Origin of the sequence: Thermaerobacillus caldiproteolyticus (genome assembly GCF_013761245.1) — a bacterium.
GTDB lineage: Bacteria > Bacillota > Bacilli > Bacillales > Anoxybacillaceae > Thermaerobacillus > Thermaerobacillus caldiproteolyticus.
This window is the reverse complement of sequence record NZ_JACDUT010000011.1, coordinates 1-104,716: the sequence shown is the minus strand read 5'-3', so window position 1 is coordinate 104,716 and position 104,716 is coordinate 1. Positions and strand designations below refer to the sequence as shown.

Annotated in this window: 81 protein-coding genes, 21 tRNA genes, 2 rRNA genes, 7 pseudogenes, 2 riboswitches and 1 other annotated feature; of the genes and pseudogenes, 16 read left to right on the top strand and 95 right to left on the bottom strand. The window is 38.9% G+C overall.

Annotated elements, in window-relative coordinates; genetic code table 11:
- Positions 1 to 109: 109 nt before the first annotated feature.
- The 12 genes from HNR31_RS15370 to HNR31_RS15315 form a co-directional block, all read right to left on the bottom strand.
- A tRNA-Gly gene (locus tag HNR31_RS15370) sits at positions 110 to 183 on the bottom strand.
- 13 nt (positions 184 to 196) lie between these two features.
- Positions 197 to 270 (bottom strand) — tRNA-Pro (locus tag HNR31_RS15365).
- Positions 271 to 276: 6 nt separating this feature from the next.
- Positions 277 to 353: transfer RNA gene (locus HNR31_RS15360), tRNA-Arg, on the bottom strand.
- 69 nt (positions 354 to 422) lie between these two features.
- Positions 423 to 505 (bottom strand) — tRNA-Leu (locus HNR31_RS15355).
- A gap of 17 nt (positions 506 to 522) precedes the next feature.
- A tRNA-Leu gene (locus HNR31_RS15350) sits at positions 523 to 607 on the bottom strand.
- Between the two features lie 7 nt (positions 608 to 614).
- A tRNA-Lys gene (locus HNR31_RS15345) sits at positions 615 to 687 on the bottom strand.
- Between the two features lie 10 nt (positions 688 to 697).
- Positions 698 to 772: transfer RNA gene (locus tag HNR31_RS15340), tRNA-Gln, on the bottom strand.
- A gap of 100 nt (positions 773 to 872) precedes the next feature.
- Positions 873 to 948 (bottom strand) — tRNA-Asp (locus tag HNR31_RS15335).
- Positions 949 to 1,047: 99 nt separating this feature from the next.
- Positions 1,048 to 1,119, bottom strand: a tRNA-Glu gene (locus HNR31_RS15330).
- Positions 1,120 to 1,137: 18 nt separating this feature from the next.
- Positions 1,138 to 1,230, bottom strand: a tRNA-Ser gene (locus HNR31_RS15325).
- Between the two features lie 2 nt (positions 1,231 to 1,232).
- Positions 1,233 to 1,307, bottom strand: a tRNA-Asn gene (locus tag HNR31_RS15320).
- Between the two features lie 512 nt (positions 1,308 to 1,819).
- Positions 1,820 to 2,275 (bottom strand): SprT family protein, encoded by a 456-nt coding sequence (locus tag HNR31_RS15315; RefSeq protein ID WP_181557070.1) that lies wholly within the window; start codon positions 2,273 to 2,275, stop codon positions 1,820 to 1,822.
- Between the two features lie 83 nt (positions 2,276 to 2,358).
- On the opposite strand from HNR31_RS15315, the gene cmpA reads away from it, so the two are divergent.
- Entirely contained in the window at positions 2,359 to 2,472 is a 114-nt protein-coding gene (gene cmpA, locus HNR31_RS15310) for a cortex morphogenetic protein CmpA (RefSeq protein ID WP_181557069.1), read from the top strand.
- 15 nt (positions 2,473 to 2,487) lie between these two features.
- On the opposite strand, the gene HNR31_RS15305 is transcribed toward cmpA, so the two are convergent.
- The 6 genes from HNR31_RS15305 to acpS form a co-directional block, all read right to left on the bottom strand.
- The gene (locus tag HNR31_RS15305; protein WP_258561104.1) at positions 2,488 to 4,653 is read right to left on the bottom strand and encodes a Tex family protein; all 2,166 of its coding nucleotides are present in this window, start codon (positions 4,651 to 4,653) and stop codon (positions 2,488 to 2,490) included.
- A 160-nt stretch (positions 4,654 to 4,813) separates the two neighbouring features.
- A complete protein-coding gene (gene ndoA / locus HNR31_RS15300) occupies positions 4,814 to 5,164 on the bottom strand; it encodes a type II toxin-antitoxin system endoribonuclease NdoA (RefSeq protein WP_003253417.1) in 351 nt (116 codons plus the stop codon).
- A 4-nt stretch (positions 5,165 to 5,168) separates the two neighbouring features.
- Positions 5,169 to 5,450: a CopG family ribbon-helix-helix protein gene (locus HNR31_RS15295; RefSeq protein WP_181557067.1), complete on the bottom strand. Its 282-nt coding sequence runs from the start codon at positions 5,448 to 5,450 to the stop codon at positions 5,169 to 5,171.
- A 121-nt stretch (positions 5,451 to 5,571) separates the two neighbouring features.
- Positions 5,572 to 6,741 (bottom strand): alanine racemase, encoded by a 1,170-nt coding sequence (alr, locus tag HNR31_RS15290; protein WP_181557066.1) that lies wholly within the window; start codon positions 6,739 to 6,741, stop codon positions 5,572 to 5,574.
- A gap of 254 nt (positions 6,742 to 6,995) precedes the next feature.
- A complete protein-coding gene (locus tag HNR31_RS15285) occupies positions 6,996 to 8,009 on the bottom strand; it encodes a LolA family protein (protein ID WP_181557065.1) in 1,014 nt (337 codons plus the stop codon).
- 93 nt (positions 8,010 to 8,102) lie between these two features.
- Positions 8,103 to 8,465: a holo-ACP synthase gene (gene acpS, locus HNR31_RS15280; protein ID WP_181557072.1), complete on the bottom strand. Its 363-nt coding sequence runs from the start codon at positions 8,463 to 8,465 to the stop codon at positions 8,103 to 8,105.
- A 69-nt stretch (positions 8,466 to 8,534) separates the two neighbouring features.
- Here acpS and HNR31_RS15275 point away from each other — a divergent pair, with 69 nt between their 5' ends.
- Positions 8,535 to 9,137 (top strand): rhomboid family intramembrane serine protease, encoded by a 603-nt coding sequence (locus HNR31_RS15275; protein WP_181557064.1) that lies wholly within the window; start codon positions 8,535 to 8,537, stop codon positions 9,135 to 9,137.
- On the opposite strand, the gene HNR31_RS15270 is transcribed toward HNR31_RS15275, so the two are convergent.
- The 10 genes from HNR31_RS15270 to HNR31_RS15225 all read right to left on the bottom strand — a co-directional run bounded on the left by HNR31_RS15270 (position 9,112) and on the right by HNR31_RS15225 (position 19,089).
- On the bottom strand, positions 9,112 to 10,542 hold the full coding sequence (locus HNR31_RS15270) for a PH domain-containing protein (RefSeq protein ID WP_181557063.1): 1,431 nt from the start codon (positions 10,540 to 10,542) through the stop codon (positions 9,112 to 9,114). The two genes, HNR31_RS15275 and HNR31_RS15270, sit on opposite strands and share 26 nt — an antisense overlap.
- Positions 10,535 to 11,014 (bottom strand): PH domain-containing protein, encoded by a 480-nt coding sequence (locus HNR31_RS15265; protein ID WP_181557062.1) that lies wholly within the window; start codon positions 11,012 to 11,014, stop codon positions 10,535 to 10,537. Before HNR31_RS15265 ends, HNR31_RS15270 begins: the two co-directional genes overlap by 8 nt.
- Before the next feature lie 309 nt (positions 11,015 to 11,323).
- Positions 11,324 to 12,724, bottom strand: coding sequence for a DEAD/DEAH box helicase (locus tag HNR31_RS15260; protein WP_181557061.1), 1,401 nt, complete (start codon positions 12,722 to 12,724; stop codon positions 11,324 to 11,326).
- 112 nt (positions 12,725 to 12,836) lie between these two features.
- Positions 12,837 to 13,529: an alpha/beta hydrolase gene (locus HNR31_RS15255; RefSeq protein ID WP_181557060.1), complete on the bottom strand. Its 693-nt coding sequence runs from the start codon at positions 13,527 to 13,529 to the stop codon at positions 12,837 to 12,839.
- Between the two features lie 122 nt (positions 13,530 to 13,651).
- On the bottom strand, positions 13,652 to 15,028 hold the full coding sequence (locus HNR31_RS15250; RefSeq protein WP_181557059.1) for a UDP-N-acetylmuramoyl-tripeptide--D-alanyl-D-alanine ligase: 1,377 nt from the start codon (positions 15,026 to 15,028) through the stop codon (positions 13,652 to 13,654).
- 18 nt (positions 15,029 to 15,046) lie between these two features.
- Complete coding sequence (locus HNR31_RS15245) at positions 15,047 to 16,162, bottom strand: D-alanine--D-alanine ligase (RefSeq protein ID WP_181557058.1); 1,116 nt, start codon at positions 16,160 to 16,162, stop codon at positions 15,047 to 15,049.
- A 32-nt stretch (positions 16,163 to 16,194) separates the two neighbouring features.
- A complete protein-coding gene (locus tag HNR31_RS15240; RefSeq protein WP_181557057.1) occupies positions 16,195 to 16,341 on the bottom strand; it encodes a hypothetical protein in 147 nt (48 codons plus the stop codon).
- Between the two features lie 264 nt (positions 16,342 to 16,605).
- Complete coding sequence (locus HNR31_RS15235; protein WP_181557056.1) at positions 16,606 to 17,745, bottom strand: MGDG synthase family glycosyltransferase; 1,140 nt, start codon at positions 17,743 to 17,745, stop codon at positions 16,606 to 16,608.
- 12 nt (positions 17,746 to 17,757) lie between these two features.
- Positions 17,758 to 18,354, bottom strand: a complete 597-nt coding sequence (locus HNR31_RS15230; protein ID WP_181557055.1) for a DedA family protein — start codon at positions 18,352 to 18,354, stop codon at positions 17,758 to 17,760.
- 12 nt (positions 18,355 to 18,366) lie between these two features.
- Positions 18,367 to 19,089 carry a polysaccharide deacetylase family protein gene (locus HNR31_RS15225; protein WP_181557054.1) on the bottom strand — a complete coding sequence of 241 codons (723 nt, stop codon included), beginning with the start codon at positions 19,087 to 19,089 and terminating at the stop codon, positions 18,367 to 18,369.
- A gap of 317 nt (positions 19,090 to 19,406) precedes the next feature.
- Between HNR31_RS15225 and HNR31_RS15220 the strand changes: the two genes are divergently transcribed.
- The 5 genes and pseudogenes from HNR31_RS15220 to HNR31_RS19480 form a co-directional block, all read left to right on the top strand.
- A complete protein-coding gene (locus HNR31_RS15220) occupies positions 19,407 to 20,480 on the top strand; it encodes an undecaprenyldiphospho-muramoylpentapeptide beta-N-acetylglucosaminyltransferase (RefSeq protein WP_181557053.1) in 1,074 nt (357 codons plus the stop codon).
- A gap of 45 nt (positions 20,481 to 20,525) precedes the next feature.
- Positions 20,526 to 20,744 (top strand) — a binding site (T-box leader).
- A 41-nt stretch (positions 20,745 to 20,785) separates the two neighbouring features.
- On the top strand, positions 20,786 to 22,474 hold the full coding sequence (argS, locus tag HNR31_RS15215; RefSeq protein ID WP_181557052.1) for an arginine--tRNA ligase: 1,689 nt from the start codon (positions 20,786 to 20,788) through the stop codon (positions 22,472 to 22,474).
- A 636-nt stretch (positions 22,475 to 23,110) separates the two neighbouring features.
- Positions 23,111 to 24,077: pseudogene (locus HNR31_RS15210) on the top strand (IS1595 family transposase).
- A 126-nt stretch (positions 24,078 to 24,203) separates the two neighbouring features.
- A complete protein-coding gene (locus HNR31_RS15205; protein ID WP_181557051.1) occupies positions 24,204 to 24,716 on the top strand; it encodes a GNAT family N-acetyltransferase in 513 nt (170 codons plus the stop codon).
- 118 nt (positions 24,717 to 24,834) lie between these two features.
- Positions 24,835 to 25,295, top strand: a pseudogene (locus HNR31_RS19480) (transposase); the annotation flags it as partial.
- 35 nt (positions 25,296 to 25,330) lie between these two features.
- On the opposite strand, the gene HNR31_RS15200 reads toward HNR31_RS19480, so the two are convergent.
- The 8 genes from HNR31_RS15200 to ssuE form a co-directional block, all read right to left on the bottom strand.
- A complete protein-coding gene (locus HNR31_RS15200) occupies positions 25,331 to 25,495 on the bottom strand; it encodes a hypothetical protein (protein ID WP_181557050.1) in 165 nt (54 codons plus the stop codon).
- A gap of 666 nt (positions 25,496 to 26,161) precedes the next feature.
- Positions 26,162 to 26,959, bottom strand: coding sequence for an ABC transporter permease (locus tag HNR31_RS15195; protein ID WP_181557049.1), 798 nt, complete (start codon positions 26,957 to 26,959; stop codon positions 26,162 to 26,164).
- A 13-nt stretch (positions 26,960 to 26,972) separates the two neighbouring features.
- Positions 26,973 to 27,965 (bottom strand): aliphatic sulfonate ABC transporter substrate-binding protein, encoded by a 993-nt coding sequence (locus HNR31_RS15190; RefSeq protein WP_181557048.1) that lies wholly within the window; start codon positions 27,963 to 27,965, stop codon positions 26,973 to 26,975.
- A 54-nt stretch (positions 27,966 to 28,019) separates the two neighbouring features.
- A complete protein-coding gene (locus HNR31_RS15185) occupies positions 28,020 to 28,778 on the bottom strand; it encodes an ABC transporter ATP-binding protein (protein WP_181557047.1) in 759 nt (252 codons plus the stop codon).
- Between the two features lie 117 nt (positions 28,779 to 28,895).
- Positions 28,896 to 29,165, bottom strand: a complete 270-nt coding sequence (locus tag HNR31_RS15180) for a methyl-accepting chemotaxis domain-containing protein (protein ID WP_181557046.1) — start codon at positions 29,163 to 29,165, stop codon at positions 28,896 to 28,898.
- A gap of 274 nt (positions 29,166 to 29,439) precedes the next feature.
- Positions 29,440 to 30,645, bottom strand: a complete 1,206-nt coding sequence (locus HNR31_RS15175) for an acyl-CoA dehydrogenase family protein (RefSeq protein ID WP_181557045.1) — start codon at positions 30,643 to 30,645, stop codon at positions 29,440 to 29,442.
- A gap of 28 nt (positions 30,646 to 30,673) precedes the next feature.
- Positions 30,674 to 31,747 (bottom strand): dimethylsulfone monooxygenase SfnG, encoded by a 1,074-nt coding sequence (gene sfnG / locus HNR31_RS15170; protein WP_181557044.1) that lies wholly within the window; start codon positions 31,745 to 31,747, stop codon positions 30,674 to 30,676.
- 170 nt (positions 31,748 to 31,917) lie between these two features.
- The gene (gene ssuE / locus HNR31_RS15165; RefSeq protein ID WP_181557043.1) at positions 31,918 to 32,478 is read right to left on the bottom strand and encodes an NADPH-dependent FMN reductase; all 561 of its coding nucleotides are present in this window, start codon (positions 32,476 to 32,478) and stop codon (positions 31,918 to 31,920) included.
- A 383-nt stretch (positions 32,479 to 32,861) separates the two neighbouring features.
- On the opposite strand from ssuE, the gene HNR31_RS15160 reads away from it, so the two are divergent.
- A complete protein-coding gene (locus HNR31_RS15160; protein ID WP_374058323.1) occupies positions 32,862 to 33,431 on the top strand; it encodes a response regulator in 570 nt (189 codons plus the stop codon).
- A 49-nt stretch (positions 33,432 to 33,480) separates the two neighbouring features.
- Here the strand turns inward: HNR31_RS15160 and HNR31_RS19395 are convergent.
- The 6 genes and pseudogenes from HNR31_RS19395 to HNR31_RS19180 form a co-directional block, all read right to left on the bottom strand.
- Positions 33,481 to 33,988, bottom strand: a pseudogene (locus HNR31_RS19395) (spore coat protein).
- Between the two features lie 108 nt (positions 33,989 to 34,096).
- The gene (locus tag HNR31_RS15150) at positions 34,097 to 35,074 is read right to left on the bottom strand and encodes a sporulation protein (RefSeq protein ID WP_181557041.1); all 978 of its coding nucleotides are present in this window, start codon (positions 35,072 to 35,074) and stop codon (positions 34,097 to 34,099) included.
- A gap of 108 nt (positions 35,075 to 35,182) precedes the next feature.
- Positions 35,183 to 35,848: a sporulation membrane protein YtaF gene (gene ytaF / locus HNR31_RS15145; RefSeq protein WP_181557040.1), complete on the bottom strand. Its 666-nt coding sequence runs from the start codon at positions 35,846 to 35,848 to the stop codon at positions 35,183 to 35,185.
- A 128-nt stretch (positions 35,849 to 35,976) separates the two neighbouring features.
- Positions 35,977 to 37,812, bottom strand: a complete 1,836-nt coding sequence (locus HNR31_RS15140) for an APC family permease (RefSeq protein ID WP_181557039.1) — start codon at positions 37,810 to 37,812, stop codon at positions 35,977 to 35,979.
- 140 nt (positions 37,813 to 37,952) lie between these two features.
- Positions 37,953 to 38,091, bottom strand: a riboswitch (cyclic di-AMP (ydaO/yuaA leader).
- 905 nt (positions 38,092 to 38,996) lie between these two features.
- The gene (locus HNR31_RS15130) at positions 38,997 to 39,818 is read right to left on the bottom strand and encodes an undecaprenyl-diphosphate phosphatase (protein WP_181557038.1); all 822 of its coding nucleotides are present in this window, start codon (positions 39,816 to 39,818) and stop codon (positions 38,997 to 38,999) included.
- A gap of 357 nt (positions 39,819 to 40,175) precedes the next feature.
- A complete protein-coding gene (locus HNR31_RS19180; protein ID WP_228485569.1) occupies positions 40,176 to 40,325 on the bottom strand; it encodes a hypothetical protein in 150 nt (49 codons plus the stop codon).
- Between the two features lie 606 nt (positions 40,326 to 40,931).
- On the opposite strand from HNR31_RS19180, the gene HNR31_RS15120 reads away from it, so the two are divergent.
- A complete protein-coding gene (locus HNR31_RS15120; RefSeq protein ID WP_181557037.1) occupies positions 40,932 to 42,887 on the top strand; it encodes an LTA synthase family protein in 1,956 nt (651 codons plus the stop codon).
- A gap of 91 nt (positions 42,888 to 42,978) precedes the next feature.
- Here HNR31_RS15120 and HNR31_RS15115 read toward each other — a convergent pair whose 3' ends face one another.
- The 13 genes and pseudogenes from HNR31_RS15115 to HNR31_RS15060 form a co-directional block, all read right to left on the bottom strand.
- Positions 42,979 to 44,028, bottom strand: coding sequence for a DUF2332 domain-containing protein (locus HNR31_RS15115; RefSeq protein WP_181557036.1), 1,050 nt, complete (start codon positions 44,026 to 44,028; stop codon positions 42,979 to 42,981).
- A 479-nt stretch (positions 44,029 to 44,507) separates the two neighbouring features.
- The gene (locus HNR31_RS18455; RefSeq protein WP_220129558.1) at positions 44,508 to 44,615 is read right to left on the bottom strand and encodes a putative holin-like toxin; all 108 of its coding nucleotides are present in this window, start codon (positions 44,613 to 44,615) and stop codon (positions 44,508 to 44,510) included.
- A 214-nt stretch (positions 44,616 to 44,829) separates the two neighbouring features.
- Positions 44,830 to 45,276, bottom strand: coding sequence for a PaaI family thioesterase (locus HNR31_RS15110; RefSeq protein WP_181557035.1), 447 nt, complete (start codon positions 45,274 to 45,276; stop codon positions 44,830 to 44,832).
- 575 nt (positions 45,277 to 45,851) lie between these two features.
- Positions 45,852 to 46,562, bottom strand: a complete 711-nt coding sequence (locus tag HNR31_RS15105; RefSeq protein ID WP_181557034.1) for a DsbA family oxidoreductase — start codon at positions 46,560 to 46,562, stop codon at positions 45,852 to 45,854.
- A gap of 128 nt (positions 46,563 to 46,690) precedes the next feature.
- Positions 46,691 to 47,368 (bottom strand): DUF1129 family protein, encoded by a 678-nt coding sequence (locus tag HNR31_RS15100; RefSeq protein WP_181557033.1) that lies wholly within the window; start codon positions 47,366 to 47,368, stop codon positions 46,691 to 46,693.
- Positions 47,358 to 47,696: a PadR family transcriptional regulator gene (locus HNR31_RS15095; protein ID WP_181557032.1), complete on the bottom strand. Its 339-nt coding sequence runs from the start codon at positions 47,694 to 47,696 to the stop codon at positions 47,358 to 47,360. The genes HNR31_RS15100 and HNR31_RS15095 overlap by 11 nt, the downstream gene beginning before the upstream one ends.
- 242 nt (positions 47,697 to 47,938) lie before the next feature.
- Positions 47,939 to 48,823 carry a helix-turn-helix domain-containing protein gene (locus tag HNR31_RS15090; protein ID WP_181557031.1) on the bottom strand — a complete coding sequence of 295 codons (885 nt, stop codon included), beginning with the start codon at positions 48,821 to 48,823 and terminating at the stop codon, positions 47,939 to 47,941.
- A 203-nt stretch (positions 48,824 to 49,026) separates the two neighbouring features.
- The gene (locus HNR31_RS15085) at positions 49,027 to 49,776 is read right to left on the bottom strand and encodes a MerR family transcriptional regulator (protein WP_181557030.1); all 750 of its coding nucleotides are present in this window, start codon (positions 49,774 to 49,776) and stop codon (positions 49,027 to 49,029) included.
- A gap of 222 nt (positions 49,777 to 49,998) precedes the next feature.
- A pseudogene (locus HNR31_RS15080) lies at positions 49,999 to 51,566 on the bottom strand (IS200/IS605 family accessory protein TnpB-related protein).
- Positions 51,567 to 52,078: 512 nt separating this feature from the next.
- Entirely contained in the window at positions 52,079 to 52,474 is a 396-nt protein-coding gene (locus tag HNR31_RS15075) for a DoxX family protein (RefSeq protein ID WP_181557029.1), read from the bottom strand.
- A gap of 36 nt (positions 52,475 to 52,510) precedes the next feature.
- The gene (locus tag HNR31_RS15070) at positions 52,511 to 53,131 is read right to left on the bottom strand and encodes a nitroreductase family protein (RefSeq protein ID WP_181557028.1); all 621 of its coding nucleotides are present in this window, start codon (positions 53,129 to 53,131) and stop codon (positions 52,511 to 52,513) included.
- Between the two features lie 1,271 nt (positions 53,132 to 54,402).
- A complete protein-coding gene (locus tag HNR31_RS15065) occupies positions 54,403 to 55,608 on the bottom strand; it encodes a trans-sulfuration enzyme family protein (protein ID WP_181557027.1) in 1,206 nt (401 codons plus the stop codon).
- Between the two features lie 664 nt (positions 55,609 to 56,272).
- Positions 56,273 to 56,545: a transaldolase family protein gene (locus HNR31_RS15060; protein WP_267240217.1), complete on the bottom strand. Its 273-nt coding sequence runs from the start codon at positions 56,543 to 56,545 to the stop codon at positions 56,273 to 56,275.
- Between the two features lie 374 nt (positions 56,546 to 56,919).
- Positions 56,920 to 57,039: riboswitch (SAM riboswitch) on the top strand.
- A 235-nt stretch (positions 57,040 to 57,274) separates the two neighbouring features.
- Here HNR31_RS15060 and HNR31_RS15055 point away from each other — a divergent pair.
- The 5 genes and pseudogenes from HNR31_RS15055 to HNR31_RS19470 form a co-directional block, all read left to right on the top strand.
- Entirely contained in the window at positions 57,275 to 58,489 is a 1,215-nt protein-coding gene (locus HNR31_RS15055; RefSeq protein WP_181557026.1) for an acyl-CoA dehydrogenase family protein, read from the top strand.
- Between the two features lie 75 nt (positions 58,490 to 58,564).
- Positions 58,565 to 59,395 (top strand): MetQ/NlpA family ABC transporter substrate-binding protein, encoded by an 831-nt coding sequence (locus tag HNR31_RS15050; RefSeq protein WP_181557025.1) that lies wholly within the window; start codon positions 58,565 to 58,567, stop codon positions 59,393 to 59,395.
- Positions 59,396 to 59,449: 54 nt separating this feature from the next.
- Positions 59,450 to 60,838, top strand: coding sequence for an LLM class flavin-dependent oxidoreductase (locus HNR31_RS15045; RefSeq protein ID WP_181557024.1), 1,389 nt, complete (start codon positions 59,450 to 59,452; stop codon positions 60,836 to 60,838).
- A 527-nt stretch (positions 60,839 to 61,365) separates the two neighbouring features.
- Positions 61,366 to 61,672, top strand: a pseudogene (locus HNR31_RS19475) (transposase); the annotation flags it as partial.
- 747 nt (positions 61,673 to 62,419) lie between these two features.
- Positions 62,420 to 62,971 (top strand): annotated as a pseudogene (locus HNR31_RS19470) (transposase); the annotation flags it as partial.
- Between the two features lie 285 nt (positions 62,972 to 63,256).
- Here the strand turns inward: HNR31_RS19470 and HNR31_RS15030 are convergent.
- The 9 genes and pseudogenes from HNR31_RS15030 to HNR31_RS14990 all read right to left on the bottom strand — a co-directional run bounded on the left by HNR31_RS15030 (position 63,257) and on the right by HNR31_RS14990 (position 74,151).
- Positions 63,257 to 64,135: a hypothetical protein gene (locus tag HNR31_RS15030; protein WP_181557022.1), complete on the bottom strand. Its 879-nt coding sequence runs from the start codon at positions 64,133 to 64,135 to the stop codon at positions 63,257 to 63,259.
- 385 nt (positions 64,136 to 64,520) lie between these two features.
- A pseudogene (locus HNR31_RS15025) lies at positions 64,521 to 65,717 on the bottom strand (IS110 family RNA-guided transposase).
- A gap of 180 nt (positions 65,718 to 65,897) precedes the next feature.
- The gene (locus HNR31_RS15020) at positions 65,898 to 67,271 is read right to left on the bottom strand and encodes a carboxypeptidase-like regulatory domain-containing protein (RefSeq protein WP_181557021.1); all 1,374 of its coding nucleotides are present in this window, start codon (positions 67,269 to 67,271) and stop codon (positions 65,898 to 65,900) included.
- Positions 67,272 to 67,696: 425 nt separating this feature from the next.
- Entirely contained in the window at positions 67,697 to 68,227 is a 531-nt protein-coding gene (locus tag HNR31_RS15015) for a GNAT family N-acetyltransferase (RefSeq protein ID WP_181557020.1), read from the bottom strand.
- Positions 68,228 to 68,580: 353 nt separating this feature from the next.
- Entirely contained in the window at positions 68,581 to 69,783 is a 1,203-nt protein-coding gene (locus HNR31_RS15010) for a macrolide family glycosyltransferase (protein ID WP_181557019.1), read from the bottom strand.
- A gap of 960 nt (positions 69,784 to 70,743) precedes the next feature.
- Positions 70,744 to 71,640 carry a sensor histidine kinase gene (locus HNR31_RS15005; RefSeq protein WP_181557018.1) on the bottom strand — a complete coding sequence of 299 codons (897 nt, stop codon included), beginning with the start codon at positions 71,638 to 71,640 and terminating at the stop codon, positions 70,744 to 70,746.
- A gap of 21 nt (positions 71,641 to 71,661) precedes the next feature.
- The gene (locus tag HNR31_RS15000) at positions 71,662 to 72,426 is read right to left on the bottom strand and encodes an ABC transporter permease (protein ID WP_181557017.1); all 765 of its coding nucleotides are present in this window, start codon (positions 72,424 to 72,426) and stop codon (positions 71,662 to 71,664) included.
- Entirely contained in the window at positions 72,419 to 73,342 is a 924-nt protein-coding gene (locus HNR31_RS14995) for an ABC transporter ATP-binding protein (protein WP_181557016.1), read from the bottom strand. Before HNR31_RS14995 ends, HNR31_RS15000 begins: the two co-directional genes overlap by 8 nt.
- Positions 73,343 to 73,458: 116 nt before the next feature.
- Complete coding sequence (locus HNR31_RS14990; protein ID WP_181557015.1) at positions 73,459 to 74,151, bottom strand: response regulator transcription factor; 693 nt, start codon at positions 74,149 to 74,151, stop codon at positions 73,459 to 73,461.
- A gap of 1,279 nt (positions 74,152 to 75,430) precedes the next feature.
- Between HNR31_RS14990 and HNR31_RS14980 the strand changes: the two genes are divergently transcribed.
- On the top strand, positions 75,431 to 76,177 hold the full coding sequence (locus HNR31_RS14980) for an ABC transporter ATP-binding protein (RefSeq protein ID WP_181557013.1): 747 nt from the start codon (positions 75,431 to 75,433) through the stop codon (positions 76,175 to 76,177).
- Entirely contained in the window at positions 76,174 to 78,144 is a 1,971-nt protein-coding gene (locus HNR31_RS14975) for an ABC transporter permease (RefSeq protein ID WP_181557012.1), read from the top strand. Before HNR31_RS14980 ends, HNR31_RS14975 begins: the two co-directional genes overlap by 4 nt.
- A 720-nt stretch (positions 78,145 to 78,864) precedes the next feature.
- Here HNR31_RS14975 and HNR31_RS14970 read toward each other — a convergent pair.
- The 31 genes from HNR31_RS14970 to HNR31_RS14825 form a co-directional block, all read right to left on the bottom strand.
- Positions 78,865 to 79,920 (bottom strand): hypothetical protein, encoded by a 1,056-nt coding sequence (locus HNR31_RS14970; protein ID WP_181557011.1) that lies wholly within the window; start codon positions 79,918 to 79,920, stop codon positions 78,865 to 78,867.
- Positions 79,921 to 80,736: 816 nt separating this feature from the next.
- A complete protein-coding gene (locus HNR31_RS14965; protein ID WP_181557010.1) occupies positions 80,737 to 82,125 on the bottom strand; it encodes a DNA double-strand break repair nuclease NurA in 1,389 nt (462 codons plus the stop codon).
- The gene (locus HNR31_RS14960; RefSeq protein ID WP_220129557.1) at positions 82,112 to 84,130 is read right to left on the bottom strand and encodes an ATP-binding protein; all 2,019 of its coding nucleotides are present in this window, start codon (positions 84,128 to 84,130) and stop codon (positions 82,112 to 82,114) included. Before HNR31_RS14960 ends, HNR31_RS14965 begins: the two co-directional genes overlap by 14 nt.
- Before the next feature lie 146 nt (positions 84,131 to 84,276).
- Positions 84,277 to 85,533 carry a DNA methyltransferase gene (locus HNR31_RS14955; RefSeq protein ID WP_181557009.1) on the bottom strand — a complete coding sequence of 419 codons (1,257 nt, stop codon included), beginning with the start codon at positions 85,531 to 85,533 and terminating at the stop codon, positions 84,277 to 84,279.
- A 29-nt stretch (positions 85,534 to 85,562) separates the two neighbouring features.
- Positions 85,563 to 85,889: a helix-turn-helix domain-containing protein gene (locus HNR31_RS14950; protein WP_181557008.1), complete on the bottom strand. Its 327-nt coding sequence runs from the start codon at positions 85,887 to 85,889 to the stop codon at positions 85,563 to 85,565.
- Positions 85,890 to 86,142: 253 nt separating this feature from the next.
- Positions 86,143 to 87,705: a Tn7-like element transposition protein TnsE gene (locus HNR31_RS19175; RefSeq protein WP_181557007.1), complete on the bottom strand. Its 1,563-nt coding sequence runs from the start codon at positions 87,703 to 87,705 to the stop codon at positions 86,143 to 86,145.
- The gene (locus HNR31_RS14940) at positions 87,677 to 89,581 is read right to left on the bottom strand and encodes a TnsD family Tn7-like transposition protein (protein ID WP_181557006.1); all 1,905 of its coding nucleotides are present in this window, start codon (positions 89,579 to 89,581) and stop codon (positions 87,677 to 87,679) included. The genes HNR31_RS19175 and HNR31_RS14940 overlap by 29 nt, the downstream gene beginning before the upstream one ends.
- A gap of 11 nt (positions 89,582 to 89,592) precedes the next feature.
- Positions 89,593 to 90,546, bottom strand: a complete 954-nt coding sequence (locus HNR31_RS19465) for a TniB family NTP-binding protein (RefSeq protein ID WP_458296331.1) — start codon at positions 90,544 to 90,546, stop codon at positions 89,593 to 89,595.
- Between the two features lie 65 nt (positions 90,547 to 90,611).
- The gene (locus tag HNR31_RS19460; protein ID WP_458296330.1) at positions 90,612 to 91,196 is read right to left on the bottom strand and encodes an ATP-binding protein; all 585 of its coding nucleotides are present in this window, start codon (positions 91,194 to 91,196) and stop codon (positions 90,612 to 90,614) included.
- Positions 91,189 to 93,336, bottom strand: coding sequence for a Mu transposase C-terminal domain-containing protein (locus tag HNR31_RS14930; protein ID WP_181557005.1), 2,148 nt, complete (start codon positions 93,334 to 93,336; stop codon positions 91,189 to 91,191). The genes HNR31_RS19460 and HNR31_RS14930 overlap by 8 nt, the downstream gene beginning before the upstream one ends.
- Positions 93,333 to 94,154, bottom strand: a complete 822-nt coding sequence (locus HNR31_RS14925) for a TnsA endonuclease N-terminal domain-containing protein (RefSeq protein WP_181557004.1) — start codon at positions 94,152 to 94,154, stop codon at positions 93,333 to 93,335. Before HNR31_RS14925 ends, HNR31_RS14930 begins: the two co-directional genes overlap by 4 nt.
- Positions 94,155 to 94,165: 11 nt before the next feature.
- The gene (locus tag HNR31_RS14920) at positions 94,166 to 94,966 is read right to left on the bottom strand and encodes a hypothetical protein (RefSeq protein WP_309505733.1); all 801 of its coding nucleotides are present in this window, start codon (positions 94,964 to 94,966) and stop codon (positions 94,166 to 94,168) included.
- A gap of 147 nt (positions 94,967 to 95,113) precedes the next feature.
- Positions 95,114 to 96,916 carry a glutamine--fructose-6-phosphate transaminase (isomerizing) gene (gene glmS, locus HNR31_RS14915; RefSeq protein WP_181557002.1) on the bottom strand — a complete coding sequence of 601 codons (1,803 nt, stop codon included), beginning with the start codon at positions 96,914 to 96,916 and terminating at the stop codon, positions 95,114 to 95,116.
- Positions 96,917 to 97,404: 488 nt separating this feature from the next.
- Positions 97,405 to 98,751, bottom strand: a complete 1,347-nt coding sequence (gene glmM, locus HNR31_RS14910; protein ID WP_181557001.1) for a phosphoglucosamine mutase — start codon at positions 98,749 to 98,751, stop codon at positions 97,405 to 97,407.
- 15 nt (positions 98,752 to 98,766) lie between these two features.
- A complete protein-coding gene (locus HNR31_RS14905) occupies positions 98,767 to 100,017 on the bottom strand; it encodes a CdaR family protein (protein WP_181557000.1) in 1,251 nt (416 codons plus the stop codon).
- Positions 100,010 to 100,831 (bottom strand): diadenylate cyclase CdaA, encoded by an 822-nt coding sequence (cdaA, locus tag HNR31_RS14900; protein WP_181556999.1) that lies wholly within the window; start codon positions 100,829 to 100,831, stop codon positions 100,010 to 100,012. Before cdaA ends, HNR31_RS14905 begins: the two co-directional genes overlap by 8 nt.
- 98 nt (positions 100,832 to 100,929) lie before the next feature.
- Entirely contained in the window at positions 100,930 to 101,541 is a 612-nt protein-coding gene (rsiW, locus tag HNR31_RS14895; protein WP_181556998.1) for an anti-sigma-W factor RsiW, read from the bottom strand.
- A 14-nt stretch (positions 101,542 to 101,555) separates the two neighbouring features.
- The gene (gene sigW / locus HNR31_RS14890) at positions 101,556 to 102,119 is read right to left on the bottom strand and encodes an RNA polymerase sigma factor SigW (protein WP_181556997.1); all 564 of its coding nucleotides are present in this window, start codon (positions 102,117 to 102,119) and stop codon (positions 101,556 to 101,558) included.
- Between the two features lie 181 nt (positions 102,120 to 102,300).
- Positions 102,301 to 103,203, bottom strand: a complete 903-nt coding sequence (rocF, locus tag HNR31_RS14885; RefSeq protein WP_181556996.1) for an arginase — start codon at positions 103,201 to 103,203, stop codon at positions 102,301 to 102,303.
- 143 nt (positions 103,204 to 103,346) lie between these two features.
- Positions 103,347 to 103,419 (bottom strand) — tRNA-Ala (locus HNR31_RS14880).
- Between the two features lie 21 nt (positions 103,420 to 103,440).
- Positions 103,441 to 103,512 (bottom strand) — tRNA-Gly (locus HNR31_RS14875).
- A gap of 7 nt (positions 103,513 to 103,519) precedes the next feature.
- Positions 103,520 to 103,592 (bottom strand) — tRNA-Lys (locus HNR31_RS14870).
- 10 nt (positions 103,593 to 103,602) lie between these two features.
- Positions 103,603 to 103,677 (bottom strand) — tRNA-Gln (locus HNR31_RS14865).
- A 159-nt stretch (positions 103,678 to 103,836) separates the two neighbouring features.
- Positions 103,837 to 103,921 (bottom strand) — tRNA-Tyr (locus tag HNR31_RS14860).
- A gap of 18 nt (positions 103,922 to 103,939) precedes the next feature.
- Positions 103,940 to 104,015, bottom strand: a tRNA-Thr gene (locus HNR31_RS14855).
- Positions 104,016 to 104,025: 10 nt separating this feature from the next.
- Positions 104,026 to 104,101 (bottom strand) — tRNA-Val (locus HNR31_RS14850).
- Between the two features lie 13 nt (positions 104,102 to 104,114).
- Positions 104,115 to 104,186, bottom strand: a tRNA-Glu gene (locus tag HNR31_RS14845).
- Positions 104,187 to 104,206: 20 nt separating this feature from the next.
- Positions 104,207 to 104,279: transfer RNA gene (locus HNR31_RS14840), tRNA-Thr, on the bottom strand.
- A 1-nt stretch (position 104,280) separates the two neighbouring features.
- A tRNA-Asn gene (locus HNR31_RS14835) sits at positions 104,281 to 104,355 on the bottom strand.
- A 12-nt stretch (positions 104,356 to 104,367) separates the two neighbouring features.
- Positions 104,368 to 104,484 (bottom strand): 5S ribosomal RNA (rrf, locus tag HNR31_RS14830).
- Between the two features lie 127 nt (positions 104,485 to 104,611).
- A 23S ribosomal RNA gene (locus HNR31_RS14825) occupies positions 104,612 to 104,716 on the bottom strand; the annotation flags it as partial.

Below are 104,716 nucleotides of genomic sequence, written 5' to 3'. Positions count from 1 at the left end.
CGTTCGTCCTGAGCCAGGATCAAACTCTCCATAGAAAGTTAAACAACCTAGCAAATTGACGTGGACGCTTCGTTTTGTTCAGTTTTCAAAGAACATTATTAATGATTAGTGGAGCGGGTGATGGGAATCGAACCCACGACATCAGCTTGGAAGGCTGAGGTTTTACCACTAAACTACACCCGCTTGATTCAAAGAGTCGGGAAGACAGGATTCGAACCTGCGACCCCATGGTCCCAAACCATGTGCTCTACCAAGCTGAGCTACTTCCCGGAATAATGGCGCGCTCGAGAGGATTCGAACCCCTAACCTTCTGATCCGTAGTCAGATGCTCTATCCAATTGAGCTACGAGCGCAAACTGTGTTTTAAAGAACATTTTCTAGTATAATATTTGTTATATAAAATTGCAAGTACTTTTTTAATATGCGGCCGAGAGGACTTGAACCTCCACGGGGTTGCCCCCACTAGGCCCTCAACCTAGCGCGTCTGCCATTCCGCCACGACCGCTTAATCGAGATGATGAATGGTGCGGGTGGAGGGACTTGAACCCCCACGCCGTGAGGCGCCAGATCCTAAGTCTGGTGCGTCTGCCAATTCCGCCACACCCGCAAAAAAGTGAGCCATGGAGGACTCGAACCTCCGACCCTCTGATTAAAAGTCAGATGCTCTACCTACTGAGCTAATGGCTCATGATGAAAATGGCTGGGCTAGCTGGATTCGAACCAGCGCATCACGGAGTCAAAGTCCGTTGCCTTACCGCTTGGCTATAGCCCAATGAATCACTTCTCTGAGAATGCTGCATGAGTAATCACAGCAATATTATTTGATAATTCTCGAATAAAATACACATGACAATTCGTCTATTTTATTTAAATGGCGGTCCCGACGGGACTCGAACCCGCGATCTCCTGCGTGACAGGCAGGCATGTTAACCACTACACTACGGGACCTCTTAATCATTATACATCTGTCCAACTAACTTTTTATAATCCGAATAAAAGGGGAGGTGGTGTTTTGGATAAAACGCCAACGCCCCCGCAAACAAATAGTGACCCGTACGGGATTCGAACCCGTGTTACCGCCGTGAAAGGGCGGTGTCTTAACCACTTGACCAACGGGCCAAACTGTATATATCAAAGTGGCGGAGAAGGCGGGATTTGAACCCGCGCGCCGTAAAAACACGACCTAACGGTTTAGCAAACCGTCCCCTTCAGCCACTTGGGTACTTCTCCAATGGCTCCGCAAGTAGGATTCGAACCTACGACCTACCGGTTAACAGCCGGTTGCTCTACCGCTGAGCTATTGCGGAATGAATTTAGAATCACCTGTCGACTTCTTTTATTATAGTGAGGGATTTCGTTGCTGTCAATATCTCTTCTATTTTCAATTTACCTTGTCACCTATCAGCGACGGCTTTTATAATTTAGCACATATACTCCATTGATGTCAACTATTTTTTAAAAAAATTTATGTAGCTTAATCTTATAATGATAATTTGCGGGCAAAGCAATACATTATTAAAGAGATTTCTCCTAGGGGGGATATGAATCCAAATGGGTTTATAAGAGCCCTACCTGTTTTAAATGACATTTCCTGTCTCAATTTGATCATCAATCATACTGCATTCATTTACTGCTAATAGGTGGTCAATCAATGTCTAACTCTAGCTCTTTTTTCATTTTCCGAATAGTAACTTCTCCCGCTAATTCTCCTCGCCCCTATTCCATTATCTCCTAAAAGTATACTTCCCTATTTTTACTCTTTTGATAAGAGTCTTCTTAGTTGCGTTCATCCATAATTATCTTCTTCCCTATATTATTATTAAAATAAAGCTTCTAATCGTCCCGTACATTTCCCACAAACATATTTACTTGTGTTCACTCGCCTTTTCCGTCTATACTCAAGGCCGCAATTTGAACAAATATACACGTAAAACTTGTTAGCTGTTTTTTTCATTTGATGAGGAAGCGGTCGGCAATATCGCGGTGCTTGCACTTGCTGTAATAAGATGCGGAAATCCTGATCGCGATGCCGATAACCTTTTCCCTCTAAGTGAAGATGATAATGGCACAATTCATGTTTAATAATTGAAACGAGTTCTTCTTCTCCAAATGCCTCGTAATATTTTGGATTGATTTCAATGTTGTGCGAACGTAATAAGTACCGTCCTCCTGTTGTTCGTAACCTAGAATTGAACAACGCTTGGTGTTGAAATGGTTTTCCGAAAAATTGTAAAGATATTTTTTCCACGAGCTGCTGCAAATCGTTTTGCTCCATTTTCTTCCCACCTTTTTTGACACAGGACGACCTGCCTATACATACATTATATACTAACCTTTTCATAACGGAGGTTATTGTCTATGCCTACATGGTTAAAAAAACAAATGAGACGGGCCTACTATGAGAAAAATCGTTATCAAATTAAATTATTAAATCAATGCTGGTTTTTTTATCAGAAAAAACACTGCTCATAAAGGCAGTGTTTTTTCTCATATCTCCGGCGGAAGCATGGATAAGGCGATTCTCCCCTTTGCCACATCGACATCTTCGACCCAAACTTTAACGACATCACCTACCGATACAACGTCAAGTGGATGCCGTACATATTGTTTACTTAGCTTCGAAATATGAACGAGACCGTCCTGCTTGACTCCGATATCGACAAACGCTCCAAAATCGACGACGTTACGCACTGTTCCTTCCAATTCCATTCCTTTTTTCAAGTCTTCCATTTTTAAAATATCTTTTCGCAATAGCGGCTTTGGTAATTCGTCACGCGGGTCGCGTTCCGGACGAATAAGTGCGTCAATAATGTCCCGTAACGTTAATTCTCCAATACCGAGCGCTTCAGCCGTTTCTTTAACCGCGAGCGTTTGCAGTGCTTGCCGAAGCGTTTCGCTTCCGATATCTGCAGTGGTGAAGCCGATTTGCTGTAACAGCTTTTTCACTTCATCATATCGTTCAGGATGAATGGGGGTTCGGTCTAATGGCTCGTCCCCATCCATAATACGCAAAAAGCCAATACATTGTTCGTATGTTTTCGCTCCAAGCCTTGGAATCGTTTTTAATTCGCTACGATTTCTAAATTTTCCTTGCTCTTCTCTTCGCTTAACAATATTTTCAGAAACGGTTTTGGATAAACCCGATACATATTGCAAAAGAGACACAGACGCAGTATTGACATTGACACCGACTTGGTTTACGACGGTTTCAACAACAAAGTGTAATGATTCAGCTAACTTTTTTTGTGAGACATCATGCTGATACTGTCCAACGCCTACCGATTTTGGGTCAATTTTCACTAGTTCCGCAAGCGGGTCTTGCACGCGCCGCGCGATGGAAACAGCGCTCCGTTCTTCTACTTGTAAATCCGGGAACTCTTGACGGGCAAGATCAGAAGCGGAATATACGCTCGCTCCTGCTTCGCTGACAATCAGATAAAAGATTTCTTGTTGTACCTGTTTTAACGTATCGGCAACAAACTGTTCCGTCTCACGTGACGCCGTGCCGTTCCCAATTGCAATCATTTGCACAGAATGATCTTGAATGATGCGAATAAGTTTTTCTCTCGCCTCCTCCAACCGCTCATGAGGTGGATGGGGATATATCACATCGACTTTCAACAGCTTGCCCGTTTCGTCTACAACAGCCAGTTTACAGCCTGTCCGATACGCAGGATCAATACCGAGAACAATTTTCCCTTTTAAAGGCGGTTGGAGTAACAGCTTGCGTAAATTCTCAGCAAAAATATGAATGGCCCGCTCTTCAGCTCTTTCCGTTAATTCATTGCGAATGTCCCGTTCAATTGACGGTTCAATTAAACGCTTGTACCCGTCCTCGATCGCCTCTAAAAGGAGAGGAGCAGCAGGCGATTGATCATTTGTAATCGTCTCGATTCGTAAATATGTAAGAATCTCCTCGACAGGTGCTTGAATCGAAAGGCGCAACACATTTTCTTTTTCTCCGCGGTTCAATGCTAAAATGCGGTGCGGAACGATTTTATGTATCGGTTCTTCGTATTCGTAGTACATTTCATATACTTTTTTCTCATCTTTCTCTATGTCTTTTCCTGTGGAAACGATAATCCCTTTTTTCCATGTCTGCTCGCGAATCCATTGTCGGAACTGTGCATTGTCGGAAACTTTTTCTGCGATAATATCTTTGGCGCCTTGGAGCGCTTCTTCTACCGTCAACACTTCCTTTTCCGGATTGATAAACTCAGCTGCTTTTTCCTCTGGCGACGGACTTATCGGGCACGTGAACAACCATTCCGCTAGCGGTTCAATCCCTTTTTCTTTGGCGATCGTTGCTTTTGTGCGCCGCTTCTGCTTGTATGGACGATATAAATCTTCGACTTGTTGCAGCTTGGTTGCCCCACAAATAGCATCCCTTAGCTCGTCCGTCAATTTTCCTTGCTCATCGATGAGACGTAATACTTCTTCTTTCCTTTGTTCAAGGTTTTGCAAGTAGTTCCATTTCTCGAGTATATTGCGAATTTGTACTTCATCTAGGGCACCTGTTAACTCTTTCCGATAACGAGCGATAAATGGAACAGTATTTCCTTCTTCAGAAAGCGAAATAACATTGTTTACTTGTTGGGCTGAAAGCTGCAATTCATTCGCAATCACATGAATGAGCGATTCTGCTTTTGACAAATTCATTAACCTCCAATTGTTTGATAATTTTTATTTTACCAAAAGTAAAAAAATAAAAATAGCTACAAACGATGCAGCTATTTCCATCCAATAGTATATTTGCATAGCCGGACAGATCGATTGCGTGCGACCTGCCCTGTTCTGAAACAAATTCGATGTATTAAAAGTCAATCAGACCTAGACTAATTTGTAATGCTTCGTCCACTTTATCCATCATTTCGTCATCTAGATGAGTAATTTTATCCGTTAGTCGCTGCTTATCAATTGTACGAATTTGTTCTAAAAGAATGACGGAATCTCGTTCAAATCCGTAGCGCTTTGCATCGATTTCAACATGTGTTGGTAGCTTCGCTTTTTGGATTTGCGCCGTAATCGCCGCCACGATGACCGTCGGACTAAAGCGATTTCCGATGTCATTTTGAATGACTAATACCGGACGAACGCCTCCTTGCTCTGAGCCAACTACCGGGGAAAGGTCCGCAAAATAAACGTCGCCACGTTTAACAATCAAAGCATTACCCCCCGCTAACTAAACGTTCAACGGTGTGGTCGGCCTCATATTCTGCAAGAAACGCTTCCGATGCAATGGATAAGTTAATTTTTGCCATTTCCATGTAACCGCGTCTCATCGCTTCGCGAATTTGCCGTTTTTTCCGCTCGCGAATATACATTTTAGTCGCTTGATAAATAAGTTCATTGCGATTGCCGTTCTCTTGTTTCACAAGCACATCCAATTCCGTTAATAATGCTTGAGGTAAACGAACGACGATCTCCGTTGTTGCGCTAGATTCAGACACGAACATACACCTCCACGAACTGCAGCCAATTAGTTGCTCCCACTTCATAATACCATTAAATAACGGCGATGCAAAGCCATTCCCGTTCTTCTACCTATTATCGTCTGAAAAAATTTTCAGTTTATACATACCCCTTGCCATCTAAAACAAGATTTCTCACTTCCATTATACTCTTCTTTTTTAAAAAAATACGGGGAACTCGATAACTTATTGTACAAGGAATTTCATAATTAATCGTGCCAAGGTATTGAGCAACCTCATCGATAGAAATATAGGCATCACCTTGTCGTCCGATGAGTGTCACTTGTGTTCCTACAGGAACTTTTTCGGGCAATCGAACCATCAATTGGTCCATACAAATTCTCCCGATAATCGGTACCCTTGTTCCATTAACGAGAACATGGAAATGTTGAAGGCGCCGAAGCCATCCGTCAGCGTACCCAATTGGAACCGTGCCTACCCACTCTTCCGTTTCCGCTGTATAAGTCGCTCCGTAACTTACTTTTTCCCCGGGCATCAACTGCTTCACATGGACAATGCGGCTATGCAATGAGAACGCTTCCTTTAGCTTGTATGGCAAATATGGTTTGATTTCAGGGGAAGGTGCTAAGCCGTACATCGAAATTCCAAAGCGGACCATGTTAAACACTTTTTCCGGAAACCGTAAGCTTGTTGCACTATTTCCGCAATGAATAAAACACGGCTTGTAAGGAAGCCAATCCAACATTCGCAAAAAGTTTTGATATTGAAAAGAAAAATAATCTGTATTTACTTCATCGGCCGTTGCAAAATGAGTATAAACCCCTTCCAAAGAAAAATAAGGATGTTGGTCGATCATCTCAACAATTCGTTTTGTTTCTGCTTCGTCTTTTACCCCTATTCTCCCCATTCCCGTATCCATTTTTAAATGAAAAGAAATAGGAATGGTTTCTTGATAAAGGAGCGCTGCTTGCTCAAGCCACTCTGTTTGAAACACCGTAAGCGTAATTCGTTCGCGTGCGGCGATATTGATATATTCAGGCCGAACAGCACCTAATACGAGAATGGGAGCTTCCATTCCTTTTTTTCTTAATGCGAGCGCCTCGTCCAAAAACGCTACAGCTAAATATGAAGCGCCGGCCTCAAGAGCTGTCTTAGCCACTTGTACATCGCCGTGCCCGTACGCATTTGCTTTCACAACCGCCATAATATTTACATCATTCCCTAAAAATTCCCTCAATGAAGAAACATTATGACTAATCGCATCTAAGTCAATTTCTGCCCATGTATCACGGTAAAATGAGTCCTTCATCTTGTTATGCACTTCCTTATTCGCAATCATTATATAAAAATTATTGTCTCTTATGGTGGTAATGTCAACAAAAGATAATTGTTTCTTTCACGATTTACATAAAAGAGCGGGCATTAGCCTTTGTCATGCACCGATCTTTCGCTGATTAGAAAACTGTATCTGTAAGAGGAGCAACGAAAAAACCGAATTTTTCGAGGTAAACTTATATTCAACAAAAAACAGGCTCTATTCATTTGAGCCTGTACGGAAATCCTTTATTTAGTAGCCTTTCCTTGTACGGAACGAGCGATCATGACCATTTCTTCCGGCGTTAAATCGTCAGAGGCAATCATAAAGTCAACACCTTTATATGACCAAGTGAGTGAATGATCCGTGAGTGCACCGATAGCAAATCCTAAATCTACCGGATCGCCGTTTACGAGAGTTGGTGTACTTGTTGCCGGCAATACACGCGCTTTTTCTTGAACTAATGTAAACGATTTTTTTCCTCCAAACGTCATAATGACTCGTTTGGCGTTTTCTGTGGCGATCTCTTTTTCATCCACTTGCTCAACGCCAGATGGCAGATCAGCCGGATACATCACTTCTAATGCATCGGTCTCTCCTTTTGCCATCGTCGGCACTTCTAAACGCGCTCCTGTCATGTTTTTGGCTGTATCGAATGCATTCTCATCAAATTTTTTATTAAATTCGACTTTAGAAAACTCCACCGTTAAAAGGGCATTCATATCCGTATCCATGACTTTCACAGATACTGGAGCTAAGTCTTTTTTGTTTAAAGTAATTTCTTGTTTTGGAATAATGTTGCTGTTTGGATAATTGGTTTTTGTTTCAAATACATAATGGTCTTTCGTCGCTTTAAAGCTTGCTTTTGAATCACTTAAAATGTCTTTCACTAGCGATTCATACAAATACGCTTGGCTGCTGTTTTTTGGCCAATCGCTTTGGAAGCGGAAACTTTTGTTTAATGCCGGAGTAAGAACAAATACCCCCTCATCATTGCGTAAAATGATTTGGCTTTGATCTTTCTTAGCATTTTTTAAACTAACGCGGTAATACGACGGCTGCTTATACCAAATTTCTATGTTATATACTTGTGAATCTGAGCCTGTCTTGAGCGTCATTTTTGCTTCTGCCCGATAGCTTGATACTTCATCCATCTTTTCATCAAGCGCTTTCACTACATCTTCTTGCGATTTCGTCCCACATCCAGCTAGCGCCAACAGCAACACGATGCCCAGCAATACGCCAAACAAGTTTCTCCTCATGTTTTCAACCCCTTTGCCTCATATCAACGTTAGGAGACGTGCTCTCCTATATGCATTACCAAATATATGAGACAGGTTAGTTGAATATGCAGACTAGCATGACAAGCGTTCAATAATTACTTGGGCAACAGCGTAATCGCAGCTATGCGAAATTGAAACATGAACACGATGTTCATCTGTTTTAGAAATAACGATTGGCTTTCCGTGCTCATCATTTAAAATCTTAATATCCTGAAATGATAAGCTTCCCCCAATTCCTGTCCCGAATGCTTTTGCATACGCTTCTTTTGCAGCAAATCGTCCAGCAAGAAATTCGGCTTTTCGTCCATTCGATAGTTGAGAAAAGATCAATTTCTCTTCCTCTGTTAAAATTCGATCGATGAACTTTTGGTTTTGTTCCATTAACTGCTGTATTCGTCCTATCTCTACAATATCAATGCCAATTCCAACAATCATCATCTTCTATCCTTTCTGTGTCCAACATACATTTTAGTAAACAAGCTATAAAAAAGAGGAGCGAGTTACATGTTTACCCGTACAGAAAATGTTCACACATTCCTTCGTCTCTATCCAGTGGTGTCGATCCTTGTTTCCTCCCACTTTTTATTTTGGTTTATGTTCTTTTTGAATACCCCGGCAACTGATTCAATTTTGAAAACCTTAATCGGCTTTAACGCTGCTGTGTGGAAAGGGGAATATTGGCGGTTAGTGAGCCCGCTGTTTTTACATCTCCACTTTGGGCATATGATTGTCAACTCGATTTCGCTTCTTTTGTTTGGTCCGGCTTTAGAAAAAATGTTAGGAAAATGGAAGTTCATCATCGCTTATATAGGAAGCGGGCTATTTGCCAATATTGCAACACTCTTTCTTTTACCCGCAATGTATAGTCATTTAGGCGCTTCTGGAGCCATTTTCGGCCTGTTTGGTATCTATAGTTATTTAATCATATTCCGAAACGATGTTATCGATCAGCAGCATGCACATATCATTATCGCTGTATTATGCATCGGTTTTTTTATGACCATCACAACGCCGAATATGAATACCGTCGCCCATCTTTTCGGTTTTTTAGGAGGAGCGATCATCGCGCCGTTTGTCGCTTTCAATCTTCATCTATATCGCCGCTAGGTCGATACCAGTCCTCTATCCTACACAAATCGTTCTCGCTCATGTCAATGACAGAAAATCGTTTTGAATGCAAGCCGGAACGAATCGATACACCGACGGTTGCTAGCTTCTTTTGTTGCTGAAAGATCGATTGTTTCCTCTCTAGCGATTGAATTCGCTGCTTTTCTAAAAGAACGATTATTTTGGTTACCAAGCGATAGCGAAGGGCTAACTGGCATCCAGCTATATTCCAGCCGCCATCCTTATAACGTGCATATCCTAACCATACTAGCGGCAATAACGCTAATAATAACGCGTATCCCCACGGGCGAAAAAAATAGCATATGATGAATATACATATAGCAGGAAACAACATCACCCGCCGCAAATAGCGCGGTAACGCCCGACGAGGGAGAGATATAAACGAAAACGGAATCGTATAACCGGGTACAAACGTTTCTAAACGCTCGTTAATGTCCTTCATATTCACAAGAGGAAATAACATAGTCGAATAGTTTGCATCTTTTTCAAATGTACTTCCGGCACTTTCAATATACACCGCCGCATAACCGAACAGCTCGCGAACAGGGTTTTGTGAAATGCGAATCGCTTGAATATGAGCGAGTGGAATGGTAAACTGTCGCTTCTCAAGCCATCCATGTGAAATGATAATATCCTTTCCTTTTCTTTGCACCGTAAAATGGCGATATTTTACCACGATTATCAAAATGGAAATGAACCACGCTAACGTAACAACAACTACAGCAGCTACAATAAGAAGCACCGCATCCAAATGCACAAACTGCCTGAGCTTCCGAAAGATCGCTTCATACGGAATCCATTCGTCAAATTGGCTGAAAAGCGCGCCAATGGCGGAGAGCACAATTCCGAGGCGCCCAGATGTAGAAGCGGCAATCAATAAGTCTTTATAAGCCGCCTTATAGCATAAAAGCGCTTCAGTGCTTTCTTTCTCTACTGAAAATTCGTCTTGAAGTAAAAGTACTCTTAATCGTTCCGCTTCCTCTCGTGTAATTGCTGTTAATACTGCTTCCGCCTCTTGGTTCCCACCTGCTGTTTCAATTTGTAATTTCACTAGACCAAATAACCGTTGCACAATGCCAGAAGAAATATGAATTGCCTGGATATTCTCTTGGGGAATATAGCGCCTTTTTCTTACAAATACCCCATATTCAATTCGCAATTCCCCTTGCTCAATTCGGTATGTAAACCGATACCAAGAGGCGATTCCTACGATCAATGACATCAATAAAACGATACTCACTCCTACCCATTTTAGCCCCAAAAATGATGGGTGATTATTTTTTCCAAACACAAGTACAACCACAAACGGAATAATCCACTCGCGAACCATTTTGATAAAATAAATGAGTGAAGCAATCGGATGCAAACGACGAGGTTTATTCATCTGAATCAGCCATCCTTGCTAGCACAGAAATGCGATCGCGTAACGCCTCTGCTTCTTCCACATCTAAAGCAGGGATTTCATGAACTGTTGCCGCTGTCCAAATCGAGATGGTCGCGAGACGATATTTGCGCAGGAGCGGCCCTTGTTTCATATCAACATGCTGAACTCTCACCATCGGAATGATAGTACGTTTTATCACATATATTCCGTGCTGAACCTCAATTTCGTGCTCATGTACATCATAACGCCAACGTTTCCAACGCAAAGCCGGAAACAGCCATACAAGAAGATAAGTGGCAAAAACAGAGAGCACGAAGGTGACCATACTAATCCAATACGGCCAATGAAAAGCGAACGTTAGCCCTAACACTACAAAAAAGCCAAGCCAATATACGCATGAGGAAATCATCCCGTCTATTCTCCATACACGCAACGCTCTCTCGCTAATTCGGTGTTTCGGTTCCCCTCTCATCGGTTTCTCCTTTCTGTTTTCAACAATCATTCCTAACGGTTAAGCCTACTGTGGTGAAAACAGGTGCTTTCGATATAGAAAAAAACTCCACTATTATATACAGTATACAGAAAAAAACCGCTAATATTTAGCGGTTAACGAATAAAAAAATTGTCCTATCGATCCATCCGATTTCGTCAAACTTCTTTAAATCATGAACAAGGCGAAAAAGCGCTTCATCCTTTTATTTGGCTTCGGTCATTTCACATTTATACTTTCTTATCTTTATATATAAAAACAAAAACGGCGCCTATGGCACCGTTTTCTCGTTTAGCGAGCGACGCGACGTTTTTTTGTTCGTTCTTTTGCTTGACCACCTTTGCGATTCATGCGTTTTTTCTCTTTTTTTACCGGCAGCGGTGGCTCTTCCGTCAATGTCACTGGAGTCGTATCCGGCTCTTTTGTCAACATTTTAATACACGCAGCCACAAGAGAGACGGAATCATGTTCTTCCAATAACTCTTCAGCAGCACGTTTATAAAAAGATAAGTTTTCGTTTTCAACAACCGACACCAGCTTCTCAATCGCTATGCGCTGTTGGCCTTCTAGCGCCTCATCGAGCGTTGGCGGCTTCATACGCTCCATTTTTCGCTTCGTCGTTCGTTCAATATTATGAAGCTGACCGATTTCACGCGGCGTCACAAACGTCATCGCCACCCCTGTTTTTCCAGCGCGACCTGTACGACCAATGCGGTGCACATAGCTTTCTGGGTCTTGTGGAATGTCAAAGTTATAAACATGTGTCACTCCAGAAATATCTAATCCGCGCGCAGCCACATCGGTTGCCACTAAAATTTCGATGGCACCTTCTTTAAATTTACGAAGCACGGATAAACGCTTCGCTTGGCTCAAATCACCGTGAATCCCTTCAGCAGCATAACCGCGTAAATTTAACGCCTCCGCTAGCTCATCAACGCGACGTTTTGTGCGTCCAAATACGATCGCAAGCTCCGGCGCTTGAATGTCTAGTAAGCGCGTTAAAATATCGAATTTTTTCTTTTCTTGAACTTCTAAGTAATATTGCACGATATTCGGAACAGTCATTTCCTTTGCTTTAACTTTAACAAGATGAGGTTCTTTCATAAACCTCTCTGCAATACGGCGAATCGGTTCTGGCATTGTTGCTGAAAAAAGCAACGTTTGTCTTTCCGTTGGTACATGGCTTAAAATTGCTTCGATATCGTCGACAAAGCCCATGTTCAGCATTTCATCCGCTTCATCTAACACAACAGTATGAACGCGCTCTAAACGAAGCGTTTTTCGATTAATATGATCGATGATTCGCCCCGGTGTTCCTACAATGATATGAGGACGCTTTTTTAAAGCGCGAATTTGCCGTTCAATATCTTGCCCGCCATAAATCGGCAGCACACGAACGCGCTTGACAGCACCAATTTTATATAACTCTTCGGATACCTGAATCGCTAATTCACGAGTTGGAGCCACAACCAGCCCTTGAATCGCGTCATTTTTCGTATCAATCTTTTCGACAAGCGGGATGCCGAACGCAGCTGTTTTTCCCGTACCTGTTTGCGCTTGACCAATGACATCTTTATTTTGCATGCTTAACGGAATCGTTTCCGCTTGAATCGGTGTCGTCTCTTCAAAGCCCATTCGACTAATAGCTTTCATTAATTCATTGCTTAATCCTAATTCATGAAATGTTGTCAATGTAATTCATACTCCTTTTACTTCCTTACTGTACCAAAACGAACGATGTCATCTTGGACATTGTAACAGTTATCATACCATTTCCATACCGCATTTGCAATAAATACCATCTTCAAATATTTCCCTTTAGAAAAGCTTCTACCTCTTTAAATAGTTGTTCACGGTCAGGACCATGACAAACATGGTGGTGAGAAGAAGGCAAAAAACACAATTTTTTTAAGGGTGAACCAACGTTTTCATATAAATAATGCGCGCTTTTTATCGGAACAATCCCGTCTTCCTTTCCATGAACGATGAGTACAGGAATATGTACGTCAGGTAAGCGCGGACGGACTTGGCTCACTAGCTTTCGGAACTCTAATACCGCGGTAATGGGAGTGAACAAGATTTTATGCTTATATCGTACAAACAATGGGTTTTCTTTTAATTTTCGCCGCAAACCATCACGAATCATATTGCGCATATCTTTTAACAGCTGCCGCGGATTCACGTAATAAAACGCAGCGCTCAACAAAACAAGTTTGTCGATGCGATATTTCGTCGCTAAGTAAGCGGCAATGACTCCTCCCATCGAAAAGCCAATGACATAGACAGTTTCGCATTCTTCCATGAGCTTTTGCAATTCTTCTTCTGCGGCTCGAAACCACCGGTCATATGTAATTCCTTTGAGCTGTAATGTCTCACCATGACCGGGCAAGGTTGGTGTCTCAATAAGCCAATCCGTTTTTTCACGCAAATAGTTAGCAAGCGGTTCTACTTCATAAGGCCCACCAGTGAACCCGTGTATACATAAACAGCCAATCATCGAAAATCACCATTTCTTTGAAAAATCGAAAGCGACAGTAAGAAGCAACATCCCTACTTTTCCACAAAATCGACACTCTTACACCCTCTACTGCCGCTTGGCGATATCGAATTGAATAACAGCTATTGCAAATAGTTCAGCAATTCCTCAAGCTTCATGCCTCTGGATGCTTTTAAAAGAATAACATCGTTAGGAGAAAGCATAGAGACGAGATCTTTGGCTAATGCATCTTTGTCATCATATGCTTTTACACGCCCGGATGGGAACGAATCTTGCGCCTCCAAAGCAATGTGTCGAGCCAACTCTCCGTACGTCAACACGTAATCGGCTATATTCGGTTGCAACATCGCACCGATTTGTTGATGAAAGTCAACTTCCTTATCGCCAAGCTCCAACATATCTCCTAAAACAGCAATTTTTTTGGCATATCCCGTTAATTCTCCAAGCAACTCAAGCGCCGCTTTCATCGATGTCGGACTGGCGTTGTAGGCATCATTAATAATCGTCCATCCACCTTTTGTTTTTGTCACTTCCATCCGCATACGAGTAACTTGTAAGCCAGAAAGACCTGTCTTGATCTCTTCCCAGCTTACTTCGAAAAAGCGCGCCACAGCAATCGCCGCTAATGCATTATACACATGGTGTTTCCCTAAAATCGGGAGAAAGAATGAAGCATCAGGTGCTTGATTGACCGTAAACACTGTTCCGCTCGCTTCTAAAAAAACGGTGAGCGGATAATAGTCATTGCTTTGTTCGCTCCCGAACGTGATGATATGATACGGCAATTCCATCTGCTGTACTCGTTTCGCCAAAAGCGGCTCATCGCCATGATATACAAAAACACCGTTTTCGTTTAATCCCGAGATAATTTCCAACTTCGCCCGAGCAATTCCATCACGTGAACCTAACTCTTGCATATGTGATTCGCCAATGTTCGTAATGACGGCTGCATCAGGTTTGGCCAATCGGGATAGGAGCTCAATCTCCCCGAAATTGCTCATTCCCATTTCTACAACGGCCATTTCCGTATCTTCCTCAAGGCGGAGCAACGTTAATGGTAGACCAATATGGTTATTAAGATTTCCTTCCGTTTTTTGCACTTTATACTTCGTTGACAATAGAGCGGATACGATATCTTTGGTCGTCGTCTTTCCATTGCTTCCTGTAATCCCGATTACTTTTACCGATAGTTGTTCACGATAACGATGGGCAAGACGCTGAAGCGCTTGTAATGTGTCGTCAACAAAAATAAGCGGAACATTTTCCGGCGGATGCGGCTCACTTTCTGCCCATAGCACTGCACACGCCCCTTTCGCAAACGCTTCACTCACAAATGCATGGCCGTTAAACGTTGTTCCTTTGAGCGGAATATATAAATTTCCAAGCTGAATCGTTCTTGTGTCAGTAGAAACTCCTTGAGCGATTAGAGACTCAAACGATGTTGACAAGCCGTGCCCCTCTACCATTTCTTGAATATCGCGTAACGTACGAGTAATCATGTTGTATCCCCTTCATTTCTAAACTTCAAACGTATAGGTAATCGTCTGTTTTTCCTCATGACGCTCAATCGCTAATTGTACGAGACGTTCAATAAGTTCAGGATAAGATACGCCGCTATGTTTCCAAAGAAGCGGGAACATGCTAAACGGTGTAAACCCTGGCATCGTATTAATTTCGTTAATATATGCGACTCCGTCTTCTGTTAAGAAGAAGTCCGCGCGAACAAGTCCGGAAAGATCCAATGCTTTAAACGCCGTAATCGCCATCTGTTTGATCGTTTCATATTGTTCTTCCGTAACGTTAGCTGGAATAATCAATTCCGTATCCCCGTCTTCATATTTCGCTTGATAATCGTAAAATTCTTTTTTCGGCACAATTTCTCCAACAACCGAACAGATCGGCTTGTCATTGCCAAGGACACCGATTTCGATTTCACGACCGACGATTGCTTCTTCAATAATCACTTTTCGGTCGTATTTAAACGCTTCTGCAAACGCTTCTTTTACATCTTCTCGTTTTTTACATTTCGTAATTCCAACGCTCGACCCCGCATTTGCTGGCTTGACAAAACAAGGATAACCGAGCTCCTGTTCCACTTTGCCGTACGCTGCCTCTTCGTTTTCTTTCCATTCGCTTTTTGTAAACGACACATATTTCGCTTGACGTAATCCCGCTTGCGCAAATAAGTTTTTCATCACCACTTTATCCATTCCAACGGCGGAGGCAAGCACACCGTTTCCGACATAAGGAATATTCAATAACTCAAGCAGACCTTGAACGGTGCCATCTTCGCCATTTGGTCCATGTAATAACGGGAAGATCACATCAATGACGGTTTCTTCTTGCTGCTTCGTTCCTTCAACTACAGCAGCCGCTTCCTTTACAACCGGTGTTTGATTTAAAGCAACGGGTAAAATCGCCTTCTCCTCTGCCTTCAATTGAAGCTGCTTGACATCCTTGACTTCTCCCGTCAACTTTTCTCCTTTCACCCATTGTCCTTCCGTTGTAATATAAATAGGAATCACATCAAATTTGTTTTTATCAATGGCATTCATCACCGCCATGGCCGTTTGCAATGATACTTTATGTTCGGGCGATTTGCCGCCATATAAAATTCCAAGTCTCGTTTTCATTCGGGCTCCTCCTCATCTTTTTTCAACAATCTTTATTTTAACACGTTTTCCATCGTCCCGTATGATACTTTTATATGACCAACACAGGTTGTTTCGCTACTTGATAAAAAAAGCTCAAGCGCCCCAATTTTGCCTAAAAACTGCTCGCATCCTGCGGGCAAACGGCGAAATGTCGCCATCCAAGCTCCCGCGTAGACAAACGCTCTTTACCAGCTAGACAGCTTGTCGCTCCAAGGAAGCTGGTTTGAGCACAAAGTTCTCAAGCATCACGTTGTCATGCCATGCTTTGCGCAAGTTTTTTACGAATGTTTATCCAAGCAGCAAAATGGTTTGGCGCTGAAACTAGACACCGATGAACGATTAAAATTTATAATTTCTAATCATTTAGAAAAAACAACACCATCTAACCTTCTATTGTCACTGTTAGATGGTGCTGTTTTTTGTTATTTCAAGAGAACGTGATTTTCCCTCTCATACACCATAACAATTTCTTTTAAGGCGTCCTGAGCGGTTTTTTCGATTTGTGAAAAATACTCAGCAATTCGTTTATAAAAACGATTTTGTTCCACTTCATCATTTAACACGTGCAGGATTCTTTGCTCATAATCGTCAAGGCCGCTTAAATTGTAAATCAGCCCTTTTTCTTCTAGATAACGCAAATTAATTTGTTCTTGTCCTGGTAAATACCCAATCGTAAATAGCGGTAACCGTTTATGCAATACCTCGCTCACCGTTACTCCGCCCGGTTTCGTAATCACTGCATCCACTTCATGATACAGGCAATTCATTTCCTCAATATCTGATATATACGGAAGCGGACGAATATGTGGTTGCCTCCAACTTGAAATTTCCTCGTAAAGCTTCTTATTAGTTCCACATAAAACAGAATATTGAAAGGCACGAGAACCTTCCATTTTTTCAAAAAAATCTATCATATTTCCTAGTCCTTGATTGCCGCCTGCCAGTAAAAGATGGAAAGGCCGTCGTTTCCCCCTATTTTCAACCTTTTTTGACATCAGCTTTTCATGAACAGGAATGCCCGTTACAATGATCTGCTCTTCCTTAATATGATATTTCGTTATTAACTCTCGTTTTGCGTCGGCGTGGGGCACAAAGTGATAATCAATTCCTCTCTTTCCCCAAATCCCATTCATAAAAAAGTCTGTATATACATTGATAACAGGCGCTTTAACAACCTTTCGCTTTTTTAAGCGCTGCAAAATCCGCGACGGAAACGAATGTGTACAAATAATCAGCTGAGGTTGTTCCTTCTCTACCATTTTTTTCATTTTATATTCAAAATAAGGTAGCCATGGCTCGAGATGAACGAATTCTAACCGTCCAAAATCCGGATACATTAACGTTTTATACACATGATGATACAACTTAGGATGTGAACGAATCCAGCGTAAATACATTTCGGAAATAACTTTCTCGATATACTCATTACAATAACTTAAAAAATCTACTTTTTTACATAGGACGGTTGGAAATTGTTTTTGTAAAAAATCAATGAGTGTATCGGCGACTTTATGATGGCCCGAACTCATTTGAAACAGCGGTAATACAAGAATTCTCATCATCGCTAGCTCCCTTTAATTTTCGAATGATTTTTTGCTAAACAATTGCTTGAGCCACAAAGCAAGCAAAAACAAAAGGAAGAACACAATCCCGATTAAAGGAAGGTAAAAGAGTGGAACATGAACATGTTGCCCCAACAACATTCCGACTAACATAATCGGAACAACCCATAACAATGCACCTATCGAAGCAAGCAACACAAACGAACCAAACGGAAATTGGATAACCCCTGACATATATGGAGAAATTTGCCTAATACCTGGAACGTAATATCCAAATAAAATAACCCATTTTCCATACTTTTGAAACAACTGATTCGCTCGCTCCCACTTTTCCGCTTTAATCCCTACATACTTTCCATATCTTTTAATAAAAGGCTGGCCTAAAAATCGGCCAACACCATAAGCTGTTATCATTCCTATTGTAGCACCACACCAGCTCACAACAAAACAATATTCCCACAGTAACTGTTGTCGAGCAATTAATATGCCAAGAAAAAATAACAAGCTTTCCTCTGGAGCAGGAATACCGACAATTCCAAAAAAGAGGAAGAGGAAAATAATCAAGTACCCATACGACTGGATATACGAAAAAATGATATTTGTATCCATACATCCCTCTCTCTAAACAGATGAAATCTGTTTTTTAGTTTGCGCATTCATCATATCGCTAATCGTTACCCATTTCATTTTTCTTGCTCCCTCTTCCTTTAACAATAATTCTAATGCCGCAAGCATATTTTCCGGAGCGTTTTTATCAGCTCCAAACGTATCTCCGCTATCATGGAGAACAATAATCGCTCCATCTTTCAAGCTGTTTTTTAATCGCTGAAACAGTTCGATCACACCGACATGTACCTTCCAGTCTCCAAGGATATTGGTCCACATAATTGTTTGATACTTCTTTTGCAAAAGAAGTGTACATACATTAAAATGCCCCCAAGGCGGCCGATAATAAATTGGACGTTGCCCTGTAATTTGTTCAATCGCCTCTGCCGACTTCCGTAATCCTCTCTGTAAAAAAGGTGGAAATACAAACCAATTGCTAATATGTCGATAGTTATGCATCCCAATTTCGTGACCTTCTTCATGAATTCGCTTGACGATATCGGGATATTTTTTCGCCTTTGTGCCAACAATAAAAAACGTCGCTTTCACTTGGTGTTTTTTTAATATATCTAACAGACGAGGCGTATAATATGGATCGGGACCATCATCGAACGTTAACGCAATCATTCCCGACTGCGTTCCTTTTCTATAAATGCGAAAACCAGTTTTACGAATAAGAATCGTCGGAATGATTCCATAAAATAAAAAGCAACACAAAAAAGCAATCAGCCAAATCATAGATTCCACCTCTTTATTCGACCTCTACTCTTCCACTTTAACAGCAGCAACATCCATTGAAAAATAGTAAGTTATAGGATTTTCGCAGATTTCCATCTTGTTCTTTGCTATAATACAATACGGAGTGATAAAAAGAAAAGATTCAAAGATTCATCGGCATATATTTCAAATTAGAAAAGCACAAATGCCGCATTTCTCTCGAAACCGCGTGCTCTACGCCGATTTCTGCGATTTCAATGATTTGGCCCGAGAGAGCCTAGACGGAAAAAATGAAAGCGGCACTATCTTTGTATCATGATAAAAGACAGGTGATCAGATTGAACAAAAAAATTCTCCTTACCGGCGGCGGATCAGCCGGGCATGTAACCGTCAATTTAGCACTCATCCCCAAACTGAAAGAACAAGGTTGGGATATTTCCTATATCGGTTCACATAACGGTATCGAACGAGAACTTGTTTCTCAAGTGAAAGATGTTCCGTATTTTCCTATTTCAACTGGAAAATTACGCCGCTACTTCGATTGGAACAATTTTAAGGACCCGTTCAAAGTCATCAAAGGAACGCTTCAAGCGTACCAAATTATGAAAAAAGAAAAGCCAAGCATCGTGTTTTCCAAAGGCGGATTTGTCTCTGTCCCCGTAATCATCGGAGCTTGGTTAAATGGCATTCCTACCATCATTCACGAATCCGATATTACACCGGGACTTGCCAACAAAATCGCGATGCCGTTTGCGACAAAAATATGTGTTACATTTCCAGAAACGCTCCGTCATGTCAAGGAACATAAAGGTGTATACGTAGGAGCGGTCGTGCGCGAAGAATTAAAAAAGGGAGACGCTAATCAAGGATTTGAGTATTGTCAGTTTCAAAAAGGAAAGCCCGTTCTTCTTGTCATGGGTGGAAGTTTAGGGTCAAAACGCATTAATGACGCATTGCGTGCCAATCTACAAACACTTCTTTCGGATTTCCAAATTGCTCATATTTGCGGAAAAGGAAATGTCGACGCTCAATTTGCGAATGAAAAAGGATATAAACAGTTCGAGTATGTCCACGAAGAACTGCCTCATCTGATGGCGATGGCGGACATCGTGTTATCACGCGCCGGATCAAACTCGATTTTTGAATTTCTTACATTGAGAAAGCCGATGCTTCTCATTCCCCTTCCGAAAGGGGCAAGCCGCGGTGACCAAATTTTAAATGCCCGTTCCTTTCAAAAATCGGGATACGCCGAAGTACTGTTGGAAGAAGAACTGACAAACGAATCGTTATTAAAAGCCATTTATCATTTATACCGAGGCAGACAGAAATACATTGATAATATGAATAAGTCCGAGGCAAACGATGCGTTAAACAAACTCCTTGCATTGATTAACGAATCAAGCAAAAAGTAACTTGAAAAATCCGGAAAAAAGATTATAATACTAAAAAAGTCAATACCCAATTCGATGACGAAGAGAGTAGTTATATAGAAAGCTCCAGCGAGTCAGGGATGGTGGAAGCCTGATGTGGACTATATAATGAAACGCCCTTCGGAGATGCTTGTCTGAACGCTGATTGGTCAGTAGGACTGGCCGGGGAACTCCCTCGTTAACAACAAAAGCTGGTTCATATCGAACAATCAGAGTGGTACCGCGGGTGACGAGCTCGTCTCTATCAAGAGACGGGCTTTTTTGTTTAATTCAAAGGAGGAGGAAACATGAACTATAAGGTCTATTTTGCCAAACGCATCGCTGATTCACTTGACGAACAGCTTACGGAACAACAAGCATATGAACTGATTGAAACTCCAAAATATGCATCTCATGGAGATTTAGCATTTCCTTGCTTTACGCTGGCAAAAACGCTTCGAAAGTCTCCTGCTCTCATCGCTGAAGAGTTTGCCGTAAAAATGAATGATCCATTATTTGAGAAGGTCGAAGCAAAAGGTGCTTATGTAAATGTCTTTTTAGACAAAGCTGCTGTCAGCAAGCAAGTCGTTGAAGCCATTTTACAACAAGGCAGCCATTATGGCGATTTATCGTTTGGGAAAGAACAAACAATTGTCCTTGATTTTTCTTCACCGAACATCGCCAAGCCGTTTTCCATGGGACATCTCCGCTCCACCGTTATCGGAAGCGCCATCGCCAACATCGCCGAAAAATGCGGCTACAAGGCAGTAAGAATTAATCATCTAGGCGACTGGGGCACACAATTCGGCAAATTAATTGCTGCTTATAAACGATGGGGCGATGAAAGCAAAATTAAAGAAAATCCCATTAAGGAGCTGTTCAGCCTCTACGTAAAATTTCATGAAGAGGCAGAAACAGACAAACAGCTTGAAAGTGAAGGACGGGCATGGTTTAAAAAGCTGGAAGACGGTAACGAGGAAGCACACCGGATCTGGAAATGGTTTCGTGATGAGTCTTTAAAAGACTTCTCCCGCATCTACGAATTGCTGGGTGTTTCGTTTGACTCCTACAACGGAGAAGCATTTTACAATGACAAAATGGAGCACATTGTGCATTTGCTTGAGGAACAAAATTTATTAAGCGAATCGGATGGGGCGATGGTTGTTCGGCTTGACGAAAAAGAATTGCCGCCTTGCCTCATTAAAAAATCAGACGGAGCGACATTATACGCAACTCGTGATTTAGCGGCAGCAGTTTACCGTTATGAAACATACCAGTTTGCTAAAGCCCTTTATGTCGTCGGACGTGAACAAAGCCTTCATTTTCAACAAGTGTTCTCCGTGCTCGAAAAGCTTGGTTTCGATTGGGCAAAAACGATGGTTCACGTCCCTTTTGGTCTCATGTTAAAGGACGGCAAAAAGATGTCAACGAGAAAAGGCCGCGTGATTTTGCTTGAAGATGCCCTCAAGGAAGCGATCGCGCTGGCAAAACAAAATATCGCAGCAAAAAACCCAGGTTTAGAAAACAAAGAAGAAGTGGCACGCCAAGTCGGTGTTGGCGCGGTCATCTTTTATGATTTAAAACATGAACGAACGAACAATATTGAATTTTCACTTGAAGACATGCTGAAATTCGAAGGCGAAACAGGGCCATATGTGCAATATACGTACGCAAGATCCTGTTCCATTCTTCGAAACGCTCAAACAGCAGTGACAAACACCATTCACGGACTAACTACAGAAGAAAGTTGGAAAATTGTCAAACTGCTTGCTTCCTTCCCGAGTGTGATTGAAAAAGCGTACGAACATCTCGATCCTTCTTTGATTGCTAAATATGTCATCGATTTGGCCCAAGCGTTTAACAGCTATTACGCCCACACAAAAATCCTTGTCAAAGATGAAGAACTGAACTCGCGCCTTGCCTTGGTTCAGGCGGCAGCCATTGTATTAAAAGAAGGATTACGGCTATTAGGAATTGAGACGCCGGAACAAATGTAGGCAAGAGCGGGAACATCCTAAAAAACAAACATGGCATCTGTAAAATATAGATGCCATGTTTGAGACTATAAGAAGCGCCAGAAGTTTATAAAGGATATAGCATTTAACATGAACTTATAGATAAGCGGACCATAATAGTGAAGTTATTCAAAAAATATTATTTTCTTTTCTGAAATAAAGGAGCCATTCGATCAACCCGATTTGTCCAAATACCACCTGTATAGTTAGATAGTAAGCATTTATATCTTCGGCTGTATCAAAACCTCTCGAAAAATCGCCACTCCCTCCAACGATCATTACACGAGTATCGACATTCTCCATTCAATTCAAGAAATGATTAGGCTATCCCCATAACCAAAGAGCAATTATTTCAGATATATAGAGTTGGAGATGTTCACACGTCGATGACACAATACCAGCTCATACGATGAAAATATAAGGAAATAAACAATCATTCATGGCAGCTATAGACATGCCTCGAAGGTTCGGGAGCAGTTTTTTAAAGCAGTGATGGGATCATCGCCACCATATGCCGTTAATGGAGCATCGTTTAGTTAGATTCTGTTAAAGGCAATTATTTTTCTAAAATATGTTATAACCAATGAACACGAACGCTTCGAGGAGGTTAGCAGGGGCATAAGTAAGTTATTCAACAACTTGCTTAAATTCTTAGGCACATTGATCCTACGCAAAAAAAGGAAGCCGAGCAATGGCTTAAACGCTATGTTCTGTCGGTGACCGGCTGATTGATAAATTGCATGAAATTCGCTTCAAGGAGGAGTTGAATGTCCTCATTGTGCAAGTGAGTTCGTTGTCCGTTTCGGGAAATACAATGGTCGCCAACGCTATAAATGCAAGTGTTGTCGCAAAACGTTTAATTGATATGCCACATACTGCTCTCTATCGCACTCGTAAAAACAATGAGTGGATTGCTTATGATTAAGGGATATTCTCTACGAAAATCTGCCGAAATCGTAGGGGTTACTTGAGTTACGCTTTTTACAAGCTGCTCAATGCGTTAAAACAAATAGACTTCGAGCAATTTGAAGGTATCGTTGAAGTGGATGAAACCTACTTTCTTACTCCCAAAAAGGCAAACATGATGTTACAGCTCGCAAGTCTCGCCAACGCGTGGTAAATCAAAACATCGAGGTATTAGTGTTCTTGCGGCTCGTGACCGAGCCACATCCACGGTATCCAAAGTGACTTGTATGGGTTAAAAACTCAAGAGGACAAAGCCATCATCTCTAAACTTCATAGCGATAATGTATTGGTTACAAATGCTTGGAGAACTTATTAAGATTTACGCAAAAGAGAAAGTCTTGAAGCATTATCTCATCAAGTCTAACGGTACGCACGCCATTAAGGGCAGCTACCACATTCAGGCTGTGAACGGTGTTCACAGTCGTTTAAAACAATGGAGTGAACGCTTAAAGATGCTGCAAGTAAGTACCTTGAGAACTATTTGGCTCGATTTTGATTCGTGGATAAACGAGGAAATGAATCCACCAAGCAGAATATTAAAGATATGCCACTATCTTCTTTCTCCTTTGAGGTGAATGATACTTATGAAAACATTCATCTTGCTAAATTTTCAATATGATTATCATTGTTTCATTAAAGAGCAGTAATTCATATGGTGCTTGTAATAATATCTAACATTGTTGTTGTGAGAAAAAAATTCTTCGTATTAAATTAAAGAAGATAGCTTAACTAATTTGAGGTGATGATGTTGGTTAGTGATGTGAAAATTGAACAATTAAAATCAATTGAAGAACATATTGATGAGCTTTCGGAACTTCTGATACAGGTAGTAGAAGACGGTGCGTCGATTGGCTTTTTACCACCATTAAAACTTTCAGATGCTAAAAAATATTGGGAAAACGTATTAACCCCTGAAGTGATTCTATTTGTCGCTAAAATAAACAATCAGATCGTCGGAAGTGTACAGTTGCATTTATGTACTAAACAGAACGGTGGTCATAGAGCCGAAATCGCAAAATTAATGACACATCCTAATTATCGACGGAATGGCATTGGTCGTTCACTAATGCAAAAGGCTGAAGAAAGAGCAAAACAGGAGGGGAGGTCATTATTAGTTCTCGATACAAGGGAAGGAGACCCTTCTAATCATCTTTATGCTTCAATAGGTTATATTCAGGCTGGACGGATTCCTAACTATGCGAAATCTGCAAGTGGCGAATTGCATGCAACTATTTTCTATTATAAAATCCTCAGCTAATCTAATGGAACTACAAATATTTTCAACTAACAGGATTCGATAGTTTAATAAATTCAATGGCAAAAGAGGTCGGTCTTTACTCTGTAAAATTAAAGATAGGTGAATAAGTATGATTAACCGATACCATTGGTTTAAAGGATATAAGATTCATCTCTGTACCGCTGTCAAGGGAATCATCTTATCTCTGTGTTGGCACAACGGCAAATCGGAATAATGCCGCAGTGGCTCCAGAACTGCTTTCTTCTTTGCCGAAGCGGAGAATCAAATGAACACTAGGCGATGCTGCATATGACAGCGAAAAGGCCCGTCAGACAGAAGAACAATCAGAAATCCTATTGATTTCCCCCATCAACCGTCGCAACAACGAGGAATAGAAAAATACCTATGGACTGGTTCTTTCTATACTTTTTGAAGACGAGGTTTGACCGATGGCTGTTTGGGCTTCGCTATGAGATAGAATGGATATTTAATGATCTAAAAAATGACGCTCTGGAACAGCCGCGATGGTATGAATTTCAGCGATATTTACTGCATGTGTTATGCTGCACTCTTATGCATAACTTCGAGTTTTTACTCTAGCTTTACAACACCATCTTTATAGAATAAAAAACTATTTAGAATGATTTGAAAAGGGAATTCAGTAGAATAAATAAAACAACGATAGCAACAACAATAAACACTTCTTTTTTACTAGTATTTTCATCTTCTTTTCCTTGCTGTTTTATCTCCCTATACTTTTTTTGGATCTGTTTTTGGATCTGTTTCTTTTTATCATCCAATTTTGTATGAACCTCCTTAAATTAAAAATTAGTATGTACTCGATTTTTTAATGATTTTAACATAGAAAGGACAGGCTAATTTAGAGGTAGCATCAGGAAAACATGATTTATTAAGTCCAATAACAAATCTGAATATATTTTTTACACAAAAAAGACTGATTCCTCCCCTTAATTTAATAGAGAAATCAGTCTTTCTATACTGCTCCCGGCAAGGATTAGCGGGAAGAGCTGTATGCGAAGATCCGTGCGTATGAACTCTATAAGAAGAGTGGTCAGAGATAGCTTCCCCTACTCTATTGGATGAAAAAATTTCCCCTTTATTAATCATACCACTCTGTATAAGCACTATATGATGGATTTGTTAATTTTTCTATTTCCATCAACAAAACTTCGAACATTGAACGTTACTGCACATGTTCCTCCCTTACTAGATAGTTCAAAAGAAGCTACTGTATCGTTAAAAGTGATGTCTTCTTCTGATTTAGAAGGTCTTCTCCACCAGAATAAAATGTTTTGGATTGAGTATAAAACGTTGAAGAGCCTAAAAAGTCCCACTCGCCAACACCTAGTAATATCATTAGAGATTTTGGTAATCCTAATATTAACAGTAGACTGAACATTAATCCCACTTTCAGACTGTCCAAATATTTTTGCCTCTTGTCGTATTTATAATGCTTTTCTCCTTCCAAACGATTCGTAGCTATCTTGCCAACGGAGAATTCGGCGTCCTGCCAGCTCCAGAAGATAATCGGTCAATTTTCCAAGCAACGCAAACAATAGAATGCTGGCAATGATGATCGCCGGACGCCCCGTCGTTTGACCATCAGTCAGAAGAAACCCCAATCCTTTGCTTGCCCCCATAATCTCTGCAGCTACGACAAACATCCATCCTAATCCTAGACCGCTTCGTAGTCCGACAATGAAAGAAGGAAGGGCCGCCGGAAGAAAAAAATGGCGAATCAATCTCCAACCTTGATAACCGTGCACCCACCCCACTTCCAGTAGCCTGCGATCCACTCCTTGAATGCCGGACACTAAATTTAGATAAACCGGGAAAAAGACGCCCAAAGCAATTAATGATATTTTTGAAGTCTCACTAATGCCCATCCATAAAATAAACAGCGGCACCCAGGCCAAGGAAGGGATATTGCGCAACGCTTGAATAAGAGGATCTAACAAATATCGAATTGTACGAAAATATCCGTTCAACACTCCAAACAATAAAGCTAGAGCCGTACCGAGCAGAAATCCCATGCTTACCCGGTATAATGTAATTCCGACATGTTCTAGAAGTTCGCCCTCGCGAAACAAATCCACAATGGTGGAAACGATTTTCAAAGGGGAAGGCATGATATTTGCGGCGATCCAACCGTTAATCGAAGAAATCTGCCACAAGATTACAATAAATATTGGAACGATGAGACCCATTCCGGTGATCACAAAATTTTTGTTCCATTGACGCAACCGCAATCCCCCCTTAATTCTTGTCGATATGTTTTATATACTGCGGATCGATTAAATCGTCGATCGTTTTCTTTATATCCACGGATTTGTCAATGACGCCGCTTTTCAGCAAGATTTCACCAGCCGCTTCAATTGTCTGCTTGTGGACTTCGCCGATGACCGGGTTGGTCAAATCTGTACGGCTGAGCACTTTGGCTGTGACTTCTTCGCTCTGTTTGCTTTCCGCGGCCACGATTTTCACAAATTCGTCCGGATTCTCGATCGCCCATTTTCTAGCTTTTTCATAAGCTTTCAGCACTTTTTCCACAATCTCAGGATGGTCTTTCGCGAAGGCTTCCCTGACATTCAGGAATCCATACGTATTCCAATCCGCGTTGCGGAAAAACAGCTTAGAGTGCTTCTCTATCTCCGTCTGTGCGATATATGGATCAAGTCCTGCCCATGCATCCACATCTCCTTTTTCTAGGGCAGTTTTACCGTCAGGGTGTTGCAGCTGAACGATTTCCACGTCTTTTTCGCTCAATCCCGCAGTATCCAACGCCCGTAGCAAAAAGATGTAAGGATCCGTTCCACGTGTGACAGCGATTTTTTTCCCCTTTAAATCTTTTACCTTTTCTATAGGGGAACCCGCACGTACAACCAATGCTGTCCATTCAGGTTTGGAATAAACATAAATCGATTTGATCGGGTTTCCATTCGCCTTTCCGAGCAGAGCAGCGGAGCCTGCTGTCGAACCGAAATCGATGCTCTTGCTGTTCAATAGCTCTAACGCTTTATTGCTTCCAGCACTGAAAACCCATTCGACTTCGATGCCGTCCTTCTGCAGTTCATCCTCCAACCATTTCTTTTCTTTCAATACTAGACTAACTGGATTGTAGTAAGCGTAATCGAGTTTTACGGTTTTCACTTCTGACGCTGTGGAAGCCGAGCGGTTGCAGCTGCTGAGAATCCCAATTGCGGCAACGATCAGAAAAATGAAGGCGACTTTATATATCTTTGAAATCATCGTGAAGATCCCTCTTTCATTCGGTAATGATATGAAACGTTTGAAAATGATTATTTAGGGAGAGACTGCCAATACGGATGCGGGAGCCCCCCGCTCCATGAGATGATCGAGAATCAGTTTTTCGTAGTAAGCGAAATCACTGTTTCTTTCCCTCGGTCGAGGTAGATGTACCGGTATATCGATTGCAATCGCGCCGTTTTTGATGAGGACGATGCGATCTGCTAGTGCAACTGCCTCACTGACGTCGTGTGTTACCAGAATGGCTGAAAACTGCTGTTCCTGCCAAATCCGTTCGATCAGCTCCTGCATTTCGATGCGTGTCAGCGCATCTAATGCGCTGAGCGGCTCATCCAACAGAAGAAGACGTGGAGAACCTGCTAGTGCTCTCGCCAGAGCGATGCGCTGACGCTGTCCTCCGGATAACACGCTAGGCCATTCTTTGGCTTTATGTTCCAGTCCCACCAATCGCAGAGCTTCCTCCGCTCTAGCTTTGTCTCCGTTTCTTGCACCAATTTGTACATTGGCAATGACGCTTTTCCACGGAAGCAATCTGGCATCTTGGAACAAGATCCTAGTATCCGGATGAATTCCCCTGACTCTCTCTTCATCTAAAAGGACTTCCCCTTCTGTCGGAACATCAAGTCCAGCAAGCAGACGCAACAGCGTGCTTTTGCCGCAGCCGCTGCGCCCGACGATGGAAACAAATTCCCCCGGTTTGATTTCTAAATCCAACCGTTTCAGCACTTCGACATTACCAAACTGTTTTCTAACACCTTTTACCTGCAAATGGGAACCTATAGACTTTATACCCAATACCCATTCCTCCTAATTCTGATTGTGCCATTTTGCGGAATATGGCGGATGATCTGAACAGAAACAATTGACGAACGTTCTATAGACAGCGCTATACTTCTTTTAATCAACTGCTTGTTAGGAAAAATAAACAGAAAAACTCGGTTCATACTGAAACTTGTTTACCGCAGCACCAAACGATTCAGTCATTTCATTTACGTGCTCGAAGATGGTTTCGATCTCCCGGATGGAATCGAACGGTTGCTCGTTCATTACAGCAACTGCCTGTGTCGCTGAAGTCACCCCTTTTGTCGTTTTGGATGTTTCTTGAATCGATTCCACGACCAACTGGTCTCCAGTGGACATTTGCTTAATGGTGGTTGCCACCTCAATAATTTGCGGACTCAATTTGTTTACTCGGCTCGCAATGGTCTGAAATCGCTAAAAGAAAATCATCTCGCTTAACACATAGAGGGCTGTAACACCAGAGAATAACACATGAACTGTTTACTTTCGTTTTTGCACAGCCCATGGAAACCTGTCTTTTTTACAGTTGGGGGCTTCACTTCTGTTCAATGTTTTGTAGAAAAAATTCCCATGAGAATGAAGTGCCACAGGGCGCTTTGTTTAAAACGGCCTAAGGGAATCCCTCAGGCCTGAACTCAACCATATGTGTTAGGTTTTAATCTCCGCCTTCATACCAAAGTTCGAGAGGCAAACCAACAAGAGCTTTTCCTATCCATTCACGAGCAATATTGTTGGAAGGCCCCATAGCAATACCGGCGCGGGCATCTCTAAACAACCGCTCAAATACTCCCCGCTTATATCCGTAACCGCCTGTGACATCCAGTGCGGCCTTTGTCGCTTTATTGGCGACTTCCGATGCATGAATTTTGAATTCGACAAGCGGCAAAAGCAGCTCAACTTGCGGTTTGCCCTGTGCCTGCAGCTCGTCCAACTGTTTGGCCAATGAATATTGCCACGGCTTCAGGCTATCAATCAAAACCTTCACCTCGGCTAATTGTTGGCGGATCACTTGGTAATCCGCAAGACGTTTGTTGAAATCGCGATGAATCGTCCCTTTTACGTATGAGGTTGCCGCTTCCAAGGCTGCTTCCGCAACGCCAAGCCAAGTAGAGCCAAGTCCGATCAAATAGATGGGAGAAACGCCGCTCTCTAATATTTCTCTTCCCTGGCCCTCTTTCCCAAGTTTGTCCCTTTGATGAACACGGACGCCTTCATAGGTAATCGGACCGCTGTGATTTCCCCGAACCCCCAGAGCTTCCCATACTCCCGGCTTAATTCCCGGCAACTTCCCGTCCACAATGAAAAAACTGACATCCGTTGGTGTCTGTGCTCCTGGCGAACGGGTCTGAAAGACATAAAAATCTGCTTGACCAGAGCTGGTGGTAAACGATTTTTCCGCATTGAGAATGTAGTATTCTCCATCGCGGGAAGCTTCGCTTAAATTGAACCACCAGTGACCTCCCGTCGCTTTTTCGCTCGTGGAATAGGTGCCGATAAGCCCTTGGCGGATCGGCTTCAGCCAGCGCTCCTTTTGATCGTCGTTTCCGTACAGTGAGATGGTTTGAGCAGCACCTACATGCATGACGTAAACGAGTGATGTGGAAGGGCAGCCTCTGGCGATCTCTTCCGCAGCTATGGCAAAAGCGACATGATCCAGACCGCGTCCGTCCCATCGTTCAGGAATCAATACACCATTCCATCCTGTTTCAGCAAGCACTTGAAGATTTTGTTTAGGGAAAATGCCGTCTCTGTCGATGATGTCGGCATTCGGTTTAATGACTTTCTCCACAATGGCGCGGATTTCTTCTCGCAGCGCTTCATAATTCGGCTGTACGCTCGAGCTATTCACTGTTACGCTCATATTCACAATCTCCTTTGTAAGTAATTTTTTATACGACATCCACGTTTAACGCTGCTTCCTTTTCACGAACCAACGGAATCACTTTTTCGCCGAATAATTGGATGTCTTCGTCATAATGGAGGAATCCGGTCAAAATGAGATCGACACCGATTTTTTTGAGTTCGATAATGCGGTCCGCCACCTGTTCCGCCGTACCGATCAATCCGGTTTTGAAACCGTCGTTGTATTGGACCAAATCGTTAAAATCCGAATGAGCCCACATGCCTTCTCTTTCTGGAGAGGCTTTGCCGGCAAAGCGCACTTGGCTGCGGAAACCTTCCACAGCTTCGTCATCCGCGTATGCAATGATGTCGCGAAGCACCTGCTTAGCTTCCTCTTCCGTGTCCCGCACGATAACAAACGCGTTGACGCCAAATTTCAGCTTACGGTTGTTTGCAGCCGCCAGCGATTTCACCTCATCGATTTGCGCTTTAAGGCCATCAATGGTATTTCCGTTCATGAAATACCAGTCAGATACTCTGGATGCCATCTTTCTGGCGGCGGAGGAATTGCCTCCTTGGAAAATCTCCGGAACGTTATATGGTTTTGGCTTTAGAGGGGCACCGTTAATTCGGTAAAAATCACCGCGAAAATGGGTTTCCTCCTCAGTCCACAATTTTCGAAGCACACTGATAAATTCTTCGGATCTACGATATCTTTCGTCGTGATCCAGCCAAGGCTCGCCGTACGCGTGAAATTCTCCTTTAAACCACCCGCTCACTACATTAATCGCAGCACGTCCATGGCTGATTTGGTCAATGGTAGAGATCATTTTGGCTACCGTCCCCGGATGCCACAAGCCGGGAAGAACAGCCGAAATCAATTTTATTCTCTTGGTTACCGTCGCTAAAGCTGATGCCAACGTGATGGCCTCCAGTTGATTTTCCGCACCGTAGCTTGCAATAAACCTGGTCTGCAGCAATGCATATTCAAATCCGGCTTCCTCAGCAATTTGGGCATACCTAGCATTGTCTTCAAAGGACCATCCTGTCTTTTGAGGGATCTTGGAAATGACCAATCCTCCGCTGACATTGGGTACCCAATAAGCGAACTTCAAAGACATATTTTTCACCTCTGTTTAGATTTATTTATAGACAAAGGGGAAGTCCCTCTGCTATTTAAGGAATAATTGGAACGGATAAAAGCATCATCTGAGTGGAATCGGAATAGGTGCATTGAGTTGACTAGTAGGTGTGCTTCTTTTATCTTGTTGCAATGAAGATGCTGCCTGTTTTACTCGACTCTTTCTAGCGATAATCCCGTTCTTCGTTTGATTTCTTCAGCAAATTCCGTGGACGCTTTATCTAATCTGTGGATCAAATCTTCTGATAGATTGTAGCCTTCTTGTTCATTTCGGGTTATCCAAGTATCGACCGCATACACCCCGCCAAGAATGTGCCTGCTGCCCAATGCGGATAACACCGGTTTCAATGCATAGTCGATGGACAAAAGATGGGCGATCGTTCCTCCGATAAACAGCGGAAGAATGACTTTTCCTGATAACCCTTTTTGCGGAAGCAAATCGAGATAGGTCTTCAATACTCCCGTATACGCCGCTTTATACACCGGACTCGCGATGATGATCGCCTCCGCTTCCTCCACCTTTTTGTTAGCATGCAGAATAGCTTCGCTGTCGAATTTGGCTTTGATTAAATCCTCCGCGGGCAATTCCGCAACTCGGATGTGCTCAATTTCAATGCCCTCTTGCGACAACCGTTGTTCTACGTATTGAATAATTCCGTTGAGTCTTGATGCTAGAGAAGGACTCCCGTTGATAATGACTGCTTTCCCCATATAAAATTCCCCTTCCTACAGTCAGGTCTAATAACATATAAATCCTATTGGATTAGTATGTTTTATGCTTGTAATCATATCATCGTGCCCATTTATTGTCAATATCCAAAAGAAAAAAGACACTTAGCATTCGCTAACGTGTCGGGAGAAAAACAGGAATCTCTTCAGACTAACGAAATTCTCCTCATATTCAAATAATGGATCATTTATTTTTACAGCAAGCTCTTCGATGCGGCGGTGAAAGTAAGGGACTTTTAAAGCTCTTTTCGCAGTGTAAAGCAAGAAAATACTAAATCTCCGCAAGAAGCATGTTTAGGAATTTCAACCAATTCGTATACTTGTGCTGTAGAAAGATGTACTGGAAGTAGAATAGCAGCTCGATTTTGTTGGCTGGCCTCTATACAACCATATTGTTAGAAAATGAGGATGCTTTAGAGGTTGTAAATACGATTTGTCATCCCGACCGCTTAGAGGAGGAAATAATCAAGCACAAGCCTGATGTCATTGTCATGGATATAAGAATGAAAAGCGATAACGGAATTGAATGGACAAAGAAAATAGTCGAAAAATATCCAACATGTAAAGTCGTTATTTTATCAGGATATGCCTATGACGAATACATTCGCGCTGCTTACGAAGCTGGAGCCTATGCGTTTGTGACAAAAGAAAATTCCGTCTTTGAATTAGCCAATGCGATTCGGCAGAGCCATTTAGGAATCAAATCTTTTCCAATGAACCGATTATCCGATTATAACACCCCTCTCACAAAAATAGAATTAAAAATTCTCCAATTCATTTCCGAGGATAGGACAAACGCAGAAATCAGCGAGCTGTTAAACATCAGCAAAAGAACAGTCGAACATCATGTATCTTCGATTTTACGAAAATTGGATGTTGACTCACGGGTCGGAGCGGTCGTCAAAGCCATCAAGCTCGGGTTATTGGATTTTTGAGTCATTCGATGAATCCCCTTGTCTCCTAGGGATTCATCGAACTATCTTCTTATCGTTCGTATGTCATAGAAATCGCCTTATTGGCATTGCGCACATCGTTATGAAGCAGTTGATTCAAGTCGTAGGCTGGGTAGTAGCCTCGTTCATGCATATAGTGAAACACTTTTTCATGTGTATCAATTGCCTTCAGCAAATGCTTTAAAAATGTCTTTCTCAACATCGGCGTAGCCGTCTCCGTAATCGCTGCAGCATAATTCCGTACCGCTGTTTTTGCAAATCCTAATACCTAATAAGTCATCAGCATATAATGTGCTTTCATCCCGTGATTCCCGCGCTTCCCCGTACATCGGTGCCACAGGAATAAACGGTAACAACTCCCGCAAATTAGTCTTCAATCCTTCAATCGTATGACATAAATGGATTTTAATGCTGGACACTCTACTTTTCCAACAGACTTTTTCATTTTGGTGAATGCATTAGCTTTTGTGCAACTCGAATGTTTCATGCCATGCTAAATGGCGGTGAACATGCGTTGTTCCATAAGTATACGCATGCATTTTTTCTCTTCCTTGCATAATGGGGGAATCACCGTTGACTTTATATGCGCGAGTGGAGAAAAAGCTCACCAAAAAGACCTCCTCCACATGAGAGAAGGTCTTTCCAAATTATAGTATATCATCATCCCCGTCAAACCAATCATCCATAATGTCTTCCACATGATCTTCTACGTCAAACGCATCTTCTACTACATCCTCTATCAGTTCTTCTGCAACCATGCCAGCAAGCATTCCCGCTGCAAATCCGCCGATCGCTCCCATCATTCCATGTCCATGATGTCGAGATGGGTGAAGATGATAATCCGGATGATGCGGAGAATAATAACCTGGATGATGTGGAACATGCACCGAACCGACGTATAACTGAGGTTGTTGCACCATTTCGTGCAACAGCATATGCAGCTTTTGTGTTAATCCTTCTACATCATTGATTTCATCATAGCTAAAGAAAACTTCTCTTTTTAATTCTCTTTCGCTGAAACCGAATAAGCCGCTTAACACATCCACTTCCAGATGCAAACGAATGCCGCTTTCCTCTAAGAAAGCTAAAAATTCTACTTCCTGAACCATTTCTCTAAATGCACCTGTTGGGAAAAATTCGAACTCTTGCCCATATGCCGTTACTTTACCTGAAGTAGGTTTTTCGCGAAATCCAAGCTTATCAAACGCATAAAACAGCTTTTCCAGCGGCAACGGAGGTAGTATACGAATCGCATCTCGGTCTAACGCATCGACTCCTTCAGCAATATCAAGACGTGTTACTAACATGTAATCCACGCCATAACGTGTTATCGGCAAATGAGTAGGTAACACATAAGAAAATGGTAATACTTTTCTTTCTCCCGGTTTGATCGTAAATGATGGAGAAACAGGAATAACAGCAACCGTTTGACGACGTTCTTGCCCATTGGCATGAACAATGACATGCAATTCCACATCTAATTTACGAATATGCTGTTCCACTGCTCCCCCTTCAATAAAAAACTCTCCCTCGATTTTCTCACCAAGTCGCACATGAGGATGATGTAAAACAAGATTGACTTTCGCAGAACCCACACCCAATTTAGACAATAGCTTTTTTAGCATGTATCATCTCTCCTCATTCTTTTTCCTACAATCGATTTTTACGAATCAACCATGGAAAAGGATTCAAAAAATCCTAAAGGTTATTGTAACCCTTAGGATTTTTTGAACTTACTTAAAAAAGATTTTCGCAATGCCGAGACAAATTAAAATCGTTCCTGGAATCATTGTTGCTTTTTTCATCACTTTTATTTTCGAAAATTTATATCCCGTTCGCAGACCAAAGCGAATAAAAACGATATTCATGATAGATACCAATACAGCAAGAACAATCGGAGAATATCCTAAAAAGGAAGCACTCAAGCCCGCTCCAAATGCATCCATAGATAAGGCGATACCAATTAACATCGCCTCTTTCATGCTGATAGTACCTGATCCGTCAAGATCCGCCATGGATGGCCTTTTTAATATTTGAATTACAATCCCAAATCGATTCAGACGAAGTCTCCATATTCGCGTACGCGCTGGCGGTATCAGACGTTGTTCCACACTCTCATCTTCATCTTCTTGCTTCCTAACAACATTGTAAATCGCCCATACGCCTAACGCAATCAAAATGAACGCTGCCGCCCATCGTTCCACTTGAACTGGCAATACTAAAACCAAAAATGTGCCAACATACATTGAAAACAATAGCATTATCCCTGACAATAGGGCAATGACCATGATCGAGCGAAATGGAAACTTCATTTTTCGTAATCCATATGTTACACCAACACTCAAACTGTCTAAACTCACGGCTAACGCTAACATCAACATCGATACATATTTCATCATAGTTCCGTTCCCCCTGCGTTACTATATGCAACATCGCAAGCAGGCGGAACTCGTATACATTTATTGCATATTTTCGACGCTTATCGATTTCCGGGGAAATATTTCTTCTCCTTTCGACATTTCCCTTTTTATTTTTTCAAGTGATACGGCAACGTAGCAATGACAATATCTTTTTTGAGAATCAAAAAGAATCGCAAAATAATCGCTGTCTGATTATGCAATAACGTATGCCACCATTTTTTCACAATGAACTGTGGCATTAAGATAGTGATTGGCGAGCCTTTTGTTTCTTTTTCAACATCGTTAATATAATCCAACATCGGAGAAAGAATCGTTCGATATGGTGAATAAATCACTTTTAACTCAATGTCTGGATAAAACTTCTCCCATTTGTCTCGCAGCTTTTTCTCTTCCTCTTCGTGAAAAATAACCGAGATAGCCGTAATATCATTGGAAATACTTCTTGCGTACTGTACCGACTGAGCCACAACTTTACTAACTCCGGAAATTGGTATAATCACTTTCGGTTTTACGACTTTTTCACGCTGTCTCCATTCCTGCTCATCCAGTTTTAATTGCTCACCGAGTTTTTCATAATGGTCACGAATTTTATAAAACATTATAACTAGCAACGGAACCGCAATAATGACTAACCAAGCACCTTGAGTAAATTTTGCTATAACCGTAATGACAGTAACTAATCCTGTAACAATCGTTCCAGTAATAATGATGGCCAATGTTGCTACATTCCGTCTTTTCTTTTCTTTCCATATTTTTTTAATCATTCCACTTTGTCCAATCGTAAAAGAAAGAAACACGCCAACCGCATATAACGGAATGAGAGAATGTGTTTCACTATGAAACACAATAATTAAAATAATCGCCAACACACTGAGGAGAATAATTCCGTTTGAAAATACAAGCCGATCGCCTCGCGCCGCCAAACTTCTTGGCAAAAATCGATCGTTTGCAATAATCGAAGCAAGTTGCGGGAATCCAGCAAAGCTTGTATTGGCGGCTAACACTAAAATCAACATCGTAACCATTTGAAAAAGATAAAAGAATACACTGTTTCCAAAGACATGGTGGCCAATTTGTGAAATCACGGTCTTATGCTCCACCGGTGTCACACCGAATCCTGCGGCTAAAATCGTAATTCCTAAAAACATCGTCCCTAATAATACAGACATCCATCCCATCGTAATTGCAGCGTTTTTCGAACTATCCGGCTTAAACGCAGGAACACCATTACTAATCGCTTCTACCCCTGTCATCGCCGAACATCCAGAAGCAAAAGCTCTTAATAGAATGAACATACTGTATCCCGATGTGAAGAAATGTTCAGCGGAAGCGTGTTCTCTATAGTTAAAACCATGCCATCCCTCATGCCATAGTTGCCATCCACCAACAGCAATCATCACTAATACGGATAGAATAAATAAATACGTTGGATACGCAAACACTGTCGCTGACTCTGTAATCCCACGCAAATTTAAAATCATCAACAACAACACAAGCGCAACGGCAATTTCCACTTTCCAAGGAAGCAAGCCGGGAAAAGCCGATGTCAGCGCCGCTACTCCTGAACTAATGCTTACAGCAACTGTAAGAATATAATCAATCATTAAGGCTGCACCAGCGACTAGACTTGTCGTCGTGCTTAAATGGTCTCTCGCTACAACGTACGCTCCACCGCCTGAAGGAAAAGCGTAAATAATTTGGCGATAAGATAGCGTCACAATCAATAACAACACTAAAATCGCTAGGGCAATCGGCAATGAATAAAAGAACACGCTCGTTCCTAACAGCATGAGCACTAATAAAATCTCTTCCGTCGCATAAGCAACAGATGACAGCGCATCGGAAGAAAATACAGCTAATGCCTTCCATTTCGGCAATTTCTCATGCTTCAATCGCTTCGTTTCCATTGGTGAACCAATCAATAATCGCTTTAAAGAAGCCATAGTTCCTTCCCCTCTTTTTAGATGCTTGGAATTTTTTAAACATACACCAGTCTCTCATTATCTTTTTGCATTTTCTGAAACAATCATTCGAAAAACATAAAAAACCGTTGAGGGTGTACTCAACGGTCAAACATTCCTTCACATCCCTCCCAAAACGCTTACGAGGTTAGCTGTCGGGTTAGGACTATGAGAGTAGCCCTTCCATTACGGATTCACCCCAAGTAACGCGCGTTACAACATGGTTCCCCCGCTCCATTATGGATTCAGCGAATTAATACTATAAATGGTAAATCATAGCTGATATCTTACTCTCCTCAATCATCGTTGTAAAGGAGCAAAAAGAAGGGATTAAGCAGGAATTGGCTTATTTTATCGCTCTTTTATTTTTATTTTCGTTTCTTTCTCATGCTTGCGTGAATTTTACGCTTTAAGCTCAACCAATCATCATTTTCCCTTTTTGATAACAGAACAAATCCGGTTCGCGATATAATGTCACCGCATAAGCAATTGCCAACGGCCCAACTCTCCCCGCAAACATCGTGAACATAATAAGAATCTTGCCAAACGGCCATGGCGATTTTACCAAAAAAGAGGCTATCAATTTGTAAAATTGTTCCCTAATGCCGTTGGAAAAGCAAGACGCATAAAACCAAGCGTCCCGCTTATCGGCTTTGACAGCATTCCGATTCGTGATGAACTGATTATAAGTTCCAACCCGATATGACAGTGATAAAAAAGCGCCTAAAAGGCTTTGCTTTTAGGCGGGTTACTGGTTATTCTCCTGTTTTTTCCAAACATCGAATACGTTCGCCAAATTCATCGCGAACGCGCTGGAAAACAGCCCGTTATTCTTCTTCTAAACGAGGCAAAAAACATCATCTTATTCCATAGTCACTTCATCACCGATCCGGAAAAGATATGAATACCCGTCCCAATTACGAGAGCAGAAATCATAAGTAACACACCGAACACATTCCACTCGCTTCAATTGCATCAATCGATACAATGATACTGAACAGACTAACATTAGATATACTCTTAGCCCGCATGTCAAACAACAAACAGAAGGACGAGATAAAACAATACATCTCCCGTTCACAAAAATAACAAACGGCAGTAAAATGATTCTTTTTACTGCCGTTCTAGTTGCTCAGCACGAATTTTCTGCCCCTAATGGATAACTATTAGAAATACACGATATAAATGATGATCGCTAAAATAATACGATAAACCGCAAACGGAACAAGTCGAACTTTGTTAATAAGCTTTAAGAAAAAGCGAATAGAGATGAGCGCGAACACAAACGCACTCACGAATCCGACAATGAAAAATGGCAATGCATCAACAGTAAAGTATTGCCAGTTTTTCAGCAAGGAAAGGACACTTGCTCCTAACATAATCGGAACAGCCATAATAAAGGTAAAATCAGCGGCTGCACGGTGGCTCATTCCTGCCAATACGCCACCCGAAATCGTCGAACCTGAGCGGGAAAATCCCGGCCATAGAGAAAGACATTGAGCAAGCCCAACGATGAACGCTTGCTTATATGTAATCTGGTCAACGGTTTGTGCTTTTGGATTTTTGGAACCGAACAGGTCCGCTACGATCATAAAGATCGCGCCAACTACCAAACCAATTAACACTGTAGCGGTTGAAAATAAATGTTCATCAATATAATCTTCAAACAGCACCCCTAACACGCCGGCAGGAATTAATCCGACAATGACTTGTGTTAGCTTAAGGCGAGATGCCGAGTCGTTACGGTGTCTTCGCAACCCTAGCAGATCGATAAAACGATCTTTAAACACAATCACCACCGCTAAAATCGAACCGAGCTGAATTACAACTTTAAACGTATTAGCTACATGCTTCGTTAAAAAATGCTCCGATTGAAGCCACATATCATCAACGATAATCATATGCCCCGTTGATGAAACAGGGGCAAATTCTGTTAATCCCTCTACCATTCCTAAAATAATTGCTTTTATGATTGTTATTATATCCATCATCTACCACTACTTTCTCTTAATTTTTTAAGATGTTGTTTTTCGGCGGATAAGGCGGATAAAATAAATAAAACGAGGAAAATCACAGCTCCTAAGCCAATGATCGCATATACAATATTCGAGTAACCTCCATAAAGCGTGTAATTTTCTCCCACGATTCTCCTAATGCAGCTCCCGCTGAAAAACAATGAATGGCATTCCATAGCAGTGTTCCGATGTTCGTAATAAAGCAAAAACAGCCATCCACCATCTTGCGCAGGGATAAAAATTAAAACTAATGAAATCATTCGGCAAAAAAGAACCGTCCAATATCCAATTGATGAAGCCAAGAATTCGCTTTTTGAATATCCTCTTTTTTCACCCGAACAATATACCCTCTGCGATCAATGATTTTCTTCCATTTTTGAGAAGAAAACCAATACCATAAAGGTCGCTCTCCCCTTTCACGGCTCCCGCTGTCGCCGATGCCACATCTCCCGAAACAGTTAAAGCAAGATACGTCGTCATAAACCCTCCGAACATAAGACTCACTTCAGACGGAAGCAATGGAACACATTCTCCAAAACCATTATGAAAAAATATCGATATATCCAAATTTATTCATAAATTCTGTGATCCACTCTTGCATGTTTGCCTCCTAACTTGTCACGGAAGTAATTCATCTCGTACCTATTTTAGTTTAGCCATCTTATCGTCCTTCGTAAATAGGGATTTCGTTCCCCTCCCTAAACTCCAACAACAAGTCCACTTTTTATAAAATAATAGGAATAAAACGAAGCATGTTATTCGTAAAATAATCAATATGTAACGCGATGTTTATAATATAACAAAATAGAACATAAATGTTCATACAAATCCCAGTTCCAACATTAAATAATTAGTAATAAATAGAAAATGAGACGATTCATTTGACGAATCACTGAATAATGTATTATGCTACTTTACATGGAGAACGGTTATTGACTGTAAGAAGACAGTGATGTACTCCTTGCTGATTACGCTTTACGTATCGATACTTCTTCAATGGAATAGTCGAGTAACAGTCGTTTTGTAGATATATAGCATGAACGCTTCTTTTATAAAAAACACTAAAAAACAGGGGTCGAATTGGAAATGAAGGGGATAAAAAAAATAATAGAAAAGAGTCAGCATGCGTTTAACGGGCATTTTGGTTTTTTTATCTTAGCCGTGTTTTTATTTTGGATGAAGACGTATGCCGCTTATCGGGTTGAGTTTAACTTAGGAATTAGTAATTCCATGCAAAAATTTTTGTTATTCATTAACCCGGTTAGCTCTGCTATTCTCTTTTTCGGTCTAGCTCTGTTAGCGAAAGGGAGAAAGCCTTATATTTGGCTCATTGTTTTAGATTTTATTCTATCCTTTATCTTGTATGCTAATATTGTGTATTACCGATTCTTTAGTGACTTTATTACGTTCCCAACTCTTACGCAAACAAACAATTTCGGTGATTTGGGCGGAAGTATTTTGGAGTTGTTAAAAGGATATGATTTTCTCTATTTCTTAGATACTATCATTTTAATTGCATTCGTCGTCACGAAGCGAGTACAACTAAAGTCTACTCCTTTAGGACGTCATAAAGTTAATCTTGTGTTTGCCATTGCTATTTTTCTTTTTAGTACAAACTTAGCTTTGGCAGAGGTAGACCGCCCGCAATTATTAACAAGAACATTTGACCGTAACTATATTGTGAAATATTTAGGAGTTTATAACTATTTGATTTACGATGCCGTTCAAAGTATGAAATCGTCGACACAACGCGCCTTTGCCAATAAGAACGATATTACTACGGTTCTCAACCATGTACAAGCAACGTATGCAAAACCAAACCCTGCTTACTTTGGCAAAGGGAAAGGAATGAACGTCATCTATATCCATTTGGAATCGTTCCAAAACTTTTTGATTAACTATAAGCTGCACGGTCAAGAAGTAACACCGTTTTTAAATTCATTGACTCGTGATAAAAACACGTTTTACTTTGATAACTTCTTCCATCAAACCGGACAAGGAAAAACGTCCGATGCAGAATTTATGTTAGAAAACTCCTTGTTTGGATTACCACAAGGATCTGTATTTACAACGAAAGGACAAAACACATACCAAGCAGCTCCAGCAATCTTAGGACAGCAGGGGTATACATCAGCCGTCTTCCACGGCAACTATAAAACATTCTGGAATCGCGATGAAATTTATAAATCTTTTGGATTTGACCATTTCTTTGACGCAAGTTATTATGATATGAATTCAAAAGATGTATTAAACTATGGATTAAAAGACAAACCGTTCTTTAAAGAATCGATTCCATTGTTAGAAACGTTAAAAGAACCGTTTTATGTGAAGTTTATTACCTTATCGAACCATTTCCCTTATCCAATTGATCAGGAAGATGCAACGATCGAACCAGCTGATACGGGCGATGGATCTGTAGACCGTTATTTCCAAACAGCACGGTACTTAGATGAGGCTGTGAAACAGTTCTTCGATTATTTGAAACAATCTGGTTTATATGATCGTTCGATTATCATTTTATATGGCGATCACTACGGTATTTCTGATAATCACAATCAAGCAATGTCGCAAATTATTGGAAAAGAAATCACACCGTTCGAACATGCTCAATTGCAGCGTGTACCATTATTCATTCGTGTTCCTGGTGTCAAAGGCGGAATTATGCATCAATATGGTGGAGAAATCGATGTGCTACCAACACTACTCCATCTACTAGGAATTGATACGAAAAACTATATTCAGTTTGGTACAGACCTCTTGTCACCAGAACATCAACAAATCGTCGCGTTTCGTAATGGGGATTTTGTCACACCGACGGTTACTGCGATCAACGGAAAATATTATGATTCGAAAACAGGCAATCCGATTAAGAAAAATGATGAAATTAAACGCGATGAACAAATCGTACGAACAAAACTAAACCTTTCTGACAAAGTCGTATACGGAGATTTATTGCGTTTTTACACGCCAAAAGGATTTAAACCGGTCGACCGTACAAAATACGACTACAATCATCGCGAAGAGACAACAGAAGAAAAATAATGCGCTTAGTTTTTAACTACTAGGGAAGCTTGGTTATAGCTTCCCTTTTTTATTTTCACAAAAGGGGCCCACGAAACATTGTCCTATTTCATCACGCTTCCAAAGAACCTTTATTTTCGCCGAGCTCCCAGCGAAACCAGCGAGCATGTCCGTCCGTTTCTGCTACGATTTCATTGTATTCTCTTCCATCGATGAAATAATCAAGATGGAGCTTGAAATCCCACATATTATTATACAAATGGAACACATCTCTCGTTTTCCCCAGTTCTTTAATATGTTCCACTAACATGTATTTCGCATCGTTCGGTATTTGGTTGGCGACATGGGTATGGAAGATGCATATGGATGTGTTTTCAGGAATTTGCCTTGCAATTTCAGGAAGCAACTCTATCCCATCTCCTTCGATGAGGTGAATAGGTTGCTTTTTTAAACAGTGTGCAGCTTGTTCAAACAGTTCCATTCGTTCCCTATGCTCCGGCCAAATAAGCGCTTGGAGCCATAAATAATCTTCTCGATTGGATAGATGATTGATATGCAAATCAATTCCAACCCTAGAAACAACCGGAGGGCTTTGCGGTAACAGGAATGGTCTACATTCTCCTTTGATTTCTGATGTAATGTGAACCGTTGAGTTTATATTTCCATACTTTTCATGAGAACCGTATGAATAACAATATTGATCCCATATCAGTTGCAAACCGGCACTTGTTCCAATTTCAATCAACGATAAAGGCTGCTTTACCAGATGATAAATGAAACAAAAACTTGGATACAGATACGCGCAACGTCTTACTTCATTTGTCTGAACGAACTTGTTTTTTAATACGGAAATTATTTCCTTCCTATACAGCAGGCAAAAATCACGAAAATAAGGAAATGATTGCTTAAAATCTTTTGGGTTTTTAACAATACTTCCGTAGTACTCCCGCAACTCGTGTTCTTTCCCTTTTAGCAACAAATATTGTACAGCACCAAACAGCAAATTCGGAACAGATTGGCCGGGGCGAGCGTATGACGCAATTTCAAGCAGTTCATCATCTTCAGCAACGTTCAGGGCCAAATGCTCATATAAATCACTCACTCCTTTACATTCTCTAACAGCAAAACTTTTAAATCGATTTGAGACTATCTTCTTTTCCATTTTATCCTCTCCTCAAGCGAATCAAATGAAACTGCTATGCACCTTCGTATAAGTCCAAAGGCGTTTCTTGTATTGTCCATCCTGCACATTCAAAGTTGTAATAGCTGTTAGGTCTATTACTTCGACATTGACCATCATGGCTGGCAACTTATATCTTTGTTTCACCATCCTCCCCCCACACTTCGGCAGCTCGATTATATATTTCTCTGATCCTGATTTTCCTTCCTTTTTTATCAATAGCCATTCATCCTTCTGTTAATAATTTTTTTCAGCTAAAGAGTAAAGCCGAATAGCTTGACTAATTCCCCGTCTTTTCGCTAATAAAAAAATATGGTATCATACGGATAGATTGCACATACTAATAAAAAAGAGACCGAAAGTGCGGCAACACCTTCGGTCCTTGCAATAGCAGACTCAAAGGAGTCAGCCTATTTGAAAAATAGACCTCATCCTGGTAGAATTGGCGGTTCAAGGGAGGTCTATTTTTTATTTTTACGGTTAAATGACAGTATCGCTATCACTAGCATCCCGAAAGAAATCATAAGAGACAGGGATTCGTATACTGTTATACGCTCACCCCCCTTCAAAAGGAAATAGGGGCAAGCCGACCACCCTTGAACTTCTGCTATTGCTGATTGTATTATAGCACTTTCCCTACAAGAATCTTGTCAAAAATTCTGGATGAGTATGATCCTTTTCCATCTTTTCTGCGCGATTGATTTTCAAAACTAGTCTTCAATTTTAAAACAAAATTTAAGTGCTTTCGAGTTATTGAACGATCGTTGACCAACTATGTATCTGTTATTTTCCCTTCTCTTCCACTGGTATAAAATATTGATCCTTGCGATAACACAACGCCTCCATGGTAGCTATAAGGGTTTGCTCACTTTCTACACGAATTTTATACCATGCCGTACGATAATTTCGTTTCTCTTCTGTAGCGGTTGCTCTCAAGCGAGATCCCTTCATACCGGGAGCCATAAAATTCACAGTTGTAGACAGACCCACCGAGGTTTTCCCATAAGAATTACATGCTGCTGCGAACACATAATCAGCTAAAGCAAATATAATGGCTCCATGTACAGTTCCATGGGTATTCAACATATAATCCTTCACATCCAGCTCGGCAGTCGCAGTTCCCTCTCCTAGCTCTATGAGCTTAATTCCTAAGTGCTGGGCATAGGGCTCGTTTTCAAACGTCTCAAGTATCTGCTTGTAATATTTTCTATGTATTTCTTGTTCGCCCATGTTTACCCCTCCTACGTTAAAACTACTTTACAAAGCATATTAGCCCTTTATGTCCGCCCAACATTTACAAAAAAACGATTTCATTTTACATAGAAAAACACGATTCAAATCGCGAAGTGATGTTTAAAACCAGTCGTTTAATTATTCGATGTATAGCTTAAATACTCCTATTGATAATTACAAAAATTTTTTATCAATCCCTTTTTGTTACATGTAAGGCGCTCGATAGCTAAACACATTATTAATTCTTAGAGAACGATAAAATCTCATATATGTCTTTTGCACCTTTTCCTACTTTTGAAATCCGCTCTCGACTATTCTAGGTAAACTAAAAAGGATTGAAAGTCCTGCGGAATTCTCCTGCTTCCTGTTTATGCTCTCATATACATTGCGCACAAAAATTTATGAGGCAAGGAAACTTCTCTCCATACCGCAAAGTAAAAAACCGCCTTAAAAATTTAGGCGGTTTCCTGAAGTTCTATTGATAAAATCCAAAGGTGCTGTCGATATGTCTTATTCTGGAATCCGACATTCAGACGAAAAGCATTACCTTTATCATATCTTTTCTTTTTGTATTATATTCGGCAATTTCCGTTGGCGCACTGGTTGTCGTCATCTTCCGGCGTTAAGCCTTCCAAAAGCGTTGCGCTATTTTCTTCTTCCCACACTTTTTCAAGCGCCTGAAGGAAAATCTCGGTTGGCTGCGCTCCAGAAATCGCATATTTGCGGTTGATGACAAAAAACGGAACTCCGCGGATTCCTAATTGAGCAGCTTCCTCTTCATCTTTTCTCACTTCTTCGGAATATCGGTTGCTTTCAAGAACATGTTTCACTTCTTCACGGTCCAGCCCAATCTCCGAAGCCAGCTCTGCCAATACAGCATGATCGCTAATATGTTTCGAATCGGTAAAATAAGCTTTCAGCAACCGTTCTGCCATCTCCAAAAGCTTTCCATGTTCATCTGCATATTTAGCGAGACGGTGGGCATCAAACGTGTTAGTCGGAAGCATCGATTCAAAACGAAATGTCAAACCAACCGCTTCCGCTTGTCTGGCAATATCTTCATTTGCCTTCTTTGCTTGCTCAATCGTGATCCCATACTTTTTCGCAATGATTTCATGAATCGTCATATCATAACTTTTTTTCGCATTCGTGTCCAGCTCAAAGCTTCGAAAAACTACTTCTACTTGATCTTTTTGCGGAAATTGTTCCAAAGCTTTTTCTAAACGCCGCTTCCCGATATAGCAAAAAGGACAGACAAAATCAGACCAAACTTCAATCTTCATGTTCACACCTCATTTTTTATCTGAAATAGATGAAAAATTCTAAACTAATTAGTTCAAATCTCCTTTCTCTATTCCCACATTGTATCCGATCGTGCTACTAAATCCAAATAAATACACTTAAACGAAATTTATGTCGTGATTCGAAATCTTTTATTCACCCATTTAGAAACAGCTAAGATCATTAAACCTAAAATGAAAAATACAACCCCGCCAGCTTCAATCCGATACCCAAATTCAGGAACCCATCTTTGAACCAAAATGAAGCTTAAAGTGACGATAGAACCTACTAAACTTGCAATGAAAAAATCTTTTACTTTATTAGACGTTTCAAAAGCCGAACGTTTTTGCCAAAACATAATGGCAGCCACCACGAATAAGAGAATGATAGCTTCGATAAGAAAGATGATGACAGCTGTCCCAAGGTAGAAGGCATGATCCAAGTCAGTAAAAAACTCCACAATCATTTCAATTCCACCTTTTACAAGTGCCGCCCAACCGGCTAATTGAAAAATCAAGTAACCGATAAAAAAAGCAGCACTCATTCGTTTTTCTTTCGGCAATTGGCGGATTAACTCATCACAATATTCCTTTGGATCCTCTCCGAATACTTCTTCTGCTGTCTTCCCTTTGTTTTGAGCCTCAAGCAGATGGTCCAACAGCTCCATCAACAGTTCTTCACTTTGCTGTTCAGAAAGGGTCAGATGAGAACGAATATAAATGAGCATTTTGCTATAATATTCTTCATTATGCTGATTTAATTGCTTTCGCTTTTCATTATTGAGCTGAATCAAATCTTTAGCATTCATCTTCATTCCTCCCGCGTAAAATCGTTTCGACAGGCTCTTTAATGCTTTCCCATTCCCTGATGAACTCCTGCAGCGCTTCCTTTCCCTGCTTAGTAAGACGATAATATTTCCGCTTCGGCCCAGCTGGTGAGTCGCGCATTTCCCCTTGAATGAACTTTCCCTTTTGCAATCTTAACAAAATCGGATAAATGGACCCTTCGCTGACATCATCTAATCCAAACTGCTGCAGCTTTAAAGATAGTTCATAACCATAAACATCTTCTTTATCAATAATGGATAAGATACAACCTTCCAGAATCCCTTTTAACAGTTGGCTTCGCAGTGACATATCATCATACTCCTTATATACCTTGTAATACAAGATAGCTATTGAAACAAAAACTATCTTGTATTACAAGATAGGTTCATCCTTATTATATAATGACCGTTTTACAATTTCAAGAAAATTATTCCAATTTATATCAAAACGAATTATTTTCATATTTATTATTCAACCGTTGGTATTGCCTACATATGTTCATGCTGAAAAATCTTTTCATCTCTTTGATTCACGATTCACTAAATGAAAAATCACTCCTCTTCGAAAGATAAGTTTACCGGTTCATCAAGAACATCATAGGCTATTTCGAGATTTGTAGTCGGTACACTTTTATCCACTTCCTCAAACTTAAATTGATCGACCCAAACATGTCCCTTGCCAGAGAGCAGAACGCCAAAAGAGATAAGAGCGCTATTTTCCGGAACATCAAGAACGATGGAGTATAAATTCCAATTCGTATCTTTTACAATTGGCCGGTCGCTCATATTATCGAATTGAAGAACATCATGCAGGACGTTATCAACTCTCATCCATAAGCTGCAAAAGCCGTTCATATTTTTCGTTTTAACAAAAGCGGAGATCTTTACTCGTTTCCCTAAAAATTTGTCTGCTTTGAACTGTTGCATCATCGTAGCGAATTCATCGGCTGTTTGAACCGTTACAGATTTTAAATAGCCTGAGCATTTTCCTTGATGGACGACTTTCGTATCAATCCCCATTTCATAATTGAATGGATGGCTTCCGCTCAAAAACCATCCCTTCATTTTTTGCTGTTGTTTCATCTTCTTTCCTCCATTTTTATCAATAATTGAGTTCATAATTCGGCGGTATTGGCCCGGCGGCATATGATAAACTTTCTTAAAAGCTCTTGTAAAAGATTCTTGCGTTCCAAAGCGAAAATGATAAGCGATATTAATAATCGGTTCATCGGTATAAAGCAGCATACTGGCAGCGCTAGCTAACCTTCTAATTCGCACGTAATCGCCAACTGTCATCCCAGTTTCCTTCCGAAAAATTCTAAGAAAATGATACTTGGAGAAACCTGTGTAAAAAGCCACACTTTCCAATGTCAGAGGCTCATGCAAGTTATCCTCAATATAACTAATGGCTTTCTGTAATATTTGTTGGTAATTCACCGTCCGCACCTCCTTTGCTTATAGAGTACTAAACATGGAAAAGGAAATCTTGACTTTTTTTGCTAAAAATTCATCTCTGCCTTTTCAACAAAACAACCGTTAATTCTCCCCGCTCTCCCAAGGCTTTAAATAAAGGTGATCCTTTTGAGCAGGAAAAAGGATATAACAACAAAAGCAGGGCAAATGCCCTGCTTTTGTTCACATTAATTTTTGTTTTTATCCGCAAAGACTGCCATGGCATCGCGCATAAATTTCGCTAAGCCTTCACCAAATTGATCGATGTTTTTGGTGAAGCGTTCATCATCCACGTACATTTGACCTAATCCTTTGAATGCTTCAAGTGAGTAATTACCAAAGTTATTGTTCAAAAAATCATACCATTCTTTAATTGCTGCTTGCGCCTCTTCTGATTCAGGCGATCCATTACGAAGGGCCGCAAGTTTTTGATAGATCGAATTCATTGCTTTAGCCATAGCTTCTTGTTCATCTTTAGACATGCTCCCGATTTTAGCGTTTGCTTTGTCGACAGCTTCATCTCCCCAACGTTCACGCGCTTCTTGCTCGTATGGATTATGACTAAAGTCAAAACCTTCAAATTTCTCTTTGTTCGTCATTTGAATTTCTCCTTTCATATGCTGAATGGTCTTATCAATCGTAGCAATCACTTTGTCGAGCCGCCTGCGTTTCTCAAGCAACATTTTTCGCTGCAGCACCAACGCCTCATGTCGATCAAACGAAGGACTATTGATAATTTCTTTAATTTTCTTTAAAGGGAAGCCAAGTTCTTTAAAAAATAAGATTTGTTGTAACATCTCAAGATTATCATCGGAGTAAAGGCGATAGCCGGATTCGGTTATCTCATCTGGGGTTAATAACCCGATTTCATCATAATAATGCAGTGTGCGCACACTAATGCCAACTAAATCTGCCACTTCTTTCACTTTCATTGCCATCGTTTTGACCTGGTTACTAACATCTATAAAAATCGATCCACCGCGATGGAACCAGGAAACATCGCTTGCCGCTCAGGAAACACCTGAGTTCCATCAGGAAGGGATTTCCCTTGTCATTCACCTGCTGTGAAAGACAGCCCGTGGATCGCTGTTAGCGACAGCACCTGTCGTGCACCATTCCTTCCATCGGTCAGTACACGACAACGATTTTAGTAACTAGGTCTACACCTCCTTTAGTTGAATTTGATACTGGTTCAGCCAACAACATTTGTGCAATATGTTCCATAATGACCACTCATGTTCCTCTTTGAAGTTCTCTATCTTTTTCAGCATCATACCTAGATATTGTCGTTGTTTCGTTCCGCTGTTCGATTGCTTGTAGGATTCTTCCATTGACCCTAACATGGCAATCAATGGTGTTTCACTTTCTTTTTTATGGTGTCAATGAGTTCTTTTGGCAATCGTTCATTGTAACCTAATCCTCGTCTACCAATCACAAAAGCGGCACTTTCATGGACGGATAAACCGTATTTCTTCATATACTTAAAACGTCCGATGACACTTGTATACGCTGGATTCACCTTTTTGATACGAAAGCCAAGCCGTAACCCCCGGCGAATGATGGTGTCAGTCAGTTTTTTCTTTTTGAAATGGTGAGTGAAGCGGTTAAATTTCTTGTCCGTATCATGTTGCTGTCTCAGTTGAATGTTTTCGATGACCACTGCCCCAACATTCTCTTGAAGCAGCCAGTTATACACATCTCGTACTGTTTCTCCAACGATGTTGTTTCGTTTATTCGCTCTTACGTATTCCAGTTCATGACAGTAAAACACTTTTGATTGGAGAAAGTTTCCTTGTTTCGAAATGATACTTACGGCGATACGGTCAATATTGATGTCAATTCCAGCGATTCGTTCCCCTTGAATCGGTTCATCGTAGGTCAGTTCTCTGCCATATACCTCTTCTTCATAGATGAGATGGACATAATATTCCCCGTTCTTGCGTTTGATTTCGACGGTATATGGTTGATATTGGATCATCGGCTTGCCTTTTGCATTCACTCCGACTTGTTCCCCCATGACGAGATTGATGATTTCATCTTCATATTTTTCAGGAACAGACACAGGTAACCTCAAGCGGGGAGCGTGTTTCCCTTTTGGTTGTCCAAGCGGATTCGCGATTTCCACATAACATTCATACGTGTTATCGTCATACACCAGGCGAATATTTAAATTTCCTTTCTTGCTTTTATCGCCTCTTGCGTACAACTGATTCGTTCGCAAATCTTTCCATTCTTCGTTCGTGATGTTTCCTTTCAAGCGCTTATAAAAGTGTTGTTTTCCGCCAAAAATCACGCTTGGAACCGTTCCTTGGTCGAGATGTCGCTGCAGCTCATCTTCTTTGGATTTCAGTTTTTCTAATCGTCGGTGTAATCCGTCTAAACACGTTTGAAGATCGATGTTCTTCGGTGTTTTTCGTCCGTATTGGTATTCATCTATTTTCTTCACTGTTTTTTCGATTTTCGCCTGCACATCCTCTAGCCGCATGGGAAGTAACTCACGTTGAGAAGTAATCAGTGATTGAGCAAGCAAGACCGCGTCTTCGGCATACCGTTTGTTGAGCGGGAATTGGTGCGGAAGGTGCTTGATGATTTCTTTTGTGTTCCTTCCCTCTAGCAAACGGTTGAATGCATATCGCTTCGCTGAACAAAAAACGCGCATCAACTCATCCAACAAACGAAGTTGTGATTCGTCATTAGAAACGATTTTCATCACCCGAACCATTTTCATCCCCTTGCCGTCCCCCTATGTTTCGATCTTCCAGAACATATATTCGCTAAATCTTCTTCATTTCCTTTTTACATGAGGAATAGGAAGATGATTTTTTAGCATAAGATCGGTGATGATTGAAAAGATGGGGAACAAACATCCATCTCTTCATGTCCAATAACAGGAGATATTTACATTATTTCATACATTTTTATAGATGTTTAATAAGCTACTTATACCTCCCTTCAATATTCACTATAAAGTATCACGTTACGTGAGGGTCAACATAAGTTTTGAAAAATATAGGTAATAAAATAAATGGGAGGGATACAGCTCCCTCCTTTCCATTCCTTTCATTCCCTGTGTACCAAGCGTATTCTCTCGATTTTCCCTTCCCGCTTTTATGCAAATAAAAAAGGACTGAAGGTAGTCAGAATTGCTTCTGATTCCCCTTCAATCCCTAAACGAGTTTTTGTAGGAAATAAATATTTTTCATTGTCTCCGTACTTGACTTATATCTTTTTACTTCTTAACTAGAGAATTGCATCAAGCGCGTATTGTCCAGGTCCAATAAGAGCAACACCAATAGCTACAACCAATAATATTAAGTTATATTCAAATCCATTTTGCGTAATCCAGTACCCATTAGGACCATGAACTTTTACAATAGCAACGAGCATTGTAATGACAATCAAAGCGCTAGCTACTGGAGTAAGGAAACCTGCTGCGAATAGAGCTCCCCCAACAAATTCTCCTAATCCTGCTAAAAGCGCCATCGTTACGCCTGGTTTTATGCCAATCGACTCCAGCCAGCCACCTGTCCCTTTTAATCCATGACCACCAAACCAACCAAATAATTTTTGCGCCCCGTGTCCCATAAATGTTAATCCAATCACTAAGCGAATCATTAATAAACCGATATTCATCATGTTTGTATCCCTCCTAAAGATGTTTTTAAGCTATTTTTATAAATAAGTGACGAATTCAGCAACTGGTTTGCGGTACCCCCTTGGTTTTCTGCTTTGAACTTTTTCTTTTCCTAATGTAATCATCAGCACCGGCTCATACTGGTCAGAGATGTTTAATACTTGCTTTAAATGCTCCGGATCAAATCCAATCATTGGGCAGGTATCCCAACCTTTACTTTTTGCGGCCATCATAAATAACATCGCAGATAAAGAGGCATTCCGAATGGCCTCATCCCGTTGGAAAGCTTCGCCTCTGCTTTCGTAAAATGACACCGTATCTTGTACCATTTGATCGAATTCTTGTTTATTTAGAACTCCGAGCAAAAGAAGACCTTCGTAAATGCGGGCAGCTTCTCGATAGGCTTTTTTATCACCTAAAACCACAATGACAGCTGAAGCCGTAGACACTTTATGTTGTCCATAGGCTGCTTTTTTTACTTCTTCTTTTAACTCAGGATTAAGAACAACTAAATAGTTTGTGTGCTGTAAGTTAAAAGCTGATGGAGCCAGTTTGACTAGCTCAAAAATCTCATCAAGTTCTTTGGTGCTGATCGGATGATTCTCAAGAAAGTTACTTGCAGACCGGCGTTCTTTTACCAATTGTTCAAAATTCTCCATGATTATGCCCCCATTACTTCAAATTAAAATATAATGAATCCGAGATATTATACGAAAGATGACCGTTCATTTGCTTAGTGTTATACTTTTTAAAAGTTTTTTCTATCCATGCGAAAAGGCTTCGACACTCTCCCCGATCCGCTTTTTATGCTTAGGTTAGAAGAAAATTCATTAGGTTTGTACTTACATCAGTGATGCCTCGAATTATACTTTTATGTTTGATGGCTTGATCCTTCTTAATGAAAACAGCAGACTCAGTTTCATCCTTTGTTTCTATAATTATTATGTTTAATAAGCACACATAAGAACCAAACAATTTTTCGTTAGTGCATCCTTACAAAAATATCTCGGATTAAATTATCTTTAATTCGAGATAATAATACCGCAAACTCTAGTATTTTGTCAACATGAAACTCTTATAACGTTGCAGGGCCATTTCATCTCCTGATCTATCTTCATCAAACGATTTTCTCGCTTGCTCTTATGCTTTTTTCCAACATTTAAAACACAATAAAATTCGTTGATTTTTCTATTTGCGTATAGAGTCTTGCTGGCTGAAAAAAGAGCAAAAGGGAAGAAAAACAAACTCTTTTTCCGCTCATTCAACTTTTTCCCGATTTTCCTTCTCGCTTTGATTCCAATAAAAACCTTTATTATGGGCTTCTACACATTGAACCTGTTGCCAAACGAATAATGAATGCATAATAGGGCATAAAAAATCCCCCTTGGCAACCATATACACTAGCCAAAAAATACAATCCCAAGGGGTAAACACTATCATGATTCCAATTTTGTCATTGAACATACAATGTCTAGAAAAATGGATCCTCTTTTACAGGCTTTATTTCAGTATATCACTCGACTTTCTTTACCAAAAGCACTTTATGTGACAGGTCGTCCGCCTATTTCGAAAAAATCGCTGTTGAAATGTTTGCTATTTTCCATTGAGCTCTTGCGTCAGTTGGTCAACATACTCAATGTCGTATTTATGGAGTCAACAAAGCTCCGCACTTTTCTATGGTTTCACGTGTGAGTAAATGATTTCACTGGTTAAAGAATGATGACTTAGAACAGCCACGCGTATCGGTTTCATCGCTATTGATTCCATGTGCAATTATGCATAATTTTGAGCTTTCATTCTAGTTTTGCAACATCATCATTATCTCTTTAATAATCTACTAGATGTTCCTCTGCATCTTCGAAGATGTTCAATAGTATTGATGATAAATCTGATTTGCTTAGGGACATTTTCACTGATAATTAATGCGGCGTTAAACTACCTGAAGAGCCTGCAACACATCCGCTTTCAAGTCATCGATATGCTCGATGCCGACCGAGAATCTCACGAAATTGGACGGAATTCCAGCTGTCCGCATCTGCTCCTCGGTCATCACTCCTTCCCACATTGCGGCTGTATGTACCACAAGGGAATCGATTCCTCCCAGGCTCACCGCGTTAGGAGGCAGTTTCAATGCAGAAACGAACCGCTGAGTTTCTTCATATCCACCTTTAATGGCAAAGGCAATTACTGCTCCGAAACCTCGCATCTGACGTTTTGCCAACTCGTGTTGTGGATGACTAGGAAGACCGGGATAATACACCCGCTCAACCTGTGGCTGCTTTTCCAAAAACTCAGCCAAGGCTAAGGCATTGGCATTGATGCGTTCAATCCGCATCGGAAGCGTGCGCAGACCACGCAATAATAGCCACGCATCCATTGGAGAGAGAACCGAACCAATTGAAATATGCGTGTGCCAAATACGCTCAGCTAATTCCTCGCTGGTGCAGATGACACCAGCTGTCAAATCATGGTGTCCACCCAAATATTTTGTTGCGCTGTGAATAACTACATCAACTCCCAGATCGTGAGGACGCTGATTGATCGGCGATGCGAACGTGTTATCGGCTACGACGATAATTCCATGCGGGCGCGCCAACTCCACCACAGCAGCCAAATCCGTCAACACCAAAGTCGGATTAGCTGGTGTCTCCACCATGATGAGCTTTGTGTTAGGACGTATCGCTTCAGCAAAGGCATTGATGTCCGCCTGTTCGACGATAGTCACTTCAACACCAAATCGCGGTAGCATCTCATCCATGATCTTAGCAGTACTCATATAGTGCCGCGTCTGTGCAATCACATGATCTCCTGCACTGACTAGAGCTAGAATGGTCGTAGCAATTGCACCCATCCCAGAGCCAGTGACCAATGCGGTTTCTGTTCCTTCAAGCTCAGCCATAATTTTCTTTACACGCTCATGCACTGGATTACCATAACGCGTGTAATACCGCGGATGACGAGGGGTTCCCGCCATTTCTGCGAATTCACTGGAATTATGGGCACGAAACGTAGCTGTGTAATAAATCGGCGGAGCCACTGCCCCATCATTGGTTACCCAATCATCAGCATGTACGACCAAGGTTTCGTTTCGGAGTCCTTCAAGGTTCAACTCTTCATGATTATCACGTTTGCTCATCTGCTCTCTCTCCTTTGCTTTTCTAAATACTCAACTACTAGACGATAAACACAGTTAGCTCCGATCTATACCAATCCATCTTCGTGGCAAAGAATTTAGCGTCAACCGAAATATTCCGCTTTTTGCAAGATTTCTACACTTTTTCTCAGAATACGTAATGAAATAATCGATGAAAATATAAAGAAACTCATCTTTGATTTAAATAATGGTAAAAATCTACTCTACCATTATCTCACGGTAACTTTATGGTAGCCATTCTTATAAGTATAAAGCTTCAATCACCCCGATTTACTTGAATGAACTCTCACATCACTCCCAAGAATTCTCTCGACTTATACATATACAAGTACTAGCTAGTATTTTGGTCGGTACGGATTTCTCTTTTAATTGACAGAACTTTTTTTCATTTCGTAACTTAATAGATATTATATAATTTTTTAAAAAAAAGTAAATCGGTAGTTCTATATAAATTCAGTTTGAAATTCCGACATGTTTAACCGACACTGATCCTTGTCTATACTGCTCTACACAAGTAAATCAAGGAGCGGATGAATCATGAAGAAAAAAGGATGACAAATGACGAACAACCACAGTTGGATCACCGCTAGAAACGCAGAATGAAAAATGCGAACATAGGAAAACGGAGTGAAAAGATGCACCTGCACTAGCCGCAATATAAGCTTGAAAAGATGTATAAACCGTTGTCGTTAATGTATCGATCTTTTTCCTTTAATATTTTAGTTGTTTTAATACCTTCATCAGTAACCGGAATTTTAATGATAACTTTTCCAGTAATTTGTTCAATTATATATTCTGCCTCAGCCACTACTTCTTCAGCCTTATCGCCAAGAGCTTGAACAAACAGTTCTTTTTCATTACCTAAAATAGTTCGAATTTCTTTTAACAAATCTAAATAAGTTTGATTTTCTTTGGCTATAATTGAAGCATTAGTAGTAACACCCGAAGTCGGAAAATATTCACATAAACGTGAATTTGTTTTGTATTTGCAGAATCAATATATAATCTCATTCTAACCACCCCTATAAAATACTATGGACTACTTTATGTTTGATACTTCATCATAAAAACTGATTTTGTCTTCTGAAGAACAGCTATTTTGCAATGAAATCAACAAACTTGATTGGGAGCTATAGAGCTTCAATAGTTAATTGACATTCAGGAAGATTATCCGGAAGAAAGAATCAAACAAACAATCAACTGACCAAAAAGTAAATAAAATAAAAAAACATTGACATAATATTTATTCATCTATATACTGTTAGATAAAACTCTGAATATTAAGTTAATTTTCTCTTATCGAGAGTGGTGGAGGGACTAGGCCCAAAGAAGCCCGGCAACCTTCAAGCAAAATTGCTTGACAAGGTGCTAAATCCTACAAGTCATCTGATATGATGACTTGAAAGATGAGAGGTCAGCGTTATAAAGTTGCCCTCTTCATCGGAAGAGGGTTATCTATTTGCTCATTTTTTAAATCTATATGAGATAACAGCGCCTTTAATCCTAGTATTCATATAGAATTTATAAAATTAAATTATAAGGATAGGAGGACAAAATGATAAAAAGAGTAGATTCTTGAATGCATGTAGATGTTTTACAAAAAATTCTTTGATACGCCTATAAAAAATACCAGAAAGGAGAAATCATTTTGAGCATTGTAAGTAAAAAAACTTACCCCTCTTATTTATCTGATGAGTTATCAAGAAAATTTGTACAAAATGAACGCCAAGAATTTCTTTTACATCAAGCATCAGAGCTTGCTGAACGATTTTACGAAAAAGCTGACAATATAGACAAAGAAGGAAGGTTTCCATTTGAAAATTTTCAAAAGCTAAAAGATTGTAATTACCAATCACTTACTGTTCCTAAGCAATATGGTGGAGAAGAAATTTCACTGTATGAATTTCTTCTTATGCAAGAGCGATTAAGTCAGGGAGATGCTTCCACAGCTTTATGCATCGGTTGGCATCTTAGCGTTATTTATGATCTAAGGGAAAGACAAACATGGGATAGCGAAAAATTTAAGTGGCTGTGTCATGAAATTGTACAAAATAAAGTGCTAATTAATCGATTGGCAACAGAGAATGGAACGGGAAGTCCTACAAGAGGCGGAAAACCTGAAACGGTAGCGATCAAAAGAAATGGCAAATGGGTGATTACAGGAAGGAAATCCTTTTCATCTATGGCAATAGCTCTTGATTATTCATTAGTTACAGCCACCATTCAAGAATCGGGGAAAGTCGGATCTTTTTTAGTTGACCATCGCCTTAATGGGGTTAAAGTCGAAGAAAATTGGGATATGATTGGAATGCGAGGCACGCGGAGTGATGATCTTGTACTGGATCCAGTGGAATTACCAGAAGATTCACTGGTGGAATTGGATCAATTGGAATCATCGAAAGGCAATATAGGGAGGGCATGGTTACTTCATGTTCCAGCATGCTTTCTTGGGATTGCGATTGCAGCTAGAAATTATGCCATTTCCTTTGCTTCTGAATATCAACCGAATAGTCTGTCTAGCCCAATCAAAGATGTTCCAGAGGTTCAAAGAAAAATTGGCGAGATGGATTTAGAGCTATTAAAAGCAAGACATACTCTTTATTTTGTCGCACATCGGTGGGATACATACCCAGAAAAACGCATGGAAATGAGCGGAGAATTAGCGGCAGCTAAACATATTGCCGTAAACAGTGCCAATAAAGTCGTTGATTTAGCGATGAGAATCGTAGGAGCTAGAAGTCTACAAAAATCTAACCCACTGCAACGATACTATAGAGATGTTAGAGCTGGAATTCATAATCCGCCAATGGATGATACCGTTATTTCTTTACTCGCAAAACAAGCATTACAAAATTTCAATTAAATCTATTATTTTTAGTAAGACATTTATGTAAAACAAGATTTTCCATTTTGCACTACACATTTAGGGGGAAGAACAATGAAAGCATATAAAATACCATTTTTGTTTATTGCGCTAGTATTTCTTATATTGTCAGGATGCTCAAGCTTGACTCAAAAAGCAAATAGTTCAGTGACTAAGACAATTAAACTTGGAGCAACTGCTGGACCGTATAGTGATCAAATAAAGCAAGCCATAAAGCCTTATCTCGAGAAAAAAGGATATAAAGTGGAAATAGTTGAATTCAACGATTATGTTCAACCTAATATCTCTTTAGACCAAGGTGCAATAGACGCAAATGTATTTCAAAATGAAATTTATATGAAGAACTTTGCAAAAACCCGACATATGGAGCTTTATGAAGTTATTAAAATCCCAACCGCGCCTATCGGAGTATACTCCAAAAAACATAAATCATTAGACGAGATCAAGGATGGAACGACAATAGCTTTATCTAATGAGCCGATAAATCAGGCACGAGCTCTTGCTATGCTTGAACAACTTGGATTGATTCAACTAAAAAAAGGAATTGATCCGACAAAAGTATCAGAAAAGGATATTCAAAAATATAATAAAAAAATTGTTCTAAAACCTTTAGAACCAGCACAGCTTCCACGAGCTCTTGGGGATGTTGATTACTCTTTTATCAATGGGAATTTTGCTATCTCATCTGGATTAAAATTGAAAGATGCAGTCGCATTAGAAAAGACGCCTTCTTACTATTTAAATGGGGTTACAGTACGAAAAAAGGATAAAAACGCTAAGTTTGTAAAAGATATCATTGCAGCTTATAAATCAAAGGAATTTAAAAAATTAATTAAAGAGGATGAAGAATACAAAGGTTATGTATGGCCTGATTGGTTTAAATAAATGCAAAAACAGTTCTTTATTCCATAATTTTTAACAAAATGGGAGGAAGAGAGTGTGGCAAAACAAATTATTTTAAATGCGTTTGAAATGGCAAGTGCTATGCATAATTCACACGGATTATGGAAACATCCTGAAAGCAAGAGACAAAGAGGATATAAGGATATCGATTATTGGATTAAGATGGCAAAACTTTTGGAACGTGGTAAGTTTGATGCGGTCTTTTTTGCGGATGTACTAGGAGTATATGATACATATCGTCAAAGTAAAGCTCCTTCTATACGTGACGGCCTTCAGTTTCCAGTGAATGATGCGGCGTTCGTTATTCCTATTATGGCAAGTGTTACGAAACATTTGTCCTTTGCTTTAACAGTTAGTACTACTTACGAACATCCCTTTAGTACCGCAAGACGTTTTTCTACTCTTGACCATTTGACGAAAGGAAGAATTGCTTGGAATGTTGTCACTTCTTATTTACCAAATGCCGCGAAAAATTTTGGTCTTCAAGAAATGATCAAGCATGACCAACGTTACGATATTGCAGACGAATTCCTAGAAGTTACATATAAACTTTGGGAAGGCAGCTGGGAAGAGAATGCATTCATTGAAGATAAACAGAGTGGTACATTAATTGATCCAGACAAAGTACATGAAATAAATCATTCAGGAAAGTTTTTTTCCGTCGAAGGCCCGCATCTTTGTGAACCATCTCCACAACGTACACCGGTAATCTATCAAGCAGGTACTTCAGAAAGAGGCAGAGAATTCGCAGCTAAGCATGCTGAGTGTGTTTTTGTTGGTGGCCCTACACCAGAAAGAATTAAATACTATACAAATGACATAAAAAGACGTGCTGAAAAGTATGGCCGTAACCCAGATAATATCAAAGTATTTGCTTTTTTAACGGTTATTGTTGGAAAGACAACGGAAGAAGCAGAACAAAAATTTACAGAATTAAATCATTTGTGGAGTCCAGATGCTTCAAAAGCTCAATTTGGTGGAGCAAGTGGCTACGATCTAGCAGAATACGAAAAAAAGGATTTAAATGATCCTTTTGAATTTAAAAATACAGAGCACGGTCATTATAAGGCGGCTTCTCTTACGAAAGATGCATCTAAAAAACTTTCGATAGGTGAGGCACTTAAAAAACTTGAACAATTAGATCGGGAGTCTATCATTGTAGGAAATCCAGAAGAAGTAGCAGATGCCATTCAATATCGATTTGAAGCTTCAGGTGTGGATGGATTTAATCTTAATCATCTTGTTACACCTTCTAGCCTAGAGGATTTTATTGAATTGGTTGTTCCTATACTTCAAAAAAGAGGCTTATATAAGACTGAATACAAACAAGGAACGTTAAGAGAAAAGCTATTTAATCATGGCAGCAGATTATTACCAGAAGATCATCCAGGTAGTGCTTATCGTATGAAATCATTTGTTTTGTAGTGTTTGTAAAAAGGGCAATATCAAAGATGATATAATACCTCTAAAGTAGACACAAAAATAAAGATAACCCTAATGGTTATGTTAGAATCACATTATGTCTACTTCGGAGGTATGTTTTATGGAACTAAAATTATATCATCATAGTTTTACTATTCCTTTGAGCTAAAAATTCAAGCGATTTAACTATAATTACTCTGAATATTCACGTACTGAAATGGCAGGAATGTTGAAAAGAGGATGATCAATGAATGGATGATTATGACTTTTTACGATTTACGTCTTGATAAGATAATACAACTAAAGCTACAAATATTAAATTTTATCAATGTAATAGCAACTTTCTCAAAATATTGCTATTATTTATTATTATTTATTTTTTATATCGGATACAAAAAGATAAATTTTAACAGTCAACAAACAAATTACTATCATAAATAACTGAATTTATTTATTTATTCATCAATCGGTTGCTTTCGTTTAATAAATAAGTTCCAAGATTGGAAGCTTTGCCTTCTTATCGCAACTAGCGTCAATTGATCAAATTAGTGGGCATGATGCTCAGGGAAAAAACTCCGGCCAGCACAAAGGACAAAAACGGAGCCCCAAAACGAGGACGAAAACGGCTGTGCGCCCTGCTGTTCCGGGCGATAATGCCCCTGATCTGACACAATGAAGCGTTTCGTACGTTGCATGAGTACTATACGACCTAGGCGGTGAATCCGCTGCGCAAAGAAGCAGTCGATCGTGGTGTTATGCGGCAAACTGTTGAAAGTGTTGTTTACGATTGGTACGAAGCAACAGGTGTTTGATGGGAAACGAATGATGCAAGACGTCCAAGATCAGATAGCTTATCGCCTGCCTCCTAGCGTAAAACAAACTAGAAACATAATGGGCGGGATGGCACCAGTAACGAAAAAAGAGGCCACACTTTCAACACCTATTCCGAAGATCTGAATGGGAAGTTCATTTCTCTCTTATAACTAGTCATATAATCTACATTAACCGACTTGGCTTCCCCAAGCCGTCCGAAGAGAGCAAGACCCTTTACGCGCCTATAATGGGGTGAGGCAAAGGAAGGAGCGTACTTGGGAAGGAGGTAAAAAAATAAAACGCATTTTTTGGACTGTTGCATTAAAAAGTGCAACGGCCTAAAAATGCGCCAAGGTAAACCTTTTTCAATCCTTCACGGTATATAACTATTGGTTTATAAATCAATATAGGAAGTCCATTAAGTTTTCATATTCTCTTAGTTTGGATAGCGTCCGATTTTCGATTATGTCATATACTTTTTGACGACTTGGATCCCCAACGACACATTGATATTTTCCTCTTTCTGTTGTCCCTTTAAATTCATCAATCGCTAAAATTGTTGGAAGGGATTGATTCGTATAAGAATAGTGCTGATCAATAATCGAATGACAGTAGAATGCCCTAATCCGGTTTCGTAAGCGACTTGTTTAAAATGCATGCCTCTTACCTTGATTAGTAAGTTTTGAAGTAATCTTTTGGTTATACGTTGATAATTATCAAGAAAGCTATAGGATTCATAAAGAGCGAATTTTTCGAATGACTGAAACATCGGACTTGATCATCTCGGATCAACACGGCGGGCTGGTACAGGCCATGGAGAAGCATTTCCAAGGAACGACATGGCAAGCGATGCCAAACGCACTTTATTCGCAATATCCTCGATGCCGCACCAAAGTATATGGAGGATGCCTTGCTTGAGGAGATCCACGAAGTTCTTCATGCACCCAATAAGCAAACGACCCGACTGTTATTGAAACAAAGTGCTGGCCAAATGGATAGATGGGCGCCAAAAGCCTTGCAAATCCTCGAAGACGCCACACTATATTGGGCGATCCGGACCGTTATCGGCGTCACTTGCGCACGACCAATGGGGTGGAACGGCTGAACAAAGACATTGGCCGTAGAGAACGGACAATCCGCATCTTTCCAAATTGGGAATCGGTGTATCGCCTCGTTGGTGCTGTGTTGATCGAAATCGACGAAAAATGGATGTCAGGACATAAATACTTGGATATGTCCGAATATTGGCAGTGGCAAAAAACGAAAGAGCAAGGAACCCGGTCGATAAATCAAGAAGCTTCGGCGATGAAAAGAGTAGGATAACCTCTTCGCTATGTTAAGGAGGACATGTAATGCCGGAGCGAAGCGAGGATCTGCCGGGAAAGCCCCTTGGATCATTTTCCGGGAAGACGACCAGTAGGGAGACTTGCCGGATTTACCTACCATGCGCCAAGTCATCAGGTCCATGTTTTCTATCAAAGAGGAATTTACACAATCATTTGGACTTGATCCTGAAATTAACATGAAAAAAAGGGAGTATTCGGTTTTTTTAAAACCAAAACTCCCTTTCGATCTATTTTATTACGCTAACTGACTCTCCAACCCCCATTATATTTTCATATCAATCCTAGATTGTGAATCAATTGAAATCCTATACGGTTCAAACGTTTGAAATTGACTGACAAAATCATTCCAATCCTCTCTTAGCATGTTAATGGTCTTGTCCACATCTGCCTCGGAGAATTTATTCCAGTATTTCCCTAGTTTACCTTTCTCAATTTCTTTATATCCCCTCATAATTTTTTCATATCCGATTTGAAAAGAGGAATTTGTGTTTAAACCGGAAAATAACTGGCTTAATTGTTGTTGTGAGACTTGATCCGCGTGATTGCCATTTTGTATTTTTTCTATGGCATTTTTCATTTGATTGGCTATTTCACTGTACGGGCCGCCTTTTCCCTTAAACCGATCATAAATAATTTGATAGGTTTCCAATGATGCATTCACAATCTGTTTTAATTTATCACTCGTGTACTGTTTTGTTATCGCCTTCAGTTGATCCTTTATAGAACCACTCGCGACGTTATCAGCTATAAGATTCAACTTTTCTTGAGTCTGTAGATAATACATGCTGGCCTTATCACTTGTCCAACTTGAAAAGTAATCTCCATTATATTTTAATGCTGCTTGTACTAATCCAGATAGTTGATTTTTTTCTTCTTCAGATACCCCTTCTAGATTTTCAAAAAATGATGAGAAATACTGGTCGTAATCGGAGTTTTGCTGTTCCTCACCCTTCACTTCAGTAACTTTTATCCTTTGATTAGATGTTGTTACATTACCGATGACATCAGAAAGTGTCAGTTTATCCAACGTTATACTTGATGCATTCTTGATCTTGACCGATAGTGCTGTTTGATTCAATGGGATACGCTGAACATTTTTAAAATTTAAAGTATGATAATTGAAACTAACGGAATTGTTCAAGATTTCATCACTCCCTCTATAAACGTTGATATATCAATGGTTGTAGCCGTTTTAGGGGTGTCAAAAAAATGTTTTCGACACAGTTTCTAACATTATTTCCTAAATATATATATTACATTGAATGGGTACGCTTCGCGACCACTACTAATTAAATTTAGTTGTAGTGGGGAGGAAGCGTATGGGATGCACCTTGGATCTCTGCATCACTTATGATGACGGACCCTTCCATGTTTCTTGGCATCAGTGTGTCTATATTCCTTCGTTCGGTCTAGTCATCAGATAGAGGCCGGCAAGCTCTTTTAGGGGCCTAAAGTCGAACGTTGAATATCGTGACAGCTTCTCCGTGTCATCCTTATTGTCTAGGGAATCGCAAGGCATGCAGGCATCAAGCTGGCGTTTCGAGACCAAAGATGTCCCGCATCATTCGCTTCGCATCGAACGCTTGGCGCTTCGTACACACCGCGTGCAGTACCTTTCAGTAATTTCCCACATAACACCACAATGGATTGCTTCTTGCGCAATGGGTTTATCAGGTCGTATCGTGTAATAAGCTGGCAAAACGCTTCGTTATGACGTATCATCGACATCATGGTACGGAAGAGGAGAGCGCAATCGCCTCCTTCCACGCTTCGAGATCCGTTTCTGCCCTTTGTGTTGGCCGGAGGAATGTTTCCGCAGTGTCAGGCCCGCTAATTTGACGAGTTGCCGCGGAGCCTGATAATGCAAGAAACTCCCGATCTCTGATAGCAGTTCCACGATGGTCGCATCCCCCAAACCCGGAACCGTTTTGAGCCATTCGTATTCCACAGATGTTTGCGCAAGTTCAATCAGTTGTTCTGTCAGTGCCTCGATTTCTTCTTCCAGTTGGCGATATCAGCGGACAAGCGTGGCAATTTCGATACGGGCCAGCCGTTGTCCTTCCGTTACGCCAATGGAGTGTTGGGCTAGTTCCATGAGCTTCTTCGCTTTCGGCTTTTGAGGGGATTGTAATCCCTCGCTTTGCCGATAAAGGGCCAGCACTTCTTCAATCTCTTTCCCTGCCAGATCCGATGGAAACGGCGTCTGTTCCAACACAGCGAGCACCATTTTTCCGAAAGACGGAAAGACTTGCGTAAATTCCGGAAATACCGATCGAGCCAGCGAATCATTTGATTCTGAACCGCCTTCTGCTCTTTCACGAGTTTCGATCGAAACGTCGCCCCTGCACACAGCTCAGCCTCCATCCCTTTGAGAATACGTGGGTAGCTGAATCATCTGTTACTAACCGGGCAATGACGAGCGCATCTTTGACGTCATGCTTAGTTAGAAGGTTGTCGTCCAGCTCTTTTGGGCGCTTCACGTGCATCGGGTTCGTCATCACAAGAGGAATCCCCTTTTCTTCAAGGAAATAGGCGAGGTTCAGCCAATAGTATCCTGTTGGCTCGATGCCAACGATCACTTCGGTTTTTCCGAATTCCTCCATCGCTTTCATGACACACTGGTATAACTGTTCAAATCCTTCTCTGGATTGTGGAACGGGAAACGACTTTCCCCCCCTCGCTCATCCACAAAGCAAGCATAATGCTTTTTTCGCAATATCCATGCCAACAATCAGCGTTTGATCGGTGACTTAATTAATCTTCTTGTTTGAGATAGAATCCATGATAACCCTCCTTGGTATTCAAATTAGGGGGGCAATTCATCAGATTGACACTCCCGAATCATACCAAGAGGGCTTTTTTATTCAAGTTCCCAAAAAAGCTTCTAACAGGAATGCTCCTATTTAGTGTGGCCTATATATTGAATAAGCAAAATGGTATAACGAGTCTTCGTTTGAATTTAAGATTTGCCCATTAGATAGAAAAACAAGTGGTATTATATCAAAATAGTGGTAGCTCGCATAGTTAGCATAACTAAAATTACCTACTGCTGGTGGTATAGATGTAAATGAAATAGTGAAATAACCATTACGATCAGTAGTACTTGATGCATAATAAACTTCATTATTTAATGCTGTAGTTATTCTTGCCTCAACATTTGCATATGGCACGGATAATCCATTTTCATCCAAAAGTTGACCTTCAATATTCATAAAATTTTGTATTCTCCACTTATAACCATAACCATAATTTATATAACCTTCTACATTATCATTCGTATCAATATTTGAAACTACAACAGATGTTGCTTTTCCTGCCTTTTCTCGAATATCTAGCGTATATTCTTGATTGGGGTCAAAATCCCAAGATCTCGATTGTACTCTTAATAAATAAGTTCCGGCGGGAAAAACTATTGAATAATTAGTATTATCTTCAAGGCCAGCTAAAGGATTTAATGAGAGGTCAAAAATATCAAGTTGGTAATCTATAGATGTTGGATTATTTAAATTCACGGTAAGCGTTTTCTCTGTATCAACCTGAAGTATTACCCAGTCCATATCATAGCTATTATCTATCGTTTTGTTTTGATAGATATTATTCATGTAGGCTGAAGCCTGATAAATATTATCGTCTGGTTCATATTGATCGTATGATGAAGAACGTTCCACCAAAAAGGCAAAAGGTGAATCTGGATCGGAACCAGAAACAGAGTTGACTACCATGTAATAGGTACCTTCTTCACCTATTAGACTCAGTTGCTCATTTAATCCTGCATTATAAGTCGAATTAGCTACTTCGTCTAAGGTCATTGTATCTTCATTTAGTTTAAAAAGATGTAAGTCATAATCAACAGAAGACGACTGAACTGTTTGCAAAATAACCGTCAATTTTCCGGAAGTTTCATTAGTAAAGTGATACCATTTTTGTTGTCCATCTTTTGTTATATAGTCTGTATAAATATTACCGATTTCAATACCTGCTGCATTGTTTGGAGAATCATTCAATGCTTGTATAGCTGCATTCGATGATACACTGTTATTGCTTTTAGCTGCTGCGAGATTCTTTTTTAACACCGGCCGAGTTTTATTTTCTAATACTTTAATATTCCCTTCCGGATTTTTATAATCCTTTTTTTGGTTCTTTTTTTCTAGCGAACCATTAAATGTCACCTTTGACATGTCCGTGTTTTCAGCAGCATTAGCAGAACTTAATATTCCAATTAATGGTAATAAAAACACAACAAGCAACGAAACAATAATTTTTTTTATTTCAAACACCCTCCTTTTTTTAGAAATGTCAATTTATTTCATCTATATATATCGGAATTTTTTCACGATTATTAAGGACATTTCATAATTTTTTCAAATATTCTTGTCTGTTCCATTAAACGCAATTCATGGGTTTCTTGCATCAGTATAAAAATAGGCTATCCCAAAGACGCCGAGTAATTGTAGCTTTAAAATAAAGTATGAGCAAAAACACTTCGTAAGCTCACATTTTACGATAAATAAAAAGAATCCATTTTGAAAAAAGATTGATCAAAATGGATTCTTCTCCAGCAGATTCAAGATTAGTTTTTATAAAAAAGTTTGATTATTTTTTCTTATGTTTCTCAACAATCGCGCCCTTTAATGGAATAAAACTGGGCTTCTATTTGCTGGTTTAGTTCAATACATTTTAAAATTTTATCGCCCTCTAACTACTATTCATTAAACCTTCCCATTAAAATGGTATTATAGTAATTACCGTCTGATAGAACTCTGTCCTTTTTTAAAATCCCCTCTACTTCAAACCCATATTTTTTATATAGCTTTATAGCTTTGTCATTGGTTTCGAGTACACTTAAGTTTATTTTTTTAATTCCATTTGAGTCAGCCCAATGAATCGATTCTTTTAGAAGATTTTTTCCTATTCCATATCCCCAATATTCTTTTAATACACAAACACCAAATTCAGCTTTATGAGAAAATCTTTTTAGCTTGTTCCTTTCACATCTGGAAAAACCTACTATCCTCTTATGAGCTTCCGCAACTAAAAATAAGTTGCTACTTTCTGCATCATCTTTTATTAATTGTTTAAAACCTAATTCATCTATGTACGCCTCGCCCTTTTCTCTATCTAGATTTTCCGTTTCACCATCTATCTGCAATCTTATTGCAGACAATATTTTTGCATCCTCTTCTATTGCAGGCCTTATATCATTCATCAAAAATTCTTTTGGATTAACTTTCATTGCAGTTCCCACCTTTACTGCATCACCCTGCAAAATATGGATGAGTGACTATAAAATGCGCTTTTCTTTTGAACAAATCCGAAAATTAAAAACAACCTCTCGCGGATATATTACCCGAGAGGTTCAACCTTAATATAAAAAATAGGGCACTTTGAAAAAAGGTGAATCAATACATGTTCTTATTTAATGGAGCGAGTAACTTCTTTATGAAAAAGTTTATTCATTTTTATAAGTTCTTATTGAACTAAAGCATCTGTTAATTTAAGTATAAATTTCACAATCCAGCTTTTAAAAGAAGTTGCTGTACCACTAAGAAAAAGTCAACAATAATGGCAGCCGTGAAATTTCTTTATTTAGATACCATACTGACTTTTAAATTCGAAAATCTCATCAACAGCTTGGTGATACCCACCCGATTTTTGAAAGGATTCCCTAATATTTGCAACAGTCTGATGGAAAGATGGGTGATTTAACACATGATCTGCAGCTTCACGTAGTTGATTTGCAGTCAAGCTTTGCATTTGTAATTTAATACCGGCTCCGATATTGGCAACTTGCCCGGCAATGATCGGCTGATCCGCGCTTTGTGGAATTACAATTAGCGGAACCCCATAATAGAGACCTTCATTGGTACTGTTCATTCCACCATGTGTAATAAATAATTTACTGTATTTCAGCACCTCAGTTTGCGGAACATAATTTTTTACAATGAAGTTTTTAGGAATCTCCCCCAAATCAGATATTTGATTTTGTTTCCCAATAGACATGACAACAGTATGATCAGTGTTCCCAAATGCCTTAAAACAAAGCTTATAGAAATCAATTGCTTGGTTAAAGACCGTACCCAGTGAAATGTAAATCGGGCTTTTCCCCTTTATTGCAGTAAGATCGAAGTTTTCTTCCATTAATCGTGAAGAGATGGATGGACCTACAAATTTGTAAGTTTGCTCGAATGTTTCTCCAAAAGGTTGAAACTCCCTAGTTGTATAAACGATGGTAAGTGGTGCAGGATTACAAAAAACTTCGTAAGGAGAATGGATCTCTACACCATATTTTTCCTTCACCTTGGCCGTCAGGTGTTGAAATTCATCGTCTATAGGTTTAACTATTTCTGTAGGAATTTCTTTAGAAAGCTGCTCCAGCATTTTATCGAATGATGCTTTTGTCTGCGCAAAAGAAGTACAAGAATTGATTGCGGGAAGCTTAAGGATTTGGGCAAGTAAACGTCCACAACCAAACATGGAGTCGTGGATGATGTAATCAAAATGCTCCCCTTTGATCTGTTCAAGAACGCTAGGTATGACGATATCTGCCGTACGTAAAAGACCGTTGATTCTTTCAAGTAAATAATTTCTTCCACCCGAAAGAAAGGCTTTTAAAAATTTTTGACCGTCAAATGTTCGTACAGTAGCTCCCGTCTTCTCAATCCGCTCTCTAAACGCTTCAATCGTAAAGTACACGACCTCTTCTCCACGCGAAATAAGCTCTTGCACAACTCCAATAGTCGGATTGATATGTCCTTCTGATCCACCATTAATAAATAAAACACGTGCCATCTCTACCACTCCTTAGGTAAATTGTGTAAGAACAAGGGACACTGCTCTCTATACCATTGCTCAACTCAAATAATGGAATTAAATTTATCATAGTACAATATTTGAAAATCTCAAACTTTTAATCACCCTTATAATCTAAAATGGATTTGGGCATCAAGCGAAGTCATTTAAAATAGTGCCATTTTCAATAAACTGCCAGTTAGTGACTCAACAAAACAGTGCAAACAACAGCAGTGGAATCTTTAACTCTTGCACCTGTCAGCGAACATTCTTACCATCCTTACCCACACTCGTTATGTACTAAAATGTTTAAGTATTACATTAGTTCGACATAATTTTTCAATAACCTTCATTCACTAACCTGTCCTTTAGTTTAATAAAAAAGCCCCTGTAAAAACAGGATCTAAACGAATTTCAGAACATCGTAATGTTTTTTATAAGCATCGTGACTAATTTTAACATTACATTAGAGCTTTTTAACTTTAGTTGGTGTCACACACAACTGCTCTGAAATTGATTCAATTTTAGATTCTCGCCCACATTTTTGAAGCAAACCTTTCCATATGTAACAAATAGTATTTGTTTAATTACTATATCTAATGTAGTGTCAAGCTCTTTCTTAGGAAAAGACGTATGAGCATCAATATCTACAATAAAACCAAAACATAAGATTCTTCTATTTCGATTATGCAAATTTGCTTAGATCCTTCACATATTGAAGAATTTGATTCAATCATAAGTTAGAGCAATTTTTTATGAATATAAAAAAATAAAAAACAGAAGCATTATACTTCTGCCAAAAAATCATCAACTGATTTATAAAATAATTAATCAATGGGTTATCAAAAATCGACCTCTAATAAGTATTCGTTTCCCTTAGCTATTTTTAGATTTTGTGGAACTCGTATGGATATGATATCCAGACCAGAACTCTAGAGTATGGTTTGGTTTCATTCGCGATTAATATTTCCATTCACACTTCATAAATAATTGGTTTTCCTTTAACTCAGCAGTAAGGCTCCCGTTCATTTTTTCCATTAAACTTTTCGCAATCGGTAAACCTAGGCCTGTACCTTTTCCAGTCCTTGTTTGGTCTGCTTTATAAAAACGGTCAAACATATGATCTAAATCTTGTTCACTTAACTGGTGAACCGAGTTACTAATTGTCAGTTGAACGGATGTGTTCAATTTTTCAAGCTGGATCGTTACATTTCCGCTTGAATGTCTAATCGCATTTACTACTAAATTTTCTATGACTCGTTTAACGGCAGATAGATCGGCCATAATGATGATATCATGATCTGGAATATTGATAGTTGGCTCTAGATTTCTTTTATTAAATTCCTCGTAAAATCCTAATAGTACCTCTAATATCAAATGATTTAATTTAATCATTTCCATTTTTACTGGATAATCTGCTTGTTCGATAATCGAGAGTTCGAAAAAATCATCAAGTAAAACCTTTAATCTCATTGCACCATTTTTAATGATACGGGTATATTCTTTTCTCATCTCTGGAGTTATTTCATCTGATTCTAACAATTGAATATACCCCAATATCGAGGTCATAGGGGTGCGAATATCATGTGAGATGTATGATATCGCCTGTTTTAACTCATTTTCAGTCATGCGCTTTTCTGCTTTTGCTTTCTTTGTTAAATCAATTTGGTTATTAATTTCCTCTGCCAGCTTCTCAAAATCTCTATCAAAATAGCGAATATCTATTTTCTTTTCTGTACTATTTTTGTTTAATGCATTGAGTTGTCGAGTTGCTCTTTTGATTTCCTTTTTTAAAAAATATAGACGGGTGAGAACATATAATAAAACCGTAATAGATACTATCGTTACATAAATCATATACATCACCCGCCCACTCTCTTACTTAATTTCCTTTTTTCTAAAAATGAAACTTCCTAAAATCCCGAATACTAGGAATGTCAAGATTGGAACAACGATAAAAGTTAACACATCATCACCGTTCCAATGACCTATCTGATCAATGGTTAATATTGATTCATGTGACATAAATATAGAATGAGTAATGATAGGTTCCAAAAACGAAACTTTAGCACTTAAAAACTCTAACAAGCTCCCGATAAGTCCAAAGAACAAAAGTAGAAATGCTATAGCCTTTCCACTGTCAGTAAAAATGACCGAAAAGAGCGCCATAATTGAGGCGAAGGCTGCTGCATAAAGCGTAATTAATCCAATAGTTTGGAAAAAAAACGTCCATTCAGGCATGATATTGAAACCCGAATAAATAGCACTAGCGCCCGTCATTAAAATCGGTAATATTAATAAAATTATGATGGATCCAATCGAAAACACAGTCAACTTAGCAAAATAAATTCGTATTCTACTATTGCCAGAAGAAGCGATATTTTTCATCGTTCCCATCGAATATTCACTTGCAATAAAGAAACCCGCTAAAATAGCTGGAAAAAGCCTTACTATTTGATCGTTGATTGAAAGAACGTAACCCCGATAGAAGTCATTTCCACTAGGTAAGTTAGAAACTCCTTCAAATAATCGCATTTGATCAAGAGGATACAGAACAGCGAAAGCAATTAAGAACAATGTTAGTACCCAAAAAGATCGATCTTTTCTTAATTTATACCATTCTGTTTTCATAAGGTTACCCATGCTGTACACCTCCGATGCGATTGGTAAAGTAGGTTTCTAAATCTTCTCCCATTGGCATAAATTGTTCGATAACCAATCCCTCATTTGTTAGGGCTTTTGAAACTTCCCCTGGTAAATCTACATATGCAAACAACTTAATCGATCCGTCTGGCATTACTTCAAAATCTTGCGTGGCAAAATGCCTTTCTATAACGGTTGCCGCTTTGTTTGGATTATCTACTTTAATATGCAAGTATTGCTGGCATTTTTCATTTAGTTCTTTTGCCGATAACTGCTCTAACAATTCCCCATTATGAATGATTCCATAATGGGTTGCTAATAAATGAAGTTCGCTTAAAATATGGCTTGAAATTAAGATCGTAATTCCATACTCTTGATTAAGCTTCTTTAATAATCCTCGTATTTCGACTACTCCCATTGGATCTAATCCATTGATGGGCTCATCAAGAATCAAAAATTCAGGATCTCCCAATAAAGCGATGGCAAGTCCAAGACGCTGCTTCATCCCTAAAGAAAAATTCTTGACTTTCTTTTTCCCTGTATCCTGTAAACCTACTAGAGCAAGTGTTTTTTCAATACATTCCTTCCCAGGTATCCCTTTTAAAAGCCGATGTACTTCTAAATTTTCAGAAGCCGTCATATGCGGATATAAAGCAGGACCCTCAATGATTGTCCCGATTCGTTTTCTTACTTCGACCAACTCTCGTTCATTGCTCTTTCCAAATAACTCAATCGTCCCAGTTGTCGGATAGGCAAGACCAGTTATGAGGCGAATTAACGTTGATTTTCCAGCCCCATTTTGCCCAATCAAACCATAAATGGATCCCTTTTTTATCGATAAATTCACTTTATTAAGAGCCATTTTATTATGATATTTCTTAGATAAATTGTTAGTTCTAAGAACATATTCATTCATATCGTTTTCCCTCCCTAAACAAGGCTATGCATCCTTGAACTTCTTTTTCATTTGAACACCCTTTTACTATAAGAAGGAAAACATAAGAAAAGCTTAAGAAAAACCTTAAGAAAACCTTAAGTTTTAAGTCGGTATCCCATCCCCCAAATCGTTTCGATATACTCTTCATTCGGATTCGCTTTCGAGAGCTTCCTTCTTAAATTACTCATATGAACATTAATCGTATTATCGTCCCCGTAGAATTCCTCTTTCCAAACACTCTCGAACAAATTAGCTTTTGTGAATACCTTCTTGGGGGAGGACATCAATAGAAACAATATCTCATATTCACGCGCTGTTAATTTTAGCTCTTTCCCATTCACAAACACTTTTTTTGCATCTGTATCCATTACAAGATCTTTATGGCGAATCTGATTGGTTGTTGGCATATCCGCCATACGTCGATATCTTCTTAAGCAAGAATCGATTCTGGCAGAAACCTCTTCAATATCGAAAGGTTTCGTAATATAGTCATCCGCCCCAGCCCTCAAAGCATCGATTTTTGTTTGTGTTTCCAGCTTTGCAGAAATAATAATGACAGGAACATTACTCTCTTTCGTTACTTTCCTTAGAATTTCTTCGCCAGACAAACCAGGAAGCATTAAATCAAGCAGGACCAAATCCCATTTTTGACTTTCTAAATAAATGATCGCCTCAGTCCCAGAGTAAGCGGGCTTAGGAGTATAACCGTTTTTGCTGATAATATTACAAAGTAATCGATTAATATCCTCATCATCTTCAATTATTAAAATATTTACTGAATCATTCATCTTATTCACCCTCACTATCACCTTTCCCATGTACAATAACTGAATTCGTTGAGAAATTAATATCATCACGATTTAATTTTACGGCTTTCCCAATACGGCAGCCAGTAGAATACAAAAATTCAAATAACGCATTTCAATGGAGGTATGACAAGCTTCCCTGAGATGCTCAATCTCTAGTTCTGAAAGGAATTTTGGAATTCTTTTTCCTAATTTCGGTTCTTTTAATTTTGCAGCAGGGTTTTTAGGAATAAAGCCCTCATTATATGTCCATTTGAATAGTGATTTAGTGATTTAATGCAACGAAGCCTGTGTTCTAAACTAGACACTTTAAGTGTTCTCCAACCTGTATTAGGTACCCTTTTCATTTCTCTGTAGTAAGTTCACCGATCTTAATATCACCGAAAAATCGTAACAAGAGAGTATTTTGAAAACAATATGTTTTTAATGTAAGAGGTGAATATCCCTCAATTTTTTTATCTAATTGATACTTTTCTTAAGATCCTGATAATAATATTAATCTTTCACTCTCCCATGTTATAAATCAATTAATTTAGATCTATTATGCTCCAGGAGAGTCTTTTTTATACGCAAATTATTCAACAATCGCAGACAATAACAAATTATCGAACCGTGGGAACCCTTGATATACAAGAAAAAAGATCTTTTCTTTGCTCAAGAAAAGCGCCCTTTTCTGGAATAACGAACGTAACACACTCGCCCGTTGTCCATATTTGAAGGCGCTGTAACCACTTTTGATTGCTCAAACGATTATTATCCTTTATAGCTAATTTTTCCTGTTTCAACTAATTCCTTAAGTCCCATGAGCATGAAATTCCAACCATGTTCAGATCCATGTTCTCCCCCAAGAATTTATTCACAAAAGCCAATTTGTTCGAGAGTGAATCCGAATGAAGAGTATATCGAAACGATTTGGGGAATGGGATATCGACTTAAAACTTAAGGTTTTCTTAAGATTTATCTTAAGCCTTTCTTATGTTTTTCTCCTTATAGTAAAAAGTGTTCAAAATGAAAAAAGAAGTTCAAGGATGCATAGTCTTGAATTCTTTAGATTCAAACGGATGGTTGATGATAACTATCATTCTTTTGAACACGTTGTAAAAGTATGATTTAGGGAGGGAAAACAATATGAATGAATATGTTCTTAAAAGGATACAGAACAGCAAAAAGCAATTAACAGCCGGAGAAAATAGCACTAACACCTGTCATGGTTGGCGGGCAAATGAGTCGGTATAGTATAGTGGTGAAGGAGGACAAAACAATGGCTAAAATTATACAAACAAAGAACTTATCGAAATCTTACGGAAAAACACAAGTCTTAAAAAATATTGACTTGACAATTGAACAAGGGGAGTTCACCGCGATTATGGGGCCTTCTGGCTCTGGGAAAACGACATTAATGAACACCCTCTCAACGATTGACAGCTTTGATGGCGGGGATGTTTGGATCGAGGGAAAATCGCTGTTAGATATGAAAAAGAAAGACTTACGAGAATTCCGTCAAAAACGAATGGGATTTATTTTTCAAGATTACAACTTACTGGATACCTTGACGGTGAAAGAAAATATCCTGCTGCCGCTCTCGTTACAAAAAACACCTGTCGCAGAAATGGAGCAGCGATTAGCAAAATTGATTGAAGTGTTAAATATTGAATCGATTTTACATCATTATCCGTCTGAAATTTCCGGTGGCCAAAAGCAGCGCACGGCTGCAGCGCGGGCGCTCATTACCAATCCTGCGATTGTGTTTGCCGATGAGCCGACGGGTGCACTTGATTCCCGATCTGCTACCCAACTACTAGAACAAATTCAATTGCTCAATAAAACCTTTAAGACAACCGTTCTGATGATTACCCACGATCCGTATGCAGCGAGCTACTGCCAGCGCGTGATTTTTCTCCGTGACGGAAAAATCGTCAATGAAATGTTTAAAGGAGAACAATCGGAAAAGGAATTCTTCAACCGAATCCTGACGATTCAAGGTACCATAGGAGGCGACCGACGATGAGTTTGCTCGATTTATCATGGCGCAACATTAAACGAAGTTTTCGGCTGTATTCGATCTATTTCATTTCCATGCTCATTGGGGTCATCATTCACTTTACGTTTTCATCCTTAATGTTCAACGACGATATTTTAGCAGCCATTGAAAATAAAGAGAATTTCCAAATCGGCGTATCCGTCGTGTCTGTTGTGGTATTCCTGTTCATTATTTTCTTCATCCTTTATGCTAATTCGTTTTTTATGAAACAGCGAAAAAAAGAATTTGGGATGTATTTGCTTTACGGAATGAGTGAACGGCAAATTGCCTTGATGGTCTTTCTTGAGACATTATTCTTGAGCGCGATTTCACTCGTCAGTGGGATTTTGGCCGGCGGGTTGCTATCTAAATTCTTTGGCATGCTGTTGATGAATCTGATGCAATACGATGATGTGATTTCTTTTGCCTTCCCGATCGAGGCAGTGGGATTGACCATTCTTTTATTCGTATTACTAATAGGCATTATTAGTGTGCAAAGCTACCTGAGTGTACGCCGGGTCCAATTGGTAGAATTATTTCATGCAAAAGCCAAAATGGAAAAACCGCTTAAGTTTTCCACATGGCTTGCGTTATTATCCATCCTGTTGTTAGGAATAGCCTACTTTCTCATTAGTCGGGAGGGAGATTCGGTTTACTGGAAAGAATACACCATGGCGAGCGCGATTGCCTTGACAGTCGGAATCATCGGTGGGACATACTTATTTTTCCGTCAATTTTTCGGCTGGGTACTGGAGAAGATTAGCCAAGGGAAAAAATATCATGAGGGCAACAAGGTGCTATGGATTTCCTCTCTGCGTTTTTCGATTCGTGGAAATACCTTGAACCTCACCTTCATTTCATTATTCAGTGCGGTAATCATTTTTTTAGTAGGCTTCGTTTCGATTAACTATTCTGTTCAATTTGATTCGGCAAGGAAAGAATTTCCGAACGATATTGCGTTTACATCGCAGGATGAAAAAACACAGAAGCAAATTGAACAAATCATTGAGAAAGATCATCCGATTATCTATCATAAGAGAATCGAGGGGCTGTCTGCAAAACCAGTTACAGACAGGAAAATCGCCTTTGACGGCACAGATAATTTTACAGAGCAACTCCTTCTGTTCCCTGAGTCACAATTTAATGACATCGTCAGCCTGCGCGGCGATGATCAACAAGTAAATTTGCAGAATCAAGAAGCAGTTGTCCTTTCACAAGGAACATATAAACCAATCAAGTTTACAGAAAGCAAACAGCCAAAATTTACAGTAAACCTTAAGGAAGAAACGACATTCAATCTAGTTGAAAAAAAGGACTATGCTTTACTAAGTATGGCTACAGACTCAAACGGTGAGGCTAGTAAGAAACCTTCCGTATTGATCATTTCCGATGAAGCATTCGCAAGACTAAAGCAGGAGAAAGCCCTTGTCTCGTTCGAAATCTATCAAATCGAAGATGCCAAAGATTCTGCTGCTTTATCGCGAAAAGTTCATGCCATTGTTTCAAAAACGCCAGAAGCGTACTACGCTGCGTTTGTTGATCTTTATACGATTGATATTGAAAGTTCATCCTTGCTGCTATTTTCAGCTGCTTTTCTTGCGGTCATCGCAGTATTCGCCTTAGGAAGCATCATCTACTTCAAGCAATTACGAGAAGCGACGGAAGAACAAAGACAATATTCGATTTTACGAAAGATTGGAGTCGATGACAGTGAAATGAAGTGGGTCATTCGCAAAAAATTATTGTTTGTGTTCTTGCCTGCGCTCCTCCTCGGCATGCTTCACAGCTGGTTTTTCTTGAGTTATCCAGCGATGGAGGAGGTTAAAGATTACCCACAAATCACTTCGATTATTTCAGGGGTCCTGATCGTGTATTTTGTCATCTATTTTCTGTTTTATTCATCCTCTACCAGTGTTTACTATAAAATTGTGAACCAAAAAAACGCAATGAACTAGTCATTGCGTTTTTTTGCTGTAAAAATAAATACGGATCATCATCCTTCGGAAAATGAATGATAAATTGGGTATATACGTTGACCTCGGACGTGCAGCTAATAAATGAGCTTGTTCGATAATTGCTGAGCCAAATATAAACTCATTCCGGTAGACTTCGTATACGTTCGTCCCGTTCCTCTGATAAAACCACGACTAAAAATTCACGGAAGGTTTTTTGGCTGATACCAATCCCTCTGGCCCGAATCAGCAGCTGTTTTTTTTTTTGCGGGGGTTCGAATGCTGAAGATTTGCTCCTGCATATCTCTCCTCTTGGCTGAGAGCATATTAATTTTTTAGGCGAGTACAGCTTTACAGTCGGTAAATCTCATGCTGTTCATTCGCTTCGTCCGTTACGTACATAAAAAGGCTCTCGATTCCTGCTTAGCTTAAGGAAATCAGGGTTCTTTCTTCCAAAAGATGTATCATCGTATAATTGACGTTTGACGTCAGGCCCCCTATAAATATATCTTCTTTAACTATCCTGCTCGTTTAAGTATAATACTTCACAAACAATCTTTAATTAGTATTTTTACTCTTCCTTTTCCTCAACCATCTGGCCCTTTAGTGGAACAATATTGCTAGAGTTTTAAACAATATTTTGTAAATTAAACATCCCCCCTTATCAAAATTCCTTAAATTCTTAAAATTATCAGTTAGTGAATAACTATAAAATTAATAGAGTTAATTAAATATTTGTTTATATATCCCCTCATCATAATATATACCCTTTTCTTTCATTAGGTTCCTTAACACCCCATCAAAAGTAATAACAACACCCTTATCGCCTTTTTCTATACAGTCGAACGCTGAAAATATACAGCAATCAGTAAAATCATTTTTCGTAACCTTATACCCTTGTTGTAAAGCTTTAGGTAAAAGAACTGAATTAAAATAAATTTTTTCATTAGGTGTAAGAAAACGTCTGCCTTCACGAATGACTTGAGCTTCAAATTCATCTATTTTATTACTAATTAATTTATTAAGTTCCTTACCCTTTATGCCTTTTAAAATTTCTTTAGCTTTTTGTACCCCACTTAGACTAAGCTGGTCAATTTTTTCATAATCATAGTATTGTTTAGATAAGAAGTTTTCAGGTCTTTCAAACATATTTTTTATAGTTAATCTATTTTTAATTATATTTTCAAGTTTATCTATGATATAGCCTAATAAAACGTCAAACTTTTTAGAAGAAATTTCTTTTTTTTGATCTGTAAGATAATAATCCAATAAATATTCTTTTAATTTACTATCTATTAAAGTACGATTAAAGGCCATAGTGGAATTAAATAATTCAATCCCTACTTCATCACCATATGTATCAAATAATTTATCGCATACAATCAACAAAATATACATAAAATATCTGCTTATACTTGTAACTTCATACTCTACTTTACTTTCAATATACACGCCCATATCATAAGGCTCATCATTTTCACATGCAGTAGCTAAGGATTGCCAATCAAAATTCCATGTACTTTCGTTCAAAATTTTAATATTATACTTTTTTAGAGCATTGAAATCATCCACAAACTTATTAAAATTATTGAAATCTGAGCTTTTTAGATCCTTCATATAGATTTCAAATAAAGTAGCACTATGTATAAATTTTTCTCCTTCATAATCCATAATAAAATTTTTGAATTTTTCTTCATTCAAATCTTTAATCTTTCTTGGATTTCTACCTCTAACTATATCTAAGAACGTATTATAAGCTATCGTGTCTAATAAAATCACAAAATTCACCTTCCGTTATTTTTTAAGGATACACATTTCTACCCTTTTCTCTACTAATATCGAAATATTTTTCTTCTATTTTATATTATAAAGAAAAATAGAAAATAATGGTATAAAATTCCAACTTCATACCATCTTTTTAAATAACTTAATTCGCTTATAAACTACAAATAATTTGCGATAAATATAGAATGCACCTTCCACTACGACAATCTAATTAAATAATAACATAGATTATCTGTGAATATTTCGAAATTTCAAGAGAAATTTATCATAAATTACAATTAGCCATAATTCATTCGAAAGTTACCTTAAAACTGTACTCCTTTGTTTTTAGGGATTTTTATGATTTAGGTCTTGATAATGAAAATTAAACAACTTTTTTATTACTCAACATAAAAAACAAAAGCCTGCTGGATTGACCAACAGGCTTTCAGTTCCCGGCTTTTTTGTCATTCAACAAAAACTGTACAATTACAAAAAAGTTGTTTAATTTTGAGGTTCAAAATATGCATAACACCGTTCAGAGATCCGAACGGTATTAAAAAATAGTTGTTTAATTTTCATAGAGAACGGCTGAGGCTTTTATAAAACAATAACAAAAAAGTTGTTTAAAAAACTTGCTCCAACACCTAATTCTTGTTATACACATAAACACTTTTTAAACTTTCTAAAAAATGTTTAAAAATACCAAAGTTTCCTTCAGTACTAATAAAAAAGTTATTTAATTTTAGGCCAGGAGTAAAGTTATATCTGTTTTCGTAAACACTGCCTGTATCTTCCTAATCTACTAAAGAACAAAATCCTCATAATTGATTACATACTTTTTTTATTGACTGTATCTTTAAAAAAGTGCTCCAAAATAGCAGAACTTGGATGACTTGATAGTGATACCAGTTTATTTGCCAAAGCTACAGGGAATAAAGCGTTGTCATACATATCACATTTCAATTTTGACAAATTAACTAAAACATTATCGATGTTCATATATAAAGGTTTACTTGGGTTTAGATAGACATCAGATGTACTTGTGGGAATAGTTACTACAAAAACTTGTCCTAACTTAGTTTTATATATTAATTTACCACTGTAATATGAAGTTGATGCGTAAGGATCTTGATTATCATCTTTGGATGGAAGAATGTTACCATAAATATAATCATTACTTAACATAAAGGCAGTTCCTTCATCCAATTTAGATTGAATTTGATGAGCGTGTTCTACAAAAACCCCACTTTTTTCAATTCCCACTAAGTTAATCGTTAAACCCAAACTATCTAAATAATTTAACAATTTTCTCACATGCCTAAACATATTAGCTGTTTGTCCAAAAAAACCTAAAGGACCGTCCTTTATAAATAATGTTTCTTTCAACCATTGTTTATTCTTATCAAAAATTGTTCTTATTAGATCGATAATAACAAACTGTTCCAAGAGAGAGGTAAGATACCCTAAGATTCCCCCAGCCCCCAGTTCATTATCAATCGCTTCATGTAATCTAAATACATCAGTTAAGTAGATAATCTGTTGACAGTTAGGGTTAGAACATGTAAACGTGTAATCATGCCTCATTTTCTCTTTTTCTAAAATAACACCTTTTTGTTGACAACAAGGACAATTTGATAAGATATATTCATTTACTCGTTCATTGCTATCTTTTGGTAAAAATTCATAAAAAATCAACCAATATAATGTTTTCATAAAATTGCTTGTCCTTTCCTCCAACTTTCGAGGTTTGGACATAAAGAAATTATATATTGTTTTTCGAACCGAATTTATTAAGTTTTTCTCATTTTCTATAGTAATATTGCAGACTGGAAGAGCTAATTTAAGCCTCTCCATCTGCTTTAACTTTTGCATATCTTCTGGTTGAATAAAAGGCTGATCACTAATAGAAATTAAATCCTCAACTTTAAACATTAGCGCTCCAAATTGAAAAAAAGCAATAGTAGCAGAAGGATATGTCTTCTGCGCAGACACAGAATCATATCCTCCATCTACTGCTACAATATACTTGATCGGTGTTGGAGCTTCTTCATCAATAACCAATATTTTTGAGCTGTCTATTGTAACCTCTAATGAACTCTTTGGAAAGTTACAAGATATCAAAAAATTCTTTAAATCTGGATCATTAATAATTTGAGTATGAGCAGACTTACTGGCATATTCATTAGGACGCTTACCATACTTACTAGAATAACTCATTGTGATTATTCCTTTCTGCTAAAAATCTATCAATTTGAACTGGAATGACAAACGAGTTTGAGTAAGTCTTCATCCTTACAAATCCCTTATCATTCGACGCACTAAATCTAATTAACGAGTCCGTAAAATCTTCAAAGTCATAATATTTACGTAATTCCTTAATTTCATCATGATTATTAAGATGAGAAATAAACCAGTTTTGAGTATTTTTTAGAATGTTGGAACTAATAGAACTTACTTCTTGAGTTGCATATATTAATCCTAAGTGTAATTTTGCTCCCTCCTTAGCAATACGGTTATATATCTGACTTAAATCTTTATCATCTTTTTTTGGAAATAGATTATGAGCTTCTTCAAAATAGAACTGAATAAAGTTATTGGGTTTATTTTGAATAAAATTATTCATTGCATCTTGAAATATTTTTTCGCACAGACGTTGCGAATACAACTTTTGTATACTAGGTAAACCCTGAGATAAATCTATAATAACAATTTTTCCTTGCCGCAAATACTTTAGTATACTAATTTCATACGACTCGTCCTCAGAATCAGTATGGAGTTCCCCTAGGGGTCTTAGCTTTATGTAACCACTAACAGAAGGCTGCTTTCCTCCTTCTCTAATTCTTGTTAACATAATCAACATTGCTTTTAAGTCATTATCCATCCAATCATGACCTTTTTTCTTTTCATATTGAGCAAAAAATGAATTTTTATTGTTATATTCTTCCCATATTTTTTCAAACCAGGCTGTTGCTTCTTTTAAGGAAACACCCTTAGAAGGATCAATACTTCCATCCTCCTTAACTAGCTTATTTAACTCTTCATTTCCAGAAAATTTAATGTATCTACCATTTTTAGGAGGCTTAAATCCAGCAGCCGCTAAACAGCACTTGTACGCAGCTAAAACTCTTTCCGCTCTAACTTTTGTCGATCTATCCACAATAGAACTAATTTTTTCAGGGCTTAATAATTCAACAGCCATAAAATTCTTTATATAATCCCCTGATTCTTCAGCTAATGCAGCTTTAATAAGTTCAAAACCAGCTTCAATATCTTTATAAAAGTTAACTTTTAATACTTTGAAATCAGGCTTTTCCAATACACTATATCTAACTACATCATTTCTAAACAATTCGAAGATTGCTGTTCCTTCATCTTGTAAGTTAGGGTTGGCATATTCACCATTTACATCAAAAATTATTTGTCCTACTGGATATTGGGGTAACCCATTATTAGTAAAAGGTTGATTTTCGGAAGCATTTTCAAGAGTACTAGGAGCCTTTTGACTTAATTCAACTGTGGCTTCTATTATTTTTTTAACTGTATTCGATTTTCCTGTTCTTGTCATCCCGAATAGTGCTGTTCTTTTTCCTAAAAAGTCCTGAGCTGTAACGTAAACCGGAACCTCATCTTCCTTCGCCTGAAATCTTGTACTAGAACTATAACGCACTTTTCCAAACCTTACATCGGTTTCATTTTTGGTTATAAAACCATTTGATTTAAAGTTAATGATGGCTTCTAATATTTCAGGAGTTGGCTTATAAATTTTATAATTGTTCGGAGCATAAAAATTTTCTACATCTGCTCCAAAACAAGTATGACCTTTTTCATTTTTATAAAATGTCCCTAGTATCCTACACTCTAATCCAGAAAAACTAAACTCGTACCGCGTAAATTGATCCAATTTATTTTCAGGTCCTGAAGTATCAAGATCATCTTTATAATATTCAACCATAGCACTTACAATATCGTTATCAGTAGGTAGTTTAATTGGAGTTAAAACTCGTAACAATAATGCTTCATCTACATCTAACTCATTCTCGTAAAATGCTAATAAAAATGCACCTTGAGGTAAACCCTTTACTTTTTGTTTCCATGCATCACAAGTAAGTATACCTGCTTTCTCATAATTAAGATAAAATGGTCTTCCAACATATTGATCTTTAGAATTTTTTAGCGCGAATAAATCCACACTCGTCATCTGGTTAAATAGTTCCATAGACATAACAAATCACCTCTATAAATATACAACTTTTACCCTAATTGTATCACAAAAACATTTGCACTACATTTTTTTACAGTAAATAAATATATATTATTACAAAAATAAAACAACTCCCCTATACAAACATTTAAGGAGAGTTGTTTCTATTAAAAAGTAAAACGTTCTAATATTGCTGGTGAATCTAGAGAATATCTTAAGTTAGGTCTATTTCCCTTATAGAGAATCAATATCCTGTCTATCTTGGTTGCATTCCCTTGAGTTTTTCCCCATATCCGGGTAACCTTATCGGAAGAAGGGAGATGATCTTCTACAATTCCGAAAAGTCTCATATTAGTTCTGTCCCTGAGCTTTTCCCATACATATTCTGCAAGCCTTAAAGGCTCTTTTCGAGGGCTTGCAACATCACCTATCACAAAGCACGCAACACCTGTATCTACTAGAACTTCTTCGCACTGCCTAATAATTTGCTCCATAAAATCTACATATCTATCCAGAGTGTGATTGTCATCTAATTTTAAATTTTTATCAATCATTTTAATATCTTCGCCTAATAACCACAAACGAATCCAATTAAATGTTCCATAATTCACTACCTTTAAATAAGGTGGTGAAGTAAATACCATTTTTACATTTCTATTTACTATATGTTCATTATTTAATTCTATAAAATTTTTTGCATTAGCCAAATATGCATATCCTTGTCTTGTAGGTCTATTATTTCTGTATAACTTTTTAACTTTGTTAATTAGTTGATCAAAAACATCCACCCTAGGTTTAGTCAATCCATGTTTTTCTATAAAATTTTTAATATAATTAGGGGACATAGAAAATGTATTGGGCATACTTATTGATAAGTAACTAGTTCCACCACTTTTTCTATGTTTTCCATGCATTATTCCCATTAAAGCTGCTAACAAAAAACGATCGACATTAGACAAGTCATGTTTCCAATTTGCAAACCTATTCTTAATAAATACTAGTTGTGGTAAGGTAATATCTTCATCAAAAAGCATAAAAATTTCTTCAGGCACATCACTTATATCAGGTTTTTCATACATCTCTCTTAACTCTTCTATACGATTTAACGCCTCTTCAAGAGAAGGAGGATTTAGCTTTGCACTAGTTAACAAATAAGCTAGTGGATTTAAATCAACACCAATTCCTATCCTACCAGCTATACACGCTTCTAGTGGTGCTGTCCCTCTCCCCGAAAAAGGATCTAATACTACGTCACCTTCTTCAGTAAACTGCTCTATAAAATACCTTGGCATTCCGGGCGGAAACATTGCTAAATAAGAGCACATCGGATGAAAACTATGTCCCCATCTTTTCGGTTTATTTCTCCATGTATATGTAATTTCTTCAACTTGCGAATTCTCTCTATGAATCAAAAATGCTACCATATTGTAATCTTCACCCCAAATGGTTAAAGTTATTTCTTTGATGCCATCTCATCAATATATTTCTTTAAAAAGAAGTAATCCCTTCCTACTCTAACACCCTTTAATTTTCCATTTTGAACACTTCTTACAATAGTTGCGTGTGATTTGTTAAGTTTTTTTGCAACTTGTTTTGTTGAATAATAGTACTCATTAACTATCTCTTTTAAATTAATTTCTTCTTTATATTGATTTAAGATAGTCTGTAATTCTTGTATCAATAGTTGACTTTCATAAGCTGTTTTAAAATCTTGATTTTTAATTGCTTTCCTTAGTACCTCTTCATGATAAATAACTCTTCGTACTATTTGCTCTCTCAAAATATTTCTACCTCAGCAACAGATTTTTAAAATTCATCACATAGTAAAATTATACTAAATATTAACAATAAATGCAATTTAGATTTCAATTGTAGCAAATAAAAGTATAAGTAAATTTTATAATTTTTATCTTTCCAACATTGTTTTGTCAACTTTTCTATGTTCCTGTTTATAATATAACTAAAACATAAGAGGGAAGAGCTAAAAATAGTTGCATTACACTTATTCATACATATATTTTGCACCAATCTCTCTACAAATATCTACTTAACCTTTGAGCCCAATTTTGAGGTGTTTCCTGAATGTGTTTTACTTTCGTATGCCGAATCATCTGCAAAAATGAATTACTCCAACTCCCACTATTGTAAACAAGATTTCTAAGCAATTTTTGAATGTGTGACTCATCTTTGTATAAGCTCCCAACCGATGGGATAATTAAAGTCGAGATAGAACGGTTATCAGGAACTGCCACCTCAATTATGTATGAAACTTTGCCTTGGTTCACTATTCTAGCAACGGCACAAACACGCCTTCTTCCGTCTGGCAACCGAGAAAATTTTCTTCCTAGTGGCAGAAATACTACATTTACAGAAACTGATAAATGAGGATAGCTTTTAGATAAACGTTGAATCATCTCAAAAAACTGTTCCAAACCGTAATTAGCAATAGAATCAGCGATTTCCAATGTTCGAAATTCAATGGGTGCAACCGTTCCACCAAAAATGGATTCATCTACTCCAACAATCTGCTGCTGAGTAGCTCCGCCACGACCTTTATTTGAAATATAGGCATTTCCCTTGTTCACTTTCTGCGCTTGTTTTGATATTCTTTTAATGACGACTGAATGACGGAAAGCGAATTGAGTGGGTTCTTGTTCAATGACTAGTTGATGAGTATCCTCTTTTGATCGCTTTCCGTTTTTTTCGTTTAATACATATTCTGTATCTCCATTTTTCTGTGAAATCCTCGTCTTTTTGGGAGCATTCGTATAAACATTTCTCTTAATAGACTTGTGACTGTATTGGATTTGAAACACAGGAAGCGTTATATTATCAATCCCAAGCAATTCTAATATCAATACCTCATTTTGTTGCTGTATCCCTCTATATGCAATCCTGGTATTCTGAATGGATGGGACGGCCATCTCTAACGGAATACCATATGAGACATTTTGATTTGCCGCATAGCTATAAGCATTAGTTTGAACGGAACAAAAAGATTTTTTAATTTCATCGTTTAAATATAACCAAGCCATGTAATGAACAAATTCATTAGTAACAATTGTGGAAGGAATTTCATGGGCTAATTCTATAAACACTGTTTGCGAATTTAGATAATGGACATTATTGATAAGGAAATCTAATCCATTGGGTCTCAACAGTGCGTTAGCTAAAAGCTTGTATTTAACATATAAGGCACGTATAAGTTCTGCATGTGAAACATAATATGTTATTCCGTTTGAAGAAAAGGACCAAACATGTTGATGGATTAGTTCGGGCATCTTGTATAAGAAGTAACCAAATTTTTTACAAGCGTCAATCGCCTTTGTCGTTTTGCCTTTTCCCAAATCTTCAATCATTACTTGATTGTAACTCCCTGCTTTTTGCGTTGATAGAGGCAAGCCGTCTCTGTAAAATTGTCCTAATCTTAATAGAGGAAATGCACCTATAGGTAACTCAAGGATCTGGCATTTTTTTGATTCTTTAAAAGCTGCTTGTAAATACCACTGCTGGTCTTTTCCCTGTTTGACATTCCCAAACCAATGTAATGATACGACTTGTTGCTGATTAAAGGGCCATGGTCTGATTTTTACCACCTATATCACCTTCCACTCTTAGCTGCTGATACTTTATGATTTCATCATTAATAGCTTGTTGTACCTTTTCTGCAACATTCCCCTTTAAACCGGCCAACCGTTTTACTTTCCATTCCATAACTGATTCATTCTTACTGAACAAATAGTGACAGGCCCATCTTACTCTACGAATCTGAAATTGTTCTCTCGTTTCAATTTGTTGAAGGATATATTCCTTTGTTTTAGGTAGCTTATCCAAATGTTTTTCTAGTAGCGATAACTTTCGAATTTCTTTACCTATTCGACTTTTATTAATATAGATAGGCTTATCAGCACTTTTAAGTTTCTTTATAACTAATTTGACTTCTTTAAGAACTTCTTCGTCTCTTTCAGACCAATTAATTTTTAAATGCGATGACTGCCTGTTAGGCTGCTTAGGTGAATGTTTTTTCAACCACTCCCGATCATGTCGGTAAAGCCAAGCATAAAGAGCAGGTTCTATACTTCTAATCTGCGTAACTGATTTATTGGGATGTTGCTTTAATAGTTTCATCCATTCCTTCTGTTTTTTAGATTTCACTAATTCTAACTCATCTAGCTTGTTATCTGTTATTATTGGCTTTCCTTTATTCGCATACTTGATAACTGTCATAATATCGCATTGCAATTCTTTTGCTGCTGCATAATAACTCAATTTTTCAACATGTATCATGCGATGTAATTTATCCAACCATACTTGTCCATACTGCTTGATGCGACCAATTTTATATAAATCTTGTTCACTCTTATCCGGTCCCCGGCGGGAATAGATAAATCCACACGTGCATTCAAATGTGCCAACAGGTCTTCTTGTGTCTGTACAAATAGTTGTTTTAACATTGGGAATCACTCGTTGTTTATAATGCTTGGCAGCAGGATTTAAGCAAAAGTAAGGTCCTTCGCCAAACGGCTTATACTCCTTGTGAGCATATTGATAAAAGGTATCTATTTCTTCTCCCAGAAAGTAAATAAGCAATAAATGGCGAATAGGATGAAAAGATTTACGATGTTTGCGTGTTATGCTTTTGAGCCAACAGGATTCACTCAAAATATCAACAGAGGACTGCATGGCTTCTAAAAATTCTTCACCATAAAATAATGTAAATTGCTCAGCCAACAGTTGCTGATTAACTTTCCCATTAATCGTTGCGTATCCATGTCGTTGTAATAAATAGCGATAGGATGATTGGATACCCTCCCATGTGAAATGAAAATCTCCTTGAATAAGCTTTACACTTTGTTCTGCTAGAATTTGAAAAAACCTCTCTGTACGTTCTAAAAATACCTTTTTGACTCCTAACCTAATACAATTACTTGGAGATGCTGCAATAAACTCATGTTTATTTTTTCCACGGAATGGAACAGAAGAATCGCATAAATACTGATTATGTTTAAGACACATATATACACCAGGTAATTGATGAGAGACTTTCCAATACGACTCACCTATAGTTTCTATATCCTCTTGAAAACATCGAGGACAAAAACGAAAATAAGTCCATTCCTTAATAGCGTTTGCCATTATCCCTGTCATCATATGGATAGCTCCTGAATGTTCACCACTTTCCATAGCCCTATATACTTTGTGTTTTATCTCTGATGTTGCAAAGGTTGTATAATAACGAAATAATGTGTGCTTCTTTATCCATTGAGCTACGTCGGGTACTTGGAAATGCCTCAATTTTTCATAAACAACGTTTAAGTTTGTTGGTAAATCAGGAACAGCCACGATATTCGTCTTCCCATATAAATCTTTCATCGTTTGCTTAGGGCTAATATTAGACGAATGGATATGATATCGTGCAAACCAGCTATACAAAAGTTCATCGTTATATAAGGTTGGAAAGTAACTTAGCATGGAGTTTCCTCCTAGATAACAAATTCATCTAGTGGTGCTTTAATATAACCTGCCTCTCGTAATGATTCATAGGCTGACAGCTTCTGCTTGCGACCTTTATCGATGATGACCCGTAATGTATTTTTTGACGATTGATTTACTTTGCTTTTACTTGGTTCCATCCGTTCTTTTATTAAATTTAATGCTCTTTCCATCAACTCGGCTTGTGAAGCTTCCGGCAAATCCTTTATGGCCTTTGAAGCTACCTTTTCTGCTAATGTAGGATCAATATCTAAATTCATCAATGCAACCATTAGTTTTTCAAGATTGGAAATTTCTCTTTCTCTTCGTTTAAGAGCCTGCAATTCTTTTTTCTTTTGTATGGTAGCCCTTAAATCAATTTTCGATTGATGATATTGTAGATACTCCGCAATATCCATAGGCATAATATCCTCATATTTTTCTAGTTCAGAAATACGCCCGTCTTTTAATGCTTTCAACATCGGTTGGACAAGCTTCAAATCATCTTTTGCAACTCTCCTTATGAGGGCAGGTGTAATTTTTTCTTCTCCTGTTTCAATTGCTCGACCTTGAGATAATGCAAATAGTTTTACAGCGATATCTACTATTCCTTGACTTTCCTCATAGAGTGTCTGATTTAATTCCTCAGTTAACTCTGTCTTGTACCTAATCCATTGATAATTCCACATACTTTCGATAAGCAAATCCCAGTCATCATCCTTTTTCATTTGCTGCCATACCATATCTCCCTGCCCACTGCCACGACGGGCTTGACGAAAATCTTGCTGCAAGACACTTTTTGCACGCATTGTACCAATCATCATAACTGGTACACCAATCTCATTGACCAGAGTAACAAAAAAGTTCATCATCTTTTCTGAATTATTATCGCGAGTTGTTAATAAATGCTGAATTTCATCGATAATTAAGGCCCCTACACAATGCAAGCGAGCAATTTGTCCCATTCTTGTTACCATGGAACTGATAGAATTTCTTCTGCTACCGAACCGTTCATAATAATTAGTTCCAACTAACGATCCATCTTCAAGAAAAAATCCATACATAATGATTTTAACGAACCATCATGTGGACAATTCAGTTTTAGCCATACAACTTGAGTAATATTTAATGGGTGCTTATGAATGATTAACTGTGGATATAAAGATAAAATCCTCTCAATAGCAGTAGTTTTTCCAATGCCGGAAAACCCCATCAAAGTAATACTAGAGGCTGTTGAGCGTATATCGTGCTTAATTTTTTGCCCTGTAAGTGAATGATGAGCCGCAGATAAACTCTTTGTAAAATTGGGAGATAACGGATTTCTACTCACATAACCATACCTCAATAATCGTGAAAATCTCTGTTCTAAGTCTAGATGTTGCATAACTGGTTGGAAAAAACGAGTTAATCTTGGAATCGCATGATATCGAATATGTGTAGGTAATAAACGCTCTTTTTCATCAAATTCTGGATAATAACTCAATGCTTCAAAAGCTTCTTCTGGAGACAGAATAGGAGGTAGAGCTTCAATTAAAGGATTTCCTTGAAAATCAATGACATCTTGCTTTTTATATTCAGCTACTTGAGCATTTAATTTTTCTCCCCATTCACTCATCTTTCTTCTCCTTTCGTCTCCGTAAATATTCTCTTACATTTGGTCTGGCATATTTCTCTTCGACCTCAATCCCCCTATTAATCGGTACAATATCAGCTTGTTTGTGAGGTGTTTCTTCTGAACCAATTTGAAATACTTCGTTTTTTCTTATTTCTTCTCTTTCTAATTTTCTGTGTTCTTTAATAGAGCTGACTCGTTGCAATTTACTTAAACTTTTGTCTTGTAACTGCTCTTTTTTCTTCTTTGCTTCTTTCACAATAGCTTCAACTTCCGAAATATAATCAATATCTTTTTGCAATTGCTGATGGCTATTATCATGCTTCAGTTGTTTTTCGTATTCTTGTAAATAACGAATTTCATCTAAACTTGTATTTTTTAAACGTTCCGACGGTGTCAAAAGATAGCAAGTTTCATATTTTGTTAACCCTGGATCTATCAAAAAAACACTTGTCATATTTCTTGGATCATACGCGATAGTCACTTTCCAAGAGCCTTTTTGTCTCGCTGTCTCAAACCATGATTCTTTCAGTGCACGTTCGCAGCTGTAATAAATACCTTTGAAGCGTATTCCCTTATGTGTAACCGTAGCGTCATCCCTTGGCATTAAGTGTAATTTTACAAGGTCTTCAGGATAGTACCTAAGTTTTCCCGTACGATTTTTAATACCCCAACTCCATAAATGAAGTGGAATAGGTTGAACATCATCTCGAATCATATCTTCATCCCGTATATAGTCTTGTAGAAAGTGCTTTTGATTATAATGCAAAATTTGCTTAATAAGAATTTTAGTGAAGTCTTCCAAGGTTAGGACCGCATCTAATCGATAATCACGAGCTCCACGTTCTTGAAAGTCTTTCTCGACATAGCCAGGTAGAAAAGGCCTTACTTTTTTCTGAATAAGATCAAAATGTTTTTCAACAACGCCTTTCCAGTCAGCTCGATAAGGGGCTGCATTCTCTACATGGATATTAAAAGCCTCTACTAAGCGATCAGCATTAAAGCCTTCAAATTCCCCACGATCTGCTAACAATATTTCTGGCAAATGTTCACTTGGCCATTCTTCTTTTGATATTTCAATTCCATATTCAGCACAAAATTTTTGTTTATCTGTTACAGTGTTCGCCATTGCCATCATGGCACCGAGCCACGAAGGCCCCTCAAGGCCAACATACATTCCAACAACCATGCGACTAAAAACGTCCATCACTAAATAAATTACTGGTCGTCCGATTATCCAGTTTGGATTATATTTAGAAATTAAATATATATCCCCAACGGTTGCATCAATTTGAAAACGTGAACCTGGACCATGAACCTCCGAAAGTGTTGTATTTAAAACAGCCCGGTAATCTTTATCAAACTTTTTACGTCCCTTCCTAGCAATTGTCGATTCTAGCAATGTATATTCTTTGTTGTACCAATAACGGAACTGTGTTAACGTTGGTAGACTCTCTTTATCTTCAATAATTATTTTTTTTACGCCATCCTCAATGTAAATATCTTTAGCGTAAAACTCTTTAATCATCATTTTGTATGCATCAGTCAACCGATTTTCTTTTGAAGTTAAATAGTATTTTTCTAACGCAACCCGAAAAATTTTTTTAGTTCGTTCATCGACATTTATTCCTTGGGAAGAATATTTTCGAGGTCTACCACGTTTTTTAACACCTGCTTCTTTTTCTTTTCCTCTCCCACCTGAATTATTGTAATCAGGCAACAGAGCATTAATGTTCTTACCACGTTGCCAGTATTTACGTAAATATTTACGGACTGCAGGATAGGTTACTTGATGTTTTTCCATTGCATCCTTTATATATTTTGAACGTTGCTTTTTCTCGTATATGGCTGGTTCATCATTAACCATCTCTTCAATAACTTTCCAAGCTTGATTTCTTAGCTCTATATACTTTTCAGGAATATCTTGAATACCTGAACTCATAAAAGGATCTTCTTTTATTTTGATAAGTGATTCCTCTAAAATTTCGTCAGTTAATTCTTGAATTAACCGTTTAAAAGGAAGAGCTTTTTCATCATAAATGTCAATTAGATAAGCTACTACATTCCCATCATCTATCCATAAAATACGGTATATTTCACCACTAAGAGGATTTTTGAGTAGTTCATTAACAAAGAAATTCAATTAGCCCACCTCTTTTCTGTTATAAAGTTAGGCGGAAATTCAAGAATCGTTGTGTTCGACATTAGATCTATTTTTTTCGTTATATTTATTTTGATAATCTTGTGTGCAAGCATATATTTGAACATAGATAAAGCACTACCATTTGCCAATTTAAATGTTTCATCGAATTCTTTTAATAGATGAAGTATCGGCATATTGTTTTTGGCTAGTGCTTCATATAGTGAATAAAGCAATTTTTTATCTAAATCATCCGATAAAAAATAAGCTGAATGTAACCACTTGATATTGTCTATTGCATCTCTTGGTAATTCCTTTTCTGTTACGATGCCCCAGTCTACACCTTGTTTTGTCCAATATTCTCTTTCGATTTCAAACTTTTCGATAACCCTTGATGAATTTAATTCTTTATTTTCTTTTACTGTTCTGGCAAAGTAAATAATTTCTTTTTCTTTTCGTACTGTGATGAGAAAATCTGTCGTCATTACAATCGGGGTCTGTGTTGCGGAATCTATGGGGTGTTTTATGTTTTTCTCCTCAGCGATGGGAAGCGTCACATCACGTGGTAGAGGGAATTGTTCTCTAATATCAATAACTTCATCTGCCCAATCGAGTAAGCAAAAATAATTATATTCCATATCGGATAGGAGGTGATGCGTTCGACTTGTGGTCCAACCTTTTACACGATGGGCTCGTCCACTTGAAGGCACGTCTTGAATCATTAACCAAGGCGTATAATTAGATAACTCGCCTTGGCCACGACCTTCTTTATAGTAACGAGCAATTTTTTCCTCCGTCCAACCTGTTTTGCGTTTTGGCATATAACCACCTCCTAGGACATTAGAACTGTAATTACATAACCAACAATTCCCGAAATTGCTGCTCCTAAAAGAAAAATGAATAAATTATATCCCCAATTCTCTTTAACTAATTCATAGAATCCTTGAGGAGTTAGACCGTATACTTCCCTTAAGGATGAATCAGTTTTTAATTCATTGTCTATTATTCGGTCCACAATAATATGAAGTATATCTACTTTCCTTAAAGTTGATTGATGTAATTTAACAAACTCTTTTTTTTCAAAAGCCTCTGCTTCCTCTGCTCCAGAAAGAAAATCTCTTTTTGTAATATTGTTTTTATCCACTAGCTTTTCAAAACGAGGATGTTCTTTAATATAGTTAGTACCATATATATCGACTATTTTCCTAGCAAGGTCAAATTTGTTTTTATCGTGAATAACAACCGGAGTTCCACCTAGAACACTGTATCTGTGATTTATAGCTTCAAAACCATAATTGATATCCCTCATGTTCCAATGAATCCAGTTATAATTATTATGACTGGTTACAAATTGAAAAAATTCATCTAGCATTTCTCTTTCTAATTCATCATAATGCTCTTCTATTCTATCTAACTTACCTTGCTTCTCTGCTACTTTATGAATAGAAAAAGAAACTGTTTGACCCGTACTATAATACCTAACTGCTATAGAGGTTATTCTAGGGGTTCTGCCATCCTTGATATTGTAGAAACTCTCACATGAATAATGAATTAATAATAAATTAGAATCTCTTTGAACCAGTTCGTTTAATTCTTTTAATGCATCCTTCCGCTTTTTAATTCTATTTTTCACATTCGCCAACAAAATCACCTCACAAAAAAACACACGTTCGGAGTTACTTCCATTTTACTCCATAACGTGTGTTTTTTTAAACAACTTTTTTATTTTTTAAACGACTTTTTTATTACTCGACAAAAACGGGACATGTGTTTTTACCTTTTATTCAACCGTCACGCTCTTTGCCAAGTTGCGTGGTTTGTCAACGTCGCAGCCGCGGTGTAATGCAGCGTAGTAAGCGATAAGCTGCAATGGCACAACGGAAACAAGCGGCGTTAACATTGGATGAACCGCTGGAATGACGTAACGGTCTTCTTCTGTTTCTAAGCCTCTCATCGAGATAATGCAAGGGTTCGCACCGCGGGCAACCACTTCTTTCACATTACCGCGAATACTTAAGTTAACGTGCTCTTGCGTTGCCAAAGCGATTACCGGTGTACCATTTTCGATTAACGCGATGGTACCATGCTTTAATTCACCGCCGGCAAATCCTTCCGCTTGAATGTAAGAAATCTCTTTTAATTTCAACGCGCCTTCTAGGCAAACGTAGAAATCAACAGCACGACCGATGAAGAAACAGTTGCGTGTTGTCGCCAAATATTCACGTGCGATTTTTTCCATTTCTTCCTTCGCATCGCAAAGCATTTCCATGACGTTTGCGATGATTCCTAACTCTTTCACAAGGTCAAAATCAAGCTCAATGCCCTTTGCTTTCGCTGTAACGGTAGCTAAAATAGCAAGCACCGCGATTTGTGCCGTATACGCTTTTGTTGAAGCCACAGCGATTTCCGGACCTGCATGAAGCAATAACGTATAATCCGCTTCACGTGATAGCGTTGAACCAGGCACGTTCGTAATTGTGACCGCTTTATAACCAAGCTCTTTTGTTTGAACAAGCACGGCACGGCTGTCTGCTGTTTCGCCGCTTTGTGAGATATAAATAAATAATGGACGTTCTGACAGCAACGGCATATTATATGAAAATTCGCTAGCAACATGCACTTCGACAGGGATTTTCGCCCATTTTTCAATCAATTGTTTACCGACTAATCCAGCATGGTAGCTTGTACCGCAGGCGATAATGTAGAGACGGTCTGCATCAGTCACAGCGTTAATAATTTCAGGATCAATCGTTAAATGACCATTTTCGTCTTGGTATTTTTGAATAATGCGACGCATCACAAGCGGTTGTTCGTCAATTTCCTTTAACATGTAATGCGGGTATGTTCCTTTTTCAATGTCGCTTGCGTCTAGTTCGGCTGTATATGGAGAACGTTCAACAATTTCGCCGTCCAACTTCTTAATTGTAATAGTCTCTCTTGTAACAATGACCATTTCTTTATCCATTAACTCGACATATTGATTGGTCACTTGCAACATCGCCATCGCATCACTAGCAACGACGTTAAAACCGTTACCGATTCCCACTAACAGCGGGCTCTTATTTTTCGCCACATAAATGACATCTCTATCTTCAGCATCAATGAGCGCAATGGCGTAAGAACCTTTTAAAAGTGTTAATGTTTTACGAAATGCCTCTTCTACGTTCAAGCCGCTGTTCACAAATTTCTCAACAAGCTGTACGATCACTTCCGTATCAGTGTCACTTTTTAGTTCAACATCTTGCAAGTAGTCACGTTTTAAGATCGCATAGTTTTCAATGACACCATTATGCACTAATGTAAAACGACCTGAGGCACTTTGGTGTGGATGCGCATTGACTCGGCTTGGCGCACCATGTGTCGCCCAACGTGTATGACCGATACCAAGTGGAGCTTCTACACTTAGATCGACAATTTGCCGTAAATCGGCAATGCGGCCTTTTTCTTTAAACACATGGACTCCTTCTTTATTTAACACCGCAATACCAGCTGAATCATAACCACGATATTCTAATTTTTCAAGTCCGCGCAATAAAATTTCTTTTGCATCTTGTTGTCCAATATATCCGACAATTCCACACATAAAAAGTATTCCTCCCTTTTTTAGGGAGGCTGTCAGACAAGGGTCTAGCCCCCTCGAACTCGAATCATAACAATCCATCACATTCATTCTAATCGATTCATTTGAGGGGGCTGGTCCTTTGTTTCGACAGACTCCCCTTTTGCGATTCTCTTTGCGATTACGTCCTTCCCTTTGTCCAAAGAGTCGCCTCTTTGTTTTTAGAAAGGACTTACGGCTGTAATCGCGACAACCGGGAGGCATCCGCCGAACGATCGATAAACCTCCTCCTCGTCAACTAAGCTTTTTTCCGACCAAAGCTTAGTCCAGGCGCTTTACAAATCAATTACTTCTTCTACCCACCTTTCTATCTTGAATCACAACACACAACAAAGTTATATTACAGTAATTCACTAAGACACGTCAACTCTAATATAACTTTATAAAATAAAATATGCATAAATGGAATAGAAGGTTCCATTTATGCATAGGATGTCTGTGACAAATAACAATTATTCGATACCCATTTCTTCTCGAATCACAGTAGCAATGCGTTCTACATAGTTTCGGCATGCTTCTTCCGTTGGTGCCTCTGCCATGACACGTACGAGTGGTTCCGTTCCAGACGGACGAACAAGAATGCGACCGTTCCCATTCATCTCCGTTTCGACCGCTTGAATGACTGCTTTTACATTCTCATTTTCCATGACCTTGTGCTTATCCGCTACTTTCACATTGACTAGAAGCTGCGGATATTTTGGCATTTCACTAGCCAGTTCAGAAAGTGGTTTTTTTGTGATTTTTATAATATTGACAAGTTGAAGAGCAGTTAATAGCCCATCTCCTGTTGTATTATAGTCGAGGAAGATGATATGTCCAGACTGCTCTCCCCCTAGGTTATAACCATTTTTCTTCATTTCCTCTACGACATAGCGGTCGCCGACTGCAGTTTGCACGCTTTTGATTCCTTGTGCCTCCAGTGCTTTATAAAATCCAAGATTGCTCATAACCGTTGAAACAACTGTTTGGTGTTTTAGTCGACCCATCTCTTTTAAATATTTCGCGCAAATATACATAATTTGGTCACCATCAACAATGTTTCCATGTTCATCCACAGCAATCAAACGGTCACCATCTCCATCGAACGCAAGCCCGACATCTGCCCCTTTCTCTTTGACAAATGCGGCTAGTGCCTCAGGATGTGTCGAACCGACCCCTTCATTAATATTGATTCCGTTTGGTGAAGCTCCCATTGTCAATACATCAGCTTCTAAGTCAGCAAATAGATGGGTCGCCAACGAAGAAGTAGCTCCATGCGCACAATCAAGCGCAATTCGTAATCCTGAAAAATCTTCTTCGATCGTTTGCTTTAAATATTGTAAGTATTTTTGGCCACCTTCAAAATAATCGTTGACTTGTCCTAAATCCTTTCCAGTTGGTCTTGGCAATGTATCTTCTGTACTATCTATTAGCTCTTCGATTTCTTGTTCCTGTTCATCAGAAAGTTTGAATCCGTCTGGGCCAAAGAATTTGATCCCATTATCTTGGACAGGGTTATGGGAAGCGGAAATCATAATTCCCGCTTGAGCCCCTAACGCTTTCGTCAAGTAAGCAACTCCCGGTGTCGAAATGACACCAAGACGCATGACCTCTGCCCCAATGGAAAGCAATCCAGCGACAAGCGCTCCTTCAAGCATATGTCCTGAAATGCGTGTATCTCGGCCAATTAACACTTTTGGACGTTCTTTATCTTTCGTTAATACATAACCACCGCAGCGACCAATTTTGAACGCTAGCTCCGGTGTCAGTTCACTATTAGCCACTCCACGCACACCATCAGTACCAAAATATTTACCCATTATGCCTATCTCTCCTTACTCATTGATTATCTTTTGGCTAATTTTTATCTTCACTTTATTTTTTGGTAAATTCCATGTAATGTTTTGTGGACCATTGACCTCGACCGGCACTTCATGCTCGCCGACCCCTAGTTCATTGACATTGATATATAACTCTAAATCATCCGCTTGAATGCTATTTAATATACTAGGAGCTCCGGATAGTTGAACATCCATGTTTTGCTCTTCCGGTTCTAAAAATTCAACCGTATACTGGTCACTTAATCCTAATACGTGAATAGGTAGTGCTTTAAACGTCTTCGTTTGTTCCTCTTGAACTTGAATGTTAATTTTGACTTTGGAAGGATCAACACTTTTAACCCCTTCCGGTAGCGGGACTTTCATTTCTAACGTTGTATCTTTTGTAATTTCTCCTAGGTTAATCGTAATGCCATCAATAAATTCAATACGATCAATTTTTTCTTTTGGTCCAAAAATTGTTACCTGATTTGGGACTGTTTCAATTTTGACGATGCTTAATCCTTTTTTCAAAGTTCCTATCCGATTAATTTTTAATGGAACCGATTTGCTAGGGCTTGTGACAGGTACCGTTACTTCTACAACAGAAGGATCAACTTCTAAATTCAGTACCCTTCCCTCATTATCATAAACAGTTACTTTGGATTCTTGTTCAATCGTTTCTTTAGCTCCCTCAAGATTCACTCTTGCTTTCACTAGTGCTACTCGATCAACAAGTTCTTTTGCTCCTGTAATCGTCACCATATTTGGTTTTACAATTGGTTGTTCTACCGAATAACCGGTCGCTACTTTGTTTTGATGGATAAAATCAACATCAACCGGAAAATCTTTTGAAACCTTTTCATGAATCGTCACTGTCGCCGTCGCAGGCTGGATTTTTACATTGAGTTTGTCTGAGATGTTTTTATATTTGATCGGAACTGTATGGGTGCCTAACTCTAAGTTGGTTAAGTCCACATAGATTTCAAAATCACGCTGTAAAGCGGTTGGCTTCAAAATGCTAGCTGGCCCTTCTAACGTAACATTGACGGTTTTAGGGATGCCTGATACGACTAAGTTCTCTTCATCATAATAAGTCACGACAGGAACATTGGTGATTGTCTCAATATCTGTTTGACCTACGGAATTACGTGTAATAGCACCTGATTTCGTTTCCTTTTCTTCAATGTTTACTGACATATAGAGCATAATCGCCAGTAGCAACGAAAAAATTTTCATAAACCAATGGTTGTTCATCAATTTATCCATGCTTCTTCCCCCTCCATTGCCAGCGGGATGAGGAAGCGGTCTTCGTTGCCGGTGTTAACTCCTTTGTGAGCAGCTCACGAAACTGCTCTGGAGTTAAGTCTCGATGCAGCTCCCCGTTTTTTGTCACTGATACAGCACCCGTTTCCTCTGATACAACGACCGTCACGCTATCAGTTACCTCGCTAATCCCTAATGCGGCACGATGACGCGTTCCTAGCTCTTTTGAAATAAATGGGCTTTCTGATAGCGGTAAATAACAGCCTGCGGCAGCTACATGATTTTTCTGAATAATGACCGCACCATCATGCAAAGGAGTATTTGGAATAAAAATATTGATTAACAATTCGGATGAAATTTGAGCATTAAGAAGAATTCCTGTCTCAATATAGTCTCCCATCCCTGTTTCCCGCTCTACGGATATGAGAGCACCGATTCTCCGTTTTGCCATATATTCGGTTGCTTTAATGATGGCTTCCACCATTTTTATTTGTTCTTCGTCCTCAGACCCACTGCTTCTTGAAAATAGCTTTCCCCGTCCTAGCTGTTCTAGCGCACGCCGTAATTCTGGCTGGAAAATAATAATGATCGCTAAAAATCCCCACGTTAATGCTTGATCCATGAGCCATTGTAACGTGCTAAGACCCAAGAAATTACTTACAATTCGCACAAGTATAATGAGAATGATTCCTTTTAAAAGCTGAACCGCTTTTGTCCCACGAATCACCATAATTAATTTATAAATTACGTACCAAACAAGCAAGATATCAACGATTTTGCCTAAATAGCTTAAAATCGGGAGCTCTCCAAAAGGCATTCTCACACTTCCTTTATAATTCGAATTCCTGTATATTTTATTTACACAACTCTTCTATTATATCACATATGTAAAAAAGCCATCAAAGAGATGGCCTTTTATTCAAATGCTTTCATCACATCTTTTACTGATTCTTTAATATTATACCAAATCCAGTCAAATACTTGATTAATTTCTTCAATTTCTCCTGTTACTTGTCCAGCAGACGCCAAATATTTTTCACCATGAATAACTGTGACATCGCCGTTAACCTTTCCTTCTATTTTAATCGAACCATTACGTACAACAATATCACCTTCAACCACTTTCCCTTTTGGAACAATCACCGTTCGATCTTGAATAATAACATTTTCTCGAGTGGAAACAGAAAATTGCTGCTCGCCGTTCCATGTTGTGAAAAGACTTCCAACCATTAAAGCCAAAAATAACGAGGCCGCTGTAACAAACGGATGATTTTTCAACCATCTTCCTAATCGGACCATTTTCTTTTCCTTCGGCAATCTTGCCATGACATTCGCAGTAAAATTCGAAGAGGGAGTGATATGAGAAGCATGCTGAATAAACGCAATCGTTCTCTTTAAGCTATTAAAATGATGAGCACACGCTGAACATTGCTGTAAGTGTTCTCGCAGCTCTCTTTCATCATCAGGAGTAATATCGTCATCTAAGTAATCGTGCATTAATTTAATAATGTGATTCGGACACTCCATTTTCTTCACCCCTCTCATAGATGGCCCAAATGTTTTCTTAACGCTTCTCTTCCTCGGTGAATTCTCGTCTTTACCGTCCCAATTGGAATATCAAGAATTTCACTAATTTCCTGTAAGGATAAGTCCTCAATATATTTTAACACAATCACACTTCGGTACTTCTCTGGTAATTTTTCTATTGCCTTTTGCACGGTTTCCTGTAATTCCAGACTTTCTAATGTTTCCTCAGGAGAGGCTTCCGTTGATGGAAGTTGAGAATACACCGTTAATCCTTCTGTTCCGCTAACTTCCTCATCTAAATAAACAGAAGGCTTCTTTTTACGTATTTTATCAATGGATAAATTAGTGGCAATTCGATAAAGCCACGAAGAAAATTTCATATTAGTATTGTACGTATGAATATTAATATAAGCACGAACAAAGGCTTCTTGTGCTGCGTCTTCCGCTTCATGCCGATTCCCTAACATTCGATAACACAATCGATATACCTTATCTTTATAGAGCTCGACAATTTCAGCGTACGCATTTTGATCTCCTTTTTTAATGGCCTTAATTCGCTTCTTTATAAATGTTTCCATATAACATGATACCCCCGCTCGCTGCGGCTATTATTGTATTACGATTTTCAAGAAAAAAAGTTTCACCAAACAATGCATGTTTATTTTAGCATATTCACCTAAATTTTACCTAAAAAATCATCAAATTGCTGGTATATTCCAATAAAAACAGCAGACCTTTGTTAGTCTGCTGTCTTTTTTATTATACTAATTTTTCTCCAAAAAGCGAACCCATTAGCGCAACAGCAACAGAGGCTGTTTTGTTTCGTTCGTCTAAAATCGGATTTACTTCAACAAATTCTGCCGAAGTAATCAATTTGGCTTCCGCAAGCATTTCCATTGCTAAATGACTTTCTCGATAAGTGAGTCCTCCAATGACAGGCGTCCCCACCCCTGGAGCATCGTGCGGATCAAGACCATCTAAATCTAATGATAAATGAACACCATCGGTACGTTCTTTTAAATAGGCAATCGTTTCTTCCATTACTTTAGTCATACCAAGACGATCAACTTCATGCATTGTATAAACCTTGATACCCTTTTCATGAATTAATCGCTTTTCTCCTTCATCCAACGAACGCGCCCCAATTAAAACAATGTTTTCTGGCTTGACTTTCGGGCTGTAGCCCCCGATATTGGTGAGAGCCGGATGACCTAATCCAAGGCTTGCGGCTAACGGCATACCATGAATGTTGCCAGACGGAGACGTTTCTGCCGTATTTAAATCCCCGTGAGCATCGTACCAAATAACACCCAAGTTTTTGTAATGTTTTGCTACACCAGCTAATGTCCCGATCGCAATACTATGGTCGCCTCCTAGTACAAGAGGAAAATGTCCCCTTTGAACTACCTCATCTACTGTTTGAGCAAGTTTTTCATTTGTTTCTGCAACCGCTTTCAAATTTCGTAAATTCAGTCGTACTCCTTCATCATCAATTCGCTCGGCTTTACCAATGGAAATATCACCCAAATCTTCAATTTCATAATTAAGATTCTCTAAGCGTTCAATGACTCCTGCATAGCGAATCGCACTTGGTCCCATATCTACACCGCGCCGCGTTTGCCCTAAATCCATCGGAACACCGATAATTGATATTTTTTTCATGCTGTCTCCCCTTCCCCATGTATTACATATATTGTATCGAATAATAGAACATTGACTCAACTTAACATTTTTTTGAATATTTATTCAATAAAGACAAAAATAAAAAACTCCTTAAATCTTCAAGATTTAAGGAGTTTTTCTGATGGAGCCTATCGGGATCGAACCGATGACCTCCTGCGTGCAAAGCAGGCGCTCTCCCAGCTGAGCTAAGGCCCCAACATGATAAAAGCCAAACAAAGCGGAAGACGGGACTCGAACCCGCGACCCCCACCTTGGCAAGGTGGTGTTCTACCACTGAACTACTTCCGCACAAAAATGAGCCATGGAGGACTCGAACCTCCGACCCTCTGATTAAAAGTCAGATGCTCTACCTGCTGAGCTAATGGCTCATGATGAAAATGGCTGGGCTAGCTGGATTCGAACCAGCGCATCACGGAGTCAAAGTCCGTTGCCTTACCGCTTGGCTATAGCCCATTGATATAACTTCATGAAATACTTCTTTGAATATACTTCGTGAATCAACACCGAAGGATTAATTTGAGAATTTCTGAAGGAAATTCACGAAATAATCCGACATTGGTATAACAAGTATGTATATGAGGTTGTTCCCACAGCTTAAGGATGAAAAAGCAATGGTGGAGGGGGACGGATTCGAACCGCCGAACCCACTGGGAGCGGATTTACAGTCCGCCGCGTTTGGCCACTTCGCTACCCCTCCGTATTAATATATAGGGAATGGTGCCGGCTGCAGGACTTGAACCCGCAACCTACTGATTACAAGTCAGTTGCTCTACCAATTGAGCTAAGCCGGCTTCATATGTATGGTGGAGGATGACGGGATCGAACCGCCGACCCCTTGCTTGTAAGGCAAGTGCTCTCCCAGCTGAGCTAATCCTCCAAAAAATAAAAGATGACCCGTACGGGATTCGAACCCGTGTTACCGCCGTGAAAGGGCGGTGTCTTAACCACTTGACCAACGGGCCAAAAGAAATAGACAAACACAAGCTTCCAACCGGGCTTGAACCGGTGACCTCTTCCTTACCATGGAAGTGCTCTACCAACTGAGCTATGGAAGCATGGCTCCGCAGGCAGGATTCGAACCTGCGACCAATCGGTTAACAGCCGATTGCTCTACCACTGAGCTACTGCGGAACGATTAGATCTGCCTAGCGACGACCTACTCTCGCAGGGGCGCTGGCCCCAACTACCATCGGCGCTGGAGAGCTTAACTTCCGTGTTCGGGATGGGAACGGGTGTGACCTCTCCGCCATTGTCACTAGGCAAGATATCGAATTGGACAAGTATGATTATAACGAACCTATCGGTTCTGTCAAGAACTTTTTTGTTCTCTCAAAACTAGATAACCGATATCCATGCAAAGAAGCGAACGCTCGGCTTCACCTTTTTCTTGGTTAAGTCCTCGATCGATTAGTATCCGTCAGCTCCACGTGTCGCCACGCTTCCACCTCGGACCTATCTACCTCGTCATCTTCGAGGGATCTTACTCGCTTGA

Excerpts from the sequence above, each read along its gene's own strand:
- HNR31_RS15315 (WP_181557070.1), bottom strand. The coding sequence starts at position 2,275 with ATGGAGCAAAACGATTTGCAGCAGCTCGTGGAAAAAATATCTTTACAA.
- cmpA (WP_181557069.1), top strand. The coding sequence starts at position 2,359 with ATGCCTACATGGTTAAAAAAACAAATGAGACGGGCCTACTATGAGAAA.
- alr (WP_181557066.1), bottom strand. The coding sequence starts at position 6,741 with ATGAAGGACTCATTTTACCGTGATACATGGGCAGAAATTGACTTAGAT.
- HNR31_RS15285 (WP_181557065.1), bottom strand. The coding sequence starts at position 8,009 with ATGAGGAGAAACTTGTTTGGCGTATTGCTGGGCATCGTGTTGCTGTTG.
- acpS (WP_181557072.1), bottom strand. The coding sequence starts at position 8,465 with ATGATTGTTGGAATTGGCATTGATATTGTAGAGATAGGACGAATACAG.
- HNR31_RS15275 (WP_181557064.1), top strand. The coding sequence starts at position 8,535 with ATGTTTACCCGTACAGAAAATGTTCACACATTCCTTCGTCTCTATCCA.
- HNR31_RS15270 (WP_181557063.1), bottom strand. The coding sequence starts at position 10,542 with ATGAATAAACCTCGTCGTTTGCATCCGATTGCTTCACTCATTTATTTT.
- HNR31_RS15265 (WP_181557062.1), bottom strand. The coding sequence starts at position 11,014 with ATGAGAGGGGAACCGAAACACCGAATTAGCGAGAGAGCGTTGCGTGTA.
- HNR31_RS15255 (WP_181557060.1), bottom strand. The coding sequence starts at position 13,529 with ATGATTGGCTGTTTATGTATACACGGGTTCACTGGTGGGCCTTATGAA.
- HNR31_RS15250 (WP_181557059.1), bottom strand. The coding sequence starts at position 15,028 with ATGATTACTCGTACGTTACGCGATATTCAAGAAATGGTAGAGGGGCAC.
- HNR31_RS15245 (WP_181557058.1), bottom strand. The coding sequence starts at position 16,162 with ATGAAAACGAGACTTGGAATTTTATATGGCGGCAAATCGCCCGAACAT.
- HNR31_RS15240 (WP_181557057.1), bottom strand. The coding sequence starts at position 16,341 with ATGGCGACATTTCGCCGTTTGCCCGCAGGATGCGAGCAGTTTTTAGGC.
- HNR31_RS15235 (WP_181557056.1), bottom strand. The coding sequence starts at position 17,745 with ATGATGAGAATTCTTGTATTACCGCTGTTTCAAATGAGTTCGGGCCAT.
- HNR31_RS15230 (WP_181557055.1), bottom strand. The coding sequence starts at position 18,354 with ATGGATACAAATATCATTTTTTCGTATATCCAGTCGTATGGGTACTTG.
- HNR31_RS15225 (WP_181557054.1), bottom strand. The coding sequence starts at position 19,089 with ATGATTTGGCTGATTGCTTTTTTGTGTTGCTTTTTATTTTATGGAATC.
- argS (WP_181557052.1), top strand. The coding sequence starts at position 20,786 with ATGAACTATAAGGTCTATTTTGCCAAACGCATCGCTGATTCACTTGAC.
- HNR31_RS15205 (WP_181557051.1), top strand. The coding sequence starts at position 24,204 with ATGTTGGTTAGTGATGTGAAAATTGAACAATTAAAATCAATTGAAGAA.
- HNR31_RS15190 (WP_181557048.1), bottom strand. The coding sequence starts at position 27,965 with ATGATTTCAAAGATATATAAAGTCGCCTTCATTTTTCTGATCGTTGCC.
- HNR31_RS15175 (WP_181557045.1), bottom strand. The coding sequence starts at position 30,645 with ATGAGCGTAACAGTGAATAGCTCGAGCGTACAGCCGAATTATGAAGCG.
- sfnG (WP_181557044.1), bottom strand. The coding sequence starts at position 31,747 with ATGTCTTTGAAGTTCGCTTATTGGGTACCCAATGTCAGCGGAGGATTG.
- ssuE (WP_181557043.1), bottom strand. The coding sequence starts at position 32,478 with ATGGGGAAAGCAGTCATTATCAACGGGAGTCCTTCTCTAGCATCAAGA.
- HNR31_RS15150 (WP_181557041.1), bottom strand. The coding sequence starts at position 35,074 with ATGCTAAAAAAGCTATTGTCTAAATTGGGTGTGGGTTCTGCGAAAGTC.
- ytaF (WP_181557040.1), bottom strand. The coding sequence starts at position 35,848 with ATGATGAAATATGTATCGATGTTGATGTTAGCGTTAGCCGTGAGTTTA.
- HNR31_RS15140 (WP_181557039.1), bottom strand. The coding sequence starts at position 37,812 with ATGGCTTCTTTAAAGCGATTATTGATTGGTTCACCAATGGAAACGAAG.
- HNR31_RS15130 (WP_181557038.1), bottom strand. The coding sequence starts at position 39,818 with ATGGATATAATAACAATCATAAAAGCAATTATTTTAGGAATGGTAGAG.
- HNR31_RS19180 (WP_228485569.1), bottom strand. The coding sequence starts at position 40,325 with ATGACGACGTATCTTGCTTTAACTGTTTCGGGAGATGTGGCATCGGCG.
- HNR31_RS15120 (WP_181557037.1), top strand. The coding sequence starts at position 40,932 with ATGAAGGGGATAAAAAAAATAATAGAAAAGAGTCAGCATGCGTTTAAC.
- HNR31_RS15115 (WP_181557036.1), bottom strand. The coding sequence starts at position 44,028 with ATGGAAAAGAAGATAGTCTCAAATCGATTTAAAAGTTTTGCTGTTAGA.
- HNR31_RS15110 (WP_181557035.1), bottom strand. The coding sequence starts at position 45,276 with ATGGGCGAACAAGAAATACATAGAAAATATTACAAGCAGATACTTGAG.
- HNR31_RS15105 (WP_181557034.1), bottom strand. The coding sequence starts at position 46,562 with ATGAAGATTGAAGTTTGGTCTGATTTTGTCTGTCCTTTTTGCTATATC.
- HNR31_RS15100 (WP_181557033.1), bottom strand. The coding sequence starts at position 47,368 with ATGAATGCTAAAGATTTGATTCAGCTCAATAATGAAAAGCGAAAGCAA.
- HNR31_RS15095 (WP_181557032.1), bottom strand. The coding sequence starts at position 47,696 with ATGTCACTGCGAAGCCAACTGTTAAAAGGGATTCTGGAAGGTTGTATC.
- HNR31_RS15085 (WP_181557030.1), bottom strand. The coding sequence starts at position 49,776 with ATGGCAATGAAAGTGAAAGAAGTGGCAGATTTAGTTGGCATTAGTGTG.
- HNR31_RS15075 (WP_181557029.1), bottom strand. The coding sequence starts at position 52,474 with ATGATGAATATCGGTTTATTAATGATTCGCTTAGTGATTGGATTAACA.
- HNR31_RS15070 (WP_181557028.1), bottom strand. The coding sequence starts at position 53,131 with ATGGAGAATTTTGAACAATTGGTAAAAGAACGCCGGTCTGCAAGTAAC.
- HNR31_RS15065 (WP_181557027.1), bottom strand. The coding sequence starts at position 55,608 with ATGAGCAAACGTGATAATCATGAAGAGTTGAACCTTGAAGGACTCCGA.
- HNR31_RS15050 (WP_181557025.1), top strand. The coding sequence starts at position 58,565 with ATGAAAGCATATAAAATACCATTTTTGTTTATTGCGCTAGTATTTCTT.
- HNR31_RS15015 (WP_181557020.1), bottom strand. The coding sequence starts at position 68,227 with ATGAAAGTTAATCCAAAAGAATTTTTGATGAATGATATAAGGCCTGCA.
- HNR31_RS15010 (WP_181557019.1), bottom strand. The coding sequence starts at position 69,783 with ATGGCACGTGTTTTATTTATTAATGGTGGATCAGAAGGACATATCAAT.
- HNR31_RS15005 (WP_181557018.1), bottom strand. The coding sequence starts at position 71,640 with ATGATTTATGTAACGATAGTATCTATTACGGTTTTATTATATGTTCTC.
- HNR31_RS15000 (WP_181557017.1), bottom strand. The coding sequence starts at position 72,426 with ATGGGTAACCTTATGAAAACAGAATGGTATAAATTAAGAAAAGATCGA.
- HNR31_RS14995 (WP_181557016.1), bottom strand. The coding sequence starts at position 73,342 with ATGAATGAATATGTTCTTAGAACTAACAATTTATCTAAGAAATATCAT.
- HNR31_RS14990 (WP_181557015.1), bottom strand. The coding sequence starts at position 74,151 with ATGAATGATTCAGTAAATATTTTAATAATTGAAGATGATGAGGATATT.
- HNR31_RS14980 (WP_181557013.1), top strand. The coding sequence starts at position 75,431 with ATGGCTAAAATTATACAAACAAAGAACTTATCGAAATCTTACGGAAAA.
- HNR31_RS14975 (WP_181557012.1), top strand. The coding sequence starts at position 76,174 with ATGAGTTTGCTCGATTTATCATGGCGCAACATTAAACGAAGTTTTCGG.
- HNR31_RS14965 (WP_181557010.1), bottom strand. The coding sequence starts at position 82,125 with ATGAGTTATTCTAGTAAGTATGGTAAGCGTCCTAATGAATATGCCAGT.
- HNR31_RS14960 (WP_220129557.1), bottom strand. The coding sequence starts at position 84,130 with ATGTCTATGGAACTATTTAACCAGATGACGAGTGTGGATTTATTCGCG.
- HNR31_RS14955 (WP_181557009.1), bottom strand. The coding sequence starts at position 85,533 with ATGGTAGCATTTTTGATTCATAGAGAGAATTCGCAAGTTGAAGAAATT.
- HNR31_RS14940 (WP_181557006.1), bottom strand. The coding sequence starts at position 89,581 with ATGCTAAGTTACTTTCCAACCTTATATAACGATGAACTTTTGTATAGC.
- HNR31_RS19465 (WP_458296331.1), bottom strand. The coding sequence starts at position 90,546 with ATGGGACAAATTGCTCGCTTGCATTGTGTAGGGGCCTTAATTATCGAT.
- HNR31_RS19460 (WP_458296330.1), bottom strand. The coding sequence starts at position 91,196 with ATGAGTGAATGGGGAGAAAAATTAAATGCTCAAGTAGCTGAATATAAA.
- HNR31_RS14925 (WP_181557004.1), bottom strand. The coding sequence starts at position 94,154 with ATGCCAAAACGCAAAACAGGTTGGACGGAGGAAAAAATTGCTCGTTAC.
- glmS (WP_181557002.1), bottom strand. The coding sequence starts at position 96,916 with ATGTGTGGAATTGTCGGATATATTGGACAACAAGATGCAAAAGAAATT.
- glmM (WP_181557001.1), bottom strand. The coding sequence starts at position 98,751 with ATGGGTAAATATTTTGGTACTGATGGTGTGCGTGGAGTGGCTAATAGT.
- HNR31_RS14905 (WP_181557000.1), bottom strand. The coding sequence starts at position 100,017 with ATGGATAAATTGATGAACAACCATTGGTTTATGAAAATTTTTTCGTTG.
- cdaA (WP_181556999.1), bottom strand. The coding sequence starts at position 100,831 with ATGCCTTTTGGAGAGCTCCCGATTTTAAGCTATTTAGGCAAAATCGTT.
- rsiW (WP_181556998.1), bottom strand. The coding sequence starts at position 101,541 with ATGGAGTGTCCGAATCACATTATTAAATTAATGCACGATTACTTAGAT.
- sigW (WP_181556997.1), bottom strand. The coding sequence starts at position 102,119 with ATGGAAACATTTATAAAGAAGCGAATTAAGGCCATTAAAAAAGGAGAT.
- rocF (WP_181556996.1), bottom strand. The coding sequence starts at position 103,203 with ATGAAAAAAATATCAATTATCGGTGTTCCGATGGATTTAGGGCAAACG.